The sequence below is a fragment of the Pseudomonas sp. LB3P31 genome (assembly GCF_054897945.1).
In genome coordinates this window covers 4,958,604-5,072,043 of the sequence record NZ_CM142710.1, presented here as the reverse complement: position 1 = coordinate 5,072,043, position 113,440 = coordinate 4,958,604, and the positions used below count along the sequence as shown (strand labels likewise).

General features: G+C 59.7%; 109 protein-coding genes, 4 tRNA genes and 1 pseudogene (2 of these 114 only partly in view). 42 read left to right on the top strand and 72 right to left on the bottom strand.

Annotated elements, in window-relative coordinates; all coding sequences use genetic code 11:
- Positions 1-226, top strand: partial view of a sensor histidine kinase gene (locus ACYZTK_RS23220; protein WP_462014958.1) — the 3' portion only. 668 nt of this gene lie to the left of the window's left edge; only the last 226 of its 894 coding nucleotides appear in the window; its start codon lies beyond the left edge, outside the window; the stop codon is at positions 224-226.
- The gene (locus tag ACYZTK_RS23215; protein ID WP_462011955.1) at positions 223-882 is read left to right on the top strand and encodes a response regulator; all 660 of its coding nucleotides are present in this window, start codon (positions 223-225) and stop codon (positions 880-882) included. The genes ACYZTK_RS23220 and ACYZTK_RS23215 overlap by 4 nt, the downstream gene beginning before the upstream one ends.
- On the opposite strand, the gene yegS is transcribed toward ACYZTK_RS23215, so the two are convergent.
- Positions 866-1,783, bottom strand: a complete 918-nt coding sequence (gene yegS / locus ACYZTK_RS23210) for a lipid kinase YegS (RefSeq protein WP_462011954.1) — start codon at positions 1,781-1,783, stop codon at positions 866-868. The two genes, ACYZTK_RS23215 and yegS, sit on opposite strands and share 17 nt — an antisense overlap.
- A gap of 200 nt (positions 1,784-1,983) precedes the next feature.
- Between yegS and ACYZTK_RS23205 the strand changes: the two are divergent.
- A pseudogene (locus ACYZTK_RS23205) lies at positions 1,984-2,196 on the top strand (hypothetical protein); the annotation flags it as partial.
- Positions 2,197-2,267: 71 nt separating this feature from the next.
- On the opposite strand, the gene ACYZTK_RS23200 reads toward ACYZTK_RS23205, so the two are convergent.
- Together ACYZTK_RS23200 and moaB are read right to left on the bottom strand one after the other, a co-directional pair.
- A complete protein-coding gene (locus ACYZTK_RS23200; protein ID WP_462011953.1) occupies positions 2,268-3,494 on the bottom strand; it encodes a molybdopterin molybdotransferase MoeA in 1,227 nt (408 codons plus the stop codon).
- On the bottom strand, positions 3,478-4,017 hold the full coding sequence (gene moaB / locus ACYZTK_RS23195) for a molybdenum cofactor biosynthesis protein B (protein ID WP_462011952.1): 540 nt from the start codon (positions 4,015-4,017) through the stop codon (positions 3,478-3,480). The genes ACYZTK_RS23200 and moaB overlap by 17 nt, the downstream gene beginning before the upstream one ends.
- Before the next feature lie 81 nt (positions 4,018-4,098).
- Here moaB and mobA point away from each other — a divergent pair, with 81 nt between their 5' ends.
- Both mobA and ACYZTK_RS23185 read left to right on the top strand, forming a co-directional pair.
- A complete protein-coding gene (mobA, locus tag ACYZTK_RS23190; RefSeq protein WP_462011951.1) occupies positions 4,099-4,701 on the top strand; it encodes a molybdenum cofactor guanylyltransferase MobA in 603 nt (200 codons plus the stop codon).
- 77 nt (positions 4,702-4,778) lie between these two features.
- Positions 4,779-5,000, top strand: a complete 222-nt coding sequence (locus ACYZTK_RS23185) for a YgdI/YgdR family lipoprotein (RefSeq protein ID WP_247292467.1) — start codon at positions 4,779-4,781, stop codon at positions 4,998-5,000.
- Between the two features lie 62 nt (positions 5,001-5,062).
- On the opposite strand, the gene ACYZTK_RS23180 is transcribed toward ACYZTK_RS23185, so the two are convergent.
- The 3 genes from ACYZTK_RS23180 to ACYZTK_RS23170 all read right to left on the bottom strand — a co-directional run bounded on the left by ACYZTK_RS23180 (position 5,063) and on the right by ACYZTK_RS23170 (position 6,712).
- The gene (locus ACYZTK_RS23180) at positions 5,063-5,953 is read right to left on the bottom strand and encodes a pseudouridine synthase (protein ID WP_462011950.1); all 891 of its coding nucleotides are present in this window, start codon (positions 5,951-5,953) and stop codon (positions 5,063-5,065) included.
- Positions 5,954-6,024: 71 nt separating this feature from the next.
- The gene (locus ACYZTK_RS23175) at positions 6,025-6,345 is read right to left on the bottom strand and encodes a transcriptional regulator (RefSeq protein WP_462011949.1); all 321 of its coding nucleotides are present in this window, start codon (positions 6,343-6,345) and stop codon (positions 6,025-6,027) included.
- A gap of 130 nt (positions 6,346-6,475) precedes the next feature.
- Positions 6,476-6,712, bottom strand: a complete 237-nt coding sequence (locus ACYZTK_RS23170; protein WP_462011948.1) for a glutaredoxin family protein — start codon at positions 6,710-6,712, stop codon at positions 6,476-6,478.
- Between the two features lie 206 nt (positions 6,713-6,918).
- On the opposite strand from ACYZTK_RS23170, the gene ACYZTK_RS23165 reads away from it, so the two are divergent.
- A complete protein-coding gene (locus ACYZTK_RS23165; RefSeq protein ID WP_462011947.1) occupies positions 6,919-8,631 on the top strand; it encodes a cation:proton antiporter in 1,713 nt (570 codons plus the stop codon).
- Between the two features lies 1 nt (position 8,632).
- On the opposite strand, the gene ACYZTK_RS23160 is transcribed toward ACYZTK_RS23165, so the two are convergent.
- Positions 8,633-9,841: an ammonium transporter gene (locus ACYZTK_RS23160; protein WP_462011946.1), complete on the bottom strand. Its 1,209-nt coding sequence runs from the start codon at positions 9,839-9,841 to the stop codon at positions 8,633-8,635.
- A 307-nt stretch (positions 9,842-10,148) separates the two neighbouring features.
- On the opposite strand from ACYZTK_RS23160, the gene ACYZTK_RS23155 reads away from it, so the two are divergent.
- From ACYZTK_RS23155 to ACYZTK_RS23115, 9 genes are all read left to right on the top strand, one after another.
- The gene (locus ACYZTK_RS23155) at positions 10,149-10,463 is read left to right on the top strand and encodes an ElaB/YgaM/YqjD family protein (protein ID WP_462011945.1); all 315 of its coding nucleotides are present in this window, start codon (positions 10,149-10,151) and stop codon (positions 10,461-10,463) included.
- 1 nt (position 10,464) lies between these two features.
- Positions 10,465-10,854, top strand: coding sequence for a phage holin family protein (locus tag ACYZTK_RS23150; RefSeq protein ID WP_122841356.1), 390 nt, complete (start codon positions 10,465-10,467; stop codon positions 10,852-10,854).
- Positions 10,851-11,192 carry a hypothetical protein gene (locus ACYZTK_RS23145; RefSeq protein WP_462011944.1) on the top strand — a complete coding sequence of 114 codons (342 nt, stop codon included), beginning with the start codon at positions 10,851-10,853 and terminating at the stop codon, positions 11,190-11,192. Before ACYZTK_RS23150 ends, ACYZTK_RS23145 begins: the two co-directional genes overlap by 4 nt.
- Positions 11,193-11,328: 136 nt before the next feature.
- Complete coding sequence (locus ACYZTK_RS23140) at positions 11,329-12,492, top strand: EAL domain-containing protein (RefSeq protein ID WP_462011943.1); 1,164 nt, start codon at positions 11,329-11,331, stop codon at positions 12,490-12,492.
- 69 nt (positions 12,493-12,561) lie between these two features.
- Complete coding sequence (locus tag ACYZTK_RS23135) at positions 12,562-13,890, top strand: deoxyguanosinetriphosphate triphosphohydrolase (RefSeq protein WP_462011942.1); 1,329 nt, start codon at positions 12,562-12,564, stop codon at positions 13,888-13,890.
- Between the two features lie 182 nt (positions 13,891-14,072).
- Positions 14,073-14,462: a response regulator gene (locus ACYZTK_RS23130; protein ID WP_462011941.1), complete on the top strand. Its 390-nt coding sequence runs from the start codon at positions 14,073-14,075 to the stop codon at positions 14,460-14,462.
- Positions 14,463-14,715: 253 nt separating this feature from the next.
- Positions 14,716-15,342 carry a response regulator gene (locus tag ACYZTK_RS23125; RefSeq protein WP_462011940.1) on the top strand — a complete coding sequence of 209 codons (627 nt, stop codon included), beginning with the start codon at positions 14,716-14,718 and terminating at the stop codon, positions 15,340-15,342.
- A gap of 8 nt (positions 15,343-15,350) precedes the next feature.
- Positions 15,351-19,010: a transporter substrate-binding domain-containing protein gene (locus ACYZTK_RS23120; RefSeq protein ID WP_462011939.1), complete on the top strand. Its 3,660-nt coding sequence runs from the start codon at positions 15,351-15,353 to the stop codon at positions 19,008-19,010.
- Positions 19,011-19,058: 48 nt separating this feature from the next.
- Positions 19,059-22,007 (top strand): HD domain-containing phosphohydrolase, encoded by a 2,949-nt coding sequence (locus ACYZTK_RS23115; protein ID WP_462011938.1) that lies wholly within the window; start codon positions 19,059-19,061, stop codon positions 22,005-22,007.
- Here ACYZTK_RS23115 and ACYZTK_RS23110 read toward each other — a convergent pair whose 3' ends face one another.
- Together ACYZTK_RS23110 and ACYZTK_RS23105 are read right to left on the bottom strand one after the other, a co-directional pair.
- Positions 22,008-22,490, bottom strand: coding sequence for a GAF domain-containing protein (locus ACYZTK_RS23110; protein WP_462011937.1), 483 nt, complete (start codon positions 22,488-22,490; stop codon positions 22,008-22,010).
- Complete coding sequence (locus ACYZTK_RS23105) at positions 22,487-23,377, bottom strand: ATP-binding protein (protein ID WP_462011936.1); 891 nt, start codon at positions 23,375-23,377, stop codon at positions 22,487-22,489. The genes ACYZTK_RS23110 and ACYZTK_RS23105 overlap by 4 nt, the downstream gene beginning before the upstream one ends.
- A gap of 134 nt (positions 23,378-23,511) precedes the next feature.
- Here ACYZTK_RS23105 and ACYZTK_RS23100 point away from each other — a divergent pair, with 134 nt between their 5' ends.
- Positions 23,512-25,833: a hybrid sensor histidine kinase/response regulator gene (locus ACYZTK_RS23100; protein WP_462011935.1), complete on the top strand. Its 2,322-nt coding sequence runs from the start codon at positions 23,512-23,514 to the stop codon at positions 25,831-25,833.
- Here the strand turns inward: ACYZTK_RS23100 and ACYZTK_RS23095 are convergent.
- The 3 genes from ACYZTK_RS23095 to msrB form a co-directional block, all read right to left on the bottom strand.
- Positions 25,817-26,275 carry a MarR family winged helix-turn-helix transcriptional regulator gene (locus tag ACYZTK_RS23095; protein ID WP_462011934.1) on the bottom strand — a complete coding sequence of 153 codons (459 nt, stop codon included), beginning with the start codon at positions 26,273-26,275 and terminating at the stop codon, positions 25,817-25,819. The genes ACYZTK_RS23100 and ACYZTK_RS23095 overlap by 17 nt on opposite strands.
- Entirely contained in the window at positions 26,272-26,757 is a 486-nt protein-coding gene (locus ACYZTK_RS23090; protein ID WP_462011933.1) for a glutathione peroxidase, read from the bottom strand. Before ACYZTK_RS23090 ends, ACYZTK_RS23095 begins: the two co-directional genes overlap by 4 nt.
- Positions 26,758-27,850: 1,093 nt before the next feature.
- Positions 27,851-28,246 carry a peptide-methionine (R)-S-oxide reductase MsrB gene (gene msrB, locus ACYZTK_RS23085; protein ID WP_462011932.1) on the bottom strand — a complete coding sequence of 132 codons (396 nt, stop codon included), beginning with the start codon at positions 28,244-28,246 and terminating at the stop codon, positions 27,851-27,853.
- Between the two features lie 226 nt (positions 28,247-28,472).
- Here msrB and ACYZTK_RS23080 point away from each other — a divergent pair, with 226 nt between their 5' ends.
- Together ACYZTK_RS23080 and htpX are read left to right on the top strand one after the other, a co-directional pair.
- Positions 28,473-29,684: a pyridoxal phosphate-dependent aminotransferase gene (locus ACYZTK_RS23080; RefSeq protein WP_282380133.1), complete on the top strand. Its 1,212-nt coding sequence runs from the start codon at positions 28,473-28,475 to the stop codon at positions 29,682-29,684.
- A gap of 317 nt (positions 29,685-30,001) precedes the next feature.
- A complete protein-coding gene (gene htpX / locus ACYZTK_RS23075) occupies positions 30,002-30,889 on the top strand; it encodes a protease HtpX (RefSeq protein WP_462011931.1) in 888 nt (295 codons plus the stop codon).
- 178 nt (positions 30,890-31,067) lie between these two features.
- Here the strand turns inward: htpX and ACYZTK_RS23070 are convergent, their stop codons facing one another.
- Positions 31,068-31,724, bottom strand: coding sequence for a thiopurine S-methyltransferase (locus tag ACYZTK_RS23070; protein ID WP_462011930.1), 657 nt, complete (start codon positions 31,722-31,724; stop codon positions 31,068-31,070).
- 103 nt (positions 31,725-31,827) lie between these two features.
- On the opposite strand from ACYZTK_RS23070, the gene ACYZTK_RS23065 reads away from it, so the two are divergent.
- A complete protein-coding gene (locus ACYZTK_RS23065) occupies positions 31,828-32,595 on the top strand; it encodes a DODA-type extradiol aromatic ring-opening family dioxygenase (protein ID WP_462011929.1) in 768 nt (255 codons plus the stop codon).
- Positions 32,596-32,625: 30 nt separating this feature from the next.
- Here the strand turns inward: ACYZTK_RS23065 and ACYZTK_RS23060 are convergent, their stop codons facing one another.
- Positions 32,626-33,339, bottom strand: coding sequence for a UTRA domain-containing protein (locus ACYZTK_RS23060; RefSeq protein ID WP_462011928.1), 714 nt, complete (start codon positions 33,337-33,339; stop codon positions 32,626-32,628).
- Positions 33,340-33,678: 339 nt separating this feature from the next.
- Between ACYZTK_RS23060 and ACYZTK_RS23055 the strand changes: the two genes are divergently transcribed.
- The 6 genes from ACYZTK_RS23055 to ACYZTK_RS23030 all read left to right on the top strand — a co-directional run bounded on the left by ACYZTK_RS23055 (position 33,679) and on the right by ACYZTK_RS23030 (position 38,990).
- On the top strand, positions 33,679-34,743 hold the full coding sequence (locus ACYZTK_RS23055; protein ID WP_462011927.1) for an ABC transporter substrate-binding protein: 1,065 nt from the start codon (positions 33,679-33,681) through the stop codon (positions 34,741-34,743).
- 137 nt (positions 34,744-34,880) lie between these two features.
- Complete coding sequence (locus ACYZTK_RS23050) at positions 34,881-35,687, top strand: alkaline phosphatase family protein (protein WP_462011926.1); 807 nt, start codon at positions 34,881-34,883, stop codon at positions 35,685-35,687.
- A 5-nt stretch (positions 35,688-35,692) separates the two neighbouring features.
- Positions 35,693-36,529 carry an ABC transporter permease gene (locus ACYZTK_RS23045; RefSeq protein ID WP_462014957.1) on the top strand — a complete coding sequence of 279 codons (837 nt, stop codon included), beginning with the start codon at positions 35,693-35,695 and terminating at the stop codon, positions 36,527-36,529.
- Positions 36,516-37,316 (top strand): ABC transporter permease, encoded by an 801-nt coding sequence (locus tag ACYZTK_RS23040; RefSeq protein WP_462011925.1) that lies wholly within the window; start codon positions 36,516-36,518, stop codon positions 37,314-37,316. The genes ACYZTK_RS23045 and ACYZTK_RS23040 overlap by 14 nt, the downstream gene beginning before the upstream one ends.
- Positions 37,313-38,302 (top strand): ABC transporter ATP-binding protein, encoded by a 990-nt coding sequence (locus tag ACYZTK_RS23035; protein ID WP_462011924.1) that lies wholly within the window; start codon positions 37,313-37,315, stop codon positions 38,300-38,302. The genes ACYZTK_RS23040 and ACYZTK_RS23035 overlap by 4 nt, the downstream gene beginning before the upstream one ends.
- A 34-nt stretch (positions 38,303-38,336) precedes the next feature.
- Entirely contained in the window at positions 38,337-38,990 is a 654-nt protein-coding gene (locus tag ACYZTK_RS23030; protein WP_462011923.1) for an HAD family hydrolase, read from the top strand.
- 171 nt (positions 38,991-39,161) lie between these two features.
- Here ACYZTK_RS23030 and ACYZTK_RS23025 read toward each other — a convergent pair whose 3' ends face one another.
- Positions 39,162-40,124 carry a zinc-binding dehydrogenase gene (locus ACYZTK_RS23025; protein ID WP_462011922.1) on the bottom strand — a complete coding sequence of 321 codons (963 nt, stop codon included), beginning with the start codon at positions 40,122-40,124 and terminating at the stop codon, positions 39,162-39,164.
- 139 nt (positions 40,125-40,263) lie between these two features.
- On the opposite strand from ACYZTK_RS23025, the gene ACYZTK_RS23020 reads away from it, so the two are divergent.
- Together ACYZTK_RS23020 and ACYZTK_RS23015 are read left to right on the top strand one after the other, a co-directional pair.
- Positions 40,264-42,345 (top strand): carboxy terminal-processing peptidase, encoded by a 2,082-nt coding sequence (locus tag ACYZTK_RS23020; RefSeq protein WP_462011921.1) that lies wholly within the window; start codon positions 40,264-40,266, stop codon positions 42,343-42,345.
- Positions 42,346-42,474: 129 nt separating this feature from the next.
- Positions 42,475-44,265 carry a bifunctional diguanylate cyclase/phosphodiesterase gene (locus tag ACYZTK_RS23015; RefSeq protein WP_462011920.1) on the top strand — a complete coding sequence of 597 codons (1,791 nt, stop codon included), beginning with the start codon at positions 42,475-42,477 and terminating at the stop codon, positions 44,263-44,265.
- Between the two features lie 120 nt (positions 44,266-44,385).
- Here the strand turns inward: ACYZTK_RS23015 and ACYZTK_RS23010 are convergent, their stop codons facing one another.
- The 9 genes from ACYZTK_RS23010 to ACYZTK_RS22970 form a co-directional block, all read right to left on the bottom strand.
- Positions 44,386-44,805 carry an SEL1-like repeat protein gene (locus tag ACYZTK_RS23010; protein WP_462011919.1) on the bottom strand — a complete coding sequence of 140 codons (420 nt, stop codon included), beginning with the start codon at positions 44,803-44,805 and terminating at the stop codon, positions 44,386-44,388.
- Complete coding sequence (locus ACYZTK_RS23005) at positions 44,806-45,177, bottom strand: hypothetical protein (RefSeq protein WP_003223109.1); 372 nt, start codon at positions 45,175-45,177, stop codon at positions 44,806-44,808. It lies immediately after the preceding gene.
- Complete coding sequence (locus tag ACYZTK_RS23000; RefSeq protein ID WP_462011918.1) at positions 45,174-45,515, bottom strand: helix-turn-helix domain-containing protein; 342 nt, start codon at positions 45,513-45,515, stop codon at positions 45,174-45,176. Before ACYZTK_RS23000 ends, ACYZTK_RS23005 begins: the two co-directional genes overlap by 4 nt.
- Positions 45,516-45,642: 127 nt before the next feature.
- Positions 45,643-46,098 (bottom strand): YkvA family protein, encoded by a 456-nt coding sequence (locus ACYZTK_RS22995; protein WP_462011917.1) that lies wholly within the window; start codon positions 46,096-46,098, stop codon positions 45,643-45,645.
- A gap of 321 nt (positions 46,099-46,419) precedes the next feature.
- A complete protein-coding gene (locus tag ACYZTK_RS22990) occupies positions 46,420-47,136 on the bottom strand; it encodes an FKBP-type peptidyl-prolyl cis-trans isomerase (RefSeq protein WP_462011916.1) in 717 nt (238 codons plus the stop codon).
- A 358-nt stretch (positions 47,137-47,494) separates the two neighbouring features.
- A tRNA-Asp gene (locus tag ACYZTK_RS22985) sits at positions 47,495-47,571 on the bottom strand.
- A gap of 19 nt (positions 47,572-47,590) precedes the next feature.
- Positions 47,591-47,666, bottom strand: a tRNA-Val gene (locus ACYZTK_RS22980).
- Positions 47,667-47,864: 198 nt separating this feature from the next.
- A tRNA-Asp gene (locus ACYZTK_RS22975) sits at positions 47,865-47,941 on the bottom strand.
- A 19-nt stretch (positions 47,942-47,960) separates the two neighbouring features.
- A tRNA-Val gene (locus tag ACYZTK_RS22970) sits at positions 47,961-48,036 on the bottom strand.
- Between the two features lie 161 nt (positions 48,037-48,197).
- On the opposite strand from ACYZTK_RS22970, the gene rdgC reads away from it, so the two are divergent.
- Both rdgC and sugE read left to right on the top strand, forming a co-directional pair.
- On the top strand, positions 48,198-49,118 hold the full coding sequence (rdgC, locus tag ACYZTK_RS22965; RefSeq protein WP_266017818.1) for a recombination-associated protein RdgC: 921 nt from the start codon (positions 48,198-48,200) through the stop codon (positions 49,116-49,118).
- Positions 49,119-49,275: 157 nt separating this feature from the next.
- Positions 49,276-49,590, top strand: coding sequence for a quaternary ammonium compound efflux SMR transporter SugE (gene sugE, locus ACYZTK_RS22960; protein ID WP_462011915.1), 315 nt, complete (start codon positions 49,276-49,278; stop codon positions 49,588-49,590).
- Positions 49,591-49,674: 84 nt separating this feature from the next.
- Here the strand turns inward: sugE and ACYZTK_RS22955 are convergent, their stop codons facing one another.
- From ACYZTK_RS22955 to ACYZTK_RS22925, 7 genes are all read right to left on the bottom strand, one after another.
- A complete protein-coding gene (locus ACYZTK_RS22955) occupies positions 49,675-50,436 on the bottom strand; it encodes a TenA family transcriptional regulator (RefSeq protein WP_462014956.1) in 762 nt (253 codons plus the stop codon).
- A gap of 78 nt (positions 50,437-50,514) precedes the next feature.
- Complete coding sequence (locus ACYZTK_RS22950) at positions 50,515-52,974, bottom strand: EAL domain-containing protein (RefSeq protein WP_462011914.1); 2,460 nt, start codon at positions 52,972-52,974, stop codon at positions 50,515-50,517.
- 105 nt (positions 52,975-53,079) lie between these two features.
- Positions 53,080-54,897 (bottom strand): ABC transporter ATP-binding protein, encoded by a 1,818-nt coding sequence (locus ACYZTK_RS22945; protein ID WP_462011913.1) that lies wholly within the window; start codon positions 54,895-54,897, stop codon positions 53,080-53,082.
- The gene (locus ACYZTK_RS22940) at positions 54,890-55,492 is read right to left on the bottom strand and encodes a DsbA family protein (protein WP_462014955.1); all 603 of its coding nucleotides are present in this window, start codon (positions 55,490-55,492) and stop codon (positions 54,890-54,892) included. Before ACYZTK_RS22940 ends, ACYZTK_RS22945 begins: the two co-directional genes overlap by 8 nt.
- A gap of 40 nt (positions 55,493-55,532) precedes the next feature.
- Complete coding sequence (gene trhO, locus ACYZTK_RS22935) at positions 55,533-56,474, bottom strand: oxygen-dependent tRNA uridine(34) hydroxylase TrhO (protein ID WP_462011912.1); 942 nt, start codon at positions 56,472-56,474, stop codon at positions 55,533-55,535.
- Positions 56,475-56,677: 203 nt separating this feature from the next.
- Positions 56,678-56,977: a BolA family protein gene (locus tag ACYZTK_RS22930; RefSeq protein ID WP_462011911.1), complete on the bottom strand. Its 300-nt coding sequence runs from the start codon at positions 56,975-56,977 to the stop codon at positions 56,678-56,680.
- Between the two features lie 12 nt (positions 56,978-56,989).
- Complete coding sequence (locus ACYZTK_RS22925) at positions 56,990-57,511, bottom strand: DUF2059 domain-containing protein (RefSeq protein WP_266017826.1); 522 nt, start codon at positions 57,509-57,511, stop codon at positions 56,990-56,992.
- A 192-nt stretch (positions 57,512-57,703) separates the two neighbouring features.
- On the opposite strand from ACYZTK_RS22925, the gene ACYZTK_RS22920 reads away from it, so the two are divergent.
- Positions 57,704-59,098, top strand: a complete 1,395-nt coding sequence (locus ACYZTK_RS22920) for a class II fumarate hydratase (protein WP_462011910.1) — start codon at positions 57,704-57,706, stop codon at positions 59,096-59,098.
- A 146-nt stretch (positions 59,099-59,244) separates the two neighbouring features.
- Here ACYZTK_RS22920 and ACYZTK_RS22915 read toward each other — a convergent pair whose 3' ends face one another.
- Entirely contained in the window at positions 59,245-60,204 is a 960-nt protein-coding gene (locus tag ACYZTK_RS22915; protein ID WP_462011909.1) for a DMT family transporter, read from the bottom strand.
- Between the two features lie 198 nt (positions 60,205-60,402).
- Between ACYZTK_RS22915 and ACYZTK_RS22910 the strand changes: the two genes are divergently transcribed.
- Entirely contained in the window at positions 60,403-60,597 is a 195-nt protein-coding gene (locus ACYZTK_RS22910) for a DUF6316 family protein (protein WP_462011908.1), read from the top strand.
- A gap of 135 nt (positions 60,598-60,732) precedes the next feature.
- On the opposite strand, the gene ACYZTK_RS22905 is transcribed toward ACYZTK_RS22910, so the two are convergent.
- Together ACYZTK_RS22905 and pap are read right to left on the bottom strand one after the other, a co-directional pair.
- On the bottom strand, positions 60,733-61,917 hold the full coding sequence (locus tag ACYZTK_RS22905) for a thiolase family protein (protein ID WP_462011907.1): 1,185 nt from the start codon (positions 61,915-61,917) through the stop codon (positions 60,733-60,735).
- 102 nt (positions 61,918-62,019) lie between these two features.
- Complete coding sequence (gene pap / locus ACYZTK_RS22900; protein WP_462011906.1) at positions 62,020-63,534, bottom strand: polyphosphate:AMP phosphotransferase; 1,515 nt, start codon at positions 63,532-63,534, stop codon at positions 62,020-62,022.
- Between the two features lie 158 nt (positions 63,535-63,692).
- Between pap and mnmC the strand changes: the two genes are divergently transcribed.
- A complete protein-coding gene (mnmC, locus tag ACYZTK_RS22895) occupies positions 63,693-65,675 on the top strand; it encodes a bifunctional tRNA (5-methylaminomethyl-2-thiouridine)(34)-methyltransferase MnmC2/FAD-dependent 5-carboxymethylaminomethyl-2-thiouridine(34) oxidoreductase MnmC1 (RefSeq protein ID WP_462011905.1) in 1,983 nt (660 codons plus the stop codon).
- 5 nt (positions 65,676-65,680) lie between these two features.
- On the opposite strand, the gene ACYZTK_RS22890 is transcribed toward mnmC, so the two are convergent.
- Positions 65,681-70,507: an NEL-type E3 ubiquitin ligase domain-containing protein gene (locus ACYZTK_RS22890; RefSeq protein ID WP_462011904.1), complete on the bottom strand. Its 4,827-nt coding sequence runs from the start codon at positions 70,505-70,507 to the stop codon at positions 65,681-65,683.
- Between the two features lie 240 nt (positions 70,508-70,747).
- On the opposite strand from ACYZTK_RS22890, the gene ACYZTK_RS22885 reads away from it, so the two are divergent.
- The 4 genes from ACYZTK_RS22885 (at position 70,748) to ACYZTK_RS22870 (ending at position 76,013) form a co-directional block, all read left to right on the top strand.
- Positions 70,748-72,520 (top strand): N-acetylglutaminylglutamine amidotransferase, encoded by a 1,773-nt coding sequence (locus ACYZTK_RS22885; RefSeq protein WP_462011903.1) that lies wholly within the window; start codon positions 70,748-70,750, stop codon positions 72,518-72,520.
- A 3-nt stretch (positions 72,521-72,523) separates the two neighbouring features.
- Entirely contained in the window at positions 72,524-74,272 is a 1,749-nt protein-coding gene (gene ngg / locus ACYZTK_RS22880) for an N-acetylglutaminylglutamine synthetase (RefSeq protein ID WP_462011902.1), read from the top strand.
- Between the two features lie 166 nt (positions 74,273-74,438).
- On the top strand, positions 74,439-75,629 hold the full coding sequence (locus ACYZTK_RS22875; protein WP_462011901.1) for an osmoprotectant NAGGN system M42 family peptidase: 1,191 nt from the start codon (positions 74,439-74,441) through the stop codon (positions 75,627-75,629).
- Between the two features lie 156 nt (positions 75,630-75,785).
- Positions 75,786-76,013, top strand: coding sequence for a YheU family protein (locus tag ACYZTK_RS22870; RefSeq protein ID WP_003199186.1), 228 nt, complete (start codon positions 75,786-75,788; stop codon positions 76,011-76,013).
- 8 nt (positions 76,014-76,021) lie between these two features.
- Here the strand turns inward: ACYZTK_RS22870 and csrA are convergent, their stop codons facing one another.
- The 3 genes from csrA to ACYZTK_RS22855 all read right to left on the bottom strand — a co-directional run bounded on the left by csrA (position 76,022) and on the right by ACYZTK_RS22855 (position 77,573).
- A complete protein-coding gene (gene csrA / locus ACYZTK_RS22865; RefSeq protein ID WP_462011900.1) occupies positions 76,022-76,207 on the bottom strand; it encodes a carbon storage regulator CsrA in 186 nt (61 codons plus the stop codon).
- A 153-nt stretch (positions 76,208-76,360) separates the two neighbouring features.
- A complete protein-coding gene (locus ACYZTK_RS22860) occupies positions 76,361-76,693 on the bottom strand; it encodes a YnfA family protein (protein ID WP_462011899.1) in 333 nt (110 codons plus the stop codon).
- Between the two features lie 64 nt (positions 76,694-76,757).
- Complete coding sequence (locus ACYZTK_RS22855) at positions 76,758-77,573, bottom strand: SDR family oxidoreductase (RefSeq protein WP_462011898.1); 816 nt, start codon at positions 77,571-77,573, stop codon at positions 76,758-76,760.
- Positions 77,574-77,851: 278 nt separating this feature from the next.
- Between ACYZTK_RS22855 and ACYZTK_RS22850 the strand changes: the two genes are divergently transcribed.
- Positions 77,852-78,010 (top strand): DUF3309 family protein, encoded by a 159-nt coding sequence (locus ACYZTK_RS22850; RefSeq protein WP_172901242.1) that lies wholly within the window; start codon positions 77,852-77,854, stop codon positions 78,008-78,010.
- A gap of 60 nt (positions 78,011-78,070) precedes the next feature.
- On the opposite strand, the gene ACYZTK_RS22845 is transcribed toward ACYZTK_RS22850, so the two are convergent.
- The 10 genes from ACYZTK_RS22845 to ACYZTK_RS22800 all read right to left on the bottom strand — a co-directional run bounded on the left by ACYZTK_RS22845 (position 78,071) and on the right by ACYZTK_RS22800 (position 87,713).
- Positions 78,071-80,164: an LTA synthase family protein gene (locus ACYZTK_RS22845; protein WP_462011897.1), complete on the bottom strand. Its 2,094-nt coding sequence runs from the start codon at positions 80,162-80,164 to the stop codon at positions 78,071-78,073.
- 419 nt (positions 80,165-80,583) lie between these two features.
- On the bottom strand, positions 80,584-81,189 hold the full coding sequence (locus tag ACYZTK_RS22840) for an START domain-containing protein (protein ID WP_462011896.1): 606 nt from the start codon (positions 81,187-81,189) through the stop codon (positions 80,584-80,586).
- Between the two features lie 41 nt (positions 81,190-81,230).
- The gene (locus ACYZTK_RS22835) at positions 81,231-81,485 is read right to left on the bottom strand and encodes a YkgJ family cysteine cluster protein (protein ID WP_462011895.1); all 255 of its coding nucleotides are present in this window, start codon (positions 81,483-81,485) and stop codon (positions 81,231-81,233) included.
- A gap of 165 nt (positions 81,486-81,650) precedes the next feature.
- Positions 81,651-82,124 carry a translation initiation factor 2 gene (locus ACYZTK_RS22830; RefSeq protein ID WP_462011894.1) on the bottom strand — a complete coding sequence of 158 codons (474 nt, stop codon included), beginning with the start codon at positions 82,122-82,124 and terminating at the stop codon, positions 81,651-81,653.
- A gap of 89 nt (positions 82,125-82,213) precedes the next feature.
- Positions 82,214-83,653: an aminotransferase-like domain-containing protein gene (locus ACYZTK_RS22825; RefSeq protein WP_266018693.1), complete on the bottom strand. Its 1,440-nt coding sequence runs from the start codon at positions 83,651-83,653 to the stop codon at positions 82,214-82,216.
- Positions 83,654-83,845: 192 nt separating this feature from the next.
- Positions 83,846-84,658: an OmpA family protein gene (locus ACYZTK_RS22820; protein ID WP_462011893.1), complete on the bottom strand. Its 813-nt coding sequence runs from the start codon at positions 84,656-84,658 to the stop codon at positions 83,846-83,848.
- Entirely contained in the window at positions 84,655-85,011 is a 357-nt protein-coding gene (locus tag ACYZTK_RS22815; protein ID WP_462011892.1) for a DUF4398 domain-containing protein, read from the bottom strand. Before ACYZTK_RS22815 ends, ACYZTK_RS22820 begins: the two co-directional genes overlap by 4 nt.
- Before the next feature lie 9 nt (positions 85,012-85,020).
- Positions 85,021-85,830: a substrate-binding periplasmic protein gene (locus ACYZTK_RS22810; protein ID WP_462014954.1), complete on the bottom strand. Its 810-nt coding sequence runs from the start codon at positions 85,828-85,830 to the stop codon at positions 85,021-85,023.
- A gap of 201 nt (positions 85,831-86,031) precedes the next feature.
- On the bottom strand, positions 86,032-86,961 hold the full coding sequence (locus ACYZTK_RS22805) for an electron transfer flavoprotein subunit alpha/FixB family protein (protein WP_462011891.1): 930 nt from the start codon (positions 86,959-86,961) through the stop codon (positions 86,032-86,034).
- 2 nt (positions 86,962-86,963) lie between these two features.
- On the bottom strand, positions 86,964-87,713 hold the full coding sequence (locus ACYZTK_RS22800; protein WP_462011890.1) for an electron transfer flavoprotein subunit beta/FixA family protein: 750 nt from the start codon (positions 87,711-87,713) through the stop codon (positions 86,964-86,966).
- On the opposite strand from ACYZTK_RS22800, the gene ACYZTK_RS22795 reads away from it, so the two are divergent.
- A complete protein-coding gene (locus tag ACYZTK_RS22795; protein WP_462011889.1) occupies positions 87,712-88,008 on the top strand; it encodes a hypothetical protein in 297 nt (98 codons plus the stop codon). The genes ACYZTK_RS22800 and ACYZTK_RS22795 overlap by 2 nt on opposite strands.
- Before the next feature lie 253 nt (positions 88,009-88,261).
- Positions 88,262-89,926, top strand: a complete 1,665-nt coding sequence (locus ACYZTK_RS22790; RefSeq protein WP_462011888.1) for an electron transfer flavoprotein-ubiquinone oxidoreductase — start codon at positions 88,262-88,264, stop codon at positions 89,924-89,926.
- A 185-nt stretch (positions 89,927-90,111) separates the two neighbouring features.
- Here ACYZTK_RS22790 and ACYZTK_RS22785 read toward each other — a convergent pair whose 3' ends face one another.
- Positions 90,112-91,002, bottom strand: coding sequence for an AraC family transcriptional regulator (locus tag ACYZTK_RS22785; RefSeq protein ID WP_462011886.1), 891 nt, complete (start codon positions 91,000-91,002; stop codon positions 90,112-90,114).
- Between the two features lie 191 nt (positions 91,003-91,193).
- On the opposite strand from ACYZTK_RS22785, the gene ACYZTK_RS22780 reads away from it, so the two are divergent.
- Entirely contained in the window at positions 91,194-92,246 is a 1,053-nt protein-coding gene (locus tag ACYZTK_RS22780; RefSeq protein ID WP_462011885.1) for an NAD(P)-dependent alcohol dehydrogenase, read from the top strand.
- Positions 92,247-92,257: 11 nt separating this feature from the next.
- Here the strand turns inward: ACYZTK_RS22780 and ACYZTK_RS22775 are convergent, their stop codons facing one another.
- The 5 genes from ACYZTK_RS22775 to ACYZTK_RS22755 form a co-directional block, all read right to left on the bottom strand.
- Entirely contained in the window at positions 92,258-93,061 is an 804-nt protein-coding gene (locus tag ACYZTK_RS22775; RefSeq protein WP_462011884.1) for an IclR family transcriptional regulator, read from the bottom strand.
- Between the two features lie 174 nt (positions 93,062-93,235).
- Positions 93,236-94,384 (bottom strand): galactonate dehydratase, encoded by a 1,149-nt coding sequence (dgoD, locus tag ACYZTK_RS22770; protein WP_090186690.1) that lies wholly within the window; start codon positions 94,382-94,384, stop codon positions 93,236-93,238.
- A 47-nt stretch (positions 94,385-94,431) separates the two neighbouring features.
- Positions 94,432-95,052, bottom strand: a complete 621-nt coding sequence (locus ACYZTK_RS22765) for a 2-dehydro-3-deoxy-6-phosphogalactonate aldolase (RefSeq protein WP_462011883.1) — start codon at positions 95,050-95,052, stop codon at positions 94,432-94,434.
- Positions 95,053-95,072: 20 nt separating this feature from the next.
- The gene (locus tag ACYZTK_RS22760; RefSeq protein WP_462011882.1) at positions 95,073-96,065 is read right to left on the bottom strand and encodes a 2-dehydro-3-deoxygalactonokinase; all 993 of its coding nucleotides are present in this window, start codon (positions 96,063-96,065) and stop codon (positions 95,073-95,075) included.
- A gap of 190 nt (positions 96,066-96,255) precedes the next feature.
- Positions 96,256-96,738 carry a GNAT family N-acetyltransferase gene (locus ACYZTK_RS22755; protein ID WP_462011881.1) on the bottom strand — a complete coding sequence of 161 codons (483 nt, stop codon included), beginning with the start codon at positions 96,736-96,738 and terminating at the stop codon, positions 96,256-96,258.
- 234 nt (positions 96,739-96,972) lie between these two features.
- Between ACYZTK_RS22755 and ACYZTK_RS22750 the strand changes: the two genes are divergently transcribed.
- Together ACYZTK_RS22750 and ACYZTK_RS22745 are read left to right on the top strand one after the other, a co-directional pair.
- On the top strand, positions 96,973-97,305 hold the full coding sequence (locus ACYZTK_RS22750; protein ID WP_462011880.1) for a hypothetical protein: 333 nt from the start codon (positions 96,973-96,975) through the stop codon (positions 97,303-97,305).
- A gap of 44 nt (positions 97,306-97,349) precedes the next feature.
- Complete coding sequence (locus ACYZTK_RS22745) at positions 97,350-97,604, top strand: hypothetical protein (RefSeq protein ID WP_090186707.1); 255 nt, start codon at positions 97,350-97,352, stop codon at positions 97,602-97,604.
- A gap of 114 nt (positions 97,605-97,718) precedes the next feature.
- Here ACYZTK_RS22745 and ACYZTK_RS22740 read toward each other — a convergent pair whose 3' ends face one another.
- The 18 genes from ACYZTK_RS22740 to fabD form a co-directional block, all read right to left on the bottom strand.
- Complete coding sequence (locus tag ACYZTK_RS22740; RefSeq protein ID WP_462011879.1) at positions 97,719-98,648, bottom strand: PfkB family carbohydrate kinase; 930 nt, start codon at positions 98,646-98,648, stop codon at positions 97,719-97,721.
- Positions 98,641-100,107 (bottom strand): purine-cytosine permease family protein, encoded by a 1,467-nt coding sequence (locus tag ACYZTK_RS22735; RefSeq protein WP_462011878.1) that lies wholly within the window; start codon positions 100,105-100,107, stop codon positions 98,641-98,643. Before ACYZTK_RS22735 ends, ACYZTK_RS22740 begins: the two co-directional genes overlap by 8 nt.
- A gap of 193 nt (positions 100,108-100,300) precedes the next feature.
- The gene (locus ACYZTK_RS22730; protein ID WP_462011877.1) at positions 100,301-101,299 is read right to left on the bottom strand and encodes an ADP-ribosylglycohydrolase family protein; all 999 of its coding nucleotides are present in this window, start codon (positions 101,297-101,299) and stop codon (positions 100,301-100,303) included.
- A complete protein-coding gene (locus tag ACYZTK_RS22725; RefSeq protein WP_462011876.1) occupies positions 101,296-102,009 on the bottom strand; it encodes a GntR family transcriptional regulator in 714 nt (237 codons plus the stop codon). Before ACYZTK_RS22725 ends, ACYZTK_RS22730 begins: the two co-directional genes overlap by 4 nt.
- A 206-nt stretch (positions 102,010-102,215) precedes the next feature.
- Complete coding sequence (locus ACYZTK_RS22720; RefSeq protein ID WP_462011875.1) at positions 102,216-102,776, bottom strand: DUF1285 domain-containing protein; 561 nt, start codon at positions 102,774-102,776, stop codon at positions 102,216-102,218.
- A 16-nt stretch (positions 102,777-102,792) separates the two neighbouring features.
- Complete coding sequence (locus ACYZTK_RS22715) at positions 102,793-103,401, bottom strand: DUF4823 domain-containing protein (protein WP_462011874.1); 609 nt, start codon at positions 103,399-103,401, stop codon at positions 102,793-102,795.
- Positions 103,402-103,588: 187 nt separating this feature from the next.
- Complete coding sequence (locus ACYZTK_RS22710; RefSeq protein ID WP_462011873.1) at positions 103,589-104,557, bottom strand: GTP 3',8-cyclase MoaA; 969 nt, start codon at positions 104,555-104,557, stop codon at positions 103,589-103,591.
- Between the two features lie 138 nt (positions 104,558-104,695).
- Positions 104,696-105,334: a TetR/AcrR family transcriptional regulator gene (locus ACYZTK_RS22705; RefSeq protein ID WP_019689364.1), complete on the bottom strand. Its 639-nt coding sequence runs from the start codon at positions 105,332-105,334 to the stop codon at positions 104,696-104,698.
- A gap of 342 nt (positions 105,335-105,676) precedes the next feature.
- Entirely contained in the window at positions 105,677-106,462 is a 786-nt protein-coding gene (locus ACYZTK_RS22700; RefSeq protein ID WP_462011872.1) for a TatD family hydrolase, read from the bottom strand.
- Between the two features lie 15 nt (positions 106,463-106,477).
- Positions 106,478-106,834, bottom strand: a complete 357-nt coding sequence (locus ACYZTK_RS22695; RefSeq protein WP_045061717.1) for a PilZ domain-containing protein — start codon at positions 106,832-106,834, stop codon at positions 106,478-106,480.
- Positions 106,835-106,866: 32 nt separating this feature from the next.
- On the bottom strand, positions 106,867-107,853 hold the full coding sequence (locus tag ACYZTK_RS22690) for a DNA polymerase III subunit delta' (protein WP_462011871.1): 987 nt from the start codon (positions 107,851-107,853) through the stop codon (positions 106,867-106,869).
- A complete protein-coding gene (tmk, locus tag ACYZTK_RS22685; protein ID WP_462011870.1) occupies positions 107,846-108,478 on the bottom strand; it encodes a dTMP kinase in 633 nt (210 codons plus the stop codon). The genes ACYZTK_RS22690 and tmk overlap by 8 nt, the downstream gene beginning before the upstream one ends.
- 19 nt (positions 108,479-108,497) lie before the next feature.
- Positions 108,498-109,700 (bottom strand): endolytic transglycosylase MltG, encoded by a 1,203-nt coding sequence (mltG, locus tag ACYZTK_RS22680; protein WP_462011869.1) that lies wholly within the window; start codon positions 109,698-109,700, stop codon positions 108,498-108,500.
- 3 nt (positions 109,701-109,703) lie between these two features.
- A complete protein-coding gene (gene pabC / locus ACYZTK_RS22675; protein WP_462011868.1) occupies positions 109,704-110,519 on the bottom strand; it encodes an aminodeoxychorismate lyase in 816 nt (271 codons plus the stop codon).
- The gene (gene fabF, locus ACYZTK_RS22670; RefSeq protein ID WP_462011867.1) at positions 110,519-111,763 is read right to left on the bottom strand and encodes a beta-ketoacyl-ACP synthase II; all 1,245 of its coding nucleotides are present in this window, start codon (positions 111,761-111,763) and stop codon (positions 110,519-110,521) included. The genes pabC and fabF overlap by 1 nt, the downstream gene beginning before the upstream one ends.
- A gap of 107 nt (positions 111,764-111,870) precedes the next feature.
- Positions 111,871-112,107, bottom strand: coding sequence for an acyl carrier protein (acpP, locus tag ACYZTK_RS22665; protein ID WP_094468504.1), 237 nt, complete (start codon positions 112,105-112,107; stop codon positions 111,871-111,873).
- A 191-nt stretch (positions 112,108-112,298) separates the two neighbouring features.
- Complete coding sequence (fabG, locus tag ACYZTK_RS22660) at positions 112,299-113,042, bottom strand: 3-oxoacyl-ACP reductase FabG (protein ID WP_462011866.1); 744 nt, start codon at positions 113,040-113,042, stop codon at positions 112,299-112,301.
- Between the two features lie 16 nt (positions 113,043-113,058).
- Positions 113,059-113,440 carry the final stretch of an ACP S-malonyltransferase gene (fabD, locus tag ACYZTK_RS22655; RefSeq protein ID WP_462011865.1) on the bottom strand. 557 nt of this gene lie beyond the right edge of the window, so the window shows 382 of its 939 coding nt (coding positions 558-939); its start codon lies beyond the right edge, outside the window — the gene reads right to left on this strand; it ends in the stop codon at positions 113,059-113,061.

The window sequence follows — 113,440 nt, the reverse complement described above, 5'->3', positions numbered from 1 at the left end:
GGGTTTGTCACTGTCGATCAGCGATGATGGGCAGGGGTTCACTCCTGCTTCAGATCCGGGCCGTGAGGGCCAACGAGGAATGGCCGGGATGTCGGAACGGGTCGGGCAACTGGGCGGCACATTGGCGGTCATCAGCGAGCCGGGCAAAGGCACGCGGATCGACGCACTTTTCCCCTGGGCGCCGCGGGCGCTGGAACGGGCCAGTACGAATAAGGTTCTGCATTGACTTGTAACTTGCTGCTGGTGGATGACCACTCGCTGATCAGGGCCGGCGTGCGCGCCCTGGTCCTGGATATTCCCGGCTATGCGGTGGTGGGGGAAGCCAATGACGGCTCGCACTTGGTCGAGATGGTGGAACGCCTGGCGCCGGATATCATCCTGCTGGACATCTCGATGAAACAGACCGGAGGCCTTGAAGCCTTGCAGCGGCTCAAGCGCGTGCGCCCGCAAAGCAAGGTGCTGATCCTGTCGATGCACACCGATCCCGCCCTGATAATGCAGGCCCTGGAGTCCGGCGCCCACGGTTACCTGCTCAAGGACACCACCGCCACCGAACTCGAACAGGCGCTGGATGCCCTGCGCAATAACGAACGCTACCTGAGCCCGGCTATCGCCCACACCGTGATCAACCAGGCGCTGGTGCGTAATCGTCCGAGCCAGGCGCCCATCATCGACACCCATAACCTGACGGCACGCCAGCTGGAAATCCTGCGCCTGATCGTTCGCGGCAAGTCCACCCGGGAGATCGCCAGCGGCCTGGGCCTGAGCATCAAGACGGTGGAAACCCATCGCTCGCAGATCATGAAACGCCTGCAGATCTACGACGTGGCCGGGCTGGTGCTGTTCGCGGTGCGCGAGCAGATCATCAGTCTGGACGATTAGCGAGCGCCGAACGACCCAACAGCGGCGAATCCTCCGGCAGATGCACCCGCAATGCCGCCGGACGGGCGGCAAAGCGCACGCTGTCGCCCTCCAGTGGCTCGCCATCAAGATTGATGTAGAGACCTTCCGACACCTTGATTTCGACCCAGGGCAAGCGGGCGCGCACAAACATGTTGTCGAGACCGAAGCCGTCGGCCAGCAGGTTCTTCAAGGTGCCCACCAGTTCCTGAGGGGCAGGCAGAATGCTGATATCGAGCAAACCATCGTCAGCCAGCGCCTCGGGGCACAGGACGTGACCGCCACCGGCCTGCCGACCATTGCCGATACCCAATGCCAGGAGCTCGCCGCTCCAGTGGAAATCCGGCCCCTGCAACTCGCCGTAGGCCGCGTGCAGCTCGCTGAAGCGCGACAGGCCGGTGAATAGATAGGCCGCCCCGCCCAGGACTTTTTTCAGATCTTCCGAAGTGTTGGCTGTGACCTGGCTGCCGAAGCCACCCGTGGCCATGTTCAGGAACACCTGCCCACCCGCCTCACCCAGGTCAATGGCGCTTGCCGGAACATCCAGCAGCTCCAATGCAGGCCCTGGTTCCAGCGGGACACCTGCGGCCCGGGCGAAATCATTAGCCGTGCCCAGGGGCATCAGCACCAGACTGGCGTCTGCCGAATGATTTGCCATGGCTTCGGCAATATCGCGCAGGGTGCCGTCACCGCCGCCGGCAATCACCTGCTGGTAACCCGCGTCCAGTGCTTCATCGACCAGGCGCTGGGCATCGCCAGCCTCCCAGGTGACCCGTACAGCGAGATCCCAGCCTTGTTCCCGTTTCGCTTCAACCGCGGTACGCACCGCTTCGTTAAGCGCTTGCTTGCCGTGCAAAATCAACAGCGCTTTGCGTTCGCTCATTACCGTCACTCCCAGGATTGGATTGCGTATGGCAGATGTTGACCCCGCCTGCGGGCAAAAAAGCCGTAAAAAAACCAATTATTTACGCACGGCGAGCCGAGGTCCTACAGCACGGTACTTTTTCTTACAAAAGGTCAGGAATTGGCTCAATTGACCACCCGCATCGATTGGTCCACCTTGGCGACTTCTGTCACCAGCCGCCCGGAAGAGAAGTGGACATGGAATCTCGCGTCGTTGAACTGAAGGCCCACCTCGCACACATCCACCGAGAAATGGATGAACTGCGCAGAACAGTCAGAATCATCAAGCATCGACTGGCCTATTCAGCGGCTGGAACGGTCGTGGTCCTGGGGGTATTGGCGTGGATCGCCAACAGCCGGTTCGACCAGGTTGTGACCTTGCTGGCCCGGTGAAAAGGGCTCGCCTGCAACGCAAAACCCGGCTCAATACACCGGGTCTGCGTTGCAGGCATTCGGCAGGCGCGTCAGCCCAGGACTTCACTCAGTGGAATAAAGCCGACCGACTCACCCTTGACCAGCGTGCGATCTTCCATCACTTCCACCAACCCCTCGGCCCACGCAGCGCTGCGCAGCACTCCCGAGCTCTGGTTCTTGTAGATGATGGCCTTGCCATTCTCCAGGCGCCCACGCAAGTACTCGCGGCGATTGCCCGCCATCGGCCAATCGAAACCTGCCGGCACCTGGAATTTCAAAGGTTCGGTGTCCTGCACACCCTGGCGGCGGAACAGATAGGGCCGGGTCAACAAGGCAAAGGTCACCAGGGTCGACGCTGGATTACCCGGCAAGCCGATCACCGGTACCCCGCGAAAATGCCCGAAGGTCAGCGGCTTCCCTGGCTTGATGGCGAGTTTCCACAGCGTCAACTCGCCTTCCTCGCGCAGGGCGATGCCGAGGAAATCAGCCTCGCCCACCGATACGCCGCCGGTGGACAGGATCAGGTCGACGTCATTGAGCTGGCCAAGGCGAGTGCGGGTGGTGGGCAGGTCATCGGGAAGAATCCCGGCGTCGATGACTTCGCAACCCAGTCGCTGCAACCAGCTGCAGAGCAGCACCCGGTTGCTGTTGTAAATCTGCCCAGGGCCAAGCGGTTGACCCGGTTCAATCAGCTCATCGCCAGTGGAGAGCACCGCAACACGAACCTTGCGGATGACGTCCAGCTCCGCGCAGCCCAGCGAAGCTGCCAAACCCTGCTCGATCGGACCGAGTCGAGTGCCCGCAGACAACACCAGTTCCCCGGCCGTAGATTCCTGCCCTTGGGGGCGGATGTTTTGCCCAACGCTCATGGCTTCAGTAAACCTGACCCGTTCGTCCGGCTGGAGCGCCGCGTTTTCCTGCATTTCGACGCAATCAGCGCCGGCCGGCACCGGGGCACCGGTGAAAATTCGCGCACAGGTGCCAGGCTGGAGTGGCTGCGGGGCGTTGCCGGCGAAAATCTTCTGGCTGATCAGCAGCGGCTCGCCCGTCCAGTCGGACAGGCGCAGGGCATAACCGTCCATGGCGCTGTTTGGCCAAGGCGGCAAATCCAGGGTCGAGACCAGATCATCGGCCAACACCCGGCCCTGCACCTGGGCCAACGGCAAACGCTCACGCTCACGTATCGGCGTGGCGTCGGCCATTTCCAGCAGACGCGCCAATGCCATTTCGACCGGCATCAGAGTGCCAGTCTTGCCCGGCTTACCCACGGGATTCACAGGGTGCCGCCTGTTTCAGATGAGGCACGAAGTTGCACGGGCGGTGCCGCGAGTCCAGCTGTTCAGCAAGAATGCCATCCCAACCCGTACGCACCGCATTGGTCGAGCCCGGCAGGCAGCAGACCAGCGTGCCATTGGCCAGGCCGGCCAACGCGCGGGACTGCACGGTGGAGGTGCCGATGTCGGCGACCGAAATCTGCCGGAACAGCTCGCCAAATCCGTCCACCTGCTTGTCCAGCAGGCAGCTCACCGCCTCTGGAGTGCTGTCGCGGCCAGTGAAACCGGTGCCGCCGGTGATCAGCACCACTTGCACGACATCTTCGGCAATCCAGTGGGCGACTTGCGCTCGGATTTTGTACAGATCATCTTTGAGCAGAACCCGCTCGGCCAGGTTATGCCCGGCAGCGCTCAAGCGGTCGACGAAGACCTGCCCTGAAGTGTCGGTTTCCAGGGTACGGGTGTCGCTGACCGTCAGCACCGCGATGTTGAGGGGTGCGAAAGGTACATCAGCCTTGGCTTTCATAGGCTCGTCCAGTTGTAGGAAAAACAGGCCGGTGTTATATCACAGCCCTCACTTTTTTCGCCGCCCCCATGGAGGCCTGCCATGACCTCGGAAACAGACTTGCCGCCCTGTTCCATTCTGCTCCTGGCCGGCGGACGGGGCCAACGTATGGGGGGGCAGGACAAGGGATTGCTGGACTGGCACGGCGAGCCGCTGATTGCGCATCTGCACCGTAGGGCGCGGCCGCTGAGCGATGACCTGATCATCTCCTGCAACCGCAACCTGGACAAATACGCAGCTTACGCCGACCGCCTGGTGCATGACGACGAAGGGGATTTCCCAGGCCCTCTGGCCGGGATCCGCGCGGGTCTGCAGGTCGCACGCCACCCGCTCATGCTGGTGCTGCCCTGTGATGTGCCGCGCATCGATACGGCGTTGCTGCAGGACATGCGCGAAACCGCCAGCCAGCAGCCGGACAAACCGCTGATGCTGCGCCATGGTGAGCACTGGGAACCGCTGCTGTGCATCATCCCCGTGGCCCTTCGCCAGGCATTCGACAGTGCCTGGAACCAAGGGGAACGCAGCCCTGGGCGGATCATGCGCGCCTTGGGTGCCACTGCCCTGCAATGCCCGGAGAACGACCCGCGCCTGGCCAATTTGAACACCCCGGAACTGTTAAGCATCCACGGCACTGTGTCAGACTGACACTAGCCAAGGAACTTGCGCGCGTTGTATACGTCTACAAGCTCAGTAACCAAAGAATTCATTTCGGAGACACACTCATGACTCAACGGACCCTCGCCACTTTCATGCTCGCACTGGGCCTTGCGACCCTTGCTGGTTGCTCCTCGCCTACCGTGATCACCTTGAATGATGGTCGCGAAATCCAGGCTGTCGATTCGCCAAAATACGATGAAGATTCCGGTTTCTACGAGTTCCAGCAACTCGACGGTAAAGAAACCCGCATCAACAAGGATCAGGTTCGTACCGTTAAAGAGCTGTAATTCTTGCGGCTACACCTGATGCAAAAAAGCCCGCTTCGGCGGGCTTTTTCATGTCTGAACGATCACCAATCGAGCACCAGCGAGCTTTCGAACTCGCGTTCCTGGCCAGTGACCGGGTCGATGAAGCGCAAGCCCTGGGCCAGCAGCTTCAGCGGATTGGCATAGTCGTCAATCGCATCCTTGAGCACCTGGGGGTAGAACGGGTCATTGCAGATGCCAGCGCCCAGGGCGGACATGTGCACCCGCAACTGATGTTTCTTGCCGGTGACCGGATACAGCGCATAACGCCAGAGATCGCCGTTCTTTTCCCGCACCTCCACCGCCGTCTCGGTATTGCTCAGCCCCGGGCCTTCCTGCATGCGAAAAAACGGTTCGCCCTCCACCAGCCGGCTTTTATGCACCCGTGGAAAGGCCAGTCCTGGCAGCGCCGGCGCGATGGCCTCGTAGCGCTTTTCGATCTGCCGGGTCGGAAACAGCGACTGGTAGGCCGAGCGGCTTTCAGCGTTGGCTGAAAACAGTACGAGCCCTGCGGTATGGCGGTCGATGCGATGCAGGGGCACCAGGTGCGGGTTGTCCAGGCGGTGGATCAACCTGCGCAGCAAGGTCTGCTCGACGTATTCGCCGGCCGGGGTCACTGGCAGGAAATGTGGCTTGTCCGCCACCACCAGATGATCGTCGGCATACAAAATCGACTCGACCGCTGGAATGGGTTTTTCATCCGGGACTTCCCGGAAATAGTGAATGCGCAGGCCTTCCTTGTACGGCAGGTCCAGGGGAATAGGCTGTCCATGGCCATCAAGGACACGACCGCGGGCAATGCGGTCGAGCCACTGATCGCGGCTGATGGCACGGAAGTGCGCACACAGGCAATCGAGCACGGTCAGCCACGCACCGTGTGGCAGGTACAGCGTGCTGGCCTGAGTGCGTGCAGCAGAAAATGATGACGTGGACATAAGAAAGCTCTAACCCCTAATGCAGGCCGGCATTATCCAGCAGCGGCCAAGGCCAGCCTAGAAGAGATTCCTTACGCCGCCGGTACCCGCTCACGAGCGGCCGCCTCGGTGAATTCCTTGAGCCAACGCAGCACATCGACCGCCTCCCAGCGGCCAGGGTCATATAACGCATACAGCAAGCCCTGGTAGCCGACGACATCCAGTTGCCGGTGATACCCCGCTCGCTGGAACAAGGCTTCGATTTCGGCGAAGCAGGTATTGAAGTGCAACTTGTTGAACGGGGTTTTTCCTTCCGTGACCAGGCCGTCCAGACGCAATTCCAGAACTGCCTCACGCACCACGTCCGCCGACATGCGGTTCACGCTGTTCTTCAATTGTTCGACATTGACCATGACTCATCCTCTGACTCGCAGGATCACCTGCAAGGCAGGTCATCCGAATAACTGTATAGACATACAGTAACCGAATAAGCGCAGATTCGCCAATGGATCAAACAGTCAGGGCGACAAGTGGAAATGCCAATCAGCGCAGGAAGGCCACGACCTGCTCAGCATCAAATGGCCAGTCCAGCTCTGCCCCCGTATCGACACGGCGCAGTACCGGAATGCGCAGGCCGTAGTCCTCGACCCAGTCTTCGTGCTCGGCGATATCGACCAACTCGACCAGCAGACCGTGCTCCACCAGGGGCATCAGTTCTTCTTCGGCAAGTTCACAAAGGTGGCAACCAAGGGTGCCGAACAGCTGACATTCAGGAGGCATGACCAAGGGTCCCGGCAAAGTAGGGATTCATTCTAGGCCTGCGATCGAACCCAGTCGAGACAAAGGCTGGAGTGGCCATGCTGCGGGGCATTGCACAGACCTGGCAATCCCCTGACTCAAATCATTCCAGGCAAATGCCACATGCGTGATGCTCGCGGTTTTTTTGCCTCTACGCTTCAGTGGCCAACTTCATATTCGGAGTCTGCGTGTTTACCAACCTGCTGATCATCCTCGCCTCCTCCCTGGTGGTGATTGCCCTGTTCCAGCGCCTGCGCTTGCCGCCGGTTCTGGGCTACCTGTGTGTGGGCTTGATGATCGGACCCACCGCGCTCAACTGGGTCAATGAAAGCGCAGAGTTGCCCGACCTCGCCGAGCTGGGCGTGGTGTTCCTGCTGTTCTCCCTGGGGCTGGAATTTTCCTTGGCGAAGATGCTGGCCCTGCGCCAGGTGGTGTTCGGCCTTGGCAGCCTGCAAGTGCTGGCGTGTACGGTATTGTTGGGCGGCCTGCTGACGCTGTTCGGCATGCCAAGCATCCCCGCGCTGTTGCTGGGTGCGGGGCTGGCCCTGTCTTCCACGGCCATCGTCAGCAAGGAGCTGGGCAGCCTTGGGGAAATATTCAGCAGCCACGGCCAGAATGCCATTGCGGTACTGCTGTTTCAGGACGTGGTCGCTGTCCTGTTGCTGACCCTGGTTCCGGTATTCGCCGGCACTAGCGAACAGCCCTGGTACTGGGCGCTGCCCATGACGCTGGGCAAGACCGTGGTGCTGTTTTGCGGCCTGCTGATGGCCAGCCGCTGGTTGTTGCCGCGACTATTCCATGAGGTGGCCGCAGCCCGTTCCGCCGAACTGTTCGTGCTGCTGGCGCTGGTGATTGTCTTGCTCACGGCGTGGCTGACCCACCTGCTCGGCCTGTCGCCAGCACTGGGGGCTTTTCTTGCCGGCATGCTGTTGGGGGAAAGCCATTATCGGCATCAAATCGAAGCTGACATCCGCCCGTTCCGCGACATCCTGCTGGGGCTGTTTTTCGTCAGCATCGGTATGCTCATCGACCTGCAGTTGTTTGCCAACCACGGTCTGCTGATCGTTGGATTGACCCTGGCGTTGCTGCTGATCAAGGCCAGCGTTGTCGCGCTGCTGGTCAAATGGCGTGGGAGTGACGCCGAAACGGCGTGGCGTAGCGGCCTGGCACTGGCCCAGGGCGGCGAGTTCTGCTTTGCGCTGATGGCGCAGATGCAGATTAGCCAAATGCTCCCTTCCGACTTCGCCGGAATGTTGTTGGCCGCCACCTTCTGCTCCATGCTGGTCACCCCGTTGCTGTTGCGAGCCGCGCCGCGCATCGCTGCGTATTTGCACCGCAAACCCAACGAGGAGGCGCAACTGGAGAAAATCAGCGCACTCAATGCCAGCCTGGATGGTCATGTGGTGATCTGCGGATACGGTCGGGTCGGCCAGTCAATCGGTCGTTTCCTGCGCGACGAACACCAGCCCTACATCGCGCTCGACAGCGATCCGATGCGAGTACAGGAAGCCGCCGTCAGTGAACGCTGCGTGCATTACGGCGACTCCCGTCGTGGCGAATTGCTCGTCGCTGTAGGCCTGGGTCGCGCGCGGCTGCTGGTGATTGCCGTGGACCGGACGGACATCGCGATGCTGATCCTCAAGCAGGCACGCCTGCTCAACGCCAGCGTACCGATCCTGGTGCGCACTCGCGACGATAGCCAGCTCACCGAACTGACTGCCGCCGGTGCCAGCGAAGTGGTGCCGGAGCTGCTCGAATCGAGCCTGATGCTCGCCTCGCACGCGCTGATCATGCTCGGCCTGCCCGGACAGCAAGTGAAGGACCGGGTGGATCAGGTGCGCAATGATCGCTACCGCCTGCTGCACGGTTTCTACCCAGGCACTGACGATGATGAACGTTGATTCAGTCCTGGCTGACGGCGCCAATCTTGTGGATCGCCAGGTCCGCGCCGTGATATTCCTCTTCCTGACTCAAGCGCAGGCCATGCAGCGCCTTGATGCCACCGTAGATCGCGAACCCGCCGAGCAATGCCACGATCACGCCCAACGATGTACCGATCAACTGGCTGATCAGGCTGACTCCGCCCAAGCCCCCGAAACCGACCTGACCAAAAATCCCGCAAGCGATACCACCCCAGACGCCGCACAGGCCATGCAACGGCCACACGCCCAGCACATCGTCGATGCGCCATTTGACTTGGGCGGCGGTGAAACACCAGACAAACAGCGCCCCGGCGATCGCACCCGTGGCCAGCGCGCCCACCGGGTGCATCAAATCGGAACCGGCGCAGATCGCCACCAGTCCGGCCAACGGACCGTTGTGCAGGAAGCCTGGGTCATTACGCCCGACGATCAGTGCCGCCACGGTACCGCCGACCATGGCCATCAGCGAATTCACCGCCACCAACCCACTGACATTGCCCAAGGTCTGAGCGCTCATGACGTTGAACCCGAACCAGCCGACGATCAGGATCCACGACCCCAACGCCAGGAACGGAATGCTCGACGGCGCGAATGCCACCAGGCGGCCGTCGCGATATCGGCCCTGGCGTGGACCGAGCAGCAACACCGCCGCCAACGCCAGCCATCCACCCATGGCATGGACCACGACCGACCCGGCGAAGTCATGGAAGCTGGCGCCGAAGCGCGCAAGCAACCAGGCTTGCAAGCCGTAGTTGCCGTTCCACATCATGCCTTCGAAGAACGGATAGATGAACGCGACGATCAGGGCCGTCGCGCACAGCTGTGGAACAAACCTTGCGCGCTCGGCGATTCCCCCGGAGATAATCGCCGGGATCGCTGCGGCAAAGGTCAGCAGGAAGAAAAACTTCACCAGGCCATAACCATGATCGGCGTTGAGCACCGCCGCCGGATGCATGAACGTGACCCCATAAGAGATCCAGTAGCCTATAAAGAAATAGGCCAGGGTCGATATGGCAAAGTCACTGAGGATTTTCGACAGCGCATTGACCTGGTTCTTTTGTCGAACCGTGCCGACTTCGAGAAAGGCGAAACCGGCGTGCATGGCCAGCACCATGACCGCGCCGATCAGAATGAACAAGGTATTGGAGCTATGGACCAGACTGTCCACAGCACTTTGCAGATTTTCCATGGGATTGGCAGACCTGAAGGCTGAAAAAAGCACCAAAGCAGTTCGCGCCGGTAATGTGTGCACCAAGATGCAACCAGTCAGGACCCGACAACGACAGTCCGATGGGTTGCTTTGGTGCGCGAGGTCACAACCTTGGCGCGGGTTTTCATTATTTGAGTTAAGGTTTTGCTCGAATCGTGCCCGGCAACAGCGCAACGGCGCGGGCTGACGCACCATGACATAGCAAAAGCTGTACCAGTCATTTGTACTGAACCTTCGCCCACCGCTCATACTCGAACGCAACAGACGCCACTTACGGAGATCACCAATGGCCAGCATCAAGGCAAAGACTGCTCAAGAAATACTGATGAATGATTTTCAAACATTGGTCAGCGACACTGAACGGTTGCTTGAACACACCAAGACCATCGCTGGTGATCAGGCTGATGAGTTACGCGACCAGATTCACGACAGCCTGCTGCGCGCCCGGGAAACCCTGAAACTCACCGAAGACTCCCTGCGTGAACGCGGCATGGCCGCAGTCACTGCGACCGAGGACTACGTGCAGGCCAACCCGTGGCAATCAGTCGGCATTGCGGCTGGCGTGGGCTTCCTGATCGGCCTTCTGGCCACCCGGCGCTGATATGGCGATCGGCGAATCCAGCTCGTCCGCGACGGGCCAAAGCTCCTCACCGCGGCGCCTGGGTGCCGCTTTTCTTGGATTGCTGCACAGTCATGTCGAACTCTTCGGCATAGAGTTGCAGGAACAGAAAGCACGCACCGTAAGCTTGTTGCTGTTTGCCGGCTTGGCGTTGGTGTTTGCCCTGTTACTGCTGGTGGGCCTGTCGACCCTGGTGATGATCCTGTTTTGGGACACCTATCGCCTGGCGGCCATCATCGGGCTCTGTGTGTTCTACACCCTGGCTGCGATCTTTTGCGCCGTGCGCCTGAAGGCAGCGATCTTCGATGAGTCATCGCCGTTTCACGGCACGCTGGAAGAACTGGCCAATGACCGGGAGCGCCTGTTGCCATGAATCTGCCCGAATTGCCCCATAACACTTCGCGCACTGAAATGCGCAAGGCGCTGATCCGCCTGCGCATGGAAATGCATCGCCAGGAAATCCGCCACGAATCCGCGCAGTTACTGCAGCCACTGCAGCGAGTGCGCGGGATGTCGCAAAGCATCCAGGGTGGCTTTGGCATCAAGCACGCGCCGCTCTGGGGCGTTGCCGCAGTGACGTTGCTGGGCTTCCTGACCGGCAAGGGCGCGAAGAGCGGCGGCGCCAGCAGCGTGACCCGATTGATTCGCCTGACCACTACCTTGGGCCCGTTGATCAAATTGGTCATGCAGGGCTCGGCGCGCAAGCCATAAGGCAGTCTGGCTGCATTCTTGCAGAGTCATCAGGATTGAACCGCTCCCGCGAGAGGTTCAATCCTGCGTGTCTACCTCCTGCGTGCCAGATCGGTACCCGGGTCATTCCAGAACAAAACCTTAGCAAGGAGGCCTCGTGATCGACGGGCAACCGCTCGCATGTTTTCAACCATTCATTGATACCGCCACCGGCCGCATCGCTGGCGTCGAAGCCCTGGGTCGACTGCGTCAAGCGGATGGCCAACTGACATCCGTTGGCCCCCTGTTTGCCGATTCCAGAATTCCCGCCGTGGCGCTACGTCGTCTCGACCGGCAGATTCGCGACCATGCCTTGAGCCGCCTGCATGAAGCCCCGGCCGAGTGGTTCCTGAGCCTGAACATGTCACCGCGCTGGGTCAATCGCCTGCGCCCGGACCAGCATCTGCCAAGTCTCAAGCAGATGGCCAGGCATGGCGTCAACCCGCAGCGCATCGTTTACGAGATCACCGAACTGGGTGGCGATATCCAGCGCCTGGCTGACGTGGTTGCGCGCTATCGGCAGGCAGGGGCGCGCATCGCCATCGATGATTTTGGCGCCGGATACTCCCAGCTTGATCGGGTCCTGGCCTTGCAACCGGATATTCTCAAACTCGATATGCGGTTATTCCAGGCGGCGGCCCTCGGCGGGCCCAGCAGCGATGTGGTCAAGGCCCTGGCGCAAATGGCGGAAAAGACCGGTTGCCGGATCATCGCCGAAGGCGTGGAAACCGATGCCCAGCTGAATTTCGCCCTGGAGTGCGGTTCGCGCTACGTCCAGGGATTCCTGTTCGCCCGGGCCGAGGAGGCGTTCTTCGCCACTGACGCGTTTGTCGACCGCTTCGCCCAGCTGCGCCAGCGCTATGTCCAGCAGAAACTGCTCGAGCGTGGTCACTTGATGGTCATGCGCCAGCAACTTGGCGAGTTGATGGCCATCCTGCAGGACTGGGCCCAGGCTCGCGCACCGCTGAGTGCCTTGCCGCAGCTCGATGCCTTTCCGTGGTTGCTGCGCTTTTACCAATGCGATCGCCACGGCACGCAACTGACGCCGAACCTGGAGTGGGGCCTGAATGGCTGGAAAGCCGACAACCGCTACCTGGGTCACAACTGGTCATGGCGCCCGTATTTTTATCATTTGCTGGCCGAGGGTTGGGACGAGCGCCGATTGACCTTGTCCAGTACCTACCGCGATGCCACGAGCAACCAGTACTGCCTGACCGCCGGGCAATTTTTCGACAACGGCGAACGGCTGTTGCTGATCGACATCGACGCCGCCGGGCTGTAGTTCCGCTTGCAGGTCCCGACGCGAACCCGGAAGCTAAGGCCATCAGTCACCAGACGGAGAGCATCAGCCTTGGATTGGCAAACCCTGCTTACTCGCGAACGCCTCGGAAAGCCTCTGCACAGCCCGGAAGAACTCGGGCGCAGTCCTTTCCATAAAGACCACGACCGCATTATCTTCTCCGGAGCGTTTCGCCGCCTCGGACGCAAGACCCAGGTCCACCCGGTCACCAGCAACGACCACATCCACACGCGCCTGACCCATTCGCTGGAAGTCAGTTGCGTCGGGAGATCGCTGGGCATGCGGGTCGGCGAGACCATCCGCAGCGCCCTGCCCGACTGGTGTGAGCCCAGCGACCTGGGCATGGTGGTGCAGTCGGCTTGCCTGGCCCACGACATTGGCAACCCGCCCTTTGGCCATTCCGGCGAAGACGCCATTCGTCACTGGTTCCAGCAGGCCGCCGGCCGCGGCTGGCTGGATGCGATGAGCGAAGTCGAGCGCAACGACTTTCTGAATTTCGAAGGTAACGCCCAGGGCTTTCGAGTACTCACGCAACTGGAGTACCACCAGTTCGACGGCGGCACTCGCCTGACCTACGCCACCCTCGGGACTTACCTGAAATACCCATGGACCGCGAAACACGCCGACTCCCTGGGCTACAAGAAGCACAAGTTTGGCTGCTACCAGAGCGAGTTGCCGTTACTCGAGCAGATCGCCCACAAGCTCGGCTTGCCGCAGCTTGAAGACCAGCGCTGGGCGCGCCATCCACTGGTGTACCTGATGGAGGCCGCCGATGACATCTGCTACGCGCTGATCGATCTGGAGGATGGCCTGGAAATGGAGTTGCTCGAGTACGCGGAAGTCGAGTCACTGCTGCTGGACCTGGTGGGTGACGATTTACCGGAAACCTACCGACAGCTAGGCCCACTGGATTCGCGCCGACGCAAACTGGCGATCTTGCGCGGCAAAGCCATCGAGCACCTGACCAATGCTGCGGCACGGGCTTTTGTCGAGCAGCAGGACGCGCTGCTCGCCGGCACCCTGCATGGTGATCTGGTGGAGCACATGCACGGTCCGGCAAAACGCTGCGTGTTGAATGCCAAGGACATGGCGCGCAAAAAGATTTTCCAGGACAAACGCAAGACCCTGCATGAAATCGGTGCCTACACGACCCTGGAGATCCTGCTCAATGCGTTCTGCGGTGCGGCACTTGAACAACATGACGGCCGCACGCCGTCCTTCAAGAGCCGGCGCATTCTTGACCTGCTTGGCAACAATGCGCCCGATTCCCGAGGGCCCCTGCATACGTCATTCCTGCGCATGATCGACTTCATCGCCGGCATGACCGACAGCTACGCCAGCGAAATGGCCTTGGAAATGACGGGGCGCTCCAGCCACTGATGATTACTCCGCGATCGGCCATTACACCCTCGGTAGTGGCCGATTAGCCTTTGATAGTCCCGGAGCTCTCAATGCGCGCCGAATCGCCCTACATCCCAAGTAGCGCTGGCTGATCGTTTGCTCCCACTGACTGCGAAATAATCATGCTCCGTCTGCTCGACGGCTCAAGTGGGAGTCACCCTATGAACGAATCCAACCTGCGCATCCTGGTGGTTGAAGATCACTGCTTTCAACTAAGAGCCACTCAACTCCTTCTTGAGACCTACGGATTCACATCGATCACCATCGCCGACAGTGCCGACGCCGCCCTATGTAGAATGAGAGAGGTAGCGACGCCCTACGATGTTCTGTTGTGTGATCAGTGTTTACCCGATCTGCGCGGGGTGCAACTGATCGAAGCGGCCACGGAACTGGGAAAGATCAAACACGCCATATTACTCAGCAGCCTGACGCATGACGAACTGGACCCAATTCTGAGGTCGGCAGTCGGACAGGGGTTACCGTTATTGGGTTTCCTGACAAAACCGCTGAAACAATTTGAACTTGCAACCCTATTGACTTCGGCCGTCTGAGAGCTGACGAAAATCTTTGGTTAAAACTCACTCACAAAAAGTCTGAGAGCATGATTTTTTCCAGTTCAAGCCATTCTCAAAAACGCTTGAAACTTAATCAAGTCTGATAAAAACACTAGTTTGGACGTAGTACATTTCTTGTTCTCTTGTAGGAATTATCTGATATTACGAATAGAGGTCGGCCTATTCATGCGATGGCGCAACTATCTGAGCTAAGGTGCGCGCATTATTTACGTTCGCATGGGATTTGATTATGAACTCCGTTTTTATTGTCGACGACCACCCCGTTATCCGCCTCGCGGTAAGAATGTTGCTGGAACACGAGAACTTTAAAGTCGTCGGTGAAACGGATAATGGCGTCGACGCGATGCAGATGATTCGCGAATGCATGCCCGACCTGGTCATTCTCGATATCAGCATTCCCAAACTCGACGGACTTGAAATTCTTACACGCCTTAATGCCATGACCCTACGACCCAGAACTTTGGTACTGACGGCGCAGTGCCCTAAGCTATTTGGCATTCGTTGTATGCAATCAGGTGCGTCTGGATATGTCTGCAAACAGGAAGCCCTCAGTGAACTGGTCAGCGCAATAAAAGCTGTACTATCGGGATACAACTACTTCCCAAGTGCTGCGATAAATCCGGTGCGAGGAGACGATATACGCTACAACGAACTCGAACTATTCAAGTCAGTCAACGACCGTGAATTGATGGTGTTGCAACTTTTTGCCCAAGGCCGCAGCAACAAGGAAATTGCCAAAGGCATGTTCCTGAGCAACAAGACCGTCAGCACTTACAAGAAAAGACTTATGCAAAAGCTGAAGGCCAGATCATTAGTGGAACTTATTGAGATGGCAAAACGTAACGCACTCGTGTGAGAGCCAGGATGCCCAGTCGAGCCAAGGAATACCTGCTGCTGATGATCGTGGTTTACTGCCTGAATACTTCGGTGCACGCCGCGCAGACCGAAAGTCAAAGCTACAAGCTGCTCAGCCGCTACACGACCGGCCAGCTGGAGGTGCAACTGGATCGAGCGCAACTACAGTGGGCCCGTAACAGAACAGGGCTGATACTGGGCACCTCGGCGCCCGATTACCCGCCTTTCGATATGACTATCGACAGCAGCCAGGACTACGAAGGGTTGAGCGCCGACTATGCAGGCCTGCTCAGCGTGACCACGGGGCTGCCGATCAAGGTCAGGCGGTTCGCGTCCCGTGGCGAAGCCATCGAGGCACTTGAGAATGGCGAGGTTGACCTGCTCGGGACTTCCAACGGATACGAGGCTGAACATGCCGACATTCTGCTCTCCACCCCCTATGCGGTCGATCAACCGGTGCTGGTCACGCGGGAGGGAGAAACCCGCTCGCTGACCGATGGGCTCAGGGGCCTGCGCCTGAGCATGGTTTATCACTACCTGCCAATGGACGAGGTCCGACGTCTTTATCCGAATGCAGTGGTCACGCCCTACCCGTCCTACCAGAATGCGATCAATGCCGTGGCGTTCGATCAGGCTGACGTGTTTCTCGGCGATACCATCTCCACTCATTACATGATCAACAAGGGTTACCTGAACAACATCCGCATGGCGAGTTTCGGCAAACACGAAGCGCACGGATTCAGCTTTGCGGTGCATAAAGACAATCAGCAACTGCTCGGCATCATCAACTCGATGCTGGCAGCCCTGCCGACCAGCGAGCGGGAAAATATCAGCAAACGCTGGAGCGCCGGCAGTGACATTCTTCTGAGCGATCACCACCTGCAGTTCACTGAGCGCGAAAAACGCTGGATGGCGACGCATCCGGTGGTGCGCGTAGTGGTCAATGAAGCCTACGCGCCGCTGACTTTTTTCGACCGCGACGGCAACTTTCGCGGAGTCACCGCTGACCTGCTGGAGTTGATCAGATTGCGCACCGGCTTGCGCTTCGAAATCCAGCGCAGCCGCAACGACGGCGAGATGATCAAGCTTATCGGCGACAGGCAGGCCGACCTGATTACTGCCCTGCTCCCCAGCAGCCAACGCGAAACCACCCTGAGTTTTACTCGCCCCTACCTGCAGAATTCCTTCGTCCTGCTGACGCGAAAACTTGCCGGCAGCCCGACCAATCTTGAGCAGATGCAAGGCCGGCGACTGACCATCGCCCAAGGCAACCCGATGGTCGACTACTTGCGTCGCGAGTTTGCGCAGATCAAGTTGATTGAAACCCCCGACACCTTCAGCGCCGTGGAAATGCTCGCCGACGGGCGAGCGGACGCCGCCGTCACTTCACTGGTGATCGCCAACTACTTCATTTCCACGCGAATCTTCGAGCACGCCCTGCAGATCAGCACGACCATCGGCACCCAGCAAGCGGCATTTTCCCTGGCCACTGCGCGGGATTCGAAAGAACTGCACTCGATTCTCGATAAAGCACTGTTGAGCATTGCGCCGGATGAATTAGGAGTGATCAACAGCCGCTGGCGTGGCTACTCGGCATCCGCGCAGGACACCTGGCAGAATTATCATCGGATTTTTTACCAGATCGTCATCAGCGCCGGCGTCTTGCTCCTGCTTTCCGTCGCCTGGAACGCTTACATGCGCCGGCAAATCAAGCAGCGCCGGGCCGCTGAACGCGCGCTGAACGATCAGTACGAGTTCATGCGCTCGCTGGTCAACGGCACGCCCCATCCGATCTATGTCCGCGACCGCCAGGGGTTGCTGCAAAGTTGCAATGACAGTTACCTCGAAGCCTTCAACGCCAAACGCGAAGACGTCATTGGCAAGAATGTCATGCAGGGCAACATGAGCAATGCATTCGAGGCCCGGGAGTATCAGGCCGACTACCAGCGAGTCGTGGCCGAGGGTACGCCGCTGGTGGTCGACCGGGCACTGCACATCTGTGGCCGCAGGTTGACCATCTATCACTGGGTACTGCCCTACCGCGACTCGCGTGGCAAGGTCCAGGGCATCATTGGCGGCTGGATCGACATCAGTGATCGACGCCAGCTCTTCGAGGATCTGCGCTGCGCCAAGGAGCGCGCCGATGCAGCCAACCGCGCCAAGAGTACCTTCCTGGCGACCATGAGCCATGAAATTCGCACCCCTATGAACGCCATCATCGGCATGCTGGAGCTGACCCTCAAGCGTATCGAACCCAACCATCCGGACCGTCCGTCCATCGATGTCGCGTACGACTCGGCGCGGGACCTGCTGGAGCTGATCGGTGACATCCTTGACATTGCCCGGATTGAATCCGGGCGCCTGGAACTGAACCCGGAACGGGTCAATCCGAGGGAAATCGTTGCTTCAGTGATCAGGATCTTCGATGGCCTGGCGCGGCAGAAAAAACTCGAACTACTGCTGGAATTCCAACCGGCCAACAGCGCGATCGATGTGCTGATGGACCCGATGCGGTTCAAGCAGGTGCTGTCCAATCTGATCAGTAACGCCATCAAATTCACTGCTCAAGGCCATGTCAGGATCATCGTTGAACTGCAGCCCACCGGGCCTGACCAGGCACGGATGCACCTGAATGTGGAAGACAGCGGCGTCGGAATCAGCGAAGAGGATCAGCAGCGGCTGTTTGCACCTTTTGCCCAGGCCGACAACTGCGCTCAGGCCGGTCGAGGCGGCGCTGGATTGGGGCTGATGATCAGTCGCAGCCTGTGTGAAGTGATGGGCGGCAGCCTGCAATTGAGCAGTCGCCCAGGCAATGGAACTCAAGTGCGGGTGTCCTTGCTCCTGGCAACTCTGGCACGGGAACAGGGCGCACCGAAAATCGCGCAGCAAAGCCAGACCAGCAGGACGCCGCTGAAGGTTCTGGTGGTCGATGACCATCCTGCCAACCGCTTGCTCATGTGTCAGCAGCTGGAGTTCCTCGGGCATGAATTTCGCGTGGCGCAAGATGGCGTGGCGGCACTGAAGGCGTGGAAAGCCGAGCCGTTCGACCTGGTCATTGCCGATTGCAACATGCCGGTCATGAGCGGCTACGAATTTGTCCGCGCGGTTCGCCGCGAGGAACAGCGCCTGCAGCGCGATCCCGTGGTGGTCCTGGGGTTTACCGCCAATGCCCAGCCAGAGGAAATCACTCGCTGCAAGGACGCCGGAATGGACGACTGCCTGTTCAAGCCGCTGACCCTGACGGCCTTGAGCCACTGGATCGAACAGCTCAATCCGAAAGAACGCAATCCGCAAACCCGCAGCGCGGCGTTCAGCCTTGAGGGGCTGCAGCAACTGACAGGAGGACACCCCGCGCAAGACCTGCGCCTGCTCACCGAGCTGCTCAAGAGCAATCGCCTTGACCGCCAGGAGTTACTGGCAGTACCCGCCCCCCAGGACCCGCAGGCATTGCTGGACATCGCCCACAAAATCAAGGGTGCAGCACGAATCGTCCAGGCAACGCGGCTGATCGACAGCTGCGAATTACTGGAGAAAGCCTGCGAAGGCATGTTCGACCCAGACGCCCTATCTGACTGCATCGAAGCGATGGAGCACGCCATGCTGGAGCTGGAACAGGCCCTGGAGCAGCAAATAAGGGCGCACGAGCGCAGCACAATGGTGGAGCCTTAACTATGCTTGGGCGCTTAGCAGTGAGTTAAACCCCAGGAGAGCACTGCAATGCCCAGCCCACTGCGCCCGGATCAACGGCGATTCCCGCTGCATGTGCATATCAGCGTGATGTTTACCTTGCTGCTACTGCTGACCGGCGTGGTCCTGGGGATCTTCAACTATCGCCAGACCACGCAGATCATCCTCTCCAGCAGTGAAAAACTGTTTGAGCGCATAGAGCAGGACGTGCGGCTGGACCTGCATACCACCTACCAACCGATTCGCCATCTACTGAGCTTGCTGGTGGATAACCCGGCAACCCAGGCGCCAGACCTTGAGCAGCGCCTGGCATTGCTCAAGCCCTTCAGCCAATCACTGACAGACAACCCCAACCTCGCCTCGCTGTACCTGGGCTATGCCGATGGTGATTTTTTCATGGTCCGTCCGCTGCGCACAGCCGACCTGAAAGCGCGCACCCAGGCGCCGGAGGCTGCGGCATTCGAGGTCTGGAGCATCGAGCGCAACCGCGGCGATGGTCAACTTAAATCCCAGTCGCTGTTTTTTGATCGCAACCTGGTGCTTGTCGACCGTGAAGACCATCTCGACGAGGTTTACGACCCGCGCGCCCGCGCCTGGTTTTCCAGCGCTCGCACCGAGCTGGAACAGATCACCACCGAGCCTTACGTGTTTTTCTCGACCCATAACGTGGGCACCACACTGGCCCGGCGCAGCGGCGAACAGGCAGTCATGGGCGCCGACCTGACACTGGCGGAGCTTTCTGCAACCCTGGCCAAGCATGTCGTGACCCCAGCCACCGAAATCGTCCTGTTCAATGCCGACGGCAATGCCATCGCCTACCCCGACAGCAGCAGGCTGGTTGTTGACGACCAGACCGCCCGGCTGATCAAGGCAGCCAATTTGAGCCCCAGCCTCGGCGCGTTGCTCGGCAGCCCGCCTGCGGGCAATCGGCTGGAGGTCAATGGCCGGCAGTGGATCGTTGCTCGCAGCAGCATGCAGGAGGGCGGCCCCCAGGGGCTGCAACTGGCATTGCTGGTGCCCGAAGACGAACTGCTCGTGGATGCGTACCGCCTGCGCTGGCAAGGTGCGTTGGTAACCTTGGCCACACTGCTGTTGTGCCTGCCGCTGGGCTGGCTGACTTCCAGGATCCTGGTCAAACCCCTGCGCGCGCTGGTGCAGGAAGCTGACGCCATCCGCAGTTTCGACTTCAATTTCCCCGCCGCAAAGCGCTCACCAGTACTCGAGGTCGACCAGTTGGGCGTGTCGATGGCGCGCATGAAGGACACCCTGGGGAGCTTTTTCCAGATCACCGACAGCCTCAGCGCCGAGACCCGTTTTGCCCCTTTGCTGGAGCGGGTGCTGTTTGAGACGGTGAAAATCGGCCAGGCCCACGCCGGCCTGATCTACCTGCGGGAAAATGACGGCGACCGCTTCGAACCCCTGGGGCTGGTGATCGACGGCGCTTCACAGGCGCTGCCCGCCTACGATGTTCAAGGGCACGAGCCGCAATCTCCGGAGAGCCCCGCCTGGCTGCGGCAACTCGCCGAGTCGGACACGATCGTGGTGAGCCTGGGTTTCGAGCAAGCGGGCGACTTGCGCAAAGTGCTGCTGAAAATGGAGTGTCCGCGCTTTCACCTGATCGGCATCCGCCTGCACAACCGTCACAACGAGACGGTGGGCCTGCTGGTGCTGCTGTTGGCGGACAGTGGCAAGCAAAGTGACCTGGAAAAACTTCGCCCGGACCGCATCGCCTTCCTTCAGGCAGTCTCCGGCGCGGCGGCGGTGAGCATTGAAAGCCAGCGCCTGCAGACCAAACAGAAACAGTTGCTGGACTCGTTCATCCAACTGCTGGCCGGGGCGATCGATGCAAAAAGTCCTTACACCGGCGGCCATTGCCAGCGCGTGCCGACCCTGACCCTGATGCTTGCGCAAGCCGCTGCCGCCAGCCAGGAACCGGCGTTCAAGGGTTACCAGCCTACCGAAGACGAGTGGGAGGCCTTGCACATCGCCGCCTGGCTGCACGACTGCGGCAAGGTCACCACCCCGGAATATGTGGTGGATAAAGCCACCAAACTTGAAACCCTGAACGACCGCATACACGAAATCCGCACTCGTTTCGAAGTGCTCAAGCGCGACGTCTGGATCAATTATTGGCAGGGCACCGCCCTGGGCGGCGACGAGAAACAGCTGGACAGCCTGCGCGATGCCAGCCTGGCTGCGCTGGACGATGACTTTGCCTTCGTCGCCCGTTGCAACCTGGGCAGCGAAGCCATGGCGCAAGCCGATCTGCAACGTTTAAGCAGCCTCGCCCAACGCACCTGGACCCGAACCTTGGACGACCGACTGGGGGTTTCCTGGGAAGAGAACCGGCGTCAGGCGCGCACTCCATCACCGCGCCTGCCCGTCAGCGAACCGCTGCTGGCAGACAAGGCCGAGCATTTGTTCGAGCGTGCCGAAAGCGAACTGATTCCTGCGGAAAATCCCTGGGGTTTCAAGCTCGATGTTCCCCTCTACAAGTACAACCGGGGCGAACTGTACAACCTGAGCATTACCCGTGGCACGCTGACCCGTGAAGAGCGCTACATCATCAATCACCACATGGTGCAGACGATCCTGATGCTCAGCCACCTGCCCTTCCCCGGTCACCTGAACAACGTTGCGGAAATTGCTGGCGGCCATCACGAGAAAATGGACGGCACCGGCTACCCCAAGCAGTTGAAGCGCGAAGAAATGAGCCTGCCGGCACGGATGATGGCGATCGCGGATATTTTCGAAGCACTCACCGCCGCCGATCGTCCCTACAAGAAGGCCAAGTCATTGAGCGAAGCGCTGGGCATCATGGCAACCATGTGCCGGGACGCACACATCGATCCCGAGTTGTTCGAGCTGTTCATCCACGCCGGAATTTATCGGCAGTACGCCGAACAGTTTCTCGACCCACAGCAGATCGATGCGGTGGACACCGCAAGCCTGCTGGTCAAGGCAGGCCTGCAGGACTGATCAGCAATCCGACAGGCGCAGGAAGATCGCGGCCAACTGTTCGATGCCCGCCTGGTCCTGGGCGGTAAACCGCGCCAGTTTCGGACTGTCGAGATCGAGTACGCCGATCAGCCGGCCTTCCTTCACCAGAGGCACCACCAACTCGCTGTTGGAAGCGCTGTCGCAGGCGATATGCCCAGGGAAGGCGTGAACATCCTCGACCCGCTGGGTCTGCAAGGTCGCCGCCGCAGCCCCGCAAACACCGCGACCGAAGGGAATACGTACACACGCAATCTGCCCCTGGAACGGACCCAGCACCAGCTCTTCCTGGCGATTAAGATAAAACCCCGCCCAGTTCAAATCATCGAGCTGGTTGAACAGGAACGCCGAGAATTGCGCGGCATTGGCTATGAAATCCCGCTCATCGGCCAGCAATGATTCCAGCTGCGCCTGCAACATGCCGTAGCCTTCAAGGCCCTGGCCGCTCTGTTGTATATCGATCATGCCTTGTGCTCCAACAGCTTTAGCCCGACCCAGTAACGGGCAAATTGATAGGCGCAACGGCCATTACGATTGCCGCGCCCGGTGGCCCAGCGCACGGCGAGAATATCCAGTTCCTCGTCACGTTGCCATTTGAGACCCGCCTTGTCGGCGAGTTGCCCGATCCAGTGCTCGACAACGTTGAGAAAGTGTTCCTGGGTGAACGGATAAAACGACAGCCACAAGCCGAAGCGGTCCGACAGGGCGATCTTGTCTTCCACGGCTTCGCTGGGGTGCAGCTCGCCGTCGACGCGTTTCCAGTTCTCGTTGTCGCTTTCCTTTTCCGGCACCAGGTGCCGGCGGTTCGAAGTGGCGTATAGCAAGACGTTGTCCGGCGCCTGTTCGAGGGATCCGTCGAGCACGCTCTTGAGCACCCGGTAATCGCCCTCACCCGATTCGAACGACAGGTCATCGCAAAACAGCACAAAGCGCTGGGGCAGCTTGCCAATCTGTTCAACCACCCGCGGCAGGTCGGCCAGGTGATCACGCTCGATCTCGATCAGGCGCAGACCTGCCTGGGCATGCTCGGCCAGCAGCGCCCGCACCAGCGAAGACTTGCCAGTACCCCGGGAGCCCCACAGCAGCGCATGGTTGGCGGGCATGCCATCAAGGAATTGTTGAGTGTTGCGGCCCAGTTGCTCCAGCTGGCGGTCGACGCCGATCAGGTCGGACAGGCGCATGTCGAGGCTGACCTCCAGCGGCAGCAAAAACCCACTGCGCCCCTCGCGCTGCCAGCGGGCGGCCAGGCATGTGGTCCAGTCGATGGCTTGCCGAGGTGCGGGCAACAAAGGTTCGATACGGGCTAAAACGGCATCGGCACGTTCCAGAAAAGCATTCAATCGGGAATCCACGTCTTCTCCTCGGGCTTATTCACAGTAATCATGGCGCTACAGCGATGACGCACAGGGCTCGCGACAACGCCGGTATCCATGCATCATCAGCTATGCTTGGGCAGCGCAGGGAAACGAAAGTGGTTCAACACCCCATGGATATCAAATTCACCAACCGGCTGTCGTACAAGCAAGCCCGGCTGACCGTGCTGGTTGGTTTCATTCTCGGCACGCTGCTCAGCCTGCTGCAGATAGGCATCGATTATGCCAGTGAAGACGCCTCCATCAACCGTGAAATCCAGTCTCTGCTGGAAATCAGCCACAACCCGGCTTCGCGTATCGCCTACAACATCGATGCAGAACTCGCCCAGGAGCTGACGCTGGGGCTGTTGCGCTCGCCGGCAATCATCGGCGCGCAGTTGATCGACAACAACGGCACAGAGCTGGCGAACGTCAAGCGACCGCCTCAGCAAAGCACTTATCGGGTGCTGAGCGACTATCTGTTTGGCGCCGAGCGACAATTCGAAGATCGCCTGTACCTGCACCATCTGCCCAAAGAATCCCTCGGCACCCTGCGCCTGGAAGTCGACACCTATGCATTCGGCAGCCGCTTTCTGCGCCGGGCGGAAGTGACGCTGCTCAATGGATTTGCGCGCAGCCTGTTGCTGACCGGCATCCTGCTTGCGCTGTTTTACGTAATGCTGACCAAACCCCTGGTGCGGGTCATCCGCGAACTCAGCGAGCGCGATCCGCGCAGCGTCGAACCGACCTGGCTGGAGTATCCGGCGGGGCATCAGCACGATGAAATCGGCGTGCTGGTCAAGGTTGCCAACCAGCAGTTCGAGAACATCGCCACGGAAATCCAGCAACGCCGCAACGCGGAGAACCGCCTGACCGACTACCTCGCCCAGCTGGAAAATGTCGTTTCCGCACGGACTGCCGAACTCAAGGCGATCAACAGCCGGCTCAGCCAGTCCAACCAGGCACTGGAGGTGGCGCGCAGCACCGCGCTGGATATGGCTGAGGCGCGTTCGGTGTTTCTCGCCAACATGAGCCACGAAATCCGCACTCCGCTCAACGGTCTGTTGGGGATGATCGCGTTGTCCCTTGATGGTCCGCTGAATGCCGAACAGCAGCAGCAACTTTCCATCGCCCATGACTCGGGCAAGGTGCTGGTGGAGCTGCTCAACGACATCCTCGATTTGTCGAAATTCGACGCCGGCCAGCTGGAGCTCGAGCACATTCCATTCGACCTCGGCGCGCTGGTCGAGGACACCGCCAACCTGCTGTCGCAGAACGCCGCGCCCAGTGTTGAGTTGACCTGCCTGATCGATCCGCGCTTTCCGGCGCTGGTCCTCGGCGATCCGACCCGCGTTCGGCAAATTGTCAGCAACTTGCTGTCCAACGCGCTCAAATTCACTCGTTTTGGCCGCGTCGATGTGCGTCTGTCGACCTTCAAGGACGGCGTCAGGATCGAAGTCTGCGACACCGGCATTGGCATTCCCCAGGACGCCCAGGTAAAGATTTTCCAGCCGTTCACCCAGGCCGGGGCCGGCATTACCCGACAATTCGGAGGCACAGGACTCGGCCTCGCGTTGACCTTCAACCTGTGCGAAGCCATGCAGGGGCGCCTGTCCATCAGCTCGGAAGCCGGTTTCGGCAGCCAGTTCTGTGCCGACCTGCCGCTACCCTGTCACACCCGCGCGCTGCCGCCGAGTGCCTTGCAGGGCAAAGTGGTGGCCATCACCGCAGCCAGCAGCGGCCTCGCGGAACTGTTGAAGAATGTGTTGCCGGTCTGGGGGCTGGAGTATCAACAGCGGTCAATCGAGGACTCCCTGCTCGGTCTGGACCCCGACGTGGTCATTACCGATTGCCCGGAATGTCTGTTCGTCCTGCGCCCGAACTGTACCGCGCCGATTTTGCTGGTGACCGCCTACGGCAGTTTCATGCCCAGCGAAGAAGCCAGCGCCCTCGCCCCCTTGCAACAGCAGGCGCGGCCACTGGCGCGTAACGCGCTGTTCCAGACATTACGACGGGTACTGCAGCCGGAAATCAACACGATCAACGACGCCCGCCTCGAAGCGCTGTCACCCCAGCGACGCGGAAGGGTATTGCTGGTGGAGGACAATCCGGTCAACCAATTGGTAGCCAAGCGCATGCTCGGCAAGTTGGGTTGCGAGGTGGTGGTGGCGGCGCACGGCGCCGAGGCTCTGGATCAGCTTGAGCAGCGTGAGTTCGACCTGGTGCTGATGGACTGCAACATGCCGGTGATGGATGGCTATGAAGCCAGCCGGCAGATTCGCCGCAGCGGTCGCTGGCCGCAATTGCCGATCGTGGCCCTGACTGCCAACGCCATGTCCGAGGAACGCGAACGCTGCCGTGCCGCAGGCATGAGCGATTATTTGGCCAAACCCTTCCGCCGCGAGGAGCTCGCGGCCCTGCTGGACTTATGGATGCCGGCTACGACAACGCCCTGATCTGGCCCAACAAGTGATCGAGGCCGTCGCGCAGTTCATGCAACCGATCCAGATCGACGCCGCTGTCGCACAACAACCGGGCCTTGAGCGGCGCGACCTGATCCCGCAACGCCTTGCCCGCCTCGCTGAGACTAATGTGCACTTCCCGTTCATCACGGGAAGAGCGCCGGCGCTGGACCAGTTGCAGCTGTTCGAGACGCTTGAGCAACGGCGTCAGGGTCCCGGAATCCAGCGCCAGGCGCTCACCCAGGGCCTTGACCGTTGGCTGCTGCGGGGCGTTTTCCTGCCACTCCCACAACACCAGCATGGCCAGGTACTGCGGGTAGGTCAGCCCGAGCTGGTCGAGCATCGGCTTGTACGCCCGGATCACCGCCCGGGACGCGGCGTACAGCTTGAAGCACAGTTGGCTGTCGAGCTGCAGGGAGTCGAACGGCGTATTCATTTGAGCAGGGCTTCGATCTCACGGCTCAGGTCCTGCGGCTTGGTCGCCGGGGCAAAGCGTTTGACCAACTGGCCATCCTTGCCGATGAGGAATTTGGTGAAGTTCCACTTGATGCCCTGTGAGCCCAATACGCCAGGTGCACGTTTTTTCAACTGGACGAACAATGGGTGGGCGCCGGCGCCGTTGACTTCGATTTTCTTGAACAGCGGAAAGCTGACGCCGAAGTTCAGCTCACAGAACTCGGAAATCGCCCCTTCATTGCCGGGTTCCTGTTTGCCGAACTGGTTGCAGGGGAAACCCAGTACGACCAGGCCCTGGTCCTTGTAGGTCTGCCACAACGCTTCGAGCCCCTTGTATTGCGGGGTGAAGCCGCATTTGCTGGCGGTGTTGACGACCAGTACGGCTTTGCCGGCGTAGTCCGCCAGGGTTTTTTGTTCGCCGGTGATGGTGGTGCACGGGATGCTCAGCAGGTTGTCGGTCATGGGTGGGCTCTTGGGTTTGGGGGAGCTTTTAAGATAGTGAGCAATTGAATTGTGTGCAATTTAATTTTTGTCTGGCCTTTTGTTATTCCGGTCTTCTGTAGGAGCTGTGTTGGGGGTGTGTAGGAGCTGTCGAGAGAAACGAGGCTGCGATCTTTTGATCTTGCTGTGTACATATCCATTTCTGCGGTCACGGCTTCCATTGGTTCCGCTTTTACAGCGGGTCACTTGGAAAAGCGCCAAGTAACCAAGCGCTTCTTGCCCCACCACTCGGCACCTCGCCTAGGCTCGGTGTGCCCTCACTCCGGCATTGCTCCGCGGGCCGCCGCGATTGCCCATCCATGGGCCAGCGCGGCTAAACCGGCATCCTTGCCGGTTTACCCGCTGCGCAATGCCTGCGTTCGGCCAGCGTGGTTTTACGGGGCGCCTGTCATCAAAAGCTTTGCCGTGGCGGCCTTCGGGCCGACCAAGGCATCAAGCCGGCGCGCTGCGCGCGTTTGATCGTGCGCCTTCTCTGAATTTGAAATGAGAACCTGTGGGGGTTCATATCTGTGGGAGCAGAGCTCGCTCGCGATGACTGATTGGCATTCAATACTTATGGTGACTGGTACGCCGTCATCGCGAGCAAGCTTTGCTCCCACAGGGGTACTTGCATTCAAGGGTGTGCCATTCACCGCTGATGCACAGCCGAACTACCAGCCAGGTCGGCTCTCAGGCCGCCTCGGCCCGGTTCTTGATCGCGGACGCCCCGTTAACCACGCTGGCCGAACGCAGGCATTGCGTAGCGGGTAAACCGGCAAGGATGCCGGTTTAGCCGCGCTGGCCCATGGATGGGCCATCGCGGCGGCCCGCGGAGCAATGCCGGAGTGAGGGCACACCGAGCCCTAGCGAGGTGCCAAGTGGTGGGGCAGAAAGCGCTTGGTTACTTGGCGCTTCTCCAAGTGACCCGCTGTAAAAGCGGAACCAATGGAAGCCGTTACCGCAGAAATGGATATGTACACAAAGCGAGATCAAAAGATCGCAGCCTCGTTTCACTCGGCAGCTCCTACAGGACAACCGAACACCCCGCCGTCACCGAAAAAATGGAGGTACCCGATCATTCCCGAGGAACAAGATCCAGACACACCGAATTGATGCAATACCGCAACCCGGTCGGCGGCGGCCCATCCGGGAACACGTGGCCCAGATGCGCATCGCACTTGCCACACACCACCTCGGTGCGAATCATCCCGTGGCTGACATCACGAATCTCGACCATCGCACTGTCACCAATCGGCGCATAAAAGCTCGGCCAGCCACAGCCTGAGTCGAATTTGGTCTTCGAATCAAACAGCGGCTCGTTGCAACAGATACAGTGGTAAACACCGTCAGTCCTGGTGCCATTGTATTTGCCGGAAAACGGGCGTTCGGTGCCCTTCAGACGGCAAACGTTATACTGCTCCGGATCGAGCATGGCCTTCCATTCTTCAAGAGTTCTATCCAACTTTTCCATCGTCACACCTCAGCAGCTGAAAAAGCCCGATCTGTACCTTTTCCACGGATCGGGCGGCACGTATGATTGCGCCTCGTCAAACCCCAGTCTGGCAGCCAGACCACGCGCATTCAAACGGATTTACGGGTGCTGCATTTCAAAGCGCCAGGCCTGTGTGAATACGCAGGATTCCCAGTACGGTAGTTCATACGCCGCCTGGATCGTTCATTTTCGGGAACACATCGCCATGCAGGTCAGCAAATCGAACAAGCTCGCCAACGTCTGCTACGACATTCGCGGCCCAGTGCTCAAGCACGCCAAACGCCTGGAAGAGGAAGGCCATCGCATCCTCAAGCTGAACATCGGCAATCCTGCGCCTTTTGGTTTCGAAGCGCCGGATGAAATCCTCCAGGACGTGATCCGCAACCTGCCGACCGCCCAAGGCTACAGCGATTCCAAAGGCTTGTTCAGCGCGCGCAAGGCCGTCATGCAGTACTACCAGCAAAAGCAGGTGGAAGGCGTCGGCATTGAGGACATCTACCTGGGCAATGGCGTCTCCGAGCTGATCGTGATGTCGATGCAGGCGCTGCTCAACAACGGCGATGAAGTCCTGGTGCCGGCCCCGGACTATCCACTGTGGACCGCTGCGGTGAGCTTGTCTGGCGGCAATCCGGTGCATTACCTGTGCGACGAACAGGCCAATTGGTGGCCGGACCTGGCCGATATCAAGGCCAAGATCACGCCTAACACCAAGGCCCTGGTGATCATCAACCCGAACAACCCGACCGGGGCGGTGTACTCGAAGGAAGTGTTGCTGGGCATGCTCGAACTGGCCCGCCAGCACAACCTGGTGGTGTTTTCCGACGAGATCTACGACAAGATCCTGTACGACGATGCCGTGCACATCTGCACCGCGTCCCTGGCGCCGGACCTGCTATGCCTGACCTTCAACGGCCTGTCGAAGTCCTATCGCGTGGCGGGTTTCCGTTCCGGCTGGATCGCCATCTCCGGTCCAAAACACCATGCCCAGAGCTACATCGAGGGCATCGATATGCTCGCCAACATGCGCCTGTGCGCCAACGTGCCAAGCCAGCACGCGATCCAGACCGCGCTGGGCGGTTACCAGAGCATCAATGACCTGGTGCTGCCGCAGGGTCGCCTGCTGGAACAGCGCAACCGCACCTGGGAACTGCTCAACGCCATACCCGGCGTCAGCTGCGTAAAACCGATGGGCGCTCTGTATGCCTTCCCGCGGATTGACCCGAAAGTCTGCCCGATCCATAACGACGAGAAGTTTGTTCTCGACCTGCTGCTCTCGGAAAAGCTGCTGGTGGTGCAAGGTACCGCCTTCAACTGGCCATGGCCGGATCACTTCCGCGTTGTCACATTGCCCCGAGTGGACGACCTGGACATGGCCATAGGCCGCATCGGCAACTTTCTCAAGTCCTATCGCCAGTAAGGCCCGGACTCACCGTGCGACGCCAGTCAATGTCGCACGGTGACTAATTCAGCAATACTTATTCCCTGCCAACCCTGCACCGCTATTACGCCAGCTGAGCACGACCAGGTTCCGGGCTGCGGTCCAATAACGACGGCCCGCGCCTTGGGAAACGGCTGACATGATTTTCCCCGGTTCACGTCGGAAACGCCCTGCAAACAGCTAGTCTGTGGCTGTAGGACACAGTTTGAAATAGTCACCCGGTTGAATAGCCCGGTGCAGCACCTTATATACCCCGCAGTACGCTACATCTTTAGCTTGAGGAGATTTCTACAACCATGATGCGCATCCTGCTGTTTTTGGCCACTAACCTGGCGGTCGTGCTGATTGCCAGCATCACCCTGAGCCTTTTCGGCTTCAACGGGTTCATGGCGGCCAATGGGGTTGATCTCAACCTCAATCAGCTGCTGATTTTCTGTGCGGTCTTTGGTTTTGCCGGTTCGCTGTTCTCGCTGTTCATCTCCAAGTGGATGGCGAAGATGAGCACCAGCACCCAGATCATTACCCAGCCGCGCACTCGTCACGAGCAATGGCTGCTGCAAACGGTTGAGCAGCTGTCTCGGGAAGCCGGAATCAAGATGCCGGAGGTCGGCATTTTCCCGGCCTACGAGGCAAACGCCTTTGCCACTGGCTGGAACAAAAACGACGCGCTGGTCGCGGTCAGCCAGGGCCTGCTCGAGCGCTTTTCGCCGGATGAAGTTAAGGCCGTGCTGGCCCACGAGATCGGGCACGTGGCCAATGGCGACATGGTCACCCTGGCGCTGATCCAGGGCGTGGTGAACACCTTCGTGATGTTCTTTGCGCGGATTATCGGCAACTTCGTCGACAAAGTGATCTTCAAGAACGAAGGAGGCCAGGGCATCGCTTATTACGTCGCGACGATCTTCGCCGAACTGGTGCTGGGTATCCTGGCCAGCTCGATCGTCATGTGGTTCTCGCGCAAACGCGAATTCCGTGCCGACGAAGCCGGTGCACGCCTGGCCGGTTCCAGCGCGATGATCGGTGCCTTGCAACGCCTGCGGGCCGAGCAGGGTCTGCCAGTGCACATGCCGGACACGCTGAACGCGTTTGGCATCAACGGCGGTATCAAGCAAGGGTTCGCGCGCATGTTCATGAGCCACCCGCCGCTGGAAGAGCGTATTGACGCACTGCGTCGTCGGGGCTGACAGTCCCTGCTGGAACAGAAAGGCCCGCAGCGATGCGGGCCTTTTTTGTTTGTCTGGATTAGTGATGCTGATTCGGCCCCCTTCGCGAGCAAGCCCGCTCCCACAGGGAGCCGCGCCTGGCACCGATCCAGTGTGGGAGCGGGCTTGCTCGCGAAGGGGCCAATACAGACAATATCAATTAACGGGCAGAAACCCGATAAACCCGCTCCTCAAGCCGCGTTACGCCGGCCTCGGCAAACTTCCACTCCTCACCCAGCACATCCTGGTCTTCCAGGATCTTCAGCGCCCAGTAGTTCCCAAACAGGCGCTGCACTTCATCATCGAGCACGGCAAACGGCGGCCCGTCTTTTTGCGCCTGGTCGTAATCAAGGGTAATCAACAGCCCCAATGCGTCCTTTGGCAGAATCCGGTTCAGGTGGTCCGCGTATTCCTTACGCATCTTCGGCGGCAGCGCAATCAGCGCAGCACGGTCGTACAACCCGGAGCAATCGGCCACATCACCCGCCGTCAACTCGAAGAAATCCCCGCACCACAGCTCGATCGAGCCGGCGCGGTAGACCTTGAAGGGTCCCTGTTCGCTGACATCAGGGTCAAAATGATGCTCACTGAAGAAATCCTCGACGGCCTTTTCCGACAGCTCGATCCCAAGGACTTCATGACCCTCACGCGCGAGCCACAGCAGGTCCAGACTTTTCCCACACAACGGCACCAACACGCGAGCGCCTTCTTCCAGGTCCAGTTGCGGCCAGAACCGTCGCAGATAAGGATTCACTTGCGGCAGATGGAAGCCGATCTGATTCGACTGCCACCGCTTGTGCCAAAACTCCGGCTGCATAAATAACCCCGAAAATTCGATCAAAACACCCTAAAACTTATATTAGATTTAGATCAATGATCTGACTGAAGATGAGGCCATCTTAACTCTCAGGAGCTCATCCATGTTCCCCAGTCTGTATATATCCCACGGTTCCCCCATGCTGGCGCTGGAACCGGGTGCAAGCGGCCCCGCCCTGGCGCGGCTCGCCGCCCAATTGCCGCGCCCCAAGGCTATCGTGATTGTCTCGGCACATTGGGAAAGCGACGAACTGCTGGTCAGCGGCAATCCGCATCCGGAGACCTGGCACGACTTTGGTGGTTTTCCCAAGGCGCTGTTCGAGGTCCAATACCCGGCCCCCGGCGATCCACAACTGGCGCTGGAGGTGGTCGAACTGCTCAAGACCGCCGCCCTGCCGGCGCGCATCGATACTAAAAGACCCTTCGACCACGGCGTCTGGGTACCGCTGTCGCTGATGTACCCGCAAGCAGACATCCCGGTGGTACAGGTCTCGCTGCCGACCCGTGGCGGTCCGGCCTTGCAGACCCGCGTCGGACAGGCCCTCTCAGGCTTGCGTGAACAAGACGTGCTGTTGATCGGGTCTGGCAGCATCACCCACAACCTGCGCGAGCTCGACCGGCATGCCGGCCCGGACAGTGTCGAACCCTGGGCCGAGACATTCCGCGACTGGATCATCGAGAAACTTGCCGCCAACGATGAATCCGCACTGCATAACTATCGTCAGCAAGCGCCGAACGCCGTTCGCAACCACCCAAGCGACGAACACCTGTTGCCGCTGTACTTCGCCCGCGGCGCCGGCGGCCCCTTCAGCATCAGCCACAAGGGTTTCACCATGGGCGCATTGGGGATGGATATTTATCGATTCGGCTAATCAGGCTATTGAGTCTGGTTGCGACCTGGCTCAGGTGACATCGACGCTGACGTGGATGGCATCGTGGCGCCAGAACTCCAGGTCGCAATCGATCAGCCGTTCGTGCTGGTCGTAGTTGACCCGAGCGATGCGCAATCCAGGGCTGCCCACCGACACGCGCAAGGCGGCGGAGGCATCCACCGACAGCGCCGTCGGCACGATCTCGAAGCGCACCCTGCCGTAATGCAGATCGTAATGCCGGGCGTACAGCTCGGTAATCGACTGATTCAAATCGAAATCGAGTATTCCCGGGAAAAACCGTGGATTGAGATAGTGCTCGACGTACAACACCAGCCGCTGGTCAATCCGCCGCGCCCGGCAGATCTGAATCACGCTGGACAAGGCCGGCAGCTGCAGCCAGGCACAGACTGCCGCTGACGCCGGTTGCAGGCGTGCACTGATCACTTCGGTCGATGGCACCCGGCCCTGGGCGCTGACCATCGCGTGAAAGTGACTGCGCTGCATCAGGTTGTAGGCCAGGCGTGGCGGCGAGACGAACCAGCCGCGGCGTTCTTCCCGGTAAATCTGCCCCTGGGCTTCCAGCTGCAACAGTGCTTCGCGCACGGTAATCCTGGTGGTACCGAACAACTCACTGAGCTTGCGCTCTGCCGGGAGTTTGCTACCGGGAGCCAACAGCCCGTGATCGAGCTGTTCCTGCAGCACTTGGCCGATCGCTGTCACCGCTTTAGTTGTCTCGATGCGCATCAACGTTACCTATCTGGACTAGACCAGCGCTGTTTCGGGGCCAGACCCATATTCAAATTGGCTCCCTCCAGCCTAGGCACTGCATGTGACTGGCGGATGACAAAGGCGCCGAACGGCGATGATCAGTGCCCGCAAGATCGCGGCCATCTCCTTGTAGATCAGCCATTTAGCCATGGTCTACGCTTACTTCGCACCCTGAGGCTTCCCGCGCAGGGAATACCGGCGCGCCATGGCTGGACATCAAAATGTCATCCAGGCCGCCTAGATTGGCTCAGGTATTGCTGACCTAGACCAACTCAATCGCAATCGCAGCGTTGAAAACGCCCAAAGGAGCTTCGGATGAAACAGCTTTTCCTGGCATCACTGTTAGGCTCGACCATTGCCATGTGCACCGCCGCCATGGCGGCTGATGATTTGAAAACTCTTGAAGCCGCAGCGAAAGCGGAAGGATCGGTCAACAGTGTCGGCATGCCCGACAACTGGGCCAACTGGAAAGGCACCTGGGACGACCTGGCCAAGAACTACGGTTTGAAGCACATCGACACCGACATGAGCTCGGCCCAGGAGATCGCCAAATTCGCCGCAGAAAAAGACAACGCCTCTGCTGACATTGGTGACGTGGGCGCGGCGTTCGGCCCGATCGCGGTCAAGCAAGGGGTCGTTCAGCCTTACAAGCCAAGTACCTGGGAGCAGATTCCGAGCTGGGCCAAGGACAGTGACGGCAACTGGGCGCTGGCCTACACCGGCACCATCGCGTTCGTGATCAACAACAAGCTGCTGCACGGTTCCGATGCACCGACCAAGTGGGCAGACCTTAAAGACGGCAAGTACAAAGTTTCCATCGGTGACGTGAGCAGCTCGGCCCAGGCGGCGAACGGTGTGCTTTCCGCCGCACTGGCCAATGGCGGCGACGAGAAAAATCTGCAGCCTGCCCTGCTGATGTTCGCCGACATCGCCAAGCAGGGTCGCCTGTCGATGACTGACCCGGTGATTGCCACCATGGAAAAAGGTGAAATCGAGGTCGGTGTGGTCTGGGATTTCAACGGCCTGAGCTACAAGGCCAAGATGGTCAATCCCGACGATTACACCGTGGTGATCCCATCTGACGGAGCGGTGATTTCCGGCTACACCACGATCATCAACAAATACGCAAAAAACCCGAACGCCGCCAAGCTGGCCCGCGAGTACATCTTCAGCGATGCCGGTCAGATCAACCTGGCGCGCGGCAACGCCCGCCCGATCCGCGCCGAACACGTGACGTTGCCGGACGACGTCAAGGACAAGCTGCTGCCGAATGAGCAGTACAAGAACGTGACGCCGATCAAGGACGCGGATGCGTGGGAGAAGACCTCCAAGTCGCTGCCGCAGAAGTGGCAGGAAGAAGTGATTATCAACATGCAGTAATGCTGCATCCGTAGGAGCTGCCGAAGGCTGCGATCTTTTGATCTTGATCCAAAAGATCAAAAGATCAAAAGATCAAAAGATCGCAGCCTGCGGCAGCTCCTACACCGTTCAGCAATGATCTTGGAGTCATCGCCCCTATGAAGCACAACGTCATCCTTGTCGTGCTCGACGGCCTCAACCATGAGGTCGCACGCCACGCCATGGGGCATTTGCAGGCGTATGTCGGCGCAGGACGCGCGGCGCTCTACAAGCTGGAATGCGAATTGCCGGCCCTGTCCCGTCCGCTTTACGAATGCATCCTGACCGGTGTCACGCCGATCGACAGCGGCATCGTGCATAACAATGTCTCGCGCCTGTCCAGCCAACGCAGCATCTACCACTATGCGCGCGCCGCCGGGCTCACGACTGCAGCGGCGGCCTATCACTGGGTCAGCGAGCTGTACAACCGGTCACCCTTCGTGGCCGCCCGGGATCGTCACACCGATGACCCCGATTTACCGATCCAGCACGCGCACTTCTACTGGAACGACCACTACCCCGATTCGCACCTGTTCGCCGACGCCGAACACCTGCGCCTGCAGCACTCGCCGAACTTCCTGCTAGTGCATCCGATGAACATCGACGACGCCGGGCACAAGCACGGCCTCGACAGCGCGCAATACCGCAACAGTGCCCGCTCCGTCGACATCATCCTCGCCGATTACCTGCAAGGCTGGCTCGATGCCGGCTATCAGGTGATGGTGACCGCCGACCACGGCATGAACAATGATCGATCCCACAACGGCCTGCTCGCCGAAGAACGCGAAGTGCCGCTGTTCGTGCTCGGTGACGCCTTCAGTTTCAACGCCGATGCCGCGCCGAAACAAATCGAGATCTGCGGTACGGTCTGTGAATTGTTGGGTGTGGCCCACGACAAACCAGTGTGCCGGGAGCTGCTCAAGTGAACACCATGACTCGCGGCAAATGGTTGGCGGCGCTATGCGTGGTACCCTTCGCGCTGTTCTTCATCGTCTTTCAGCTCGCACCGCTCAGCTGGGTAATGATCAACAGCCTGGAGTCACAGGAGTTCGGTTGGGGCCTGGCCAACTTCACCAAGATCTTCAGTTCGAAGTTCTACCTGCAGGCGATCCAGTACAGCCTCGAGATCAGTTTCTGGTCCAGCGTATTCGGGATCATCATTGCCGTGCTCGGCGCCTATTCCCTGCGCCGGGTCGACTCGCGACTGCGCAATTTCGTCAACGCGTTTGCCAACATGACCAGCAACTTTGCCGGCGTGGCCCTGGCCTTCGCGTTCATCATCCTGCTCGGCTTCAACGGCAGCTTCACTATCTTGCTCAAGCAGGCCGGGATCATCCAGGACTTCAACCTGTACTCGAAAACCGGGCTGATCATCCTCTACACCTACTTCCAGATTCCGCTTGGGGTGCTGTTGCTGTACCCGGCGTTCGACGCATTGCGCGAAGACTGGCGCGAATCGGCGGCGTTACTCGGCGCCAGCGGCTGGCAGTTCTGGCGCCACATCGGCCTGCCGGTGCTGACGCCTGCACTGCTGGGTACCTTCGTGATCCTGCTGGCCAACGCGCTGGGGGCCTACGCCACGGTTTACGCCCTGACCAATGGTAATTTCAACGCGCTGCCGATCCGTATCGCGGCGATGGTTTCCGGCGACATTTCCTTGGACCCGAACCTCGCCAGTGCCCTTGCCGTGGTGCTCGTGGCGTTGATGACCCTGGTGACCATCGTGCATCAGCTGCTGTTGAAGAGGAGTTACCATGTCTCGCGCTGAACCGGGTGCCGTGGGCATCTACCATCGGGTCGTGGTGTACCTGCTGTTCGCGATTCTGGTGCTGCCCCTGGCCGGCACCCTGATCTATTCGCTCGCCACCAGCTGGTCAGCGACGATCCTGCCCAGCGGCTTTACCTTGAAATGGTATGCGCAGCTATGGGGCGACCCGCGTTTTCTCCACGCTTTCGGCCAGTCATTGCTGGTGTGTGTCGGCGCGCTGATCCTGTCGGTGGTGCTGATTCTGCCGCTGCTGTTCGTGGTGCATTACCACTTCCCGAAACTCGATGCGCTGATGAACATCCTGATCCTGCTGCCCTTTGCGGTGCCGCCAGTGGTGTCGTCGGTGGGGCTGCTGCAGCTGTATGGCTCCGGCCCGTTCGCGATGGTCGGCACGCCGTGGATCCTGATCGGTTGCTACTTCACCGTGGCTCTGCCGTTCATGTATCGGGCGATCACCAACAACCTGCAAGCGATCAACCTGCGCGACCTGATGGACGCCGCCCAACTGCTCGGCGCCAGCACCTGGCAGGCGGCATTTCTGGTGGTGTTGCCGAACTTGCGCAAGGGCCTGATGGTGGCGCTGCTGCTGTCGTTCTCATTCCTGTTCGGAGAGTTCGTGTTCGCCAACATCCTCGTCGGCACCCGCTACGAAACCCTGCAGGTGTACCTCAACAACATGCGTAACAGCAGCGGCCACTTCACCAGTGCGCTGGTGATTTCCTACTTCTTTTTTGTGCTGGTTCTGACCTGGGTGGCCACTATCTTGAACAAGGACAAAAGCGAATGAGCTACGTCAGCGTCCAACACCTACAGAAGAATTACGCCGGCACTACAGTGTTCAGCGACATCAACTGCGAAATCCGCAAAGGCGAGTTTGTCACCCTGCTCGGCCCATCCGGGTGCGGCAAGTCCACCCTGTTGCGTTGCATCGCCGGGCTGACCCCGGTGGATGGTGGGCAAATTCTGCTGGACGGGGTCGACCTGGTCCCCATGAGTCCGCAGAAACGCGGGATCGGCATGGTGTTCCAGAGCTACGCGCTATTTCCCAATATGACCGTGGAGCAGAACGTGGCATTCGGGCTGCGCATGCAGAAAGTCAACGCCGACGACAGCCACAAGCGGGTCGCCGAAGTGCTGAGGCTGGTGGAGCTCAACGACTTCGCCGCGCGTTATCCCCACCAACTGTCAGGCGGCCAATGCCAGCGAGTCGCCCTTGCCCGCTCCCTGGTCACGCGCCCACGCCTGCTGTTGCTGGATGAGCCGTTGTCGGCCCTCGATGCGCGAATTCGCAAGCACTTGCGCGAACAGATCCGTCAGATCCAGCGCGATCTCGGCCTGACCACGATCTTTGTCACACACGATCAGGAAGAAGCACTGACCCTGTCTGACCGAATTTTCCTGATGAATCAGGGAAAGATCGTACAAAGCGGCGATGCCGAAACCCTGTACACCGCGCCCGTCGATGCATTTGCTGCTGGCTTTATCGGCAACTACAACCTGCTGGATGCCGACAGTGCTTCGAAGCTGCTGCAAAGGCCGGTCACCGGGCGCATCGCCATTCGTCCCGAGGCCATTGAACTGAGCCTCAATGGCGAGCTGGACGCGCAGGTGCGCAGCCACAGCCTGCTGGGCAATGTCATTCGCTACCGGGTTGAAGCCCGTGGCGTGGAATTGATAGTGGATGTGCTTAATCGCTCCGCAGCCGATCTGCATCCCGATGGTCAACGCCTGGCGCTTTCCATCGATCCTGCGGCCCTGTGTGAGGTAGCCTGATGCCCTTGCTGACGTTGAAGAGAGAACCGTACTGATGGCCCTGGCAATTTTTGATCTGGACGAAACCCTGATCCACGGCGACTGCGCCACCCTCTGGAGCGAACAGATGGGCCGGCTGGGCTGGGTCGATCCCGAGTCGTTCATGCGGCAGAACAACGAACTGATGGACGCCTATAGCCACGGCAAGCTGCGGATGGAGGACTACATGACCTTCAGCCTGGAACCAATGATCGGCCGCACCCCGGAAGAGGTCGAGCATCTGGTGGGGCCGTGGGTGGAAGACTATATCGAACCCCTCATCTTCAGCGACGCGACCAAAACCATCGCTGCTCACCGCAAGGCAGGCGACCGGATCCTGGTGATCTCCGCCTCGGGCACGCACCTGGTGCGGCCGATTGCCGAGCGCCTGGGTATCGACGAAATTCTCGGGATCGAACTGGAAGTGGCACACGGCGTGTACAGCGGCCACACCACCGGCACCCTGACTTACCGCGAAGGCAAGATCACCCGATTGCTGGAATGGCTGGATGCAGAAGAAGAGAACCTGGAAGGCGCGAGTTTTTATTCGGACTCACGTAACGATTTACCGCTGTTGTTGAAGGTAGATTTCCCACACGTGGTAAATCCGGATCCGGTGTTGCTTGAGCACGCAGAAAAGGCCGGCTGGCCGGTCCATCTCTGGAAATAATGCCAACACGTGTGGGAGCAAGGCTGTGGGAGCACGGCTTACCCGCGATGGAGGCACCGCGATTTATAGCTGGACCGCGTCATCGTTCATCGCGGGCAAGCCTTGCTCCCACAGCCTTGCTCCCACAGTCTTGCTCCCGCAGTGCAGCCTTTCCCACAGGGTTTTGGGTTGTTAGTTAAGGGTTTCGTCTATTAACAGCACCAACTTCCCGGCCACGGTGTTTGACGCCAGCTCGGCAAACGCCGCTTCGGCATCCTTGATCGCAAAAGTCTTCGCCAACTGCGGACTCAACCGGCCCTCGGCAAACAACGGCCAGACGTGCTGGTTCAAATCGCTGAACAAGTCAGCCTTGAACTGGTCATCCCTGGCGCGCAAGGTCGAACCCAGCAACTGCACGCGCTTGGCCAGTACCTGGGCCAGGTCCAGCTTCGCCTCGCGGCCGCCCATCAGGCCAATCAGCACCCAGCGCCCATCCGGGGCGAGCAGCTTGAGATTCAGCGCCGCGTAGTTGCCCCCCACTGGGTCGAGGATCACATCGAACGGCCCCAGGTCGTTCAAGCTGTCCAGCTCATCGCCGCGGATCACCCCACCCTGGGCCCCCAGTGCTTCACAATAGGCCAGGCGCTCGGAAGACCCGACGCTGACCCAGCACGGGTTACCAAATGCCTTGCACAGCTGAATGGCGGCTGAACCAATTCCACTTGCTCCGGCGTGCAGCAGAACTTTCTCACCGGGTTTGAGCGCTGCCAGCTGAAACAAATTAAGCCAGACAGTTGCGTAAACCTCCGGGAGCGCTGCCGCTTCGGCCAGCGACATTCCTTCGGGAACCGGCAACACATGCCGCCCGTCGACAACCACCTCTTCAGCCATCCCGCCCCCGGCCAGCAGGGCGCAAACCCGATCTCCCACCTGCCAGGACGACCCCGGACCGACCTCGCTGATCACCCCGGAACACTCCAGCCCAAGCACCTGGCTGGCGCCGGGTGGCGGCGGATAAAGCCCCGCTTTCTGCAATAAATCCGCTCGATTGAGTCCCGCAGCCGACACCCGGATGCGAACTTGTCCTACATCACAGGTAGGACTCGGCTCTTCCACCCATACCACTTGACCTTCCACGCCTTGCAATGCTTTCACAGTGCCTCCATAGTGAGTCTGGACTGAGCCCGTAGCTGTAGCATCGGGCTTTCTTGCATTATGCGACCGGCCCTTGTGGAACCGGCGACTTCAAAGACGGCCTAATATGCGTGATCAAATGTCCCCGCGTCGAATCAGCATGAAGCATTTTTTCCCCAGCACCGCCCTAGCTCTAGTCATTGGTATCGGCCTGTTGCCGATGTCGACCAATTCGTTTGCAGCCAATAGCTGGGACAAGCTTCAGCCTGATCGTGACGAAGTGATCGCCAGCCTGAACGTCGTCGAGTTGCTCAAGCGCCATCACTACAGCAAGCCGCCGCTCGATGACGCGCGCTCGAAGATCATTTACGACAGCTACCTCAAGCTGCTGGATCCGTCGCGCAGCTATTTCCTGGCCAGCGACATTGCCGAATTCGACAAGTGGAAGACCCAGTTCGACGACTTCCTCAAAAGCGGCGACCTCAACGCCGGGTTCACCATCTACAAGCGCTACCTGGACCGCGTCAAGGCGCGTCTGGACTTTGCCCTTGCAGAGCTGAACAAGGGCGTCGACAAGATCGACTTCAACACCAAAGAAACCTTGCTGATCGATCGCAAGGAAGCACCTTGGCTCAAGTCCACCGCCGAGCTCGACGACCTGTGGCGCAAACGCGTCAAGGACGAAGTGCTGCGCCAGAAGATCGCAGGCAAGGACTCCAAGCAGATTCAGGAAACCCTGACCAAGCGCTACAAGAATCAGTTGGCGCGCCTGGATCAGACTCGCGCGGAAGACATCTTCCAGGCGTACATCAACACCTTCGCCATGTCCTACGATCCGCACACCAATTATCTGTCGCCGGATAACGCGGAGAACTTCGACATCAACATGAGCCTGTCCCTCGAGGGCATTGGCGCCGTGTTGCAGAGCGACAACGATCAAGTGAAAGTGGTGCGCCTGGTGCCTGCCGGCCCGGCCGACAAAACCAAGCTGGTGGCTCCTGCCGACAAGATCATCGGCGTTGCCCAGGGCAACAAAGAGATGGTCGACGTGGTCGGCTGGCGCCTGGACGAAGTGGTCAAGCTGATCCGTGGCCCGAAAGGCACCGTGGTGCGCCTTGAAGTAATTCCGGCCAGCAATGCGCCGAACGACCAGACCAGCAAGATCGTGCCGATTACCCGCGAAGCGGTGAAGCTTGAAGACCAGGCGGTGAAGAAGTCGGTCCTCAACCTCAAGCAGGATGGCAAGGACTACAAGCTGGGCGTCATCGAGATTCCGGCGTTCTACCTGGACTTCAAGGCCTTCCGTGCTGGCGATCCGGACTACAAAAGCACCACCCGCGACGTCAAGAAACTGCTGACCGAGTTGCAGAAAGAGAAAGTCGACGGCGTCGTCATCGACTTGCGCAACAACGGCGGCGGCTCCTTGCAGGAAGCTACCGAGCTGACCAGCCTGTTCATCGACAAAGGTCCGACCGTACTGGTACGCAATGCCGACGGCCGCGTCGACGTACTGGAAGACGAGAACCCGGGCGCGTTCTACAAGGGCCCGATGGCGTTGCTGGTCAACCGCCTGTCGGCCTCGGCTTCGGAAATTTTTGCCGGTGCCATGCAGGATTACCACCGAGCATTGATCATTGGCGGCCAGACCTTCGGCAAAGGCACTGTGCAGACGATTCAGCCGCTGAACCATGGTGAACTGAAACTGACGCTGGCGAAGTTCTACCGGGTATCCGGCCAGAGCACCCAGCACCAGGGCGTCCTGCCGGACATCGATTACCCGTCAATCATCGACACCAAGGAAATCGGCGAGAGCGCGCTGCCGGAAGCCATGCCGTGGGACACCATCAAGGCCGCCATCAAGCCGGCAGCCGACCCGTTCAAGCCGTACCTGGCGCAGCTCAAATCCGAGCATGACCTGCGTACCGGCAAAGACGCGGAGTTTGTGTTCATTCGCGACAAGCTGGCCCTGGCGCAGAAGCTGATGGAAGAAAAAACCGTCAGCCTCAACGAAGCCGAGCGTCGTGCGCAACACGCCGATATTGAAAACAAACAGCTGGTGATGGAAAACATCCGCCGCAAGGCCAAGGGCGAAGAACCGCTCAAAGAGCTGAAGAAGGAAGACGAGGACGCCATCGCGGCTGAGCCGGACAAAACCAAGCCGGAAGACGACGCTTATCTGAGCGAGACCGGTCGTATCCTGCTGGACTACCTCAAGCTCAACACAGCGGTGGCCAAGCACTAAGATGAGGGCGATTTAACGGCAACGCTCTGCGGAGCGTCATCAAATAGTCATCATTCTGTCGTGAAATACGGGACCGGACCGGCGCTGACCAAGCGCTCGTCCGGTCCTTTTTTTTCGCCAGAGATTGCCATGACCACAACCGAACAGCTGGGCGCCCTGAGTTCAATACTGACTCAAGGCGGATTGCACAGCCTGTTCCAGCCGATTGTCTGCCTCTCCGAAAAACGCGTGATCGGTTATGAAGCCCTCAGTCGCGGCCCGTCCAACAGCCCGCTGCATTCCCCCCTCGCATTGTTCGCTGTTGCACGTCAGGCAGGGCGCCTGAGCGAGCTGGAAATCGCCTGTCGCGAAAATGCCTGCCGACGTTTCAAAGGCCAGCAGTTGCCCGGCAAGCTGTTTCTCAACGTCTCGCCGGAATCGCTGCTCGAAGCGGCACATCAACCGGGACGCACGCTCCAGGTGCTGCAGGATTTCGGCATTCCGCCGAGCCAGGTGGTGATCGAGCTGACCGAACAGACCCCGACCGATGACTTCGAGTTGCTACAGGCCGCGTTGCATCACTATCGGGCCATGGGCTTTTCCATTGCCCTGGATGACCTGGGTGCCGGCTACTCCAGCTTGCGGCTGTGGTCCGAATTGCGCCCCGACTATGTGAAGATCGATCGGCACTTCATTGACGGCATTCACCAGGACGCAGTCAAACGCGAATTCGTTGGCTCGATCCTGCAAATCGCCAAGGCCTCCCGCGCGCAGGTGATCGCCGAAGGCATCGAGCTGGCGGAAGAACTCGCGGTGCTGACCGAAATGGGCGTTGATCTGGTCCAGGGTTATCTGCTGTGCCGCCCCCAGGAGCAGCCGCCACGGGATGCCCGCAACATGCTGCCCAAGCACGACAGCAACGCCGTGGCGCTGAACGACGAAGGCTGCGATCTGAGCGCTTTGCTCAACGAACAATTGGCGGTGGCGCGTAGTACGCCGACCGCCACGGTGCTGGAAGCTTTCCGCCGCCAGGCCAACCTGAACTCGCTGGCGGTGCTGGACGATCAGAGCCAGCCCTGCGGCATCGTCCACCGGCATTCGCTCTCGGACGCCCTGCTCAAGCCCTTTGCGACCGACCTGTTCGCCCGCAAGCCGATCAGCCGGCTGATGAGCGATGATTTTCTGGCGGTGGAGATGACTCAATCGCTGCAGCAGGTCAGCCGGCTGATCACCAGCCGTGCCCGCCAACGTATTGAGGAAGACTTCATCATTACCCTGAACGGCGAGTATCTGGGGCTGGGGCGGGTGATCGACGTTCTCAAGCTGATTACAGAACTGAAGATCCAGCAAGCCCGCTACGCCAACCCGTTGACCTTGCTACCCGGCAACGTGCCGATCCAGCAGTGCCTCACTCGTCTGCTGCAGCAGCAACGCGAGTCGGTGATCTGTTACGTCGACATCGACAGCTTTAAACCCTTCAACGATATTTATGGCTATGGCCGTGGCGATGAAGTGCTGCTGTGCCTGGCGCAGTGTCTGAATGATCGAGTCGATCCGTCCCGGGACTTTGTCGGACATATCGGCGGGGATGACTTTTTGCTGGTGCTTGGCCCTGAAGACTGGCGCAAACGCTTGAACCAGTTGCTGGATGATTTCCAGAGCCAGTGCCGGCGTTTTTACCGTAGCGAGCATCTTGAAGCCGGCTGCTTTATCGCCCCGAACCGCCAGGGTGTGAGGCAGGAGTTTGCGCTGCTGACATTGTCCATCGGGGTGGTGCATTTGCATCCAGAGGCTTGTGGGCAGCTTGATGCTAGCCAATTGGCGGAGATGGCTTCCCTGGCCAAGCATCATGCGAAGGATGTGCCGGGGTATAGCGTGTATTTGATTGATAGCCTGGCGGTGCCCGGGCTGGAGGATGGATTACTGATGGAGCGGCGGTGAATGGGAGAGCGCTATCGCGAGCGGGCTCACTCCTACAGGTTTAGGTGTCGTTCACATTATTCGATCCAGGCGCAACCCTGTAGGAGTGAGCCTGCTCGCGATGGCGTCGGTACTGTCACCTTAGATTGAGGAAGGCGCATCGGAACCGCGAGACGCCAACTCCTGCAGCTTGATCTCAGCCAGCGGATGCCCTGCCTTCGCCGCAATCCCCCAGAACCTCGCAGCCTCTACCGGATCCGGTACTTTGCTCGTCGTGCCTGCCAAACTGATCACGCCAACCTGATACGCCGCCTTGCCGTCCCCCGCCAACGCCGCCAGGCGCAACAACCGCACGCCTTCCTCCCGAGCCCCAAGCCCAACCCCACGAAAGGTCAGAATGTGCCCGTAGAAGCCTTGCGCGCCGACATCACCCAGGTTGGCCATGCGCGCAAACTGGCCCTCCAGCCAACTCCACCCGCGGGGCTGGCGCACAAACCAGGACCAATGGAACAGCCGACGAGCCAGCCAGTAACCGGCCCGCGCCTTGAGCTTGAGAAACACTCAGGCTTCTGCCGATTCGGGGTATTCGTATTCGAACACCCGCACCACTTCCGAAGCGTGCCAGGAAGCTGCGGCTACGCCATCCGATGGTCCGGAGAAACGCCCAAGGCGCTCAACGCATTCGAAAAAACCGGTGCGTGGCAAGCGACTGGCACCCTGGCTTATCACCAGCGAACTGCGCAATGGCTGTTCCGCCTTGGCATCCAGCGCGGCCAGGTGCTCAAGGGCGGCGGTCAAAGTTTGCATGGCAGGGGTCGGCAATTGCAGTCGCTCCAGCAAGGCCCGGTACGTCAGCAGGTGACGCTGTCGTCGGGCCTGGTCCAGTTCACCCAGCAGACCGTCCCAATGTTGACGACTGATGCGAACGCTCACGATTCATCCCTCCACCCTGGCACCGTCAATTCCCAGGCCAGGCTGCGGCGAATCGCAGCGTCGGGTTGACGCTCGCCACTTTCAATCAGGGCCAGATAAGACGGACTGATGCCTACCGTGCGGGCAAGCGCCTCGATGGCGATGCCCTTTGCTTCGCGCAAAATGCGTAGTTGATCCAGGCCGGGAAGAATCTGGTCTGGCGCTGCCACGAGCGGTTGTGGTGCAGCCCGCGGCGCTGGTTGATCGATGCCTGCTGCCTTCAGTAGAGCCTGATACTGAGCCCATGGCAAAACCGCATACTCGGGCTCGCCTTCGCGTGTGATTATCTGAATATCCATGACTTCCCCGTAGGACAACGACACTTTGCGAGTCGGCACTTTTCCCTTGAAGTGTAATCCTAACAGCGCCCAAGGTCGCCGACCACGGTCACGAGGTGCATGATTATCCGGGAGATCCTCAATCAGCTCAGGGTTTTTTCGGTTTTTGCAGGCGAAGTTGCGCCGGTGTATCGGGCAGACGCTCGACTACTGCGAGCTTTTCCGGCACCTGGCGCTTGCGCCAGGCACGAAACGCAGACAGTTCGTCATCCAGGACTTTCATCAGCCATGCCAGTACGGCGATGTCATCGAGCATGCCGAATACCGGAATGAAATCCGGAATCGCATCTACCGGACTGAGGAAATACATCAACCCGGCAACCACGGAAACCAGCGCTTTGGGGCTGATGGCACGGTACTCACCGCGCCAATAGGCCAGGCACAGTGCCTGTAGCAGACGCAGGTCATCCTTGAGCTTGCCCAGGCGGTTACCTTGGCTCGCACCCTTGCTGGCAACAGCGAACAGCAAGGTGGGCAAGCGGCCACGGGCCAGCAGGCGGCCGGCCAATGGCAGGAAACGAGCAAAGTTCCAAGGTGCTTTCATATTTCCTCCCGCTGAAATGTTATCCACACAAATTGTGGATAACCTTGTGAACAGAGCTGCATTTTGCCGCTGAAGGCCCCGTTTCATAAGGGCCTAGCTCAGATCGGGCGTTTTTTACTCACATAAAAAAACCCAACATTTCATTGACTTGGCGCCCCAGCGCGGCTAGCGCGGGCGTCTTCAATGGCTATGACTGCAGCCTGCCCTATCGGTTCGTTTTGTTTGCTGCTTGCCGCTTTCCGTTTACCGTTTTTTGTTTGCCAGACTGCGAATGCAACAACGCCCCGCATGTGCGAGGCGTTGTTTCATAGCAGACGCAAATTACTTCGCTGCGTCGTCCTGTTTTGCCGGATCCTTGATCGCCAGCAGTTCCAGGTCGAATACCAGCACCGAGTTGGCCGGGATTGCCGGGCTTGGGCTTTGCGCGCCGTAAGCCAGTTCGCTAGGAATGTAGAGCTTGTACTTCTCGCCTACGTGCATCAGTTGCAGACCTTCGACCCAACCCGGGATCACACCGCTAACTGGAAGATCGATCGGGCTGCCACGCTCAACGGAGCTGTCGAACACGGTGCCGTTGGTCAGGGTGCCGCTGTAGTGAACAGTCACTACGTCGGTAGGCTTGGGCTGGGCGCCGTCGGCTTTCTTGACCACTTCATACTGCAGGCCCGAAGCAGTGGTGGTGACACCGGCTTTCTTGGCGTTGTCTTCGAGGAATTTCTTGCCAGCGGAGGCTGACTCTTCGCTCATCTTGGCCATACGCTCTTCAGCACGCTTCTGCAGCGCAGCGAAGGCTTCGACCAGCTCTTCATCCTTGAGCTTCTGTTCTTTCTTGCCAACGGCATCTTCGATGCCCTGGGCAACGGCCTTGGAGTCCAGATCATCCATGCCTTCCTGAGCCAGGCTCTTGCCCATGTTCAGGCCGATCCCGTAGGAAGCTTTTTGCGCCGGGGTTTTCAGCTCTACGCTGGTCTGCGAATCACAACCCGCAAGTACCAGGCTTACCAGGGCCACCGCCGCCGCCAACCGATGCTGTTTCATGCTATTTCCTTGTTCATGCGCCTAAAGGGCAATCGAATAAAGCCGCGAGCTTATCAGGCGGCCACGACCAATGGCTACCGGCATGAGAGCAGGAAACATCTGATAAGTTCAGGTGTTTTAACGCATTTCGGGATTCTGCAGGTGAAGCTTCTGTCATCTTCTTCCTGCACGGGCGATGTTGCTCGCGATGGTCGTCAACGAAGACGCTGCACTGACGGACACTGTGGTGCATTCAGGTTTTTCGCGAGCAGGCTCGCTCCCACAGAAGAAAGAGGCCAAATCGCAGACGAAAAAAAGCCCGCGTATAGCGGGCTGTTTCCGTGGTGACCTGGCGTTCAGCGTTCCAGATTACCGAATATGGCGCAGCGGACGGGACTCGAACCCGCGACCCCCGGCGTGACAGGCCGGTATTCTAACCGACTGAACTACCGCTGCGCAAAACGCTTGAAACGAATGGTGGGTGATGACGGGATCGAACCGCCGACATTCTGCTTGTAAGGCAGACGCTCTCCCAGCTGAGCTAATCACCCTTCGCTTCGTTACGGGACGCATTATGCCACATATTCTCGTAATGTGTTGATTTAATTGAATATTTTTTCAAATAAATCCGAAAATCGGTGAAACGACACGTCCTGCAGGAACAACATACAAACTTGAGGCAGAAAAAAACCCGCCTAAGCGGGCTTTTCCGTGGTGACCTGGCGTTCAGCGTTCCAGGTTACCGAATATGGCGCAGCGGACGGGACTCGAACCCGCGACCCCCGGCGTGACAGGCCGGTATTCTAACCGACTGAACTACCGCTGCGCGTAACACTGAATGCGAATGGTGGGTGATGACGGGATCGAACCGCCGACATTCTGCTTGTAAGGCAGACGCTCTCCCAGCTGAGCTAATCACCCTTCACGTTCGGTGTGGCGCGCATTCTACGGAGCACCCCCATCTCTGGCAAGCACTTTTTAAAATAATTTTGCGAGCTCTTCCAAAGGCTTAGAGAAGGGTTGGCCTATGGCACCGCGAAGATAATAATGCCCCCCTTTGCATATAAGGAGAGACTCACCCCATGTGGTTCAAAAACCTGCTTATCTATCGCCTGACCCAAGATCTGCCTTTTGATGCCGAGGCGCTGGAAACTGCACTGGCCACCAAACAGGCGCGTCCATGTGCAAGCCAGGAGTTGACCACCTACGGCTTCGTCGCACCATTCGGCAAGGGCGAAGATGCCCCGCTAGTGCATGTCAGCGGTGACTTCCTGCTGATTTCGGCCCGCAAGGAAGAGCGCATTCTGCCCGGCAGCGTCGTGCGTGACGCGGTCAAGGAGAAGGTCGAGGAGATCGAAGCCGAGCAGATGCGCAAGGTCTACAAGAAGGAACGCGACCAGATCAAGGATGAGATCATCCAGGCGTTCCTGCCCCGTGCATTCATCCGTCGCTCGTCGACCTTCGCCGCCATCGCGCCGAAACAGGGGCTGATCCTGGTCAACTCCGCCAGCCCGAAACGTGCCGAAGACCTGCTTTCCACCCTGCGTGAAGTGATCGGCACGCTGCCGGTGCGCCCGCTGACCGTGAAAATGTCGCCAACCGCCACCATGACCGAATGGGTCACCACCCAGAAAGCCGCGGACGACTTCTTCGTGCTGGACGAGTGCGAGCTGCGTGACACTCATGAAGATGGCGGGATCGTGCGCTGCAAGCGCCAGGATCTGACCAGCGAAGAAATCCAGCTGCACCTGAGCACCGGCAAGGTGGTCACCCAGCTGTCGCTGGCGTGGCAGGACAAACTGTCATTCGTCCTCGACGACAAGATGGTGGTCAAGCGCCTGAAGTTCGAAGACCTGCTGCAGGATCAGGCGGAACAGGACGGCGGCGAGGAAGCCCTCGGCCAGCTGGACGCCAGCTTCACCCTGATGATGCTGACCTTCGGCGACTTCCTGCCGGCGTTGGTGGAAGCGTTGGGTGGGGAAGAGCTGCCGCAAGGGATCTAATGAGCTGCGAAGCAGTGGCCCGACAGGCCACTGACTGAGCCGAAAACTTGATCCCCGGGTTAATTATGGGCACTATAATGCGCATCGCGAGGACGACCTTGCGGCTCGATCGAGTCATTAGCCTGGGGACGACCCCGTCAATCGATGGAGGTCTCTCATGTCCTGGATCATTCTGTTGTTCGCCGGTCTTTTCGAAGTCGGCTGGGCCGTCGGCCTGAAGTACACCGATGGCTTCACTCGTCCACTCCCCACTGCGCTGACCATTACCGCCATGGCTATCAGCCTTGGCCTGCTGGGCCTGGCCATGAAGGAATTGCCGCTGGGCACGGCCTACGCCATCTGGACCGGCGTTGGCGCCGTCGGCACCGTGATCGCCGGGATCATTCTGTTCGGCGAATCCATGGCGCTATTCAGGCTCGCCAGCGTTGCCCTGATCATCGCCGGCCTGGTCGGGTTGAAAATCAGCGCCTGAGCAACGACTGAACAATGAAAAAGCCCGCCCCGCTGTCATTTCAGACTGCGGCGCGGGCCTTTTTTTGTGGCATGGTTCAACCGATCAACTTTCCGCCAGCGCCATACGCTCGCGAGTGACCGGTGCCCGCTCAGCCTGCTCCAGCTGCATGCACCGCTCCAGGAACAGGTACATGTAGTCATAGCTCTTGCAAACGGCCTGGCGCAACTCTTCCTGCAGCGCCTGGCTCGGGTTGTTGCCGGCCAGGGTACAGATGATTTCCAGCGCCTCCCACGGATGGGCATCATCGTACTGGGCATGCATCTTTAGCCACTTCATGGCGCGCTTGCGCTCTTCCTCGGGAAAAGATGCCGCATACACGCCATTGGAACAGACCACGGCTGACCACTCCCCTGTTGCGCCCTCGATCGCGTAGTTGGTCGCGGCAATGGCCACGATCAGCGAATCGGATGAACTGGTATGCCAGCACCAATGGCTCAGCGCATGCAGTTCCGGAGCAACGTTTTGTGCCTGCAGGTCTTCCAGAGTGACACCATGTGCCCGGCTCCAATGCACCCAGTAGTCGGCGTGATTGAGTTCCACGCGAATATTGCGCATCAACCAGCGCCGCGCCATGTCTTCGCCAGGGTGGCGAGCGAAACGGGTCTTGGTCAGGTTCTGCGCCATATACAACGCAAACTGCTCAACGACCGGCCAGCCACCAATAAGGTATTGGCGCATGGTCTTCGCACTTAGCTTGTTGTCGCGCAGCCGTTGATAGAGTTCATGTTCAACTACCCGGCGTTTGCTCTCGCTGCAATCCTGGATCAGGCGTTGGGCCCAGGATGGATAACTTGCAGCTTCCATGAGGGGTCCGGTGCGGATGAATGTGTCGATCACTGTCGAGCTCCTTTTGATTGTGATTGTTAGGATCGGCCAGAGGTTTCAGCGGAAGGTACCCGGAGCCTTGAACAACAAAGGCTGAGTCCGCGCCGGACGACTTTGCAAACTTTCGCAGGTAAACAGATGCGGGCGTTCAATCACATACCCTTGAGCATAATCGACCCCAATCTCCAGCAGCGCCTGCTCGATCTGGGCTGTTTCGACAAACTCGGCAATCGTGCGCTTACCCATTACATGACCGATGTGATTAATCACTTCGACCATGGCGAGGTTAATCGGGTCGTCCAGCATATCCTTTACGAAACTCCCGTCGATCTTCAGGAAGTCTACAGGTAAATGTTTCAAGTAAGCGAATGAAGACATTCCGGCACAAAAATCATCAAGTGAAAAATGACAACCTAAGCCTTTGAGTTCATTAATAAATCTAATCGCACTACCGAGATTTGATATCGCACTGGTTTCGGTAATTTCAAAACAAATCATTTCAGGTGGTATGGAGTAAACAATGAACTGTTGACGCAGGAAGTCTAGAAATGCGTCATCTCCTATAGTAGTGCCTGACAGATTAATCGCACACATGGCCAAAGGACCTTTGTGCTTTTCAACTATGCACTGCGAAATGATCTTGAAAACGTTTTCAACTACCCAGCGATCCAGGGAAGTCATCAACCCATACCGTTCGGCTGCCGGAATGAAACTGTCCGGCAGAATCATCCGCCCCGCTTCATCATGCAAACGCAACAGAATTTCAATATGTCCGCCGTCCTGTTCGGCATGGCCAAGCGGTGCGATCTGTTGGGCATACAGGCAGAACCGGTTGTCTTCCAGTGCCATGTGCAGGCGTTGCACCCAGGCCATCTCGCCAAAGCGCAGGGACAGTTCCGAATCATCGGCATGGTAGACCTGAACCCGGTTGCGCCCCTTCTCCTTGGCCATGTAGCAGGCCATATCCGCAGCGCGCAATGAGGCTTCAAGCGTGGTCGGCTGCTGGGTGACGTGCACCATGCCAACACTCACGGTGGTCACAAACGGCCGGCCTTTCCATACGAAGTGCAGGTTCTGGACGGTCTGGCGCAGGCTATCGGCGATCTTCTCGGCAGAATCAGGCGCGCAGTTCTCCAGCAGGATTCCGAATTCGTCGCCGCCGAGCCTCGCCAGGGTATCGCCCTCACGCAAACCCGACTGCAACAGGGCACAGATGTGCCGCAACAACTCATCGCCCGCCGCATGGCCACAGGTATCGTTGACCAGCTTGAACTGGTCCAGGTCGAGAAACATCAACGAATGGCGGCCGGCCTGGCGGGTGAGGTTATGCAGGGCCTGCTCCAGGCGGAACTCGAACTCGCGGCGGTTGGCGAGGCCGGTCAGCGCGTCGTGCGTCGCTTGCCACGACAGATTGGCAATGTACTGCCGCTCCTGGGTCATGTCGTGCAGTACCAGCACGGTGCCACTGACCTTGCCTGCATTACGGATCGGAGCGCCGACCAAGGTGACCGACACGGTGCTGCCATCCAGGCGCTGGATCAGCTTGGAGTGCTCGCTACCGCCGCGCAGCTGACCGCTGAGGATGTGCTCGATCAGGGTGAAACCCTCTGCCTGAGCATTTTCGTCCAGCAAGTTGAAAAGTGCCGACAGTGGCAGTCCCGCTGCCTGCTCGGCTTTCCAGTGGGTCAATGCCTCGGCAGCCGGGTTCATGTAGGCGATGGCGCCATCGACGTCGGTGGTGATGACCGCATCGCCGATCGATTGCAGAGTGATCTGCGCCCGATCCTTTTCCAGTTGCAGGGCGTCGGCAAACGCATGGCGCTGCTTGAGCAGTTTATGCGTACGCATCAGCGCCAGGGCAATCAGGCCCAGCGCGGTTGCCAGATTGGTGACCAGCAGCAGGCGCAAGAGCATCCGCGAGCCCTCGCCCAAGGCGTCACTGAACGCCTTGGCTGCGGGGGTCACGCCGTCATTGATGGCAAAAATGCGGTCTTTCCAGCGGGTGACGTTGGCACTGGAAACCTGTCCGTCGCTGATGCGCTGGTGCATTTCACTGGCGACGTCATCGAGCTGGACCAGGTAGGAGTCGCCCACCATCCACAGCTCAATGGCTTTTTCCAGGTAACTGAAATGGCGAAAATTGAGGTATAGCCAGATTAGACTGGCAACGTCGTCGGGGTGATTTCCACCTTTGAGAATGGCCACCCGCGCGGCCTCGAGATCAGGTGGCTGCTGATCCAGGGCCACGCGCAGCTCATGGCCACCATGGGGCACGGCGATCGCATTCTGGTATTTGAGGAAAATCGCCTCGTCGCGGTTCTCTGCGTAGAGGTTGAGGTAATAGATGGCGTCTTTCTGGCCCTTGGACCACAGGCTTTCACCGGCCACGTAGCCGCGCACGGCCGACAACACGTAAAGACTGACGCCGCCCAGCAGCGCCTGAAACAACACAACGGCGATAAAAGGCCAGACGATGCCCAACAACCGTGGAGTTCCGAGAGTCCGCGTTTGATTCATGAGGTCCCTTGTATTAGCACTGCCAGATCATCATCCCGAGGTGATCGCTACAGCTAGACTAGGGGGCGTTCCCGCTCCCGGCAAGTTAGACCCTTGCCGGTAGCGCTAGTGCTGCTGCAAATGTCCGTACAGCTTGGCGTACAAACCACCGTCGGCGATCAACTGCTGATGGTCGCCATCCTCGGCGATCTGCCCGCCGTCGAACACCAGCACCCGGTCAGCCTGTTTAACCGCAGACAGCCGGTGGGCGATAATCAGTGTGGTGCGATGGCTCAGGAAGCGCGTCAACGCCTGATGCAGGTTGTATTCAGTAGCGGCATCCAGTGCCGAAGTAGCCTCGTCGAGGATGACCACCTTGGGCTCGGCCAGCACCATGCGGGCGATCGCCAGGCGCTGGCGCTGGCCGCCGGACAGACGCACGCCGGAACGCCCGACGATGCTGTCCAGTCCATTGGGCAATTCGCGCACCGTGTGGTCCAGCTGGGCAATTTCCAACGCTTGCCAGCAGGCCTCGTCGCTGCGTTCGCGGCCCATGGTCAGGTTGGCACGTACGGTGTCGTTGAACAGCGCGGGATGCTGCAGCACCACGGCGACATTTTCGCGCACGGTTTCCAGGCCGATTTCTTCCTGGGTCGAGCCGCCGAAACGGATGGTGCCGGCCAGCGGTGTATACAGGCCGAGCAGCAGCTGCACCAGGGTGCTTTTGCCGCCACCACTGGCCCCGACGATCGCGACCTTTTCACCCGGGGCGATCGACAGGTTCATCTGGTTCAGCACCAGGTCGTCGCCGTAACTGAAGCTCAGGCCCTGGACCTCGATGCCCACGGTGTCGCGCCCCTGGAACGGGTCGACCCCGCCCTGGTACTGCGGTTCATCGGCCCGGGCCAGCAGTTCATTGATCCGCGACAAGGCGCCGCCGGCTGCATAAAAGGCGTATTGCAGATTCAACAACTGTTCCACCGGACCGATCATGAACCACAGGTAGCTGAACACTGCGAGCATCTGGCCGATGGACAGGTCGGAGAACAGCACCGTGAGCATCGCGGCGGCGCGGAAGATATCGATACCAAACTGGAACAGCAGGCCACTGGCGCGGTTGGACGCATCGGTCTTCCACTGGGAGGTGATCGCGTAATCGCGCACTTCCCGGGCACGCTGTCCGAGGCGACCGAGGAAAAAGCCCTGGCGGTTGCCGGCACGCACTTCCTGGATGGAGTCGAGGGTTTCGGTGAGCGCCTGGGTGAAACGTGAGGTGCTGTCGTTCTCCAGCTTCTTCAGGTGCTTGACCCGCTTGCCCAGCAACACCGTGGCGTAGATTACCAAGGGGTTGAACAGCATGATCAGCAGCGCCAGCTTCCAGTGCATCCACACCAGGATGCTCGCGGTGCCGACCAGGGTCAGCATGGCCACGAGGAAGCGACTCAGCGTCTCGCCGACGAATTTGTCGAGGGTGTCGAGATCGGTCACCAGGTGCGTGGTGACCGTACCGCTGCCCAGGCTTTCGTACTCGCCCAGGGAGATACGCTTGAGCCGTTCGATCAGGCGCAGGCGAATGCGGTAGACGATGTCCTTGGCCAGCGCGGCGAACAACCGCGCCTGCACCACGTTGAACAACAGTGCCGCACAGCGCAGGCTGAGGGTGACCAGCAGCATCAGGCCGATGTAGCCCGCCGCTTTCTGCCAATGTTCGGGCAACGCCTGGTTCATGATCTTCAGCGCCGAATCACCGTGGCCCAGCAGCACTTCGTCGACCAGCAGTGGCAACAGCAAGGGAATCGGCACGCTGCACAGAGTCGCCAGGACGGCAACGCCGTTGGCGATCCACAGGGCTTTTTTATGTTGCAGTGCCAGGCGACGGATTTCCGCCCAGCTCAGTCGGTCGACACGCTTGGGAGCGGGCGCGTCGTCAGGCAGGTCATGCACAGGCGGCGCGCTCCAGCCAGCGGCCGAGCAACGGCGACAGCTCACTGAGCGGTTGGTAGCCATTGGTCAGCAGTGCCAGTTGCCCATCTCGCTCGGCCAGCAAGGTGGGGAAGCCGGCGATGCCGAGGTCTTGCACCCAGGTGAAATCTGCCGCAGTTGCGGCGTGCTGGTCGGCACGGTCAAATGCCGCCGCAAATTCAATGCGTGGCACCCCGGCCTGCTCCGCCAGCTCGACCAAAACACTGGCCTGGGTGACGTCGCGACCTTCGGCGTAAAACGCATGCTGAATCAAGCCGAGCAATTTCCACGCGCAATCTGCCGCCAGGCTGCGCGCCGTTACCAGCGCCCGACACGCCGGTTCAGTGTCGTAGACAAAGCCGTCGGGCAATGCACCCTCACGCTTGAACGGCTGGCCGGTGGCTTCAGTCACCGCTTGCCAGTGCTCGAGAATGTAGCGCCGGGTGGTGGGTTCCAGGGCGGCGCCGCTGCCAGTGCGCAAGCCGCCCACCACCAGATGCACTTCCACCCCCGCTGCGCGTGCCTGCTCGACCAGCGCTTCGGCCACCGGAGCAAAGCCCCAGCACCAGGAACACATTGGGTCCATTACATAGAGCAGGCGGCGCGCAGACATGGGATCAAGCCTCGGAAGGAGTTTGCTTGTAGTTGTAGCCGATCGGGTGAGGCATGTTGCGCGCCTTCGCCAGTTCGATCTGCTTCTGCCGGTCGATGGCGCTACGGCGAGTCTTCTCGCTCAGCTTATCCCAGCAATGTGGGCAACTGATGCCCGGCACGTAATGCTCGGATGCACGGTCTTCCACGCTCACCGGGGTGCGGCAGGCATGGCATTGATCGTAGTCGCCTTCGCTCAGGTCGTGGCGCACGGTGACCCGGTTGTCGAAGACAAAACAGTCGCCCTGCCATTTGGTTTCTTCCTGCGGCACCTCTTCGAGGTACTTCAGGATGCCGCCCTTGAGGTGGTAAACCTCGTCGAAGCCTTGGCTAAGCATGTAGCTCGAAGCCTTTTCACAGCGAATGCCGCCGGTGCAGAACATCGCGACCTTCTTGTGCACGGCCGGGTCGAAGTGTTCCTTGATGTAGTCGGGAAATTCACGAAAGCTGGTGGTCTTCGGATCGATGGCGCCTTCGAAAGTGCCGATGGCCACTTCGTAGTCGTTGCGGGTATCAATCAGCAGCACTTCAGGATCGCTGATCAGGGCGTTCCAGTTTTCTGGATCGACGTAGGTACCGACCTTCTTGTTCGGGTCCACGCCTTCAACGCCGAGGGTGACGATCTCTTTCTTGAGCTTGACCTTGGTGCGGTAGAACGGCTGCTCGTCGCAGTACGATTCCTTGTGATCGATATCGTCCATGCGCGGGTCGTTCTTGAGCCACGCCATCAGCCCGTCGATGCCTTCGCGGCTGCCGGACACAGTGCCGTTGATGCCTTCTTCGGCGATCAGCAGCGTGCCTTTGATGCCGTTGTCGACCATCGCCTGCAGCAGTGGCTCGCGCAGGGCGACGTAATCTTCCAGGGTGACGAACTTGTACAGTGCCGCCACAACAATCTGTTGTGTCATCGGGTGATTCTCCAGGTGGCTACCCTCGTAAGGGGTGAACCGGATTCAAAAAAAACGCGCCGGGTTAGCGGCGCGTTGCGGATTCTAGCAAAAAAATTGTGGTTTCTGTAGGAGCAAGGGTTGCCCGCGATGGCGATCTCGAGGGCGCTATCGCGAGCAAGCCTTGCTCCCACAGCTGGCAATCACCCACAAAGGTAGTGACTTCAGTTTTTGCTACCGCCAGCACAGGTCGGCGAGGCCGGGGCCGCGTCCATCTGTGCCCATTCTTCAGGCGTGTAGGTATGCAGCGCCAACGCATGAAACTCGCCCATCAGCTCGCCAAGCGTGCCGTAGACCTTCTGGTGACGCTTGACGCGATTAAGCCCTTCAAACTGCCGGCTGACGATCACTGCCTTGAAGTGAGTCTGCAACCCACGACTGTGCATGTGGCTCTCATCCAGCACTTGCAGGTGCTCGGGCTGCAGCAGGCCCAACGTCGACTCAATGCGTTGTTGCATGGTCATACCCGACTCCGCTTAAGGCTTTTTCTTGGCCGGAGCAGCGCCTTTAGGCTCGAGCTCCGCGGTCATGTCAGCCAGCAGCTTGTTGACTACAGGTACCGCGCTTTCCAGCTTGGCCTGAGTCATCTGCGCCGATTGCTGGGTCAGCTGCGGCATTTTTTCCAGGACTTTCTTGCCCAGTGGCGACTGGTAGAACGCTACCAGGTCCTTGAGCTCGGATTCGCTGAAGTTGGTGGTGTAGAGCTTGACCATGTCCGGCTTCAGCTTGTTCCAGCCAATGGCTTGGTCCAGAGCAGCGTTGGCCTTGGCCTGGTAGGTTTCCAGCAGGGCTTTTTTCGACTCGGGCGCTTTGGTCTGTTGAAAGCGCTGAGCGAACATCTGCTGCACTTGCATGTACACCGGAGTGCCCAATTTGTCAGCGTGCGCCAGGGTCAGGAAAGCCTCGGCACTGGCGTTGTGGCTGGCGGTATCGGCAAAAACAGGGCCGCTGGCGCAAACCAGTGCAACCGCGGTACAGATGGCACGAAGACGAGTCATCGAGTTTCCTTTTCTAGCAGGCGAGGTAAAACCCCAAGGGCGTCCATTCTGCGCCTAAAAAAGTGTGTCACTCAACCCCAACCCTTGTGGGGCCTTATTTAGAGGGGTTAAAAGGGCAAATTACACACTGATGGAACCACCACGGACGATCACGGCCTAAACTGCGCTATCAGACCTACAGGAGTGTGCACGATGAGCCGTATCGAAACCGACAGCCTCGGCCAGGTTGAAGTGCCGGATGAGGCCTACTGGGGCGCTCAGACGCAACGCTCGCTGGTCAACTTCGCGATTGGCAACGAACGCATGCCATTGGCCGTACTGCACGCGCTGGCCTTGATCAAGAAAGCCGCCGCGCGGGTCAACGACCGCAATGGCGACGTGCCGGCCGACATTGCCCGCCTGATCGAACAGGCGGCCGACGAGGTGCTCGACGGCAGCCACGATGAGCAATTCCCGCTGGTGGTCTGGCAGACCGGCAGCGGTACCCAGAGCAACATGAACGTCAACGAAGTGATCGCCGGTCGCGCCAATGAACTGGCCGGCAACCTGCGCGGCGGCAAGTCGCCAGTGCACCCCAACGATCATGTGAACCGCTCCCAGAGTTCCAACGATTGCTTCCCCACTGCCATGCACATCGCCACGGTCCAGGCTGTGCAACAGCAACTGTTGCCGGCGATCGGCGAACTGTCCGGCGGCCTGGCGGAACTGGCGGCGCGGCATATGAAGCTGGTCAAGACCGGTCGCACGCACATGATGGATGCGACGCCGATCACCTTCGGCCAGGAGCTTTCGGCGTTCATCGCCCAACTGGATTACGCCGAGCGAGCGATCCGCAGCGCGTTACCGGCGGTCTGTGAACTGGCTCAAGGCGGCACGGCGGTGGGTACCGGGCTGAATTCGCCACATGGTTTTGGCGAAGCGATTGCCGCCGAACTGGCGGCTCTCTCCGGCCTGCCGTTTGTCACAGCTCCGAATAAATTCGCCGCGCTGGCCGGTCATGAGCCTTTGACCACTTTGTCTGGCGCTTTGAAGACCCTGGCCGTGACCCTGATGAAAATCGCCAACGACCTGCGTCTGCTGGGCTCGGGGCCGCGTGCCGGTTTCGCTGAAGTGAAGCTGCCGGCCAACGAGCCTGGCAGTTCGATCATGCCGGGCAAGGTCAATCCGACCCAGTGCGAAGCCTTGTCGATGCTGGCGTGCCAGGTCATGGGCAACGACGTGGCCATCGGCTTTGCAGCGAGTCAGGGGCATCTGCAGCTGAACGTGTTCAAGCCGGTGATCATCCACAACCTGCTGCAATCGATCCGCCTGCTGGCGGATGGGTGCAGTAACTTCCAGCAGCACTGCATTGCCGGGCTGGAACCGGATGCGCAGAAAATGGCTGAACACCTGGAGCGTGGGTTGATGCTGGTGACGGCGTTGAATCCGCATATCGGCTATGACAAGTCGGCGGAGATTGCCAAGAAGGCTTATGGCGAAGGGCTGACGTTGCGTGAGGCGGCGTTGCAGCTGGGGTATCTGACGGATGCAGAGTTTGATGCGTGGGTGCGGCCGGAGAATATGCTGGAGGCTGGGGCCAAAGGGTAAGTGATGTAGCGCCTGTTAGTCAGTCATCGCGGGCAAGCCTTGCTCCCACAGGTTTTATGTTGGCTTCAATAAGCAAGGTCCACACAAAGTCTGTGGGAGCAAGGCTTGTGGGAGCAAGGCTTGCCCGCGATGAACGATAACGCGGTCTAACTGGCCGCCAACCGCGCCCTCCGCGCCCGAAGCCCGGCAATCAACGAAGGCCCCAACGCCACCAGCGCCGAACCCAGCACCACCAGCACCGCCCCGCCATACCCCAGGCCATTAATGGCCTCGGCATGCACATATTCGGGCCACAGCCACGCAGCCGTCGCCACCGCGGCAAAGGTTACCAACGGCGTGATCGCCAGTGTCGCGCTCACCCGCGAAGCCTCCCAATGCGCCAGCGCCTCGGCAAACGCGCCGTAGGCGATCAGGGTGTTCATGCAGCACGCGAGCAACAGCCAGCCCTGCAGCGGGCTCAGTTGCAGCGCTTCCAGCGGATGCACCCAAGGCGTCAGCAACAGGCCGCAGAACAGGTAGATCACCATCATCACTTGCAGCGAATTCCACACCGTGAGCAATTGCTTCTGCCCCAGGGCATAGAAGGTCCAGACCGTGGACGCCAGCAGCACCAGCAGCACGCCGGCGGTGTAATCGCTCAAGGAAGTGAGCAGCTCAGTCAGGCGCTGGTTGAAAAACAGCACGAAACCAATCAGCAGTACCAGCAGACCAACCCCCTGCCCTACGCTGAACCGCTCCTTGAACACAAACACACTGGCGATCAGCAACATGATCGGGCCCATCTGCACCACCAGTTGCGCGGTGCCGGGGCTCAGCAGGTTCAGGCCCATCAGATACAACACGTAGTTGCCCACCAGGCCCAGCACCGCCATCACCACCAGCCAGCCACCCCGCGGGCCGAGCACTTTGCGACTGGGCAGGCGCCGGGTTGCCGCCAGGTAAATGAACAGGCAGCTGCCGGACACCATCAGGCGAAACCAGGTCACTGTCACCGGATCCATCACCAGCAGCACTTGCTTGAGCTTGATCGGCAGGATTCCCCATAACAGTGCGGTCAACAGGGCCAGGAACAGACCATAGACCCACCGACCGGATGAAATGTGCATGCGTACCTCAACAGGGCCAAATGGCAAGAACCGTTATTCTAGGCGCATGCCCAGGCAGTACACAGGCACAGTTGCCGGCCTGCCGCGCATGCAACTGTGCAGGTCGCATGCCGTCGATCGGTTGGTTGGGCATGGCGAGTAGTTAGGACATAAGCTGATTCGATCCCGCCACCAGGACTGCACCTTCAGGAGAACCTCATGTACGGCATGCGCGCCCAGGACAACGCCCCCGCTACACACTTTCGCAGTGATCGTTTGTGTCGCGTGAATGGGGAGTTGTACTTCGACACCCGGGAGAATACGCAGGAAGGGCCGTTTGAAAATCCGGAGGTGGCGGCGCGGGGGGTTCAGGCTTATATCGAGCGGATGCAGAGATTGAGTGCTCGGCGGTAGACCGAGGTGCCGCAATCGCGAGCAGGCTCACTCCTACAGGGCTGATGTGAACGCTTAATCTGCGGACACTATCAATCACTGTAGGAGTGAGCCTGCTCGCGATAGCTATCTAACTGTCACCAAAAATCCAAGTGATCAGCGCACCACTTCAAACAACCCGGTCGCCCCCATCCCCCCGCCAACACACATCGTCACCACGCCATAACGCAAATTACGCCGCTGCAACTCGCGCACCAGATGCCCGACCTGCCGTGATCCCGTCATGCCAAACGGGTGACCGATGGAAATCGAGCCGCCATTGACGTTGTACCTGTCGTTATCGATTTCCAGCCGATTGCGGCTGTACAGGCACTGTGAAGCGAACGCCTCGTTGAGTTCCCACAGGTCGATGTCAGCCACCTGCAGACCCTTGGCCTTGAGCAGCTTCGGTACCGAGAACACCGGGCCAATGCCCATCTCATCAGGCTGGCAACCCGCCACGGTGAACCCGCGGAAGAACGCTTTAGGTTTCAGCCCAAGCTCCAGGGCCTTTTCCAGGCTCATCACGAGGGTCATCGAAGCGCCATCGGACAGCTGCGACGAGTTACCGGCAGTGACCGACCCGTCTTCGGCAAACACCGGCTTCAATCCCGCGAGGCTTTCCAGCGTAGTGTCCGGGCGATTGCAATCGTCGCGATCAACGATGCCGTCGAGAATCTGCACTTGCCCGGTGTTCTTGTCTTCAACGCGGTATTTCACCGCCATGGGTACGATTTCGTCGTCGAACAACCCGGCGGCCTGGGCCTGGGCGGTACGCTGCTGGCTTTGCAAGGCATACAGGTCCTGTTCTGCGCGGCTGACGTTGTAACGACGCGCGACGATTTCGGCCGTCTGGCCCATGGGGAAGTAGATGCCCGGTACCTGCTCCTTGAGCAGCGGGTTGATCAGGTTGTCGGTGTTCACGCTCTTCATGGTCAGGCTGATCGACTCGACGCCACCGGCGACGATGATGTCGCTGCAACCCGAGGCAATCTGGTTGGCGGCGATGGCGATCGCCTGCAGGCCGGATGAACAAAAGCGGTTGAGGGTCATGCCGGCGGTGCCGATGCCCAGTTGCGACAGCACTGCCACGTTGCGGCCGATGTTGTAACCCTGGGCACCTTCGTTGGAGCCGGCGCCGACAATACAGTCCTCGACGCTCGCCGGGTCGATGCCCGTGCGCGCGAGCAAGGCGTTGACACAATGCGCCGCCATGTCATCGGGGCGGGTCTGGTTGAATTTACCGCGAAAGGATTTGGCTAGGCCGGTCCGCACGCTGTCGACGATCACCACTTCACGCATGGCATACCTCATTGTTGTTATCGGTTGAGAGTGGACCGAGCATAAGTCCACCCCATTACCGACCGCGACAATCATTCACCCCGCGTATGCGCAACCATCGCCTCACTTCCTGTGTTTCCTGTCCTTGCGGTCGGACTTCTCAAACGCCTCTTCCAGCGCACGGTTGATCGTGCGCAGCACTTTGACCCGGGCCCAGCGCTTGTCATTGGCTTCCACCAGCGTCCATTGCGCAATATCGGTGCTGGTGCGATCGACCATGTCACCCACCGCCGCCCGGTAGGCATCCCACTTGTCCCGATTGCGCCAGTCATCTTCAGTAATCTTGAAGCGCTTGAACGGGATTTCTTCCCGGGCCTGGAAGCGCTCCAGCTGGGTCTGTTTGTCGATGGCCAGCCAGAACTTGACCACGATCACCCCGGCATCGGCGATCTGCTCTTCGAAGTCATTGATCTCGCTGTAGGCGCGCAACCAGTCCGCCGGTGAGCAAAAGCCTTCGATGCGCTCCACCAGCACTCGTCCATACCATGAGCGATCGAACACGGTGAACTTGCCCTTGGCCGGGATATGCCGCCAGAAACGCCACAGATAGGGCTGTGCCCGCTCTTCCTCGGTGGGTGCGGCAATCGGCACGATGTTGTACTGCCGTGGATCGAGGGCTGCCGCCACCCGGCGAATTGCCCCGCCCTTGCCCGCCGCATCATTACCCTCAAAGACCGCCATCAGGGCGTGGCGGCGCATGCGCTTATCGCGCATCAGACCGGAAAACCGCGCCTGTTCGGTAATCAATTGCTCCTCGTAATCATCCTTGTCCAGGCGCTGGGTGAGGTCCAGGCTGTCGAGTACGTTCAACTGATCGACACTGATAGGCAACGGCGCAGCGCTGACTTTTTCCGGGTGCAGTGTCGCTCGCTGCAGCGCGCCCTGCAGGCCAGCCAGCAGAATCCTGCCCACCGCCAGGCTGCGGTAATAGGGATCGACGCCTTCAATGACATGCCATGGCGCGTAGTCGCGACTGGTGCGACGCATCACGCGCTCACCGTACTTGACGAATTTGTCGTAGGTCTGGGACTGCTGCCAGTCCAGCGGGCTGATGCGCCAGCTGTGCAGCGGATCATCCGCCAGCGCCTTGAGGCGAGCCTTCATCTGTTTCTTGGACAGGTGAAACCAGAATTTGAAAATCAGCGCGCCTTCGTCGCAGAGCATTTTTTCCAGGCGCTCGGCGGCATTGATGCCCTGATCGAGTCGGGGATTCTTGAATTCACCATGGACCCGGGCCTGGAGCATCTGGCTGTACCAGTTGCCAAAGAAAACCCCCATGCGCCCCTTCGCCGGCAGCATCCGCCAGTAGCGCCAGGCCGGCGGTCGCGCAAGTTCCTCGTCGGTCTGCTGGTCAAAGGTGCGGACCTCGATCAGTCGCGGGTCCATCCACTCATTGAGCAACTTGACCGTCTCGCCCTTGCCGGCACCTTCGATGCCGTTGATCAGGACGATAACCGGAAAACGCTTTTGCTGCTGCAGCTCGAACTGCGCTTCCAGCAAGGCTTCGCGCAATGCCGGCACTTCGGCTTCGTAGGTTTCTTTATCGATGAAATGACCGATTTCAGCAGATTCGAACATGGATGGCTCCCTTCCCGGATTGAGCAAGACTAGCGGATTGACCTCCCCTGCGTGGTAGAAATCCATTTTCCTCGATTGATCCACCCCGTTGTTGCCACGGATCAGGCTCCGGCCCGACGATCAGCTAGAATGGCCCCCTTGCCGATACCGAGCCTGCCATGAAACCTGTATTGCCCCACGCCCAGCTTGACTGGGATGACCAGGGACTCCCGCGCTCGCGGGTGTTCGATGACGTGTATTTCTCCGATCTGTCAGGTCTTGATGAGACCCGTTACGTATTCCTCGAGCAAAACGCCTTGAGCGAGCGTTTTTCTGCATTGCGGCCCGGTGATCGATTGGTGATTGGCGAGACCGGATTCGGCACCGGCCTGAATTTCCTCTGCGCCTGGCAGTTGTTCGAGCAGCACGCGGTAGCTGGCGCGCGGTTGCATTTTGTCAGCGTCGAAAAATACCCCCTGAGCCTGCCCGACCTGCAACGCGCGCTAGCCCTGTGGCCGGAGCTCAAGCCGCTGGCCGATCAACTGCTGGCGCAATACGTGGCAATCCATCCAGGCTTCCAGCGCCTGGTGCTGGACCATGGCCGCGTCACGCTCACCTTGTTGATCGGCGATGCGCTGGAACAGTTGCCACAACTGGACGCACAGATCGATGCCTGGTTTCTCGACGGATTTGCTCCGGCGAAAAATCCCGACATGTGGACCGCCGAACTGTTTGCCGAACTCGCCAGGCTTGCCGCGCCAGGCTCGACCATCAGTACATTCACCAGCACCGGGTGGGTGCGCCGCCTGCTGAACGCGGCGGGCTTCAAGATGAAGCGCACGCCTGGCATCGGGCATAAATGGGAAATACTGCGTGGCGTGTTCCTCGGTTGGCCCGCCGATGTTCCGGCGCCCGCCGCCAGCAAACCCTGGTTTGCCCGCCCGGCACCACCGACCGGCGAGCGCAAGGCGCTGGTGATTGGCGCCGGCCTGGCAGGTTGCGCCACAGCGGCCAGCCTGGCGGCGCGGGGCTGGCAGGTCAGCCTGCTGGAACGCCACGCTGGGCTGGCGCAGGAAGCCTCGGGCAATCCGCAGGGCGTGCTGTACCTCAAGCTGTCAGCCCATGGCACGGCACTCTCGCAATTGATTGTCAGCGGCTTCGGCTACACCCGGCGCCTGCTGGAGCATTTGCAACGCGCGGTGGACTGGGACGATTGCGGCGTGCTGCAGCTGGCATTCAGCGCCAAGGAAGGCGAGCGCCAGGCACAGCTGGCGGCAGCGTTTCCTGAAGATTTGCTGCAGGTACTCGACCGCGAACAGGCCGAGCACCACGCGGGTATCGCCCTGCCATCGGGCGGCCTGTTCTTCCCGCAAGGCGGTTGGGTGCATCCGCCGGCGCTGTGTGCCTGGCAAGCCGCGCACCCGAATGTCCAGGTGCTGACTCATCACGATGTATTGGAACTGCAGCGTGACCAAGGTCAATGGCAGGCGTGGGATGGCGACCTCTTGTTGGCCAGCGCACCGGTAGTGGTGCTGGCCGGCGCTGCGGAGATCAAGCGTTTCGCCTTGAGCAGCGACCTGCCGCTCAAACGCATTCGTGGACAGATCACCCGCCTGCCGCAAACCGCTGAAAGCCGAAGCCTGAGCACCGTGGTGTGTGCCGAAGGCTACGTTGCTCCGGCACGCCAGGGTGAACACACCCTGGGCGCCAGTTTTGATTTCAACAACGATGACCTGACACCGACGGCGGCCGAACATGCCGGTAACTTGCAGATGCTTGGGGAAATCTCCCCGGACCTGGTTGCGCGACTCGGCGCGGACACCCTGCAACCCGAGGCGCTTGAAGGCCGCGCAGCGTTTCGCTGTACCAGCCCCGATTACCTGCCGATCGTTGGTCCGCTGACCGACGCCCAAGCCTTCATCGATGCTTACAGCGCGTTGAGCAAGGATGCCCGGCAGACGCCGGACATCCCATGCCCATGGCTGGACGGTGTGTACGTCAATAGCGGCCACGGTTCGCGAGGCTTGATCACCGCGCCGTTGTCAGGCGAATTGCTGGCCGCCTGGCTCGACAACGAACCCCTGCCCTTGCCCAGGACGGTGGCCGAGGCGTGCCATCCAAACCGCTTCGCCTTGCGGCGTCTGGTACGAGGAAAAGCCTGAAGCATTCAATCCAGGGCGAAGCAGGTTCGCGCTTCGTCGGCCTCCATGGCGGCCTGGGTCAGGCGCTTCAACAAAGCGGTCTCAGCCTTCGCCATTTCATCTGCGATGCCATCGACCTGCGCTCGATACCCCTCGCCAAGTGTGCTCTGGGTGGCGATGGCCGTCTCCATCCGCCTATGAAATGGCGCGACCAGATCACTGAACGCCCTGCCGTGATGCGCTCGTAAAAAGTCACTCCAAAACGTGCGTTCGCTGATAAATGTCAATTGTTCAGGCGAGAGGTCTGCGGTGAGGACTTTGTTGTAGGCGGTATTGAGGTCCGATGCCTTTACCCCGCCAAGCGCTGCGTAACGCATGTGCAGTGGCTGGCCGACGAGTTCCAGGCGGTCGGCCAGGCCTGTGCGGTACGCCAGTTCCACCTCCACCGGGTCGAGGATGGAATTGGCGAGGGAATGTGCACGCGCAATTTCGGTCAGCTTATCCAGGCGAAACAGCCGCCGTCCAAGACTCAGCAACTGAGCGGCCTGATCATGGGCATTTGCCGATTGGCGAACCACCGTGTGGATATCGACGGCCACCTCAAGGTTACTGAAGATAGTGGCCGCAGAATCAGCACAATTGGCTTTTACTGCCATCGCCAACAATTGTTCGCACAACGCTTCATCGCTGCGGGTCGCCTCGATGACACTCCAGACCCTACGTGTCATGTCTTCGTGCACGAACCGGCTATCTGCCGAATCCCCTACTTCTGCCAACAGCTCAAAGAACTCTGTCGATTTTGGCTCGTTCTTCAGTGCCAGCCATACCCGGTTGCGCTCGGCATAGGATTGCTCGACGCGCTTGGGCATCCACAAATCGCGAGCTCTCACTTCATTGAGCGCCACAGCAGACTCTTCCAGCAGCCCCATTCCTATGCCTTCAGCGTCGCGGTAGGTTTTCAGCTTTTCAAGACTCGCAGCGGAAATTGCATTGCCTCTGAGGTTGATCGCCTGGGTGAACCGTCGCGGCATCTGGAACAGCCAGTCTGGTAACTCCCGGATCCGATTGGTGCGCAGATCCACCAGGTCCAGATAGGGCAAACGAGAGAGCCCGACTGGCAGTTCTGTGGTGCGGGTATCGCTGAGGATCAGCGACTGCAAATTGAACATTTTGCTAACTTCAACAGTGGCGCCCAGAGGATTGCCACCGAGCCCAAGCGTGCGCAACTCGCGCATATCGGCCAGCTTGCGCAGCGTGTATTCGGTCAGCTTTATCTGGTTACCGTCCAGCCGCAAGTGCTCCAGGTTGGGCATATGCGACAACACTTCCGGCAATCGTGTGAGCTGATTGCGCTCCAGTTCCAGACTGACAAGACCTTTGAACGGCCTGAGAAAATAAGCCAACTCATCTCCGGCTTTCATGTCCCTGATGGAAAGCTTGCGCACGTGGGCGACATCCTCGTCCGTCAGCGTCGGCAGTGGGCCCACCGGATTGCGCTCCAGTGAGAGCGTGGTTACCGGCTGATTTCCAGGCCAAAGGGGATGCGACACCCGGCGCCAGCAGTTTTCGATGGCGTGGGCAACCTGACGCCTGCTCACACGGATATCGTTGAGTTGTCCCGATAGCGTCCGCATCTGTGCATCATCGTTACGCCAGGCATGCAGCACGCTGCGAAGTCTCTTCAATTGCTGCGTCAGAACCATGAGTTTATTTACCCGCTGCATCTGGGTAGTGCCGGCATGGTCGAGAAATGACGACACCTGCGCGTCAGTGAACAGCGGATAAAGTTTTCGGACTTTACGAATCAGGCTTCTTGAATAGGCGGTCGTAACGGGATTGTCCGCCTGGACACAGGCAGAAAGGTGTTTGCGCACCACCGTACGCTCACCCCGCAGCACTCGACCGGACCGCTGCGGATCACCTGCAGCGGCTCTCACCAGCCGTGATCGTAGCGTCGCGACATCCGATGGAGTGTTGCCTGTGAACCCCATGGGCGTGTGCCGGGTGGCGGGCAATGCGTCCACTATCGCTTCAAGCAGAGTGTCACTCATCAGGGTCGATGAGATATTGCCATCGCTGCTGGTGACTTTATAGCCAGTAGATGTCTTGACGATCACCCCCCTCGACAGTGCGTCAGCTTCCCCCACCGAGTCCAGCAGTGGTCCTGTCACGGCGCCTTGTCGTACTTCGAGTCGATAGTCGTCATCCCAGCCCTGCACTCGATCCATTAGCCCCAGCGCCAGTTTGTCGGTATCGGCAGTGGCCAGTTGCGGGCGATACAAGCCCATGAGGGCGCGGTCCTGCCTGAGACCGGCGCGGGCCTCGCGGATCTGTCGGTCCAGATTCGATCCAGGAATTTTGCGGTCGCGTAGAAAGCTGCGATCGCTGCCTGAGGCGTTGTCCAGCAACTCCTGACACACCCGGGTGGGAAGCTCAGCGGCATGTTCGCGTACTGTCGCCACGTCTCCGGTGGCCGTGCCGTCATAAGTTTCATACAGCCACTCGTGCAGCGTCTGACGATTGATCTTAAGGTTCGCCGCGATCTTCTTTGCCAATAACGGCGCTTTCGATTGAGTCGTCGTGCTGCCAATAATGCCCTCGACCTGAGACGGATAGAGGCCGCTGATGACGGTATCGAGCAGTTTCCCCTCATTGAGTTGTGCTTGGGTCACGTGGATGCTATTGACGTCATCATCCTGCGGCGCGTTTTCAGGAAAGCGCGACACCACCCGATCGTTTTCGCCGCGAACTTCAATAAAGCGCTCCTCCGGCCAACCCGCCAACCGTGGCAGCGTGTGCAGTTGCTCCTGGATAAGCATCTTGTTTGCAGTCTCACCCTGCTCCATTGCCGCGATCAGCCGGGTTATGCGCTGATCGATTTTGAACCGTTCGACACAATCGTTCAGGCGCTGCGGCAACTTGAGATGGGTCTCATGCAAATAGTGCAGTTGGTGAGGCGAAACTCCGCTAATTTCAGCGATTGCCGTCAGGTCACCTCCGAGCGAGGGCAAATGTTCACCGGTGCGTCCCAAAGCATAAGCACCATCGCGCCACTCGTGCGCGTGCTCATAAACATGCCGCCAGCCACCTTCAACACCTCGCTCGACGGCAGGCTGGAATGCGTCTGTTCGAACGGGATGTTTGATGGTCCATGGCGCTTGCTCAGTGGTGCGATCCACCCGATAGCGCGCCCCATCCATGACGAGCGAAGTCTGTCCGGCATGGCGGTAAATACCTTGGCCGTCCGGTTGCACGTGCGCTGGCAGGGTAGAGGTCTGCTTGTAGGTTGCGAGGTCGGGTTTCCACAACCTGGCTTTTCCGTCAGTTCGAGTCACGGCCTCGAAGCCATCGAAGACCGCCGCCTGCTCTTTTGCGCCCTTGCCGATAGCTGATGCAATGATTTTTCCACCGGCAGCAAACGCGGCCAACTGCGCGACGCTTTCCACAACGCTGAGCAAATGGGACAACGCCTCGTTTCGCTCGCCGTGGGTCCAGTCGACTACGCCTTCATACACCTCGTCGAGGATGTCGACGGCAGCTGCCAACAACATCAGATGGCCAATCAAGGGGACAAAAAAAGCGGCTGCATTGAGAAACAGAAGGCCTCCATCCTCTAACGCCTGAGTAAGTTTTTCCCGTTGCTGCTCGTCGACATCTTCAGTGGGCATGGCAAGCGTGCGGGCGTCTTTTTGCGTCGCACTGACAAAATCACTGTAGAAAAAATCGCCGAGGCAAGTGTCGGCGGGCGCGGCAGCGAGAGTGCCCAGGGTCTTGTTTTTGTCCAACTGAGTAAAAAACTCGGTTTTATCGGCGCCATGCAGGTACTGCTCGGCGAAAGACTTCCTGTAGCTTTTGCTGCGCAAATGCAGGGTCAGGTAAGCCTTGAACTCATCCAGCGAGGCGTATTCATACAGCGGTCGTCGCGGCTCGTTTGGCATGTAGACCACACACCGGGCCTTCGGCTGGGCATCGATGGACACCTTGGTAAATATCAGTGCGCCACAAATGCAGGTGTCATGAATCATCAAACCCTGCCAGTACACCGGGCCGCCATCAAACACGGCGTTTCTGGTGCGAGCAGCGGGAACATCCTGATCCAGGACACTCAACAACATCGTATAAACGGCAGCAGTAATGTCCTTTTTCAGGTAGGCCATGTGCAAGGCGACTTGCATGTCCAACACCTTCAATCGCCGTATATCTGCAGTGGAGGGACGATCATCGACAGGCACACCTTGCCTGGGGCTTGCCGGCACAGCCAAGGCCACGTCGATGTGCCGCTGATAGCGAGCGCCCAAGTCGAGTTCTCGACAGAGCGTTGCAAATTTTTCGGCGGTTGCCTCAGTCCCCGATGGAGCCTTTGCGTCAATCAGCAGCACTGCGTCTTTCAGCGGCCCCCCAAGCGTCGCTTGCGCTTGAGTGAAATTTTCCATAGCGGCCTGGAGCAGGCTACGTGAGGTGGTGACTGTCGAATCCGCAGCGCCGAAGACAGGGAGCGTTCCCGTAGACGTATAGAGCGTTTTGGTGATGGAAAGCGTGTCGCGCTCAACGTCGAAATCGATCGTCCATTTGCCTTTGAGAAACTCGGTCAGTTGCTCCTTGCAGAAGGCGTCCAGGGGTTTGAGCTTTTCCAAAGCAGTTTTAGCCTTGGCCTGAGTAATAAAAGACTGCCGGAACGTGGCGTTCAGAGCTTGCACCGTTTTCAGGTCAGCGGTCGCCAACCATTGGGGAAGAGATGCTTGCAGCGCTTGCGCCTTGTCCAGATCCCCGGTGTGTTCCACCAACGCTTCCAGATGTTGTGCGGGGGTCATGGGTACTGCCGCCGGGGCGGCATTGAGAGTCTCAGTGGGCATGAGCAATATCCTTATTGCGTAGTTAGAGCCCCAGTTTATGAAGCTGGACCGACACGCATCACATCAATAATTACCGCCCCGAGATCGCGCGCTTGTGCCATGGCCTCTTCGGTCAGGAACGCCTGCTTATTACTTATCGATCTAAAACTCACAGGATCCGTGCGGGTCAGTTTCTGAGTGTCCGCTGTTTTTGGCGGGTATCGATTGACCCTCCCCAACGGAAAAACCGGTAAGGACTTTATGTGCGGATTAGCTGGCGAGTTACGCTTTGACAATCAACCTGCGGACCTTGCAGCCGTTGAACGAATCACCCATCACCTGGCACCTCGCGGACCTGACGCTTGGGGCTTTCACAGCCAAGGGCCGATTGCCCTGGGCCATCGTCGCCTGAAAATCATGGACCTGTCGGACGGCTCGGCGCAGCCGATGATCGACAACCAGCTGGGCCTGTCCCTGGCCTTCAACGGCGCGATCTATAACTTTCCGGAGTTGCGATCCGAGCTGGAAAGTCTGGGTTACGCCTTTTATTCCGGCGGCGACACCGAAGTGCTGCTCAAGGGCTACCACGCCTGGGGCGAAGCACTGCTGCCAAAGCTCAATGGCATGTTCGCGTTCGCCATCTGGGAACGCGACGCCAAGCGCCTGTTCATCGCCCGTGACCGTCTCGGCGTGAAGCCGTTGTACCTGTCGCGCACCGGCCAGCGTTTGCGCTTTGCCTCAGCGTTGCCGGCACTGCTCAAGGGCGGCGACATCAACCCGATCCTCGATCCGGTGGCGCTCAACCATTACCTGAATTTCCACGCGGTGGTTCCCGCTCCACGCACCCTGCTGGCCGGCATCGAAAAACTGCCGCCGGCGACCTGGATGCGCGTCGAAGCGGATGGCACTACCGAACAGAAAACCTGGTGGACCCTACCCTACGGCCCTCGCGCCGATGAAATGAACCTGACCCTGGAAGACTGGCGTGACCGCGTGCTGGACAGCACCCGTGATGCAGTGGCCATCCGTCAACGTGCGGCAGTCGACGTCGGCGTATTGCTTTCCGGCGGAGTGGATTCGAGCATGTTGGTGGGTCTGCTGCGTGAAGTCGGGGTGGAAAACCTGTCGACCTTCTCCATCGGTTTCCAGGATGCCGGCGGCGAACGCGGCGACGAGTTCCAGTACTCGGACCTGATCGCCAAGCATTACGGTACCCAGCACCATCAACTGCGCATCGACGAAAAAGAGATCATCGAGCAACTCCCGGCGGCATTCCGCGCCATGAGCGAGCCGATGGTCAGCCATGACTGCATTGCCTTCTATCTGCTGTCCCGGGAAGTGGCTAAGCATTGCAAGGTGGTGCAGAGCGGCCAGGGCGCGGACGAGCTGTTCGCTGGTTACCACTGGTATCCGCAGGTTGACGGGGCTGCCGATCCATACGCAGCGTACCGCGAGGCGTTTTTCGACCGCAGTTATGAAGATTACGCGGCCACCGTGCAGCCGAAATGGCTGACGACAAATGACGCCGCAGGTGACTTCGTCAAGGAGCATTTCGCTCAGCCGGGCGCCGACGCGGCGGTGGACAAGGCCTTGCGTCTGGACAGCACGGTGATGCTGGTGGACGACCCGGTCAAGCGAGTGGACAACATGACCATGGCCTGGGGCCTCGAAGCGCGCACGCCGTTCCTCGACTATCGCCTGGTGGAATTGTCGGCGCGAGTGCCGGGCAAGTTCAAACTGCCGGACGGCGGCAAGCAGGTGCTCAAGGAAGCCGCGCGACTGGTCATTCCAAGTGAAGTGATCGACCGCAAGAAAGGTTATTTCCCGGTTCCCGGCCTCAAGCATCTGCAGGGCGACACGCTGAACTGGGTACGCGAGTTGCTGCTGGACCCGAGCCAGGACCGCGGCCTGTTCAACCCGAGCATGCTCGACCGCCTGCTGACCGATCCGCAAGGCCAGCTAACGCCATTGCGCGGCTCCAAGCTGTGGCAACTGGCAGCCCTGAACCTGTGGCTCAGTGAACAAGGACTCTGATCGATGAAACCCCACGCCACGGCTTACAGCCAACGCTTGTTGCGCGGTCAGGCGCCTACCTACGAACGCTTGCAGGCGCGCCTGGCCGAAGACGGCAGTGAACCGAGCCTGGCACCGATCGCGGTGCATTGCGGTTGGGGTCGATTGCTGATCGGCCACACGTTCGCCGACCCAGCCAGTCTCGCCCAGGAACTGCTCAACGAAAAACCCGGCGAACGGGACATCGCGCTGTACGTGGCCGCGCCCCAACAGATCCTGGGGCTGGAACCGGCGCAGTTGTTCCTCGACCCCTCCGATACCTTGCGCCTGTGGTTCAGCGATTACCGCCCGTCCACCCGGGTGTTTCGCGGCTTTCGTATCCGCCGGGCGCAAAGCGAGGCGGACTGGCAGGCGATCAATACGCTGTACCAGGCCCGCGGCATGTTGCCTATCGATGCCAGTTTGCTCACCCCGCGTCATCTGGGCGGCCCGGTGTATTGGCTGGCCGAGGATGAAGACAGTGGCGCGGTGATCGGCAGTGTAATGGGCCTCAATCATCACAAGGCTTACAACGATCCGGAAAACGGCAGCAGCCTGTGGTGCCTGGCGGTTGATCCGCAGTGCTCCAGGCCCGGAGTCGGTGAAGTGCTGGTCAGGCACCTGATCGAACATTTCATGAGCCGCGGGCTCAGCTATCTTGACCTGTCGGTATTGCATGACAACCGCCAGGCAAAAAGCCTCTACGCCAAGCTGGGCTTTCGCAACCTCTCGACCTTCGCCATCAAGCGCAAGAACGGGATCAATCAGCCGCTGTTCCTCGGGCCGGGGCCTGAAGCCCATTTTAATCCTTACGCGCGGATCATCGTCGAAGAAGCGCATCGCCGGGGCATCGATGTGCAGGTGGATGACGCCCCTGCCGGGATGTTCACCCTCAGCCATGGCGGGCGCCGGGTGCGTTGCCGTGAATCTCTCAGCGACCTGACCAGCGCCATCAGCATGAGCCTGTGCCAGGACAAGAGCCTGACCCACAAGGTGCTGAAGGCCGCTGGACTGAACCTGCCCGCGCAGCAGCTGGCGGGCAATGGCGATGACAACCTGGCGTTTCTCGACGAGCACCAGCGCGTGGTGGTCAAGCCCCTGGATGGCGAACAGGGCCAGGGCGTGGCGGTGGATCTGCAGACCATTGAAGAGGTTCAGCAGGCCATTGAGTCAGCCCGTCAGTTTGACACCCGGGTGCTGCTGGAGAGTTTCCATGAAGGCCTCGACCTGCGAATTCTGGTGATTGGTTTTGAAGTGGTCGCTGCTGCTATTCGCCGGCCGGCTGAAGTGGTTGGTGATGGTCAGCACAGCATTGGCGCATTGATCGAGGCACAAAGTCGGCGGCGCCAAGCGGCTACCAGTGGCGAGAGCAAAATTCCGCTGGACCACGAAACCGAGCGCACTCTGGCGGCTGCGGGTTACGACTACGAAAGCATTTTGCCGGCGGGTGAGCATCTTTTTGTACGGCGTACGGCGAACCTGCACACCGGCGGCGTTCTTGAGGATGTCACCGCGATTCTGCATCCGACCCTGGTCGATGCGGCGGTGCGGGCGGCGCGGGCGCTGGATATTCCCATGGTCGGGCTCGACCTTTTGGTGCCTGCGGCGGATCAGCCGGATTACGTGTTTATCGAAGCCAATGAACGCGCCGGCTTGGCCAATCATGAACCGCAGCCGACGGCGGAGCGGTTTGTGGACTTGTTGTTTCCGCACAGTCAGCCGGCGGTTTCTTAGTGATGTAGTGCCTGGACAGGCGCCATCGCGGGCAAGCCTTGCTCCCACAGGTGGGCCTCACACAATCCCTGTGGGAGCAAGGCTTGCCCGCGATGGCGGTATCACAGGCTACAAATTTTTCAGCCTCATCGAAACCATCGATGCGCTCAACTCATCAGGAGTTTCCATGACTAGTAAAATCCCCGAACCCGATCTGAACTACCTGCAGAAAGTCCTCCTGGAAATGCTCGCCATTCCAAGCCCGACCGGGTTTACCGACACCATCGTGCGCTACGTCGCCGAGCGTCTCGAAGAACTGGGCATCCCGTTTGAAATGACCCGGCGCGGCACCATCCGCGCCACCCTCAAGGGCAAGAAGAACAGCCCGGACCGCGCGGTCTCGGCGCACCTGGACACCATTGGCGCAGCCGTCCGCGCGGTCAAGGACAACGGTCGCCTGACCCTCGCGCCTGTCGGCTGCTGGTCGAGCCGTTTTGCCGAGGGCAGCCGGGTCAGCCTGTTCACCGATAACGGCGTGATCCGCGGCAGCGTCTTGCCGTTAATGGCCTCCGGGCACGCGTTTAATACTGCTGTGGACGAGATGCCGATCAGCTGGGATCACGTCGAGCTGCGCCTCGATGCCTATTGTGCGACCCGCGCCGATTGCGACTCCCTGGGAATCAGCGTTGGCGATTTCGTGGCGTTCGATCCATTGCCCGAGTTCACCGAAAGCGGCCACATCAGCGCCCGTCACCTTGATGACAAGGCCGGCGTTGCCGCGTTACTGGCCGCGATGAAGGCAATTATCGACAGTGGTGAAGAGCTGATGATCGACTGTCACCCGCTGTTCACCATCACCGAGGAAACCGGCAGTGGCGCGGCGGCGGCGCTGCCGTGGGACGTCAGCGAATTCGTCGGCATCGACATCGCCCCGGTCGCCCCGGGCCAGCATTCCAGCGAACATGCGGTGAGCGTGGCGATGCAGGATTCCGGCGGCCCTTACGACTATCACCTGTCCCGGCACTTGCTGCGCCTGGCCAGCGACAACGAACTGCCAGTGCGCCGCGACCTGTTCCGTTACTACTTCAGTGATGCGCATTCGGCGGTGACCGCAGGGCACGACATTCGTACCGCCCTGCTCGCCTTCGGCTGCGACGCCACCCATGGCTACGAACGCACCCATATCGACAGCCTGGCCGCCCTGAGTCGCCTGCTTGGCGCCTACATTCTCAGTCCGCCGGTGTTCGCCAGCGATGCGCAACCGGCCAAGGGCTCGCTAGACCGGTTCAGCCACCAGATTGAACATGACACGCAGATGGAAAGTGATACGCGAGTGCCGTCGGTGGACAGCCTGGTGGGGCAGCGTAGCGACAACTAAAGACAACGCATAACCCCGTAGGAGCTGCCGCAGGCTGCGATCTTTTGATCTTGCTTCAAAAAGATCAAGATCAAGATCAAAAGATCGCAGCCTCCGGAAGCTCCTACGGGTGCGGTTTTTGCAGTAGCATCGCGCCATTGTTTAACCGAGGTGCCTATGCTGATTCCCCACGACCAACTTGAAGTCGACACCCTGACCCGCCTGATCGAGGACTTCGTGACTCGCGACGGCACGGACAATGGCGATGACACCCCGCTGGAAACCCGCGTGCTACGGGTTCGCCAGGCCCTGACCAAAGGCCAGGCACTGATCGTCTTCGACCCCGAAAGCGAGCAGTGCCAGCTGATGCTCAAGCACGATGTGCCCAAGCACCTGTTCGACTGATCAGTCTTTCACCTGCTTTTCTTCGGTTTCTTATTGCGCTGGATGCGCTCGTAGATTTCGCTGCGATGGACAGTGACATCCCTCGGTGCTTCAACTCCGATGCGCACACTGTCGCCACTGACGGCCAGGATTCGTACGGAAATGGTGTCGCCAATCGAGATTAACTCGGGCACTACGCGGCTGAGAACTAGCATGGGATAGGTCCTTCTGGGTTACAGGACCTCGAAGATGCCCGGCAGATCGCGGCCCTTCAATGCGCTGTAGGCAAATCAGTTTCATCCTACAAGATTGAAAGAAGCACTCTGTAGGATTGATCTGACAAAACCGCAGAACGTAAGACCTTTCCTTCAGGAAGCCGAGAAGCGCGGCCCCAAAAGTATGACCGTCGCGCCGATGACGCACAGCGCTACACCAATCCAGTCCGAGCTCAGCGGACGGACTCGCTCGACCACCGCCAGCCAGCCGATCGATGCAATGATGTAGATACCGCCGTAGGCCGCGTATGCGCGACCGGCGTAAGTGGCTTCGACCCGCGTCAGCAGCAATGCAAACAGGGTCAGGCTGAGCAACGCCGGCACCACCCACCAGACGCTCTTGCCCTGGCGCAACCACATCCAGAAAGCAAAGCACCCGGCGATTTCGAACAAGGCGGCGAGAAAGAACCACAGGTAATTGAGCATGCAAGGGTCTCGCGAGAATGGCCGATGGCGGCCACCCTAGCGACGGCATTGCGCGCAAGCAAGGTCAGCCTGCGGTTTGTTTGGCTTTGGCGCGCATTTTATCGGCCATGATTGTCATCTCGTTGTACAGCAGCTGCGGATTCTTCTGCTTGATCGCCCAGGCCATGCGGCCCTGTTCGTGCGGCAGAATCATGAACTCACCGGCGGCGACGTGCTGATAGATGTAATCGGCAATGTCGGCCGCAGTGATCGGCGAACTTTCGAGCAATTTGCCGACCTGGGCCTTCATGGCGGGTGTCGGGCCACGGAAGGAATCCAGCAGGTTGGTCTGGAAGAACGATGGGCACACCACGTGCACGCCAACTTCCTGTTGGGCCAGTTCGATCAGCAGGCTTTCCGACAACGCCACCACACCGGCCTTGGCCACGTTGTAGTTGCTCATGGCCGGGCCCTGCATCAGCGCCGCCATGGAGGCGATGTTGATGATCTTGCCTTTACTCTTTTCCAGCAGCGGCAGGAACGCCTTGCAACCCTTGACCACGCCCATCAGGTTGATTGCAATCTGCCAGTCCCAATCTTCCAGGGACAATTCACTGAAAAACCCGCCCGAGGCCACGCCGGCGTTATTGACGATGACGTCGATGCCACCCAGCTTCTCTTCGCAGGCCTGGGCAAACGCCGTCAGCTGACTGTAGTCGCGCACGTCGCAACGCTGGGTGAACCCGTCGCCACCGGCTTCGCGCACCAGCTTGAGGGTTTCCTGCAGGCCGGCGTCGCTGACGTCCGACAAGGCCAGCTGCCAGCCTTCGCGCGCCCAGCGAAGCGCGATTTCGCGACCCAGGCCCGAGCCTGCGCCGGTGATCATCATGCGATTTTGCATAGCAAACAGCCTTGTTGTTCCGGGGAAGATCTGCCGAGTGTAGCGAAGGACATGGCAGGAGCCACGCTGCATCAGATTGCTGAATAGGCCGCTCAAACCCCCGATGGGTCCGCACCAATTAAGCCATGCAAAAAGAAATAAGCCTTTCTTCGAAAAACATTAAAAAAACTTGGAATTTTCTTTCGATCACAGCAGTCGGATCGTTTAAGCAGCTCGGATTCATTGCATTCCTGCTGACAGTAAAAGCTAGGTCATTCCGCAACACTTTCAACAAGGAAATAGACATGGGCACAATTCTAATCGTTATTCTGATCCTGCTTCTGATAGGCGGTTTGCCGGTCTTCCCACACTCCAGAAGTTGGGGTTACGGCCCGTCGGGTATCATCGGTGTAGTATTGGTGGTGCTGTTGATCCTGCTCTTGCTTGGCAAGATATAAGCGTTAACAAGGCAAAAAAAAGAGGCCCTGAAAAGGGCCTCTTTTTTATTGCCCGAACATTTAGTCCGGCTTGCCGTCGACGACACCGGCGGTGTTATCGATCAGGCTCTTGGTGGCTGTCTGCAGGAACGCTTCAAGTTTCTGCTTGAGCTCGGCAGTACGCGGTGCGTCAGGAATGATCTCGGCCTTCGGCGTAGCGCCCAGTTGATACTGGTACACCTTCGGCGCCATTTCCTTTTCCTTCGGCAGCACCAGGATCTCGTCAGCGGTAATGATCGCGGTGGTCTGCTCGCTGCCCGATGGCTTGATCACACCAAAACCGGTGTCGCCTTCTGGCAGGTTGAGCAAGTCGCGACCCCAGCACTGATGACGCACTTCGCCACCGATGCGGCCCATGATGGTCGGCACGATGTCGATCTGCGTACCTACGGTGTGGTCACGCTCGCCGAATTTTTCCTGGATGCCCGGTGCGATCATCAGCATCGGCACGTTGAAGCGACCCAGGTCCATCTCGGTGATCTGGCGCTCGTTGCCAAAACCGTGGTCACCGACGATGACAAACAGGGTTTCCTTGAAGTACGGCTCCTTGCGGGCCTTTTCAAAGAACTGACCCAGTGCCCAGTCGGAGTAGCGCATCGCCGTCAAATGCTCGTTCAGGCTGCCGCGATCAGTCACGCGCTCGACCGGCAATGGCGACGGCAAGGCGTATGGCGTGTGATTGGACAGGGTTTGCAGCAATGCATAGAACGGCTTGCCGTTTTCCCGCGCCTTGAGCTCGACCAGACCGCGGTCGAACATGTCCTGGTCGGACACACCCCAGGTCGGATCGGAGAACACCGGGTTGACGAAGTCATTACGACCAATGAAGTTGGTCATGCCCTGGCTGCTGAAGAAACCCGACTGGTTGTCCCAGGCGAAGTCGCCGTTGTAGACATACACGTCGTCGTAGTCGCGGGCGCTGAGCAATTGCGGCAGGCCGGACAGCTTGTGGCTGCCTTCCGGGGTCTGCATCAGGTATTCGAAACCTGGCAGGTTCGGGAAGCACGCCATGGTGGCGAACATGCCCTGGTGCGTATGGGTGCCGTTGGAGAAGAAGCGATCGAACAGCAGGCCTTCCTTCGACAGTTTGTCGAGGTATGGCGTGATATTGCCCGGAGCGCCCATGGCGCCCACCGAGTGACCGGCCATGCTTTCCATCAGGATCACGACGACGTTCTTGATCGGCAGGGTCTTGTCGGCCGGCGGAGTGTAATCGCGACGCACAGCTGCAATGTCCGGCTCCACCAGTTTGTCGTCGGCCATTACCAGCATGTCGCGGACGATTTGCTGAGCCTCAGGCTGCGGCAGCGTGGCTTTCCAGATATTGTCGCGATCTTCGGACATGCGGCTCTTGGCAGCAGCGACCAGCGACAGTGTGCCGTTCAGGCCCAACTGGTTGGCGAAGTTGGAGTCGGTGGTGTAGACGTCACCCCAACGCAATGGCGGGCCCTGACGCAGGGTGCCACGCGCCGCGACCACGCAGATCAGCAGGCAGACCACGAATACGGCGGTGCGCGCATACCAGGGTGCAACCTGGCGAGTGCTGATGGTGCCGCCGCTGAAGGGGCCCCGCGGACGAGTGGCGCGATCGGCGCCTTTGAATGCCAGCGCGAGGATCACCGTGCCGCCGACCCAGGCCAGCAGGTAGCGAACCACCGGGAAACCGTACCAGAGCATGCTCATGACGGTTTTCGGGTCTTCCTTCACGTACTGGAAAACCAGGCCGTTGAGGCGCTGGTGGAACTCGCGGTAGAAGTCCATTTCCATCAGGCCGAGGAACAGCGCGATGCTGGAAGCGACGGTCAGCCACAGACGGAAAAACCCGCGAGCCGCCATGGCCCGGACGCTGAACAGTGCCAGGACCAGCGGAATGCTGAGGTAGACCACCAGGCGCAGGTCGAAGCGCAGACCGTTGACGAATGCTTCGACGAAGGTCGAGGCCGGTGTATCAAGGATCATCTCGCTGTTGTAGACCAGCAGCGCGAGGCGCAGCAGGCTGAACATGACCATCATGACCAGAGCGCACAACAAGGTGTAGGCCAGGTGCGATTTGACGGTTGGTTGCAGCAGGCGACTTGAAGCTCGCTGCTGTTTCAGGGCGTCCGGGTTTGCCATGTCGTTTTAGGACCCATTGGAAGTTTAAGTTGCAAAAATACAGCGGCGCCTTGCCCTCTGTTGGTCAATTCCTGACCCCGGGGCGTGCGCGGTGCGCAAATGTTGCACGATCACCCGCAGCATTGCCATTGATTACTGTTTGGGATTAGCGCGGGCGGGATTGTCTTGGACGGGTTGTGAAAATTTTGTGCAGTGAATATTCGGATACAAAATTTAGGCCTGGGGCCTCTGTCGGGGTGACCGTTGCCACCTGCTGTCACCTGTTGAAACTGTAGGAGCTGTCGAGTGAAACGAGGCTGCGATCTTTTGATCTTGCCTTGTGTACATATCCGTTACCGCAGGAATGGATATGTCCACACGGGGTTACGCCATTACCACAAATGGATGTGTACACGGCGCACCCCGGCAAAACAGAGAAATTACTTCTCCGCCCGCTCCTTCAACGCCTTCAGCGTATTAAACGGCGCATCCACCACGAACTTGTTGGCAACCAACGAAGGCACGCTGCCGCCTGGCTCAGTGTGCACCTGGTAGGTCACTTCAACCTGGTCACCCTTTGGCACGAACTTCCAGAAACCCTCGACCTTGGCCACCCGGACAAAGCCCTTTTCCTCAGGAATGTACTTCGGCACGCCTTCGAGCTTGCGGGTCAGGCTGCCATCGGCGCCTTCGACGGTAGTGATGTGCAGCACCGAATCCCGTGGAGTCACCGGCCATGGCGTATTGAACTGAGTGTAAGTCCAGTTCTGGTCGCCTTCATGCTTGAGCAACTTCTGCAACTTGCACTCGTGAATCCAGGAACAGGCGCCCGCCACGTCTTCCTGCAGCGCGCGCAGTTTGACCATCGTGGTCTTCATCAGGGTTACGCCCTGATAAGCCTTGTAATCGGAACCGGCCACTTCACTCAAGGAGACCTTGATGCCGTCCTCGTTCTTGGCGACTTTCCATTCCTCGGCCTGGACCGCAGTTGCCGCCACCAAAACAGTGAAACCACACAGCACAGCCAAACGTTGCAGCGAACCCATAATGTTATTCCTTATTGTTGAAGTTCCGTACGTTGAACACATCACGCCGCCGTCATTTGCTCCCACCAGCCAATTAACCGGATGGCTTCTTCGCTGCTGCTACCGCACACATCGGTATCGGCGGCAAATGCCGAACACACCGCCGGGCGCTCCGGCATGCCGAAAATCTTGCACAGGTTTTCGACCGACAATTGCAGGCAACGTTCTCCCGCAGGTTTGCCCTGGGGCATTCCGGGAATCGGTGAACTGATGGAAGGGGCGATGCAACAGGCGCCACAACCCTCACGGCATTTCATGACAACAAGCTCCTCGCGGCGGGGCGATGTGTAAATGGACAAGGCACAGAGTAACCGCTAAAACAGTTGTTTTAAATTACACCGGCTCAGGTTTTTCGCGCAAATGGGTGTGACCGACCAGTCTCCGACAAAGCGTCCTGGCTTGGGGTCACAACCGGCAAGAAATCACTGCTTGAATTCGAATTCCAGCGCAGCACCTTCGACATCGCGGCGCTCTTCATTGCGTAGCTGCAGCTGCATTTCGTTGCTGAGCAGGCGTCCGTTGAGCTGGAAAGGACTGCTGCCAGTCTTGTCGCCAAACATTTGCGGGAGTAATGCATCGTGCTTGGGTAACGGGACCGTACCCACCGGGTCGAGCTCTTCAACCATGTCCTTGGGCAGGCTCAAGTCGAGTTTGGCCGAAGGTAACGGAATTTTCGCTATCTCGCTGGCGGATTTGGACTTGGAGGCGATGGGCTTGCGTTTTTTCACTGGCGCCGTCTTCTTCTGGGCGGGTGCCGTCTTTTTCGCCGCAGCAGGCTTGGTGGCAGCTGTACTCGCCGAGGGGGTTTCCTGAGCCGGAGCCGCCATGATCCCTTCCGCCGGTAACGCCATCAGCAGGCAGAGCGATAACCACACAGCGGGGAAAATCGGTTTCATGGACCTTACAACACTAACGGCAGAGGGCCATATGCTCGCCTGTTCACCGGCACAAGACAAGCTCGGACAGGAATATCCTGCCCGCTCTGTCAGAAACCAGCAGCCGTTTCCTGGCAAAGCTGGGTGGCAAGCATGCCCAGGGTCATCAACGCACGCTCCGCTTCACGGTTCCACGGGATGCCACAGTTCAGCCGGATACAGTGGTTGAATTGCTCGGTGTTACTGAAAATCAGCCCCGGCGCAATGCTGATGCCCTGTTGCAACGCGCGGACGTGCAACTCCTGGGTGTTCACTCGTCCCGGCAGGCTGACCCAGAGAATAAAACCACCGGTCGGCCGGGTCATCTGTGTGCCTTCCGGAAAGTGCTGCTGCACCGCCAGCTGGAAGGCGCTGAGGTTCTTGCGGTACTCCTGGCGGATGTAGCGTAAATGCCGATCGTAACCGCCATTTTCCAGATAGGCCGCAATGCCCATCTGCGTGACGCTGCACGCCGAATGCGTGCTGAAGGTCTGCAGGCGCTGGATTTCCTGCTGGTATTTGCCGGCAATCATCCAGCCGATGCGCACACCCGGCGACAGGGTTTTGGAGAAGCTTGAGCAATAGATCACCCGATCCAGCCGGTCATAGGCCTTGAGCGCTTTAGTGCGGCCCTGCTCAAACATCAGTTCGCCATAGATATCGTCTTCGACGATCTGGATATCGAAGTCCGACGCCAGGCGCAGCAATTGCTTCTGCCGCTCCTCGGGCATCGTGCCACCCAGTGGATTGCTCAGGCGCGTGGTCAATACCAAGGCCTTGATCGACCACTGGTTGGCCGCCAGTTGCAGCGCCTCCAGGCTCATGCCGGTCGCCGGGTCACTGGGGATCTCGATGACTTTGAGACCCAGCAGATCAGCCAATTGCAGCAAACCATAGTAAGTGGGCGACTCGGCGGCGATCAGGTCGCCGGGCCGGGTCAGCACGCGCAAGGACATCTGCAGGGCATCGACGCAACCGTGGGTGATCACCACTTCCGAAGGATCGACCACCACCCCGGCATCACGCATGCGAATCGCCACCTGGCGCCGCAACGGTTCGAACCCAGGGCTGAACATATAGCTGAACGCCCGTGGACTGTGGAATCGCGTGACCTTGGCCAATTGCTGGTGCAGCGCGCGCACCGGCAGATAATCGACACTCGGCACTGCCGCGCCCAGGGGAAACACCCCTTCACGCCGGGACTCGACCAACACTTGCTGAATGATGCTGCTGCGCGTGACCAGGCCAGGGCGCTCGACCCGGGCGATGTCCGGGGTGGGTGCAGTCAGGGCGGGAGTCTGGTGCACGTAGTAGCCAGATTGCGGCCGGGCACGAATCAGGCCCTGATCCTCGAGATTGGCGTAGGCCTGCAGCACCGTTGCGTGACTGACATTAAGCTGCGAGCTCATCTTGCGCACCGAAGGCACGCGCTCGCCCGGTTGATAGACACCACGGCGGATGTCTTCGGCCAGTTGTTGAGCAATACGTTGGTACAGCAGGAGATTGGTCATGACGCAGCACTCGATTTCACGGGCATTTTATTCTTGTGTGAAACAATACCGGAACAGTTTAGAAGTGTACGGGGACAGTTGCCACAATAGTCGACAGTACAGTGCAGTGTCAGCAAAAACTGTACTGCTTTGTGGATGAGTTGGCAGGTATAAAAAAACCCGGCAGTGCCGGGTTTTTTATTTGTGCGGGGGTTAACGCGCGGCGCCGAGCTGGCCTTTTTCGTCGGAAAACACAATCTCTACCCGACGGTTCTGCGCCCGCCCCCGCTCCGACGCATTCACGTCCACCGGGTACTCATCGCCGTAACCTTCGACCTTGATGCGTTTGTCATCAATGCCCAGGTCCATCAGCACGTCAGCCACCGACTGCGCGCGGTCCCGGGACAATTTAAGATTTTCCTGCTTTCCGCCGGTGCTGTCGGTATAACCCTCGATACGCACGACGCGCTTTGGGTTGAGCTGAAGGAATTGCACTATTTTCAACACCACGCGGTTGGCCGAGTTTTTCAACTCCGCTTCGCCGGTGTCGAACAGCACGTCGCCCAGGGTCATGACCAGGCCGCGGTCGGTCTGGAGGGTGGCCAGCGCAACAATCTGTTCTTCAAGCCACTTGCCCTGCTGTTGCACGCTAAGCAGTTTGGATTCGCGCAAGGCGAGTTGCAGGCGCTGGCGTTCCAGTTCGAGCTTAGCCGCGCGCTCTTCGTTGAGCACCTGATTGGTGTGCTCCCGAGCGATTTCGCTGTAGCGCTGGCTCAGGTAAGCGTAATGCAGCACGTCCGAGCCGCTGCCCCAATAGCTGGACAGGCGGTCGGCGCGGGCCAGGGACTCGCCGGCGCGGATCACGTCCTTGGGGGCGATGCGCAGCACGTTAGAGTCTTCCTTGACCTTCTGGAAGTTGATACTGGCTTCTTGCAACGCCGTCTCACTGCGCTGGCCGGCACAGCCATACAGGCTCGCGCAACCCACCAGGATCAGGCCACCGAACGTTCTGGACGCAAGCTTCATTGGGCATCTCCCAGTTGCTTGCGCAGTCGGGCAATGCGGGTGTTCAGTACGTTCAACTGCTCTTCGCTCTTGAGGGTCAGCACCCGGGCTTCAGCCAGGCGCGCGTCAAGCTCGGCCTGTTCGGAGCGCATGCGCGCATTCTTGAATGACTGGTCGTTCATGCTGCCTTTGGCACGGTTGAACTTGTCTTCGGCCAGTTTCATTTCGGGCACATCGGCGGCGGTCGCGCCCACGGCCTTGGCTTGCTCAACAGCCTGCTCGGTCAGGCGCATTTGTTCATTCGGCGCCGGATCGGCTGCACAACCCGCCAGAGCCAGAACGGCCAGGGCAGCGAAAAGAGGTCGAATACTCACTAAAAATCCCTACTGTTTTGGGGTACTGACGGGTTGTTGCTGCTGCAGTTTCCAGCGCTCGATATTGCGCTGCAACGCGGCTTCCGTCAGGCCGGACGCGGGCAATTCTGTCATCTTTTTCGCCAGCTGTCCGCGCAACCACGGATCGTTGCAAGCGGAGTTGTGGGAAACAGCCAGATACAGGCCGGGTTGATCGACCGCCTGCTCGCGTGCAACCAGGTCATTGGCCATGCTCAAAGACTGCGCCGCGGCCATGCCCGAATAACGTCCGGCCAGCACGAACTGCACTTCCCCCAACAGCAGTTTCTGGAAGGCCTGGGTCAGGCTGGGCGTGTGGGCGAGGGTCAGCTGCTGCTCGGCGTAGGCGGCGAACTGCGGGGTCAACCGGGCCTTCTCCGAAATCGCTCCGGGATGCCCATGCAGGTCGTGCGCCTGGTTGTACACCAGCTGCGAGTCCTTGCGAGTCCAGACCAGGTAGTCGTTTTCCAGCAGTGGCGGGTGAATGTAGTCCAGCGACTCCAGCTCAGCTAACGTCAACGGCGCATCGGCCAGCAGGTCCATGCGCCCACTGCGCACTTCGTCCAGCGCCTGGGAGCGCTTGCCGGCGTACAGCATGTCGATCTTGAGCCCCAACTCCCCTGCCACGTGCTGCAACAGGTCGGCGCTGGCACCGATCAGGTGCTTGGGGTCCTGCGGATCCTGCCACAGGTACGGGAGCGCATCCGGGCTGCCGGTGACCACCAGGCGCTCGCACTTGCCGGCGGCAATGGCCAGCGTCGGCAACACCGTCAAACCCAGCAGTAATGACCAACCGAACATTCGTCGCACGAAACCCTCCACCTAAAACATACACCCCCGTAGGAGCTGTCGAGTGAAGCGAGGCTGCGATCTTTTCAGGCTCGCTTGAGTTTCAAACGCAAGATCAAAAGATCGCAGCCTCGTTTCACTCGACAGCTCCTACAGAGGAACAAAAAAAAACCCGACCATAAGGTCGGGCTCTTTATAAGTGAAGCCGCTGGATTAGACCAGCTTCTCCAACTCGGGGATTGCTTCGAACAGGTCTGCCACCAGGCCATAATCGGCCACCTGGAAGATCGGTGCTTCTTCGTCCTTGTTGATCGCAACGATCACTTTGGAGTCTTTCATGCCGGCCAGATGCTGGATCGCGCCGGAGATACCGACGGCAATGTACAGCTGTGGAGCAACGATCTTGCCGGTCTGACCGACCTGCATGTCGTTGGGTACAAAACCTGCATCGACCGCAGCGCGGGAAGCGCCGACGGCAGCGCCCAGCTTGTCGGCCAGGGCGTACAGGTGTTTGAAGTTGTCGCCGTTCTGCATGCCGCGGCCGCCGGAAACGACGATCTTGGCAGCGGTCAGCTCCGGACGATCGGACTTGGCCAGCTCTTCGCCAACAAAGCTGGAGGTGCCAGCATCGTGAGCGGCAGCAACAGCTTCAACCGAGGCCGAACCGCCTTCAGCTGCAACCGGGTCGAAACCGGTGGCACGCACAGTGATCACTTTTACCGACGCGTTCGACTGCACGGTGGCAATCGCGTTACCGGCGTAGATCGGACGCTTGAAGGTGTCAGCGCTTTCTACCGAGATGATCTCGGAGATCTGGTCAACGTCCAGCTGCGCGGCAACGCGCGGCAGGATGTTTTTGCCATTGGAAGTGGCAGCAGCCAGGATGTGGCTGTAGTCCTTGCCAAGCTCTGCTACCAGAGGAGCAACGTTTTCCGGCAACTGGTGAGCGTAGGCGGCGTTGTCGGCCACCAGCACTTTAGTCACGCCAGCGATTTTCGCAGCGGCTTCAGCCACGGCGTCAGCGCCCTGGCCTGCAACCAGAACGTGGATATCACCACCGATTTTGACGGCAGCAGCCACGGTGTTCAGGGTGGCCGGGGCCACTACCTTATTGTCGTGTTCAGCGATTACCAAGATAGTCATGATTAGATTACCTTCGCTTCGTTTTTCAGTTTCTCGACCAGTTCAGCCACCGACTTGACCTTGATACCCGCGCTGCGTGCAGCAGGCGCTTCGACTTTCACGGTCTTGTTGGTGGAGGCGGTGGAAACGCCCAAAGCGTCCGGAGTCAGCACTTCGAGAGGCTTCTTCTTGGCTTTCATGATGTTTGGCAGGGACGCATAACGCGGCTCGTTCAAACGCAGGTCGGTGGTGACGATGGCCGGCAGTTTCAGGGAAACCGTCTGCGCGCCGCCGTCGATTTCGCGAGTCACGGCAACGGTGTCGCCGGACACTTCAACTTTCGAAGCGAAGGTGCCCTGACCGTAACCGCTCAATGCAGCGAGCATCTGGCCAGTCTGGTTGTTGTCGCTGTCGATGGCTTGTTTGCCAAGGATCACCAGCTGCGGCTGTTCCTTGTCGACAACGGCCTTGAGCAGCTTGGCAACGGCGAGGGAAGTCAGATCTTCAGCGGATTCGACGAGGATGGCGCGGTCGGCACCCAGAGCCAGCGCAGTGCGCAGTTGCTCTTGAGCGGTGGACGGGCCTACGGAAACGACGACGATTTCAGTCGCAACGCCTTTCTCTTTCAGGCGTACGGCTTCTTCCACTGCGATTTCGCAGAATGGGTTCATCGACATCTTCACGTTAGCGAGGTCGACGCCGGACTGGTCCGCCTTGACACGAACCTTGACGTTGTAATCAACAACGCGTTTGACAGCTACAAGAACCTTCATGGATTCCTCGTTACTCTCCGGTGAAAAGAAAGTCGCCTGGGCGAACCTGGCGATTGATGCTCATCGGGCGCAAGGGCACCTCCAAAAACGCCGGCATAAGTGTCAAGTGACCATCGCTCACGATGTAGATGACCGTTCGTCAGCGGTGACCGACGAGTCATTCGATATCGTGGCGTGTAAACTGCGCGCCAAACCCACGCTGCGCATCACCTGGTACTGCCATCGCCCTGTCTTTAGAGGTGCTCTTGAAACCTACAGTCAGCCTACGGCGAGCGCAAAACCGATCGTATCTTGACCGGAACACTTATTCCGGTCAATACGGCAAAATGGCCGTTCGTAAGCCGCGTGACTTTGATTTCTCTGGCTTTGAGCCAATTCAAACAAACGTTTGTATTGGACGCTGAGAGTGGTGTAGATATAATGCGCCACCCAGAGAGAAAGGTGGTCAATCGATTGTCCTGTTCTGCGTCCTGCGCAGTCATTCATGGATGCGACACCAAACCTCCAATTAGAAAAAAAACTGTTGAGCCTTGAGTAGGAGATAACCTGTGGAACGCGAATACATGGAATTCGACGTCGTCATCGTCGGTGCCGGCCCCGCTGGTCTTTCCGCCGCCTGCCGGTTGAAGCAGAAGGCCGCTGAAGCCGGTAAGGAAATCAGCGTCTGCGTGGTCGAAAAAGGCTCCGAGGTCGGTGCACACATTCTCTCCGGGGCGATCTTCGAACCCCGCGCCCTGAACGAGTTGTTCCCGGACTGGAAAGAACTCGGCGCGCCGCTGAATACGCCAGTCACCCGCGATGACATCTTTGTGCTCAAGAATGCCGACAGCGGGCAAAAAATTCCTGACTTCTTTGTGCCCAAGACCATGCACAACGAAGGTAACTACATCATCTCCCTGGGCAATCTGTGCCGCTGGCTGGCCCAGCAGGCCGAGAACCTGGGGGTAGAAATCTACCCAGGCTTCGCCGCCCAGGAAGCGCTGTTCGACGAAAACGGCGTGGTTCGCGGGATCATCACCGGGGACCTCGGTGTTGATCGCGAAGGTCATCCGAAAGAAGGTCTTTACACCCCTGGCATGGAACTGCGCGGCAAGTACACGCTGTTCGCCGAAGGCTGCCGTGGCCACATCGGCAAGCAGCTGATCAAGCGCTTCAACCTCGACAGCGAGGCCGATGCCCAGCACTACGGCATCGGTTTGAAAGAGATCTGGGAAATCGATCCGGCCAAACACCAGCCAGGCCTGGTGGTGCACACCGCCGGTTGGCCGCTGGACATCATGGGCACCGAAAATACCGGTGGCTCGTTCCTCTATCACCTGGAAAACAACCAGGTGGTGGTCGGCCTGATCGTCGATCTGTCCTACAGCAACACTTACCTGTCGCCGTTCGACGAGTTCCAGCGCCTCAAGCATCACCCGGTGCTCAAGCAGTACCTGGAAGGCGGCAAGCGCATCAGCTACGGCGCTCGCGCCATCTGCAAGGGTGGCCTGAACTCGCTGCCGAAAATGGTGTTCAAGGGCGGCGCGCTGATCGGTTGCGACCTAGGCACCCTGAACTTCGCCAAGATCAAGGGCAGCCACACCGCGATGAAGTCCGGGATGCTCGCCGCTGAATCCGTGGCCGAAGCGCTGTTTGCCGAAAAAGACGGTACCGAAGAGCTGACCAGCTACGTCGACGCGTTCAAGAACAGCTGGCTGCACGAAGAACTGTTCGCCAGCCGCAACTTCGGCCCGGCGATCCACAAGTTCGGCGCCATCGTCGGTGGTGGTTTCAACTGGCTGGACCAGAACATCTTCGGCGGCAAGCTGCCCTTCACCTTGCACGACACCAAGCCGGATTACGCCTGCCTCAAGCTCGCGGCGGACTGCAAGAAGATCGACTACCCGAAACCGGACGGCAAGATCAGCTTCGACAAGCTCAGCTCGGTGTTCATCTCGGGGACCAACCATGAAGAAGAACAGCCTTGCCACTTGAAGCTGACCGATCCGAGCATCCCGATCGCGAAGAACCTGCCGATGTACGATGAACCTGCCCAGCGTTACTGCCCGGCCGGCGTGTATGAAGTGGTGACCAAGGAAGACGGCGAGAAGCGCTTCCAGATCAACGCCCAGAACTGTGTGCACTGCAAGACCTGCGACATCAAGGACCCTGCGCAGAACATCACCTGGGTGGCGCCGGAAGGTGCTGGCGGCCCGACTTACCCGAACATGTAAGTTGCACGCCTGAACATCAAGGCTCCCGGAATGGGGGCCTTTTTGTTGCCCACGATTTATGAAACACCGTAGTCCCCCTGTGGGAGCGGGCTTGCTCGCGAAAGCGGTGTATCAGCCACTACTTCAGTCGACTGACACTCCGCATTCGCGAGCAAGCCCGCTCCCACAGGGGGATTTGCGGTGGATCAGGCGGCGCGTTCTTCGCCGGGGTTGCGTTCGAAGTAGCGTTTGTACTCGCGGCTGAACTGCGATGTGCTCTGGTACCCCACGCGATGTGCTACCTGCGCCACCCCCAGCCCTTCGGCCATCAGCAAGGCCTGGGCCTTGAGCAACCGCAAGCGCTTGAGGTACTGCACCGGCGACAACAACGTGCTGCGCTTGAAATGCTCGTGAAAGGTCGACGCACTCATGTTCGCGCAACTGGCCAGGGTCTCGACGTTCAGTGGCTCGGTGTAATGCGCATGCAGATGACTGAGCGAAGCGGCAATCCGTGCAAACTGCCCTTGCTGCTCCACCAACGCGCGCAACACATCGGCCTGGGGCCCGCGCAACGCCACAAACAACAGTTCGCGCAAGCGTGCCTGGCCCATGATCTGGCATTCCAGCGGATCGTGCAGACAGCGCAACAGCCGCTCCACGCAGCCGCGCATTGCATCGTCGAGCACCGCCGAGGTCATCGACTCCGGAGTTTGCGCCGCAATATGCCGCCCCGGCGCCAACCCCATGGCCAGCACCAATTCACCCAGCAGTACGCGGTCGATTGCAATGGATACCCCCAGCATCGGTCCGGAGGGTGCGGCAAAGGTTTCACACTCAAAGGGCACCGGCAGTGCCTGGATCAGGTAATGCCCAGCGCCATATTCCAGGGTACGCTGCCCCAGATAGGCCAGTTTGCTGCCCTGGGCGATGATCACCAGGCTTGGCTCGTAGATTTGCGGGCCACGGGCCACATCGCAACTGGCCCGCAGCACCTGGACCCCGGGCAACGCGGTCGGGGCGAAGCCATCGCGGGTGGTCAGCGGCTCGACCAGCGAAACGAGGGTGGCATTGGCATCGAGATGACGGGTCAACAACATGGAGAGCTCTTCACAAAAAAATCGCGGAAACAGGTATGAAACCATCATGGCAGGTCTGCTGGCCAATGCGACCAATCCAGGGCGCATGCCGGAGGATTAGGCATGACACCCGGAGGAATTGCCATGGCCGGCCCAGGCGACGACGCCCAGAATGCGTCACCTCACCTGTCACTGCTTTTGCGAGGTTCCTCATGTACACCGCCATCGGATATGCCGCCCAGTCGGCCACCACTCCCCTCGCCCCGATGAAATTCGAACGCCGCAGCCCCCGCGCCGACGACGTTGCGATCGATATCCTCTACTGTGGCGTATGCCATTCCGACATCCACCAGGCACGCAACGAGTGGGGCATTGCGGTTTATCCGTTGATGCCCGGCCACGAGATCGTCGGCAAAGTCAGCGCCATTGGTGCGAACGTCACCCGGCACAAGGTCGGCGACCTGGTCGGTGTCGGTTGCATGGTTGATTCCTGCCGCAGCTGCGAAGCCTGTCAGGCCAACCTCGAGCAATACTGCCTCGAAGGCCCGACCATGACCTACGCCACCCCAGATCGGGTCGATGGGAGCAACACCATGGGCGGGTACTCCGACAGCATCGTGGTCAGCGAGCACTTCGTGGTGCGCATCCCGGAAAAGCTCGACCTGGCCGCCGCCGCCCCGATCCTTTGCGCCGGCATCACCACCTACTCGCCGCTCAAACACTACGGGGTCAAGGCTGGCGACAAGGTCGGGATTCTCGGCATGGGCGGCCTGGGGCACATGGGCATCAAGTTCGCCAAGGCCATGGGCGCAGAGGTGACGCTGTTCACCCGCTCGGCGAGCAAGGCTGAAGAAGGTCGCCGCCAGGGTGCGGACCACGTAATCGTGTCCACCGACGCCGACCAGATGAAGGCCGCCGCCGGCCATTTCGACTTCCTGCTGGACACCATTCCGGTGCAACACGACCTCAATCCCTACCTCGATACCCTGCGGTTCGACGGCGTGCACATTCTGGTGGGCTTGATTGAACCGGTTGATCCACCCGTTCACGCAGCCAAGTTGGTGCTGGGCCGGCGCGTGCTGGCTGGCTCGTTGATCGGCGGGATTGCCGAAACCCAGGAAGTGCTGGATTTCTGCGCCGAGCACAACATCACCTGCGACATCGAGATGCTCGACATCCGTCAGATCAATGAGGCTTACGCTCGGATGATCGCCGGTGACGTGAAGTACCGTTTTGTCATCGACATGGCGACGCTGAAGGTCTGAACCTTGGCGGTTTAAACCTTCAAGCCAAGCTCCGCCGAAAGCCGGGCCGTGACCCCTTTGATCAGGGGAATCAGCTCGGCCATTTTCTCCAGCGGCATGTAGGGCACGGTGCTGGCGATGCTGATGCCGGCGACGATGCGCTTGCTGGCATCACGGATCGGCGCGGCAACACAGCGGATCGACGGTTCGTTGTCTTCCAGGTCGAAAGCATAACCGCCTGCAATGTACTCGACCATACGCTGGTGAAACTGCTCCCAGGATTGTTCCGGGTGCTGCGGCCAGAACAGATTTTTCCCACCTGCCGGCAGGCTGACTTCGTACAGCCGTTGCCATTCTTCCTGCGTGTCATCGAGCATCAGCGCCTTGCCGATACCGGTACGCGCCAACGGCATGCGATGGCCGACCCGCGAACGCATTTCCGGGCCATTGCGCCCCGGATTCTTGTGCAAGTACAGCACTTCGTCGCCTTCACGAATCGCCAGGTGAATGGTGTCACCGGTCAATGCCGACAACTCATCCAGATACGGTCCGGCCAGGGTCACCAGGGGCAATTCTTCCCGCGCCTGAAATCCCAGCTCGATCAACTTCGGACCCAACAGGTAACCCACTTGCGGCACCACCCGCAGATACCGCTCGTCCACCAGGCAGCTGGCCAGGCGATGCGTTGTGCTGCGCGTGGTACCGATCAGCCGGGCAATTTCCTTGAGATCGCGGGCGCCACTGGCCACGGCCTGGACCACGCCCAGGCCACGCAGCAGCGTCTGGGTACCGGTCGGTGCGGCGTCTTTGGCGATTTTTGGGGCATCTTCCTGCATATCCAGCCTTTACCGTTGAGCGAGTGAACGGGCGGCATTATGGTCGCCCGATGGCTGCCACTACAACTTGATACGCTCGACCTCGCCCACCAGCAGCACGTAGGACAGCGCTCCGATCAGCGCCAGCACCGAGATATAGGTGATCGCCGGTGCGAAAGAATCACCGTATGGGCATTACCACTCAGCAAAACTGCCATCGGCATGGCGCCAGATCGGGTTACGCCAGCGGTGGCCGACGGCGGCGCGTTCGATCACGTACTCCTCGTTGATCTCGATCCCCAGGCCCGGGCCGTTGGGGATTTTCACGAAGCCTTTGTCGTAGTCGAACACCCGCGGATCCTTGACGTAATCCAGCAGGTCGTTGCTCTCGTTGTAGTGGATGCCCAGGCTCTGTTCCTGGATAAACGCGTTGTAGCAAACCGCATCCAGCTGCAGGCAGGCGGCCAGTGCGATCGGGCCCAGCGGGCAATGCAGCGCCAGCGCAACATCGTAGGCTTCGGCCATGTTGGCGATCTTGCGGGTCTCGGTGATGCCGCCGGCGTGGGACGCATCCGGCTGGATGATGTCGACGTAGCCTTCGCTGAGCACCCGCTTGAAATCCCAGCGCGAGAACAGCCGTTCACCGAGGGCAATCGGCGTGCTGGTCAGCGGCGCGAGTTCTTTCAGCGCTTCGTAGTTTTCACTGAGCACCGGCTCTTCGATGAACATCAGTTTGTACGGGTCGAGCTCCTTCATCAGCACCTTGGCCATGGGCTTGTGCACCCGGCCATGGAAGTCCACGCCGATGCCAACGTTCGGCCCCACCGCATCACGCACGGCAGCGACGTTGGCCAGTGCCAGGTCGACTTTTTCGAAGGAGTCGAGAAATTGCAGTTCTTCGGTGCCGTTCATTTTTACCGCAGTGAAACCCCGCTCGACCGCTTCCTTCGCCGCGCGGGCGGTGTCCGCCGGGCGATCACCACCAATCCACGAATACACGCGAATCTTGTCCCGCACCTGGCCACCGAGCAGATCGCTGACCGACACACCCAGGGCCTTGCCCTTGATGTCCCACAGCGCCTGGTCGATACCGGCCAGCGCGCTCATGTGGATGGCGCCGCCGCGGTAGAAGCCGCCGCGATAGAGCACGGTCCAGATGTCTTCGATATTGCGTGGGTCTTTGCCGATCAGGTAGTCGGACAATTCTTCAACCGCAGCAGCAACGGTGTGGGCGCGGCCTTCGACTACAGGCTCGCCCCAACCGGTCACGCCCTCGTCGGTTTCGATCTTGAGGAAGCACCAGCGCGGCGGAACGATGAAGGTCGTGAGTTTGGTGATTTTCATGGGTATGTCTCTCTTATTAGATACAGCGCTCGCCGCGCCAAAAAGTCTTAGCGAAGGGCGTTCCAGGCAGCCACGTAGGCCTTGGCATTCACCGCCACCTCGTCGGCACTCATACCCGGCTTGAACAACCCGGAACCCAGACCGAAGCCTTTGACGCCGGCGTCGATAAACACCTGCATGTTGTCCGGGGTGATCCCGCCGACCGGCGCCAGAATGGTTCCCGCCGGCAGTACGGCGAGCCAGGCCTTCACAACGGCCGGGCCCATCTGCTCCGCCGGGAACATCTTCAGCATGTCTGCGCCTTCGGCCAGCGCGGCGAATGCTTCGGTGGGCGTCGCCACGCCAGGCGACAAAAACAGCCCCGCCGCTTTCGCCGCGCGCAATACCTTGGGGTCGCTGTGGGGCATGACGATCACCTGGCCGCCCGCCGCTTTCACCTGCTCGACCTGCTCTGGCTTGAGCACCGTGCCCGCGCCGATCAGGCAATCGGCGGGCAAGGTGCTGCGCAGAATGCGGATGCTTTCGTACGGTTCGGGGGAATTGAGCGGCACTTCGATGACGCGAAATCCGGCGGCATACAGGACTTCGCCGATGGCGGCCGCTTCCTGTGGGCGCAGGCCACGCAGAATCGCGATCAGACCGTTTTGCGCCAGTGCTTGCTTGAGCATTGTCTGACCTCCAGTGAGGGTTAACGGGATGGGGTTGACGGGATGAGGGCAGCGGCTAGCGCCAACTGCCACAGTCCGCGCTCGGTGGCTTGCTCGGCCAGGGACACCCGGGCAAAACCGCAGGCATCGAGGGCCCGGCGGTAACGCGTACAGAGTTGGTCATTGCCGATCAGGATGATCGACGGCAGGTGCACGCTGTTGCGTCGGCGGCGCTGCACATTAGCCAGCGCGGTCAGCTCATGACCCATCAACAACCCGGACAGGTAGTCGGGCTGGGCGCTGGCGCTCAACTCACCGGTCAGGCCCAGGCTGCGGGCACTGAACAGCGTCGATAACGGGCCGATGTCACCATCAGACGACTGCGCCACTTGCACTCCGCGGTCGAAGGCATCGCCATCGAAAGACCCGCCATGTTGTTGGGTACGGCCAAGAATGCTGTGTTCGCTGAGCACGGCGAAGACTTCGCCGGTCATAAAGGTATCGAAATGCACGATGCAGCCATCGGCCACTTCTACCCACTTCGAATGGCTGCCGGGCAGGCCGATCAGCAGATCGCCGCCACTGTGGTCCGCAAGATTGTGCAGCACGCCAAGCACTTGGGTTTCTTCGCCGCGCATCACATTCGGCAGGCGCGAGCGCTGTATGACGCCCGGCACGATGTGCACGTCGACTCCGCGAATGCTGCGCACGGTTTGCAGGGAAGTCCCGAGATCGGCGACGTTGGCCGGCGTCTCCCGGTAGACGGCTTCGCGCCAGCCCTGGGCGCTGCCGACCATGCCACAGGCAATCACCGGCAAGCCGGGTTGCGCGTCGAGCCAGTCACCGCAGGCTTCATCGAAGGCCAGTTCAAATCCGTCAGCACAGGGCTGGCCGGCGATCACTCGCGGCGTGCGCGGCAACTGCATGATGCCGCTCGACAGCGAGCGCTGTTCAAGCACCCGGCCACCCTCGGCAAGTTTGTAAGCACGTAGGGAGGTGGTCCCCCAATCGAGCGCGATCAATTGCGCCAACATCGCTTCACCTGTGTTGTTTGTTTTGGCAGTGAGTGAGTTGGACTATAAACCTGGGCGAGGTTAAATCTCAATATATAAATACTGATCCCACATAGTGGAACCAGGCAAAAAAAGATCGCAGCCTCCGGCAGCTCCTACAGGAATCGCCGAATCCGTAGGAGCTGCCGCAGGCTGCGATCTTTTAGGCCAATCAATTACCCGCAGCAAACTCCCGCAGCACCGCACCATCCATCCGATATCGCACCCACTCCTCCTGCGGCTGCGCACCAAGAGATTGGTAAAACTCGATCGCCGATTTATTCCAGTCCAGCACGCTCCACTCGAAACGCCCGCAGTCATTGGCGCAGGCAATTTTTGCCAGGTGGCGCAACAAGGTCTTGCCGGCCCCGCCGCCGCGCTGCTCGGGCGTGATGTACAGGTCTTCGAGGTACAGGCAATTGCTGCCCAGCCAAGTGGAGTAGCTAAAGAAGAACACCGCAAAACCGATCGGCAGGCCATCGCGCAGGCAGATCAGGCCATGGGCAGTGGCGCCTTCGCTGAACAGGCTGCGCTCGATGTCGGCGACGCTGGCGATGACTTCGTGGCGGGCCCGCTCGTAGTCGGCCAGCTCAGTGATGAACGCGAGGATCTGCGGAGCATCGCTGGGGGTCGCCGGGCGTATGTCGATCGTCATGGACGTGCCTTCGTCAAATGTTGAAAACGCCATACTAAGTCGCCGTGCGACCTGCGTCACATCTCAAATCAAACCTGACGACTGCTTTGCACTCGAACGCAGGCTTCGCCAGCCGCTACAGGGGTAGGGTAAATACCTGGCGCGCCTGGACCGTTCGTCGACCTTCAGGCACCAATTCAAAATCGGGGCAGACCAATATTCGGTAAGGACATTTAAATAAATGGAGACTACACCATGATTCTGTCCAGATTGACCGCCCTCACATTCGCCGCGCTGCTGTCCTCGACTGCCTTCGCGGCAACCGTTGCCACCGGCACCGGCCCGACCAATCCGGTCGAAGCACCCAAATCCCCTGCGATCCAGAGTGCCCCAGGAATCAATACCAATGGCACGGGTGTCGACAACAACCTGCCGCCTTCCACCGGCACCGATCCACGGACCAAGGGCAACGATATGGACCGTCAGGGCGGGATGACCGGGCCGGACACCCCTGATAACGCAGAAACCGGCACCGGCTCGAAAACTACCACGGGTGGTTCGGGTTCCGAAGGTGGTGCCAGCCAATAGTTCGCACACGCGAGCGATCTATCAACATCCATGAAGAGGTAAGCATGAACGTCGATAAAAACCTTGAGAAAGAAGTCCTGACCCGCTTGCTGCACGCCCATCCGGGTGGCTTGGGCAAGGAGGTCCTGGATAATTACCGGGGGGAGAAGGTCGTGGCCAGCACCCTGGCTACCCTGCAGGATCGCGGGTTGATCCAGCATGGGCACGTGACTTGTAATGAGGCGGGTGAGCACTCGTTGAATTTGCCGATCAAGCTGAGTGCTGCGGGAGTTGAGGCGGCGCGTAAGCTGGACGTTTAGGGTTATGAGCTTGCGTTGGGGCTGATGGCCCCTTCGCGAGCAGGCTCACTCCTACAGGGGATTTATGTGCGACTTAACCCCTGTAGGAGTGAGCCTGCTCGCGATGGCGTGAGTTCAAACGCTGCAGGTTTGGCTGATCAACTCATCCACTTCTACCGCCCCTGGCGATGTCGCCGGCCCCCAACGGGTCACCGCCAAGGCTGCCGCCGCATTGGCCCGCCGCGCCGCCTCAATTGCCGGCAACCCCCGAGCCAACCCGGCCATGAACACCCCGGCATGTGCATCCCCGGCACCATTGCTGTCTACAGCTTCGACCTGGAAACCCGGCACCTGCTGGCAGTCGCCACCCTGGCTGACCCAGCAACCTTGCGGCCCGTCGCGCACCACCAGCATCACCTTTTCCGGCAAAAGATCTGCCAACAGGGTCAACGCCCCGGCAATCTCCGCCGCGCCGGTAAACCTCAGCGCCTCGACGCCGTTGCTGGTCCACAGGTCAATGCGCGGCAGCAATGCTTGCATCAGCGGCGCGTCCGGAGAGTCCACCAAGGGACCCGGATCGAAAACCACCTTGATCTCGCCTGGCAGCGCCAACACCCAATCCACCAGCGCCTGCGCCTTGCCGACATGCAGCAGGCTGTAGCCACTCACGTAGACATAATCCCCCGCCTCCACCGGCACGCCGGCCAGGTCTTCGGCAGTCAATTCACCCTCGGCGCCAATGTAGGAAATGAACGTACGTTCCGCCGAGGCTTCAGTAACCGCCACGCACAGTCCGGTATCGCGGGCAGCGCTGTGGGTAATGCCGATGCGAATACCTTCAGCCTTCATCGCCTCCCGGGCCAGGTCGCCAAAACGCCCGGTGCCATGGCGCCCGAGGTACACCACGGGCAAGCCATTGCGCTGGGCGGCGGCCATCACATTAAAGCCGCCGCCGGCTTCGAAACTGGCGGATTGCGCCAACACATCGCCACCCGACTGCGGCAGTTGGTTTACGGCCATGACCAGGTCGATGATGACCTGGCCGGTATGCAGCAATCTAGGCATGAGCGTTCTCGATCAATCCCGGGCGACGATCCCTGGCGCCGCCGAGCAGCCAATAAATCCCACCTGCCACCAGCAACGTGACGATCCAGCCGAGGCCGTTATGCCCCAGCCAGGAGTCGGACAGGAACCCACGGAACCATAGGGTCTGCTCGGTGGTACCGATAGTGGTGAAGCTGTAGCCCAGAACGATCGCGACCGCCCACGCACCGAAGGCACGCCATTCGATGCCGCCGCGATACCAGTAGGCGCTGCTCGGGCTGACATCCAGCAGATCCTGCGGGCTGTAGTAATGGCGGTGAATCAGGTCCACCACAAATATCCCGACCCACGCCGTGATCGGCACGGCCAGCAGGGAAATGAAGGTGATGAACGGGCCATAGAAACTGTCGGCAATCAGCATGAAGTAGATCGAGCCGGCAAAGATCGCCACGATGTCGACCACCACCGCATAGACCCGCTTGACCTTGAGGCCGAGGGTCAAAGTGGTCAGGCCGGCGGAGTACACCGACAGGTTGTTCGACAGCAGCAGCCCGCCGAACGCGGTGATCAGGTACGGCACGGCCATCCAGGTCGGCAGCATGTCGCGGATCGCGATGATCGGGTCAGTGGCCGACGCCAGGTCATTGTTGCCCACCGAGAGGAGGCCACCGAGGGTGATCAGCAACACCAGCGGAATGCCCGCACCGAAGGCGGCGGAGGCCACCAGGCGTACAGCCTTGACGCTGCGATGCTGGTAGCGCGACATGTCGGCGCCAGCATTGGCCCAGCCGATCCCGGTACCCGCCGCCATGGTGCCGACCCCGATGATCATCGCGCTCAGCGGTGCCGGCGTCGCGTTGAATACCGCACTCCAGTCGATAGTGGCGCAGAGGAAACCGCCGACCACAATGTTCAACGCACCAAACACATAGGTCGCCCACTTCTGGATCACCAGCAAAGTGGCGTGGCCGAGGCCTGAGACCGACAAAGTCAGCAGCACGAAAATGGCGATGAAGACCAGCGTCAGCATCGGCGCGCTCTTGGCTTCCACCGGCGAGCCGAACAGGATCGAGCACAACGACAGCAACACAAACGCCGCAGTGGTGGTGTTGACCGTTTCCCAGCCCAGGCGTGACATCAGCGAGACCAGCGTCGGGCCGATGTTGCCACGCACGCCGAAGATTGCCCGGGACAGGGTCAGGCTCGGCGCGCGTCCCCGGCGACCGGCGATGGAAATGATGCCGACCACAGCGAAGGAACCGGCAGCACCGAGGATCGCGACGATGATCGCCTGCCAGATCGCCAGGCCACGAAACGCCACCAGCGTGGCCCCCAGCGGCAGGCCGAGGATGGAAATATTGGCGGCGAACCAGACCCAGAACAGCTGCAGCGGATGACCATTGCACTCCGCTTCGGGAACCGGTTCGATGCCACGGGTTTCCAGTTGCCCGGCGTTTTGCCCGGTAGTTGATGAACTCATGAAAAATGCTCCTGTTGCCATTTTTTGTGGTTGTAGGCAAGAACGGATAAACGCTTCGGACCTCGTAGGAGCTGCCGAAGGCTGCGATCTTTTGATCTTCATCGGTATTGAATCAACAGCAAAACAAGATCAAAAGATCGCAGCCTTCGGCAGCTCCTACAGGAGTGAGCCTGCTCGCGATGAGGCGACCCAATCAACGCAAAGCCAAAAGCCCCTGCACCAACGGCTCCAACTCCAACCCATTGACCGCCTTGACCGTGTCGATCATCGCCCCGGGCCAGCTCTCTAGCCCCAGGCAAGCACCGAGCATCGCGCCGAGGATCGCCGCGATGGTATCGGTGTCGCCACCCAGGCTCGCGGCCATGCACAACGCCTCGAAAGCATTCATCTCGCCGATGGCCACCTGTTGTGCCAGGGCAAACGACACCACCACCGACTCCTGAGAAGCCACCGAGGTGCCTATCACGTCGTACAGCAGATCGGCGAGCAGCGCTTTGTCACTGTCGATACTGATGCTCCTGGCCCAACTGATACGCGAAGCGATGCGTCCGCCAGCGACCCAATGGCCATGACTCTCGGCTTGCTGGGCGAAGTGTTGACCCAGGTTGAGCGCCTCGCCCAGGTCCATGCCGTTAATCCCGGCGGAGACCACCGCCGCTACCCCCGCCGCGCTGGAAATGCCCAGCGTAGTGTTGTGCGTGACCTGGCAGGCTTGCACCACCGCCTGGATGAAGCGTTCGGGATCGACGACGTCCGCCGCGATGCCGACCGGGGTAATGCGCATCGCTGCGCCATTGGTGGTGCCGTAGCGCCCCGCTTCTGCTGGCGAATGACCCGCAAGGATCATCTCGATCGCGCGCTTGGTCGAGGGCCCGAGCAGATCCTGTGAGCCCTTCGCCTGCATCTGCGCTTCCCACTCGATCAGCCGCTGGGCAAGTACCGAGGGCTCTATCCGGCCCTGGCCCTCGATCAGCAGCTGACCAACCAGGATCGCCTGTTCAGTGTCATCGGTGATCGAACCCTTGGGCATGTTTGCTGCAATCGGCTGATCGGGACCAGCGTCCTGCAGATCGGTGATCTCGCCGAAACGCGCCTGGATGTCAGCGCGGTTTAGGGATTGCGTGGGCATACCCAGTGCGTCGCCCAAGGCCAGGCCGTAGAACGCGCCCAAGGCTCGATTGAGTTGGCTCATTTAGCGGTTCCAAATTGCAGGTGCAGACGAAAATGCACGGGATCCAGCAGACTTTCGACCTGCTCCATGAAGCGATTTTGCCGGTCGTAGGTAGTGCGCAGTGCCTTGAGGAATACGGTGCCGACCGGGCGCCCGAGTAATTCTGCGTCTTCGGCATTCAGCGGTTCGGCGCCGATCCATTGATCGCCACGCTCACCGATATAGCCGTAGGCAGCCAGGGTGATGGTCAGGGAGTTGTCGATGAGACCGACTCGCGGCAGGCTTTCCAGGCCTCCGGTCGCGGGCATCAATGAACGTTCGAGAGAGACCAGCGTGCCATCGTTGGCACGACGGCGACGGTCGAGCGTGATGAATTTTTCAGTGCCAAAACGCGGCAGCAGGTCGGGCCGGCTCACCGCTTCCAGGCGCAGCACTTCGGTGTTCACCAGCGCCCCGCTGTCGGCCAGCGCCTGGGCCCAGCCGCTACACTGGTCGAGTACCACCCCGTCAAACGTGACGATGGAACCGACTCCGCTTTGCGTCGCGATGTAGTTGCGCCGTTTCAATTCGGCCAGGGCTTCGCGCAGCGTGCCCCGGCTGACCTTGAATTCCTGAGCCAACTGATGCTCGCCCGGCAACAGGAAACCGTCCTCCATGAGGCCACTTTCGATGCGCCGGATGAGTTCGTCGACCACCCGTTGTTTCTTGTCAAATCGTACCTGTCTAATCATGTACAAAGTGATAACTGAAACGGGCGGTGGCGGGCAAGAAATATTTCAGAGAGGTGACAGGTGGGTGGTGTCAGGAACACCGCTATCGCGGGCAAGCCTTGCTCCCACAGGCCTTTTTCTTACAGGGACTGTTCAGCACAAAACTCTGAATATGCCACCTGCTTGTGGGAGCAAGGCTTGCCCGCGATAGCTCTAGAATTGACGACTCAGGGCTCAAGACCTATCGGGAAAAACTCGCCACCGCTCCACACGCCAAGCCAGCGCTGCCCGTCGATTTCACGGGTCACGGCCAGTTCCACCAGTTGATAGAACACATTGCGATGGATCAGCGCTTCAAGGTTGGTGCGCACATGCACGTACGGGGCCGGCTCCTGGGTGACTGGGTCAATCACCACTCGAATGGGGTGTTCAACACCAGCTTCGGCCGTCTCATCGACATTGGTGGTAAACCGCAGCAGCTGTGCCTCGCCCTCGCCTTCCACGTCCACGGCAATCGCCACAAACGGCGCGTCGTCGACCTTGATACCGACCTTCTCGACAGGCGTGATCAGGAAGTAATCATCGCCGTCGCGGCGGATAATGGTGGAGAACAGCTTGACCATCGGCTTGCGTCCGATCGGCGTGCCAAGGTAATACCAGGTGCCGTCCCGGGCGATGCGCATGTCGATGTCGCCGCAGAATTCGGGATTCCACAGGTGCACCGGCGGCAGGCCTTTGGTCTTGGGGATTTGCCCCAACAGGTCGTTGGCTTTTTGCGGTCCACTCATGGTGTTCTCCTGAAAATCACTGATCACTGATGCCCAACAGGCTGCGCGCGTACTGCTCAAGCGGCGGGCCCATCAGGTCCTCGGGACGCGAATCGTGGAACGTCAGCAAACCGCCACGACTCTTTATCCGTGCAGTATCGATCAAATACTGGGTGCTGGTCTCGATCAACATGATTTGAATTACGCCCGTGTCGATACCCAACCGGTCCAGGGCCTCCTGGTCCAGCCACTCATCGGAGTTGCCGATGCGGTCGTCGGCCTTGGCGAAGCGGGTGTACAGCAGGTAGTGGGCACCCACAGCGCGGGCTTCGCCCATGGCTTCATCGAGGCCCTCGGGCCCGCGTGCACGGCGTACCATGGGGAAATATTCGATGAACCCATCAAAGGCGACTTCGGCGATCACGTTGGGCCGTGGGTAGGCGGTGCCGCCAGGTGGCGCGAAAGCACCTTGGGCAATGTAGACGAAGGAGTCCGGCTGGATTCGCAGGTTGTTCACCCGGCGACTGTCGCTGTGGTCGAGCAGGCCGGCATCGCTCATGTGATAGCGGGTGCCTTCGGCCATATCGCTGACGTTCATGCAGCCACCAAGCGCCAAAATGGCCAGCAGCAATACCGGGTTACGCATCCTGTCCTCCAGAGGCCGGTGACGGAAAACCGGCGAATGGGCGTTGGATGCAGCTTCCGCGCCAGCTCATGTTCATCTGCGCCTGTTAGTTAGCCTTCGCGAGCAAGCCCGCTCCCACAGTTTGAACGGCATTTACAGGTGAAATGCATTTCCCTGTGGGAGCGGGCTTGCTCGCGAAGGCGGATTTTCAGCCGCCAATGATCTTCATGATGGTCGCGCCACCAGAGAACGCCACTTCCTGCTTGTCCCCCAGCGCCTTCACGAGCAGCCGCTGCAAGGCCGGCAAGGCCTGGTGCCGCGGTTTGTCCAGCAGGTCGCCGACATAGTGGCGGTTACTCGAGGACAGGCAACCATGCAGCCAGCCCGTGGACGACAGGCGTAGCCGCGAGCAAGTTCGGCAGAACGGCACGCTTTCGTTGGCAATCACCCCGAAGTGGCCCTGCCCGGGAATCTCATAGCGCACCGCCGTGGCATCCACCGGCGCATCAGCCTGCAGGTACTCGTAGCGCTCGCCAATCAGGTCGAGCAATTGCTGAAGGCTGACGAATTGTTGCAGGAAGGCGTTGGAATCGCTGGCCAGGTGGCCCATTCGCATCAGCTCGATAAAACGCAGCTCATAACCACGTTCAAGGCAATAATCGAGCAGCGGCATCACCTGATCGAGGTTCTGCCCGCGCAGGGGCACCATGTTGACCTTGATCTTTATGCCTGCTGCGCTGGCCTGCTCCATGCCATTAAGCACGGTCGCCAGGTCGCCGCCACGGGCAATGCTGCGAAATGCGCCGGCATCCAGGGTATCGAGAGACACGTTGATGCGGCGAATACCGGCCTCTACCAGCAACGGCAGTTTTTTGGCCAGCAACTGGCCATTGGTGGTCAGGCTGATGTCTTCCAGGCCCATTTTGCCAACGGCCGTCATGAAGGCTTCGAGCTTGGGGCTGACCAGCGGCTCACCGCCGGTAATGCGCAAGCGCTCGATGCCGGCGGCTTCGATAAGGTAGGCCACGCCGCGTGCCATGGCATCGGCCGACAATTCATCCTGCGCAGCCACCAGCCGCTTGCCGTCGGGCACGCAGTAGGTACAGGCGTAATTGCAGGCGGAGGTCAGGCTGATCCGCAAATTGCGAAAACGCCTGCCTTGTCGGTCAACGATCATGGAGCACTCCGGCGAAAGGAAATGGAACTGCTAAAACTTGACTCACAAATCAAGTTTTAGCAAGTCCCATGCCTGAGTATATTCCTGCGGTATGCGCCAAGGGGTGAATATCGTGGCGCAATCACGCTGCTGAATGGCTCAGCTGCTCGGCGTGTCGGTGTCGCGCTTGCGCTTGTTGCCCATGCGCACGCCGATATCCATCAGGAACTGGAAGAAGCCTTCCTGATCTTCCAGCACATTGCTCCAGAACGGCGAGTGGTACAGCGCCACTGCACCGTGCACCAACGCCCAGGATGCGCAGTAATGGAAGTACGGCGGGACATCTTCAAGCTTGCCTTCGCTGATCCGGCCCTTGATCAACAGGGTCAGGCGCTCAAAGTTCGAGGCGCGGATCTTGTGCAGCTCCTCGACCATCTCCGGCACCTGGTTGCCTTTGACCACCTTTTCTTCCAGGCGATCGAACAACCGGTAGCGTTGCGGATCGCGCATGCGGAATTCGAAGTAGGCGCGAGACAGCGCCTCCTTGTCCTTGTCGACATCGGCGGAATGCAACAGCTCGTTCAAATCGCGCTCGTAGTCGAGCATCAGGCGCAGGTAGATCTCGGCCTTGGATTTAAAGTGCTTGTAGATCGTGCCTTTGCCGATACCCACGGCATCAGCAATCATCTCGACGGTGACACTGTCTTCACCTTGTTCGAGGAACAGCTTGAGCGCGGTATCGAGAATTTCCTGCTCGCGGCGGCGAAACTCACGGACCTTACGAGGTTCTTTATGCATAAGAAAAGGTCTGTAGGGGTCAAAATTCGAAGCCGCGTATTATGCCTAACTTACGCCAAAATGCACGGATCATCCGACCATATCTGTGTTTCTTGAGGTTTTCGTGCAGGCTCGTGCGTTGATGAGAACACTTCCGAAGCGCGCGTATTCCAAAATTGTTTAAAAACCCGGCCGGGTAAACTGGACTCGGCGCAATACTGATCAATACTTCAACTGTCGGCGGGACATCTCCCCCAAGTGTCGCGACGATAAAGGTACCAACGGACCGCGTATCTTTGTTTTACTCCTAATGGTCTTAACCCGGATTCACCCCCCAGAACCCGGGTTTTTTTTGCCTGCGATTTAACCTTTCACATGCGCAAGCGGGAACAGTCGCTTGAAGTTTTCAGTGGTCTGCTCGGCAAATCGCTCGTAGGACTCACCACGCAACATTGCCAGAAATTCCGCAACCTCACGCACGTACTGCGGCAGGTTCGGCTTGCCGCGATGGGGGATCGGCGCCAGGTACGGGGAATCGGTTTCCACCAGCAAACGATCCGCGGGTACTTTGCTGGCAACATCGCGCAGCGCGTCGGCATTGCGAAAAGTGACAATGCCCGACAGGGAAATGTAATAACCCATGTCCAGTGCCGCTTTCGCCATCTCCCAGTCTTCGGTGAAGCAATGCAGCACGCCTGCCTGGGGCAACGCGGCTTCGCGCAGCAGGTTCAGGGTGTCGGCGCGGGCTCCGCGGGTGTGAATGATCACTGGCTTGCCGGTCTGCTGGGCGGCCTGCAGGTGCAGGCGAAACGACTCCTGCTGCAACTCGGCCGCCTCCGGCTCGTAGTGGTAGTCCAGGCCGGTCTCACCGATGGCCACCACGCGTGGATGGTTGAGCTCCAGCAACAGCCAGTCCAGGGCGGGCGCCGCACCGGGCTGGACATCCAGCGGGTGCACGCCGACCGAGCAGTCGACGTCGTTGTAACGTTCGGCCAGGGCCTTGACGTCGGCGGCGTTGTCGACGCTGACGCCGATACACAGGAAGTGACCGACGCCCCGTTGCCGGGCCGCATCCAGCGCAGCATCCAGTGAACCGTTGTGGGCGGCGAGGTCGAGTCGATCAAGGTGACAATGGGAATCTACGAGCATAAAAAGGGCTGCAACTTACATCGTATGAGTGGGACGGTCGGACTTCAGGGCTCCGGCCAGATGGGTTTCGATGCGACTGCGCGCGGTGTTGTCGCCGTCGTTGAACTGCACGCCGACGCCGGCGGCCCGATTGCCCTGGGCGCCCTTGGGCGTGATCCAGGTGACCTTGCCGGCAACCGGAATCTTCTCGGCTTCATCCATCAGGTTCAGCAACATGAACACTTCGTCGCCCAACCGGTAGCTCTTGTTGGTCGGAATAAACAGGCCGCCGTTCTTGATGAAGGGCATGTAGGCCGCGTACAGCACCGACTTGTCCTTGATGGTCAGGGACAGGATGCCGTTGCGGGGCCCGGAATTGACGGGTTCATTCATGCTGACCTCCACTGCCGATGTTCAGAGTCTAGTCATTTCTGGCCGGGCAAAGACGCCCATTGCACCAACAACGCCTCGAGTAACAGTACGCGGTTGAGGTTGGCCTTGCTCATGACTTTCTGCCGCTGGGCAAGAATCCAGTCCTGGATATTCAGGACTTTATCCTGGCCGGATTTCTGCGCCAGGTATTGAATCACTTTGCGCATGTCCGCCAGGCCAAGCCCTTCTTCATCCTGGGTCAACCGATAACGCAGGATCAGGCTCGACCAATCGCAGAACCAGTCGAACAGCAGTAACAACGGAATGGTATTCCAGCCTTCGGCCAATTGCGTCGGCGATTGCTGCTGCTTCAGCAGCTTTTTCACCCCGTCGACCACCAGCGCCCGTTGCTCACGCACGCCCTGGGCCTGCAGCTTGACCGCTGCCAGCGGCGAACCGGCGGCCAGGGTCAGGTGTTCGACGCGCTCCTCCTCGGAGCAGTCCGGCAGGGTTTGCGCCAGCCAGGCCAGGCTCATCGCCTCGCCGGGCAGTGGGCAGGCCTGCTGCACGCAGCGGCTCTTGATGGTCGGCAACAGGCGGCTGGTCTGGTGACTGACCAGCAGCAGTACAGTATCGCCGGAAGGTTCTTCGAGGCTTTTGAGCAAGGCGTTGGCGGCGTTGATGTTCATCGCCTCGACCGGCTCGATCAGTACCACTTTGCGCCCGCCCATTTGCGCGGTCTGCACCACGAAACTCACCAGATCGCGAACCTGATCGACCTTGATTGCCTTGTCAGCTTCTTCCGGTTCGAGGATGTAGTTGTCGGGGTGGCTGCCGGCCCTGAGCAGCAGGCAGGATTTGCATTCACCACAGGCATCCTGGGCAGTCGGGCGCTGGCACAGCAGGCTCGCCATCAGCCTCTCGGCCAGTGCACGCTTGCCGATGCCGGCCGGGCCGTGCAACAGGTAGGCGTGGGCATGCTGCTTGCGACCGGCCAGCTGCTGCCAGAGTGCGTCCTGCCACGGATAGGCTTCAGCCACGGGTCAGCTCCAGCAGACGCGGGAGCAAGGCGTCCAGGGATTGCTGGACCTGCACCAGCGGTTGCGCGGCATCCACCAGCACATAACGCGCGGGATCGGCTGCAGCGCGCTTGAGGAAGGCACTGCGCACCGCATCGAAGAAGGCCCGGCCTTCCAGCTCGAAGCGATCGAGGCGCCCGCGGGCACTGGCTCGCGCCAGGCCGACTTCCACCGGCAGATCGAAAATCAGCGTCAGGTCCGGGCGCAGCGTGCCCTGGACAAAGTTTTCCAGGGTGGCAATGCGCTCCAGCGACAGGCCACGGCCGCCACCTTGATAGGCGTAAGTGGAATCGGTGAAGCGGTCGCACAGCACTACCGCGCCACGGGCCAACGCTGGGCGGATGACTTCGGCCAGGTGCTGGGCGCGGGCGGCGAACACCAGGAGCAACTCGGTATCCGGGTTCATGACTTCTTCGACCGGTGCCAGCAGCACCTCGCGGATCCGCTCTGCCAGCGCAGTGCCGCCCGGCTCACGGGTCAACACCACCTCGATCCCGGCGGCGCGCAGACGCTCAGCCAGGTATTCGCGATTGGTACTCTTGCCGGCGCCCTCGGGGCCTTCCAGGGTAATAAACAAGCCAGTCACAGGCAGTCCTTAGTCAGGGTCATTGCGGGCTTTGCGACGGGGTGGCGTCCGGTTCGGCTGCAGGCGCCGCAGCCGGCTCCTGCGGTGCTACCTGGGGCAAAGCCTCGGGATCAGGGTTGGGTGATGCGGCGGGAACCGGCGCATCATCCGGGGTGGCGGAATCCAGTATCGTCGCTTCAGGCGTCGCAGTCGGTGCCGGGCTGGATCGGTAATCGGCGCGACGCTTGAGCTGGTACTCGCGCACTGCACTATTGTGCGCGTCCAGGTCGTCGGAGAAGACATGACTGCCATCGCCACGCGCCACGAAATACAGGCTGCTGCCCGCCACCGGGTTCAACGCTGCATGGATTGCTTCGCGCCCGACCATGGCGATCGGGGTCGGCGGCAAGCCGGAAATCATGTAGGTGTTGTAAGGCGTCGCTTCCTTGAGATGGGCACGGGTCAACTTGCCGTTGTAGCGATCACCCAGGCCGTAGATCACCGTCGGGTCAGTCTGCAGGAGCATGCCGATCGCCATGCGGCGCACGAACACGCCGGCAATTTGCCCACGCTCCTGCGGCACGCCGGTTTCCTTCTCCACCAGGGAGGCCATGATCAGCGCCTGATAGGGATCCGTGTAAGGCAGGTCGGCAGCGCGCTGATTCCATTCCCTGGCGAGGACTTCGTCGAGTCGCTCGTAGGCGTTTTTCAGCAGTTCGATATCGCTCATGCCGCGAACGAAACGGTAGGTATCAGGGAAGAAACGCCCCTCGGGGAAAATCCCGGGATGGCCGAGTTTGTCCATCACCTGGGCGTCGCTCAAACCGTCGAGGGTCTGCTCGAGTTTTTCATCCTTGGCCAGGGCGGTGCGGACCTGACGGAAATTCCAGCCCTCCACCAGGGTCACGCTGTACTGCACCACGTCCCCGCGTTTCCACGAGTCGATCAGGCTTTCGACCGTCATGCCCGGCTGCATGCGGTACTCGCCGCTGTGCAAGGGTTGCCCGGCGAGGTTGAAGCGCCAGTACACGCGCAGCCAGAACGCATCCTTGATGAGGCCGTCCGCTTCGAGTCGGTAGAAAGTGCGGGTTGGCGTCGTACCTTTGGGTACTTCGAGCATTTCTTCCTGGGTGATATTCAGCGGCTGATTCAGTGCCGAATGAATTTTCCAGGCAGAAGCGCCCAACAACAGCCCTGCCAGAACCAGTCCGGTTTCCAGCAGCAGCAAGAATTTACGTCTCACGAATCAAGCATCCAATAGCGCACGGGCAATGGTTTGGAGTTTACGGGTGAGCGGCCCAACCGGCCAGCTCAGTGCAGCATACGCACGCACTGGCCAAATGCCGTAAACACTGTTGCAAACAAACACTTCATCGGCCCATTGCAGTTGATCCAGGGTGATATCGATGATGTGTACAGGGATCGCCGATGACTCGGCTTGAAACAATAATTCAGCGCGCATCACCCCGGCGACTCCGCAGCGTCCGAGATCGGCGGTAATCAATGCGCCGTCACGCACCAGGAACAGGTTGCTGTACACGCCTTCGATCACTCGACCGGCCTGGTCAAGCATCAAGCCTTCGGCGTGATCAGCGTCTTGCCATTCGGAGCGAGCAATGACCTGTTCCAGGCGATTGAGGTGTTTGAGTCCGGCGAGCAAGGGCTGCAGGGAAAGCCGCGTGGCGCAGGGGAACAGCCGCACGCCCTGCTCCGCGTGAGCCGCAGGGTAAACCGCAGGAGGATTGCCCAGCAGGATGCGTCGCGCCGGGGCGGCAGGGTCTGGCGCGTAGCCGCGAGCGCTTTCACCACGGGTGACGATCAGTTTAAGTACGCCATCACCGAGCGCTCGGGCATACGCCAGTAACTCGGCGTGCAGCGCCCCTTCATCGAGGTTGATTGCCAGGCGCTGGCAGCCCTGGAGCAAGCGCGCCAGATGGCGATCCAGCAGAACCGGGGCGCCCTTGCGCACGGCAATCGTCTCGAACAGACCATCGCCGTAAGCCAGGCCACGATCTTTCAGCGACAGGGTGTGCGCCGGCTGACCGTCGACCCAGCTGTCCATCAGCCGGCGAACCGGCGGAACACCAGCGAGCCGTTGGTACCGCCAAACCCGAAGGAGTTGGACAGCACCACATCAATATCCATGTTGCGCGCGGTGTGCGGTACGAAGTCGAGGTCGCAGCCTTCGTCCGGCTCATCAAGGTTGATGGTCGGTGGCGCTACCTGGCTGTTGATCGCCAGAACGCTGAAGATCGCTTCAACAGCGCCCGCCGCACCCAGCAGGTGTCCGGTCATGGACTTGGTCGAACTGACGGCCAGCTTGTAGGCATGGTCGCCAAACACCGACTTGATCGCGCAGGCTTCGGCAAGGTCGCCGGCCGAAGTCGAGGTGCCGTGGGCGTTGACGTACTGCACCTGGTCACTGTTGATCTTCGCATCGCGCAAGGCATTGGTGATGCAGCGAGCAGCACCCGCGCCATCGGCCGGCGGCGAAGTCATGTGGAAGGCGTCGCCACTGGTACCAAAGCCGATCAACTCGGCATAGATGGTCGCACCGCGTGCCTTGGCGTGTTCCAGTTCTTCGAGAACCAGGGCGCCGGCACCGTCGGAGAGCACAAAGCCGTCACGGCCCTTGTCCCATGGACGGCTGGCACGGGTCGGTTCATCGTTGCGGGTCGACAGCGCGCGGGAGGCACCGAAGCCGCCCATGCCCAGGCCGCAGGCGGCCATCTCGGCACCACCGGCGATCATCACGTCGGCTTCGTCGTACATGATGTTGCGTGCCGCCATGCCGATGCAGTGTGTACCCGTGGTACAGGCCGTGGCGATGGCGTAGTTGGGTCCCTGTGCTCCGAGGTGGATGGACAGGAATCCGGAAATCATATTGATGATCGAGCCGGGCACGAAAAACGGGGAAATCCGTCGCGGGCCGGAATCATGCAGGGTACGGCTGGTTTCTTCGATGTTGGTCAGGCCACCAATGCCCGAGCCCATGGCGACGCCGATGCGTTCACGGTTGGCATCGGTCACTTCCAAGCCTGCATTCTTGACTGCCTGAAACCCTGCGGCCAGACCGTATTGAATGAACAGGTCGAGCTTGCGCGCTTCCTTGACCGACAGGTATTCCTCGACATTGAAGCCCTTTACCGAGCCGCCAAAACGGGTGGAATAGGCAGAAAGGTCGGTGTGTTCGATCAGACCAATGCCACTGCGGCCAGCCAGAATGCCCTGCCAACTGCTCGGCACATCCGTGCCCAGTGGCGACAACATACCCATACCGGTGACTACGACGCGTCTACGCGACACAGCACTCTCCTTTTTCAAATGACGACTTTGCATCAGGCCTAAAGAAAAAACCGCACGCCATGAGGCAGTGCGGTTTTTCCATGACAGCAAGCAACGATTACAAGCTATTAAGCCTGGTGGTTTGTAACGTAATCGATTGCAGCTTGTACAGTAGTGATCTTCTCAGCTTCTTCGTCAGGGATTTCGGTCTCGAATTCCTCTTCCAGAGCCATCACCAGCTCAACGGTGTCAAGGGAGTCAGCACCCAGGTCTTCAACGAAGGAAGCAGTGTTGGTCACTTCTTCTTCTTTAACGCCCAGTTGCTCGGCAACGATTTTCTTGACGCGCTCTTCGATGGTGCTCATACCTTGTTTTCACTCCTAATGGACAAATTCAGGCAGCTGGCCAGTGGGTAAGTGTATAGAAAGACTTTTCAGTTTTTCAACTGAAAGCTTCACTCCTCTAACCCTGCAGCCCGATGCCTATAAATAGATTGCAGCTTTATAACGGATTTTAGACAGCTCGTATGACATTTTTTTGAAGCAGTCCGTCACATTTAACTCATGTACATCCCGCCGTTCACCGGGATTGTAGCCCCAGTAACGTAAGCCGCACCGTCTGACGCAAGAAAAGCGACCACAGACGCGATCTCTTGAGCTTGCCCCAGACGACCCAGCGGAATTTGTGTTACCAGGCCTTCACGCTGCGCTTCGGGCAGTTCGCGAGTCATATCGGTGTCGATGAACCCTGGGGCCACCGAGTTTACCGTAATCGAACGCGATCCGACTTCACGCGCCAGCGCACGACTGAAACCTTCCAGACCGGCCTTGGCGGCAGCGTAGTTTACTTGGCCTGCGTTGCCCATGGCACCCACAACCGAGCCAATACTGATAATTCGTCCCCAACGCGCCTTGGTCATGCCACGCAAAACGCCCTTGGACAGTCGGAACAGACTGTTCAGGTTAGTATCGACAACGTCGTGCCATTCGTCATTTTTCATCCGCATCATCAGATTATCGCGGGTGATGCCGGCATTGTTGACCAGGATCGCCGGCGCACCAAACTGCTCGGTGATGCTCGCCAACACGGCGGCGACGGATTCATCGCTGGTGACGTTGAGTTCCAGGCCAGTGCCCTGAATACCGTTTTCCTTCAGGGTCGCGGCAATACGCTCGGCGCCGGATGCGGTGGTTGCAGTACCGACGACGATGGCGCCCTGACGACCCAGTTCCAGGGCGATGGCCTGGCCAATTCCGCGGCTTGCACCGGTGACCAGTGCAACTTTACCTTGCAGACTCATGCAAGTTTCTCCTGATTCAGGCCAACGCTGCACGGGCGGCAGCGAAAGCGTCTGGGGTATTGAGGTTGGATGTCGCAACGCCTTCGGCGCAACGCTTGTTGAGGCCGGCCAGCACTTTCCCAGGGCCGCATTCGACCAGTTGGGTCGCGCCCTTGGCAGCCAGTGCCTGGACCGATTCAACCCAGCGCACAGGCTTGTAGAGCTGCTCGAGCAGATCGCGCTTGAGGGTTTCCAGATCGGCCGGTACTGCTGCGCTGACGTTCTGTACCACCGGAATCTGCGGTTCCTGCCAGGCGATCGCAGCGATCGACTCGGCAAAACGCTCGGCGGCAGGGCGCATCAGCTCGCAATGGGACGGCACGCTGACCGGCAACGGCATGGCACGCTTGGCGCCACGA

Excerpts from the sequence above, each read along its gene's own strand:
- yegS (WP_462011954.1), bottom strand. The coding sequence starts at position 1,783 with ATGAGCGAACGCAAAGCGCTGTTGATTTTGCACGGCAAGCAAGCGCTT.
- moaB (WP_462011952.1), bottom strand. The coding sequence starts at position 4,017 with ATGAAAGCCAAGGCTGATGTACCTTTCGCACCCCTCAACATCGCGGTG.
- mobA (WP_462011951.1), top strand. The coding sequence starts at position 4,099 with ATGACCTCGGAAACAGACTTGCCGCCCTGTTCCATTCTGCTCCTGGCC.
- ACYZTK_RS23185 (WP_247292467.1), top strand. The coding sequence starts at position 4,779 with ATGACTCAACGGACCCTCGCCACTTTCATGCTCGCACTGGGCCTTGCG.
- ACYZTK_RS23180 (WP_462011950.1), bottom strand. The coding sequence starts at position 5,953 with ATGTCCACGTCATCATTTTCTGCTGCACGCACTCAGGCCAGCACGCTG.
- ACYZTK_RS23175 (WP_462011949.1), bottom strand. The coding sequence starts at position 6,345 with ATGGTCAATGTCGAACAATTGAAGAACAGCGTGAACCGCATGTCGGCG.
- ACYZTK_RS23170 (WP_462011948.1), bottom strand. The coding sequence starts at position 6,712 with ATGCCTCCTGAATGTCAGCTGTTCGGCACCCTTGGTTGCCACCTTTGT.
- ACYZTK_RS23160 (WP_462011946.1), bottom strand. The coding sequence starts at position 9,841 with ATGGAAAATCTGCAAAGTGCTGTGGACAGTCTGGTCCATAGCTCCAAT.
- ACYZTK_RS23155 (WP_462011945.1), top strand. The coding sequence starts at position 10,149 with ATGGCCAGCATCAAGGCAAAGACTGCTCAAGAAATACTGATGAATGAT.
- ACYZTK_RS23150 (WP_122841356.1), top strand. The coding sequence starts at position 10,465 with ATGGCGATCGGCGAATCCAGCTCGTCCGCGACGGGCCAAAGCTCCTCA.
- ACYZTK_RS23145 (WP_462011944.1), top strand. The coding sequence starts at position 10,851 with ATGAATCTGCCCGAATTGCCCCATAACACTTCGCGCACTGAAATGCGC.
- ACYZTK_RS23130 (WP_462011941.1), top strand. The coding sequence starts at position 14,073 with ATGAACGAATCCAACCTGCGCATCCTGGTGGTTGAAGATCACTGCTTT.
- ACYZTK_RS23125 (WP_462011940.1), top strand. The coding sequence starts at position 14,716 with ATGAACTCCGTTTTTATTGTCGACGACCACCCCGTTATCCGCCTCGCG.
- ACYZTK_RS23120 (WP_462011939.1), top strand. The coding sequence starts at position 15,351 with ATGCCCAGTCGAGCCAAGGAATACCTGCTGCTGATGATCGTGGTTTAC.
- ACYZTK_RS23115 (WP_462011938.1), top strand. The coding sequence starts at position 19,059 with ATGCCCAGCCCACTGCGCCCGGATCAACGGCGATTCCCGCTGCATGTG.
- ACYZTK_RS23110 (WP_462011937.1), bottom strand. The coding sequence starts at position 22,490 with ATGATCGATATACAACAGAGCGGCCAGGGCCTTGAAGGCTACGGCATG.
- ACYZTK_RS23100 (WP_462011935.1), top strand. The coding sequence starts at position 23,512 with ATGGATATCAAATTCACCAACCGGCTGTCGTACAAGCAAGCCCGGCTG.
- ACYZTK_RS23095 (WP_462011934.1), bottom strand. The coding sequence starts at position 26,275 with ATGAATACGCCGTTCGACTCCCTGCAGCTCGACAGCCAACTGTGCTTC.
- ACYZTK_RS23090 (WP_462011933.1), bottom strand. The coding sequence starts at position 26,757 with ATGACCGACAACCTGCTGAGCATCCCGTGCACCACCATCACCGGCGAA.
- msrB (WP_462011932.1), bottom strand. The coding sequence starts at position 28,246 with ATGGAAAAGTTGGATAGAACTCTTGAAGAATGGAAGGCCATGCTCGAT.
- ACYZTK_RS23080 (WP_282380133.1), top strand. The coding sequence starts at position 28,473 with ATGCAGGTCAGCAAATCGAACAAGCTCGCCAACGTCTGCTACGACATT.
- htpX (WP_462011931.1), top strand. The coding sequence starts at position 30,002 with ATGATGCGCATCCTGCTGTTTTTGGCCACTAACCTGGCGGTCGTGCTG.
- ACYZTK_RS23070 (WP_462011930.1), bottom strand. The coding sequence starts at position 31,724 with ATGCAGCCGGAGTTTTGGCACAAGCGGTGGCAGTCGAATCAGATCGGC.
- ACYZTK_RS23065 (WP_462011929.1), top strand. The coding sequence starts at position 31,828 with ATGTTCCCCAGTCTGTATATATCCCACGGTTCCCCCATGCTGGCGCTG.
- ACYZTK_RS23060 (WP_462011928.1), bottom strand. The coding sequence starts at position 33,339 with ATGCGCATCGAGACAACTAAAGCGGTGACAGCGATCGGCCAAGTGCTG.
- ACYZTK_RS23055 (WP_462011927.1), top strand. The coding sequence starts at position 33,679 with ATGAAACAGCTTTTCCTGGCATCACTGTTAGGCTCGACCATTGCCATG.
- ACYZTK_RS23050 (WP_462011926.1), top strand. The coding sequence starts at position 34,881 with ATGAAGCACAACGTCATCCTTGTCGTGCTCGACGGCCTCAACCATGAG.
- ACYZTK_RS23045 (WP_462014957.1), top strand. The coding sequence starts at position 35,693 with ATGACTCGCGGCAAATGGTTGGCGGCGCTATGCGTGGTACCCTTCGCG.
- ACYZTK_RS23040 (WP_462011925.1), top strand. The coding sequence starts at position 36,516 with ATGTCTCGCGCTGAACCGGGTGCCGTGGGCATCTACCATCGGGTCGTG.
- ACYZTK_RS23035 (WP_462011924.1), top strand. The coding sequence starts at position 37,313 with ATGAGCTACGTCAGCGTCCAACACCTACAGAAGAATTACGCCGGCACT.
- ACYZTK_RS23030 (WP_462011923.1), top strand. The coding sequence starts at position 38,337 with ATGGCCCTGGCAATTTTTGATCTGGACGAAACCCTGATCCACGGCGAC.
- ACYZTK_RS23020 (WP_462011921.1), top strand. The coding sequence starts at position 40,264 with ATGAAGCATTTTTTCCCCAGCACCGCCCTAGCTCTAGTCATTGGTATC.
- ACYZTK_RS23015 (WP_462011920.1), top strand. The coding sequence starts at position 42,475 with ATGACCACAACCGAACAGCTGGGCGCCCTGAGTTCAATACTGACTCAA.
- ACYZTK_RS23000 (WP_462011918.1), bottom strand. The coding sequence starts at position 45,515 with ATGGATATTCAGATAATCACACGCGAAGGCGAGCCCGAGTATGCGGTT.
- ACYZTK_RS22995 (WP_462011917.1), bottom strand. The coding sequence starts at position 46,098 with ATGAAAGCACCTTGGAACTTTGCTCGTTTCCTGCCATTGGCCGGCCGC.
- ACYZTK_RS22990 (WP_462011916.1), bottom strand. The coding sequence starts at position 47,136 with ATGAAACAGCATCGGTTGGCGGCGGCGGTGGCCCTGGTAAGCCTGGTA.
- rdgC (WP_266017818.1), top strand. The coding sequence starts at position 48,198 with ATGTGGTTCAAAAACCTGCTTATCTATCGCCTGACCCAAGATCTGCCT.
- sugE (WP_462011915.1), top strand. The coding sequence starts at position 49,276 with ATGTCCTGGATCATTCTGTTGTTCGCCGGTCTTTTCGAAGTCGGCTGG.
- ACYZTK_RS22955 (WP_462014956.1), bottom strand. The coding sequence starts at position 50,436 with ATGGAAGCTGCAAGTTATCCATCCTGGGCCCAACGCCTGATCCAGGAT.
- ACYZTK_RS22950 (WP_462011914.1), bottom strand. The coding sequence starts at position 52,974 with ATGAATCAAACGCGGACTCTCGGAACTCCACGGTTGTTGGGCATCGTC.
- ACYZTK_RS22940 (WP_462014955.1), bottom strand. The coding sequence starts at position 55,492 with ATGTGTTCCTGGTGCTGGGGCTTTGCTCCGGTGGCCGAAGCGCTGGTC.
- trhO (WP_462011912.1), bottom strand. The coding sequence starts at position 56,474 with ATGACACAACAGATTGTTGTGGCGGCACTGTACAAGTTCGTCACCCTG.
- ACYZTK_RS22930 (WP_462011911.1), bottom strand. The coding sequence starts at position 56,977 with ATGACCATGCAACAACGCATTGAGTCGACGTTGGGCCTGCTGCAGCCC.
- ACYZTK_RS22925 (WP_266017826.1), bottom strand. The coding sequence starts at position 57,511 with ATGACTCGTCTTCGTGCCATCTGTACCGCGGTTGCACTGGTTTGCGCC.
- ACYZTK_RS22920 (WP_462011910.1), top strand. The coding sequence starts at position 57,704 with ATGAGCCGTATCGAAACCGACAGCCTCGGCCAGGTTGAAGTGCCGGAT.
- ACYZTK_RS22915 (WP_462011909.1), bottom strand. The coding sequence starts at position 60,204 with ATGCACATTTCATCCGGTCGGTGGGTCTATGGTCTGTTCCTGGCCCTG.
- ACYZTK_RS22910 (WP_462011908.1), top strand. The coding sequence starts at position 60,403 with ATGTACGGCATGCGCGCCCAGGACAACGCCCCCGCTACACACTTTCGC.
- ACYZTK_RS22905 (WP_462011907.1), bottom strand. The coding sequence starts at position 61,917 with ATGCGTGAAGTGGTGATCGTCGACAGCGTGCGGACCGGCCTAGCCAAA.
- pap (WP_462011906.1), bottom strand. The coding sequence starts at position 63,534 with ATGTTCGAATCTGCTGAAATCGGTCATTTCATCGATAAAGAAACCTAC.
- mnmC (WP_462011905.1), top strand. The coding sequence starts at position 63,693 with ATGAAACCTGTATTGCCCCACGCCCAGCTTGACTGGGATGACCAGGGA.
- ACYZTK_RS22890 (WP_462011904.1), bottom strand. The coding sequence starts at position 70,507 with ATGCCCACTGAGACTCTCAATGCCGCCCCGGCGGCAGTACCCATGACC.
- ACYZTK_RS22885 (WP_462011903.1), top strand. The coding sequence starts at position 70,748 with ATGTGCGGATTAGCTGGCGAGTTACGCTTTGACAATCAACCTGCGGAC.
- ngg (WP_462011902.1), top strand. The coding sequence starts at position 72,524 with ATGAAACCCCACGCCACGGCTTACAGCCAACGCTTGTTGCGCGGTCAG.
- ACYZTK_RS22875 (WP_462011901.1), top strand. The coding sequence starts at position 74,439 with ATGACTAGTAAAATCCCCGAACCCGATCTGAACTACCTGCAGAAAGTC.
- ACYZTK_RS22870 (WP_003199186.1), top strand. The coding sequence starts at position 75,786 with ATGCTGATTCCCCACGACCAACTTGAAGTCGACACCCTGACCCGCCTG.
- csrA (WP_462011900.1), bottom strand. The coding sequence starts at position 76,207 with ATGCTAGTTCTCAGCCGCGTAGTGCCCGAGTTAATCTCGATTGGCGAC.
- ACYZTK_RS22860 (WP_462011899.1), bottom strand. The coding sequence starts at position 76,693 with ATGCTCAATTACCTGTGGTTCTTTCTCGCCGCCTTGTTCGAAATCGCC.
- ACYZTK_RS22855 (WP_462011898.1), bottom strand. The coding sequence starts at position 77,573 with ATGCAAAATCGCATGATGATCACCGGCGCAGGCTCGGGCCTGGGTCGC.
- ACYZTK_RS22845 (WP_462011897.1), bottom strand. The coding sequence starts at position 80,164 with ATGGCAAACCCGGACGCCCTGAAACAGCAGCGAGCTTCAAGTCGCCTG.
- ACYZTK_RS22840 (WP_462011896.1), bottom strand. The coding sequence starts at position 81,189 with ATGGGTTCGCTGCAACGTTTGGCTGTGCTGTGTGGTTTCACTGTTTTG.
- ACYZTK_RS22835 (WP_462011895.1), bottom strand. The coding sequence starts at position 81,485 with ATGAAATGCCGTGAGGGTTGTGGCGCCTGTTGCATCGCCCCTTCCATC.
- ACYZTK_RS22830 (WP_462011894.1), bottom strand. The coding sequence starts at position 82,124 with ATGAAACCGATTTTCCCCGCTGTGTGGTTATCGCTCTGCCTGCTGATG.
- ACYZTK_RS22825 (WP_266018693.1), bottom strand. The coding sequence starts at position 83,653 with ATGACCAATCTCCTGCTGTACCAACGTATTGCTCAACAACTGGCCGAA.
- ACYZTK_RS22820 (WP_462011893.1), bottom strand. The coding sequence starts at position 84,658 with ATGAAGCTTGCGTCCAGAACGTTCGGTGGCCTGATCCTGGTGGGTTGC.
- ACYZTK_RS22810 (WP_462014954.1), bottom strand. The coding sequence starts at position 85,830 with ATGTTCGGTTGGTCATTACTGCTGGGTTTGACGGTGTTGCCGACGCTG.
- ACYZTK_RS22805 (WP_462011891.1), bottom strand. The coding sequence starts at position 86,961 with ATGACTATCTTGGTAATCGCTGAACACGACAATAAGGTAGTGGCCCCG.
- ACYZTK_RS22795 (WP_462011889.1), top strand. The coding sequence starts at position 87,712 with ATGGATTCCTCGTTACTCTCCGGTGAAAAGAAAGTCGCCTGGGCGAAC.
- ACYZTK_RS22800 (WP_462011890.1), bottom strand. The coding sequence starts at position 87,713 with ATGAAGGTTCTTGTAGCTGTCAAACGCGTTGTTGATTACAACGTCAAG.
- ACYZTK_RS22785 (WP_462011886.1), bottom strand. The coding sequence starts at position 91,002 with ATGTTGTTGACCCGTCATCTCGATGCCAATGCCACCCTCGTTTCGCTG.
- ACYZTK_RS22780 (WP_462011885.1), top strand. The coding sequence starts at position 91,194 with ATGTACACCGCCATCGGATATGCCGCCCAGTCGGCCACCACTCCCCTC.
- ACYZTK_RS22775 (WP_462011884.1), bottom strand. The coding sequence starts at position 93,061 with ATGCAGGAAGATGCCCCAAAAATCGCCAAAGACGCCGCACCGACCGGT.
- dgoD (WP_090186690.1), bottom strand. The coding sequence starts at position 94,384 with ATGAAAATCACCAAACTCACGACCTTCATCGTTCCGCCGCGCTGGTGC.
- ACYZTK_RS22765 (WP_462011883.1), bottom strand. The coding sequence starts at position 95,052 with ATGCTCAAGCAAGCACTGGCGCAAAACGGTCTGATCGCGATTCTGCGT.
- ACYZTK_RS22760 (WP_462011882.1), bottom strand. The coding sequence starts at position 96,065 with ATGTTGGCGCAATTGATCGCGCTCGATTGGGGGACCACCTCCCTACGT.
- ACYZTK_RS22755 (WP_462011881.1), bottom strand. The coding sequence starts at position 96,738 with ATGACGATCGACATACGCCCGGCGACCCCCAGCGATGCTCCGCAGATC.
- ACYZTK_RS22750 (WP_462011880.1), top strand. The coding sequence starts at position 96,973 with ATGATTCTGTCCAGATTGACCGCCCTCACATTCGCCGCGCTGCTGTCC.
- ACYZTK_RS22745 (WP_090186707.1), top strand. The coding sequence starts at position 97,350 with ATGAACGTCGATAAAAACCTTGAGAAAGAAGTCCTGACCCGCTTGCTG.
- ACYZTK_RS22740 (WP_462011879.1), bottom strand. The coding sequence starts at position 98,648 with ATGCCTAGATTGCTGCATACCGGCCAGGTCATCATCGACCTGGTCATG.
- ACYZTK_RS22735 (WP_462011878.1), bottom strand. The coding sequence starts at position 100,107 with ATGAGTTCATCAACTACCGGGCAAAACGCCGGGCAACTGGAAACCCGT.
- ACYZTK_RS22730 (WP_462011877.1), bottom strand. The coding sequence starts at position 101,299 with ATGAGCCAACTCAATCGAGCCTTGGGCGCGTTCTACGGCCTGGCCTTG.
- ACYZTK_RS22725 (WP_462011876.1), bottom strand. The coding sequence starts at position 102,009 with ATGATTAGACAGGTACGATTTGACAAGAAACAACGGGTGGTCGACGAA.
- ACYZTK_RS22720 (WP_462011875.1), bottom strand. The coding sequence starts at position 102,776 with ATGAGTGGACCGCAAAAAGCCAACGACCTGTTGGGGCAAATCCCCAAG.
- ACYZTK_RS22715 (WP_462011874.1), bottom strand. The coding sequence starts at position 103,401 with ATGCGTAACCCGGTATTGCTGCTGGCCATTTTGGCGCTTGGTGGCTGC.
- ACYZTK_RS22710 (WP_462011873.1), bottom strand. The coding sequence starts at position 104,557 with ATGATCGTTGACCGACAAGGCAGGCGTTTTCGCAATTTGCGGATCAGC.
- ACYZTK_RS22705 (WP_019689364.1), bottom strand. The coding sequence starts at position 105,334 with ATGCATAAAGAACCTCGTAAGGTCCGTGAGTTTCGCCGCCGCGAGCAG.
- ACYZTK_RS22700 (WP_462011872.1), bottom strand. The coding sequence starts at position 106,462 with ATGCTCGTAGATTCCCATTGTCACCTTGATCGACTCGACCTCGCCGCC.
- ACYZTK_RS22695 (WP_045061717.1), bottom strand. The coding sequence starts at position 106,834 with ATGAATGAACCCGTCAATTCCGGGCCCCGCAACGGCATCCTGTCCCTG.
- pabC (WP_462011868.1), bottom strand. The coding sequence starts at position 110,519 with ATGGACAGCTGGGTCGACGGTCAGCCGGCGCACACCCTGTCGCTGAAA.
- acpP (WP_094468504.1), bottom strand. The coding sequence starts at position 112,107 with ATGAGCACCATCGAAGAGCGCGTCAAGAAAATCGTTGCCGAGCAACTG.
- fabG (WP_462011866.1), bottom strand. The coding sequence starts at position 113,042 with ATGAGTCTGCAAGGTAAAGTTGCACTGGTCACCGGTGCAAGCCGCGGA.